General features: G+C 47.8%; 90 protein-coding genes, 4 tRNA genes and 2 pseudogenes (2 of these 96 only partly in view). 54 read left to right on the forward strand and 42 right to left on the reverse strand.

Annotated features, from left to right (window positions below):
• From PKOR_RS11905 to PKOR_RS11915, 3 genes are all read left to right on the forward strand, one after another.
• Nucleotides 1-1444, forward strand: partial view of a calcineurin-like phosphoesterase C-terminal domain-containing protein gene (locus PKOR_RS11905; RefSeq protein ID WP_046310976.1) — the 3' portion only. 140 nt of this gene lie to the left of the window's left edge; the window shows 1444 of its 1584 coding nt (coding positions 141-1584); the start codon falls outside the window, past its left edge; it ends in the stop codon at nt 1442-1444.
• Between the two features lie 1365 nt (nt 1445-2809).
• Nucleotides 2810-3235 (forward strand): STAS/SEC14 domain-containing protein, encoded by a 426-nt coding sequence (locus tag PKOR_RS11910; RefSeq protein WP_235336145.1) that lies wholly within the window; start codon nt 2810-2812, stop codon nt 3233-3235.
• A gap of 35 nt (nt 3236-3270) precedes the next feature.
• Nucleotides 3271-3687, forward strand: a complete 417-nt coding sequence (locus tag PKOR_RS11915) for a hypothetical protein (RefSeq protein WP_046310979.1) — start codon at nt 3271-3273, stop codon at nt 3685-3687.
• A gap of 25 nt (nt 3688-3712) precedes the next feature.
• On the opposite strand, the gene PKOR_RS25580 is transcribed toward PKOR_RS11915, so the two are convergent.
• A complete protein-coding gene (locus PKOR_RS25580) occupies nt 3713-3946 on the reverse strand; it encodes a GAF domain-containing protein (protein WP_235336152.1) in 234 nt (77 codons plus the stop codon).
• Between the two features lie 771 nt (nt 3947-4717).
• On the opposite strand from PKOR_RS25580, the gene PKOR_RS11925 reads away from it, so the two are divergent.
• Together PKOR_RS11925 and PKOR_RS11930 are read left to right on the forward strand one after the other, a co-directional pair.
• On the forward strand, nt 4718-5794 hold the full coding sequence (locus PKOR_RS11925) for a sensor histidine kinase (protein ID WP_046310980.1): 1077 nt from the start codon (nt 4718-4720) through the stop codon (nt 5792-5794).
• A 487-nt stretch (nt 5795-6281) separates the two neighbouring features.
• Complete coding sequence (locus tag PKOR_RS11930; protein ID WP_046310982.1) at nt 6282-6527, forward strand: hypothetical protein; 246 nt, start codon at nt 6282-6284, stop codon at nt 6525-6527.
• A 117-nt stretch (nt 6528-6644) separates the two neighbouring features.
• Here PKOR_RS11930 and PKOR_RS11935 read toward each other — a convergent pair whose 3' ends face one another.
• On the reverse strand, nt 6645-7604 hold the full coding sequence (locus PKOR_RS11935) for a bestrophin family protein (RefSeq protein ID WP_046310984.1): 960 nt from the start codon (nt 7602-7604) through the stop codon (nt 6645-6647).
• Nucleotides 7605-8341: 737 nt separating this feature from the next.
• Here PKOR_RS11935 and PKOR_RS25060 point away from each other — a divergent pair.
• The 3 genes from PKOR_RS25060 (at nt 8342) to PKOR_RS11950 (ending at nt 10969) form a co-directional block, all read left to right on the forward strand.
• On the forward strand, nt 8342-8512 hold the full coding sequence (locus tag PKOR_RS25060; RefSeq protein ID WP_158453766.1) for a hypothetical protein: 171 nt from the start codon (nt 8342-8344) through the stop codon (nt 8510-8512).
• Between the two features lie 215 nt (nt 8513-8727).
• The gene (nhaA, locus tag PKOR_RS11945; protein WP_046310986.1) at nt 8728-10062 is read left to right on the forward strand and encodes a Na+/H+ antiporter NhaA; all 1335 of its coding nucleotides are present in this window, start codon (nt 8728-8730) and stop codon (nt 10060-10062) included.
• Nucleotides 10063-10768: 706 nt separating this feature from the next.
• On the forward strand, nt 10769-10969 hold the full coding sequence (locus tag PKOR_RS11950; RefSeq protein ID WP_046310989.1) for a hypothetical protein: 201 nt from the start codon (nt 10769-10771) through the stop codon (nt 10967-10969).
• A gap of 3 nt (nt 10970-10972) precedes the next feature.
• On the opposite strand, the gene PKOR_RS11955 is transcribed toward PKOR_RS11950, so the two are convergent.
• Nucleotides 10973-11338, reverse strand: a complete 366-nt coding sequence (locus tag PKOR_RS11955; RefSeq protein ID WP_148561678.1) for a hypothetical protein — start codon at nt 11336-11338, stop codon at nt 10973-10975.
• Between the two features lie 17 nt (nt 11339-11355).
• Nucleotides 11356-11784 carry a hypothetical protein gene (locus PKOR_RS11960; RefSeq protein WP_046310992.1) on the reverse strand — a complete coding sequence of 143 codons (429 nt, stop codon included), beginning with the start codon at nt 11782-11784 and terminating at the stop codon, nt 11356-11358.
• A 327-nt stretch (nt 11785-12111) separates the two neighbouring features.
• On the opposite strand from PKOR_RS11960, the gene PKOR_RS11965 reads away from it, so the two are divergent.
• From PKOR_RS11965 to PKOR_RS11975, 3 genes are all read left to right on the forward strand, one after another.
• On the forward strand, nt 12112-12471 hold the full coding sequence (locus PKOR_RS11965; RefSeq protein ID WP_046310994.1) for a hypothetical protein: 360 nt from the start codon (nt 12112-12114) through the stop codon (nt 12469-12471).
• A gap of 23 nt (nt 12472-12494) precedes the next feature.
• A complete protein-coding gene (locus PKOR_RS11970; RefSeq protein ID WP_046310996.1) occupies nt 12495-12695 on the forward strand; it encodes a hypothetical protein in 201 nt (66 codons plus the stop codon).
• Nucleotides 12696-13293: 598 nt separating this feature from the next.
• Nucleotides 13294-14832 carry a B12-binding domain-containing radical SAM protein gene (locus tag PKOR_RS11975; RefSeq protein ID WP_046310998.1) on the forward strand — a complete coding sequence of 513 codons (1539 nt, stop codon included), beginning with the start codon at nt 13294-13296 and terminating at the stop codon, nt 14830-14832.
• Nucleotides 14833-15065: 233 nt separating this feature from the next.
• Here the strand turns inward: PKOR_RS11975 and PKOR_RS11980 are convergent, their stop codons facing one another.
• The 10 genes and pseudogenes from PKOR_RS11980 to PKOR_RS12040 all read right to left on the reverse strand — a co-directional run bounded on the left by PKOR_RS11980 (nt 15066) and on the right by PKOR_RS12040 (nt 25821).
• A complete protein-coding gene (locus PKOR_RS11980; RefSeq protein WP_046311000.1) occupies nt 15066-16421 on the reverse strand; it encodes a hypothetical protein in 1356 nt (451 codons plus the stop codon).
• 884 nt (nt 16422-17305) lie between these two features.
• Nucleotides 17306-18369 (reverse strand): annotated as a pseudogene (locus PKOR_RS23505) (IS3 family transposase); the annotation flags it as partial.
• Between the two features lie 619 nt (nt 18370-18988).
• Nucleotides 18989-19072, reverse strand: a tRNA-Leu gene (locus tag PKOR_RS12005).
• A gap of 65 nt (nt 19073-19137) precedes the next feature.
• Complete coding sequence (gene hscB / locus PKOR_RS12010) at nt 19138-19671, reverse strand: Fe-S protein assembly co-chaperone HscB (RefSeq protein WP_046311008.1); 534 nt, start codon at nt 19669-19671, stop codon at nt 19138-19140.
• Nucleotides 19672-19903: 232 nt separating this feature from the next.
• A complete protein-coding gene (locus PKOR_RS12015; protein ID WP_084694775.1) occupies nt 19904-20422 on the reverse strand; it encodes an ankyrin repeat domain-containing protein in 519 nt (172 codons plus the stop codon).
• A gap of 53 nt (nt 20423-20475) precedes the next feature.
• Nucleotides 20476-21552: a ferrochelatase gene (gene hemH, locus PKOR_RS12020; protein WP_046311009.1), complete on the reverse strand. Its 1077-nt coding sequence runs from the start codon at nt 21550-21552 to the stop codon at nt 20476-20478.
• Nucleotides 21545-22801, reverse strand: a complete 1257-nt coding sequence (hemA, locus tag PKOR_RS12025) for a glutamyl-tRNA reductase (protein WP_046311011.1) — start codon at nt 22799-22801, stop codon at nt 21545-21547. Before hemA ends, hemH begins: the two co-directional genes overlap by 8 nt.
• A gap of 91 nt (nt 22802-22892) precedes the next feature.
• Nucleotides 22893-24425, reverse strand: coding sequence for a catalase (locus PKOR_RS12030; RefSeq protein ID WP_046311013.1), 1533 nt, complete (start codon nt 24423-24425; stop codon nt 22893-22895).
• Between the two features lie 263 nt (nt 24426-24688).
• A complete protein-coding gene (locus tag PKOR_RS12035; protein ID WP_046311015.1) occupies nt 24689-24979 on the reverse strand; it encodes a putative quinol monooxygenase in 291 nt (96 codons plus the stop codon).
• A gap of 65 nt (nt 24980-25044) precedes the next feature.
• On the reverse strand, nt 25045-25821 hold the full coding sequence (locus PKOR_RS12040) for an SAM hydrolase/SAM-dependent halogenase family protein (protein ID WP_046311017.1): 777 nt from the start codon (nt 25819-25821) through the stop codon (nt 25045-25047).
• Nucleotides 25822-25918: 97 nt separating this feature from the next.
• Here PKOR_RS12040 and PKOR_RS12045 point away from each other — a divergent pair, with 97 nt between their 5' ends.
• The 4 genes from PKOR_RS12045 (at nt 25919) to PKOR_RS25590 (ending at nt 29586) form a co-directional block, all read left to right on the forward strand.
• Nucleotides 25919-26962 carry a PhoH family protein gene (locus PKOR_RS12045; RefSeq protein WP_046311019.1) on the forward strand — a complete coding sequence of 348 codons (1044 nt, stop codon included), beginning with the start codon at nt 25919-25921 and terminating at the stop codon, nt 26960-26962.
• Nucleotides 26963-27057: 95 nt separating this feature from the next.
• Nucleotides 27058-27486, forward strand: a complete 429-nt coding sequence (locus PKOR_RS12050; protein WP_046311021.1) for a GNAT family N-acetyltransferase — start codon at nt 27058-27060, stop codon at nt 27484-27486.
• A 131-nt stretch (nt 27487-27617) separates the two neighbouring features.
• Entirely contained in the window at nt 27618-28859 is a 1242-nt protein-coding gene (locus PKOR_RS25585; RefSeq protein ID WP_235336165.1) for a ComEC/Rec2 family competence protein, read from the forward strand.
• A gap of 142 nt (nt 28860-29001) precedes the next feature.
• Complete coding sequence (locus PKOR_RS25590) at nt 29002-29586, forward strand: hypothetical protein (protein ID WP_235336172.1); 585 nt, start codon at nt 29002-29004, stop codon at nt 29584-29586.
• A gap of 85 nt (nt 29587-29671) precedes the next feature.
• Here the strand turns inward: PKOR_RS25590 and PKOR_RS12060 are convergent.
• A tRNA-Leu gene (locus PKOR_RS12060) sits at nt 29672-29753 on the reverse strand.
• Between the two features lie 291 nt (nt 29754-30044).
• Between PKOR_RS12060 and PKOR_RS12065 the strand changes: the two genes are divergently transcribed.
• Entirely contained in the window at nt 30045-30803 is a 759-nt protein-coding gene (locus PKOR_RS12065; RefSeq protein WP_046311023.1) for an ABC transporter ATP-binding protein, read from the forward strand.
• Nucleotides 30804-30894: 91 nt separating this feature from the next.
• Complete coding sequence (locus PKOR_RS12070; RefSeq protein ID WP_046311025.1) at nt 30895-32256, forward strand: hypothetical protein; 1362 nt, start codon at nt 30895-30897, stop codon at nt 32254-32256.
• A gap of 126 nt (nt 32257-32382) precedes the next feature.
• Here the strand turns inward: PKOR_RS12070 and PKOR_RS12075 are convergent, their stop codons facing one another.
• The 10 genes from PKOR_RS12075 to kduI all read right to left on the reverse strand — a co-directional run bounded on the left by PKOR_RS12075 (nt 32383) and on the right by kduI (nt 42829).
• Nucleotides 32383-33681: a TRAP transporter large permease gene (locus PKOR_RS12075; protein WP_046311027.1), complete on the reverse strand. Its 1299-nt coding sequence runs from the start codon at nt 33679-33681 to the stop codon at nt 32383-32385.
• Between the two features lie 58 nt (nt 33682-33739).
• Complete coding sequence (locus tag PKOR_RS12080) at nt 33740-34234, reverse strand: TRAP transporter small permease (RefSeq protein WP_046311029.1); 495 nt, start codon at nt 34232-34234, stop codon at nt 33740-33742.
• A 15-nt stretch (nt 34235-34249) separates the two neighbouring features.
• Entirely contained in the window at nt 34250-35257 is a 1008-nt protein-coding gene (locus PKOR_RS12085) for a TRAP transporter substrate-binding protein (RefSeq protein ID WP_046314413.1), read from the reverse strand.
• A 138-nt stretch (nt 35258-35395) separates the two neighbouring features.
• Entirely contained in the window at nt 35396-36055 is a 660-nt protein-coding gene (locus PKOR_RS12090; protein WP_046311031.1) for a bifunctional 4-hydroxy-2-oxoglutarate aldolase/2-dehydro-3-deoxy-phosphogluconate aldolase, read from the reverse strand.
• Nucleotides 36045-37067 (reverse strand): sugar kinase, encoded by a 1023-nt coding sequence (locus tag PKOR_RS12095; protein ID WP_046311032.1) that lies wholly within the window; start codon nt 37065-37067, stop codon nt 36045-36047. Before PKOR_RS12095 ends, PKOR_RS12090 begins: the two co-directional genes overlap by 11 nt.
• 5 nt (nt 37068-37072) lie before the next feature.
• A complete protein-coding gene (gene uxaC / locus PKOR_RS12100; protein ID WP_046311033.1) occupies nt 37073-38473 on the reverse strand; it encodes a glucuronate isomerase in 1401 nt (466 codons plus the stop codon).
• 111 nt (nt 38474-38584) lie between these two features.
• Nucleotides 38585-40018, reverse strand: coding sequence for a tagaturonate reductase (locus PKOR_RS12105; protein WP_046311035.1), 1434 nt, complete (start codon nt 40016-40018; stop codon nt 38585-38587).
• Between the two features lie 98 nt (nt 40019-40116).
• Nucleotides 40117-41148, reverse strand: coding sequence for a LacI family DNA-binding transcriptional regulator (locus PKOR_RS12110; RefSeq protein WP_046311037.1), 1032 nt, complete (start codon nt 41146-41148; stop codon nt 40117-40119).
• 46 nt (nt 41149-41194) lie between these two features.
• Nucleotides 41195-41983 (reverse strand): gluconate 5-dehydrogenase, encoded by a 789-nt coding sequence (locus PKOR_RS25255; protein WP_046311038.1) that lies wholly within the window; start codon nt 41981-41983, stop codon nt 41195-41197.
• A 6-nt stretch (nt 41984-41989) separates the two neighbouring features.
• Complete coding sequence (kduI, locus tag PKOR_RS25260; RefSeq protein ID WP_200897363.1) at nt 41990-42829, reverse strand: 5-dehydro-4-deoxy-D-glucuronate isomerase; 840 nt, start codon at nt 42827-42829, stop codon at nt 41990-41992.
• A 492-nt stretch (nt 42830-43321) separates the two neighbouring features.
• Between kduI and PKOR_RS12125 the strand changes: the two genes are divergently transcribed.
• The 22 genes from PKOR_RS12125 (at nt 43322) to PKOR_RS12230 (ending at nt 77572) form a co-directional block, all read left to right on the forward strand.
• Nucleotides 43322-46555: a SusC/RagA family TonB-linked outer membrane protein gene (locus PKOR_RS12125; protein WP_046314415.1), complete on the forward strand. Its 3234-nt coding sequence runs from the start codon at nt 43322-43324 to the stop codon at nt 46553-46555.
• Nucleotides 46556-46573: 18 nt separating this feature from the next.
• Nucleotides 46574-48382, forward strand: a complete 1809-nt coding sequence (locus PKOR_RS12130; protein ID WP_046311040.1) for a RagB/SusD family nutrient uptake outer membrane protein — start codon at nt 46574-46576, stop codon at nt 48380-48382.
• 37 nt (nt 48383-48419) lie between these two features.
• The gene (locus tag PKOR_RS12135; protein ID WP_046311042.1) at nt 48420-50027 is read left to right on the forward strand and encodes a DUF5123 domain-containing protein; all 1608 of its coding nucleotides are present in this window, start codon (nt 48420-48422) and stop codon (nt 50025-50027) included.
• 155 nt (nt 50028-50182) lie between these two features.
• Nucleotides 50183-51424, forward strand: coding sequence for a DUF4861 domain-containing protein (locus tag PKOR_RS12140; RefSeq protein ID WP_235336180.1), 1242 nt, complete (start codon nt 50183-50185; stop codon nt 51422-51424).
• A gap of 66 nt (nt 51425-51490) precedes the next feature.
• Nucleotides 51491-52876 carry a pectate lyase family protein gene (locus tag PKOR_RS12145; protein WP_200897458.1) on the forward strand — a complete coding sequence of 462 codons (1386 nt, stop codon included), beginning with the start codon at nt 51491-51493 and terminating at the stop codon, nt 52874-52876.
• 10 nt (nt 52877-52886) lie between these two features.
• Nucleotides 52887-53840: a pectinesterase family protein gene (locus PKOR_RS12150; RefSeq protein ID WP_046311046.1), complete on the forward strand. Its 954-nt coding sequence runs from the start codon at nt 52887-52889 to the stop codon at nt 53838-53840.
• 299 nt (nt 53841-54139) lie between these two features.
• A complete protein-coding gene (locus PKOR_RS12155) occupies nt 54140-57085 on the forward strand; it encodes a SusC/RagA family TonB-linked outer membrane protein (protein ID WP_052739119.1) in 2946 nt (981 codons plus the stop codon).
• Nucleotides 57086-57111: 26 nt separating this feature from the next.
• Nucleotides 57112-58809: a RagB/SusD family nutrient uptake outer membrane protein gene (locus PKOR_RS12160; RefSeq protein ID WP_046311049.1), complete on the forward strand. Its 1698-nt coding sequence runs from the start codon at nt 57112-57114 to the stop codon at nt 58807-58809.
• Nucleotides 58810-58922: 113 nt separating this feature from the next.
• On the forward strand, nt 58923-60164 hold the full coding sequence (locus tag PKOR_RS12165) for a glycoside hydrolase family 88/105 protein (RefSeq protein WP_046311051.1): 1242 nt from the start codon (nt 58923-58925) through the stop codon (nt 60162-60164).
• A 109-nt stretch (nt 60165-60273) separates the two neighbouring features.
• Complete coding sequence (locus tag PKOR_RS12170; RefSeq protein ID WP_046311053.1) at nt 60274-61263, forward strand: pectinesterase family protein; 990 nt, start codon at nt 60274-60276, stop codon at nt 61261-61263.
• A gap of 49 nt (nt 61264-61312) precedes the next feature.
• Nucleotides 61313-63019 (forward strand): glycoside hydrolase family 43 protein, encoded by a 1707-nt coding sequence (locus PKOR_RS12175; RefSeq protein WP_071843142.1) that lies wholly within the window; start codon nt 61313-61315, stop codon nt 63017-63019.
• A gap of 12 nt (nt 63020-63031) precedes the next feature.
• Nucleotides 63032-64762 carry a glycoside hydrolase family 28 protein gene (locus PKOR_RS12180; RefSeq protein ID WP_046311055.1) on the forward strand — a complete coding sequence of 577 codons (1731 nt, stop codon included), beginning with the start codon at nt 63032-63034 and terminating at the stop codon, nt 64760-64762.
• Between the two features lie 90 nt (nt 64763-64852).
• Nucleotides 64853-65602, forward strand: coding sequence for a rhamnogalacturonan acetylesterase (locus PKOR_RS12185; RefSeq protein ID WP_046311056.1), 750 nt, complete (start codon nt 64853-64855; stop codon nt 65600-65602).
• A 27-nt stretch (nt 65603-65629) separates the two neighbouring features.
• A complete protein-coding gene (locus PKOR_RS12190) occupies nt 65630-66445 on the forward strand; it encodes a rhamnogalacturonan acetylesterase (protein ID WP_046311058.1) in 816 nt (271 codons plus the stop codon).
• Nucleotides 66446-66610: 165 nt separating this feature from the next.
• Nucleotides 66611-68995 (forward strand): glycoside hydrolase family 95 protein, encoded by a 2385-nt coding sequence (locus PKOR_RS12195; RefSeq protein ID WP_338047481.1) that lies wholly within the window; start codon nt 66611-66613, stop codon nt 68993-68995.
• A 110-nt stretch (nt 68996-69105) separates the two neighbouring features.
• On the forward strand, nt 69106-70506 hold the full coding sequence (locus tag PKOR_RS12200) for a pectate lyase family protein (RefSeq protein WP_046311062.1): 1401 nt from the start codon (nt 69106-69108) through the stop codon (nt 70504-70506).
• A 385-nt stretch (nt 70507-70891) separates the two neighbouring features.
• On the forward strand, nt 70892-72277 hold the full coding sequence (locus PKOR_RS12205; protein WP_052738834.1) for a pectate lyase family protein: 1386 nt from the start codon (nt 70892-70894) through the stop codon (nt 72275-72277).
• A 70-nt stretch (nt 72278-72347) separates the two neighbouring features.
• Nucleotides 72348-73574: a dienelactone hydrolase family protein gene (locus PKOR_RS12210; protein ID WP_046311064.1), complete on the forward strand. Its 1227-nt coding sequence runs from the start codon at nt 72348-72350 to the stop codon at nt 73572-73574.
• A gap of 391 nt (nt 73575-73965) precedes the next feature.
• Nucleotides 73966-74388 (forward strand): VOC family protein, encoded by a 423-nt coding sequence (locus PKOR_RS12215; RefSeq protein WP_046311067.1) that lies wholly within the window; start codon nt 73966-73968, stop codon nt 74386-74388.
• 11 nt (nt 74389-74399) lie between these two features.
• Nucleotides 74400-75854, forward strand: a complete 1455-nt coding sequence (locus PKOR_RS12220) for a glycoside hydrolase family 28 protein (protein WP_415837226.1) — start codon at nt 74400-74402, stop codon at nt 75852-75854.
• Between the two features lie 54 nt (nt 75855-75908).
• On the forward strand, nt 75909-76889 hold the full coding sequence (locus PKOR_RS12225; protein WP_046311069.1) for a pectinesterase family protein: 981 nt from the start codon (nt 75909-75911) through the stop codon (nt 76887-76889).
• 65 nt (nt 76890-76954) lie between these two features.
• On the forward strand, nt 76955-77572 hold the full coding sequence (locus tag PKOR_RS12230) for a LamG-like jellyroll fold domain-containing protein (protein ID WP_148561679.1): 618 nt from the start codon (nt 76955-76957) through the stop codon (nt 77570-77572).
• A 390-nt stretch (nt 77573-77962) separates the two neighbouring features.
• On the opposite strand, the gene PKOR_RS12235 is transcribed toward PKOR_RS12230, so the two are convergent.
• Nucleotides 77963-79609, reverse strand: coding sequence for a UxaA family hydrolase (locus PKOR_RS12235; protein ID WP_046311073.1), 1647 nt, complete (start codon nt 79607-79609; stop codon nt 77963-77965).
• A gap of 186 nt (nt 79610-79795) precedes the next feature.
• Between PKOR_RS12235 and PKOR_RS12240 the strand changes: the two genes are divergently transcribed.
• Complete coding sequence (locus PKOR_RS12240) at nt 79796-80611, forward strand: SDR family oxidoreductase (protein ID WP_046311075.1); 816 nt, start codon at nt 79796-79798, stop codon at nt 80609-80611.
• Nucleotides 80612-80855: 244 nt separating this feature from the next.
• Here the strand turns inward: PKOR_RS12240 and PKOR_RS12245 are convergent, their stop codons facing one another.
• The 3 genes from PKOR_RS12245 to PKOR_RS12255 all read right to left on the reverse strand — a co-directional run bounded on the left by PKOR_RS12245 (nt 80856) and on the right by PKOR_RS12255 (nt 81890).
• A complete protein-coding gene (locus tag PKOR_RS12245; protein WP_046311077.1) occupies nt 80856-81473 on the reverse strand; it encodes a DUF4403 family protein in 618 nt (205 codons plus the stop codon).
• A 130-nt stretch (nt 81474-81603) separates the two neighbouring features.
• A tRNA-Lys gene (locus tag PKOR_RS12250) sits at nt 81604-81676 on the reverse strand.
• A 141-nt stretch (nt 81677-81817) separates the two neighbouring features.
• Nucleotides 81818-81890 (reverse strand) — tRNA-Lys (locus PKOR_RS12255).
• A gap of 68 nt (nt 81891-81958) precedes the next feature.
• On the opposite strand from PKOR_RS12255, the gene PKOR_RS12260 reads away from it, so the two are divergent.
• A complete protein-coding gene (locus PKOR_RS12260; RefSeq protein WP_046311079.1) occupies nt 81959-82696 on the forward strand; it encodes an SH3 domain-containing protein in 738 nt (245 codons plus the stop codon).
• Nucleotides 82697-82779: 83 nt separating this feature from the next.
• On the opposite strand, the gene PKOR_RS12265 is transcribed toward PKOR_RS12260, so the two are convergent.
• Complete coding sequence (locus PKOR_RS12265) at nt 82780-83589, reverse strand: SDR family oxidoreductase (protein ID WP_046311081.1); 810 nt, start codon at nt 83587-83589, stop codon at nt 82780-82782.
• 141 nt (nt 83590-83730) lie between these two features.
• Here PKOR_RS12265 and rlmD point away from each other — a divergent pair, with 141 nt between their 5' ends.
• A complete protein-coding gene (gene rlmD / locus PKOR_RS12270) occupies nt 83731-85143 on the forward strand; it encodes a 23S rRNA (uracil(1939)-C(5))-methyltransferase RlmD (protein WP_046311083.1) in 1413 nt (470 codons plus the stop codon).
• 71 nt (nt 85144-85214) lie between these two features.
• Nucleotides 85215-85583 carry a hypothetical protein gene (locus PKOR_RS12275; RefSeq protein ID WP_046311085.1) on the forward strand — a complete coding sequence of 123 codons (369 nt, stop codon included), beginning with the start codon at nt 85215-85217 and terminating at the stop codon, nt 85581-85583.
• Between the two features lie 138 nt (nt 85584-85721).
• On the opposite strand, the gene thiL is transcribed toward PKOR_RS12275, so the two are convergent.
• Entirely contained in the window at nt 85722-86747 is a 1026-nt protein-coding gene (gene thiL, locus PKOR_RS12280; RefSeq protein ID WP_046311086.1) for a thiamine-phosphate kinase, read from the reverse strand.
• 256 nt (nt 86748-87003) lie between these two features.
• Here thiL and PKOR_RS12285 point away from each other — a divergent pair, with 256 nt between their 5' ends.
• Together PKOR_RS12285 and PKOR_RS12290 are read left to right on the forward strand one after the other, a co-directional pair.
• Nucleotides 87004-87582, forward strand: coding sequence for a nitroreductase family protein (locus tag PKOR_RS12285; RefSeq protein ID WP_046311088.1), 579 nt, complete (start codon nt 87004-87006; stop codon nt 87580-87582).
• A 27-nt stretch (nt 87583-87609) separates the two neighbouring features.
• Nucleotides 87610-88323, forward strand: a complete 714-nt coding sequence (locus PKOR_RS12290) for a pirin family protein (protein WP_046311090.1) — start codon at nt 87610-87612, stop codon at nt 88321-88323.
• Between the two features lie 56 nt (nt 88324-88379).
• Here PKOR_RS12290 and PKOR_RS12295 read toward each other — a convergent pair whose 3' ends face one another.
• Complete coding sequence (locus PKOR_RS12295; protein WP_158453767.1) at nt 88380-89069, reverse strand: TIGR02117 family protein; 690 nt, start codon at nt 89067-89069, stop codon at nt 88380-88382.
• 457 nt (nt 89070-89526) lie between these two features.
• On the opposite strand from PKOR_RS12295, the gene PKOR_RS12300 reads away from it, so the two are divergent.
• Nucleotides 89527-92082, forward strand: coding sequence for a M14 family metallopeptidase (locus tag PKOR_RS12300; protein WP_052738836.1), 2556 nt, complete (start codon nt 89527-89529; stop codon nt 92080-92082).
• Nucleotides 92083-92440: 358 nt separating this feature from the next.
• Here PKOR_RS12300 and PKOR_RS12305 read toward each other — a convergent pair whose 3' ends face one another.
• From PKOR_RS12305 to PKOR_RS12315, 3 genes are read right to left on the reverse strand one after another with little or no spacing between them, the layout of a single operon-like run.
• Nucleotides 92441-93127 (reverse strand): transposase, encoded by a 687-nt coding sequence (locus PKOR_RS12305; RefSeq protein WP_046311091.1) that lies wholly within the window; start codon nt 93125-93127, stop codon nt 92441-92443.
• Nucleotides 93124-93306 (reverse strand): hypothetical protein, encoded by a 183-nt coding sequence (locus PKOR_RS12310; RefSeq protein ID WP_046311093.1) that lies wholly within the window; start codon nt 93304-93306, stop codon nt 93124-93126. The genes PKOR_RS12305 and PKOR_RS12310 overlap by 4 nt, the downstream gene beginning before the upstream one ends.
• Nucleotides 93307-93360: 54 nt before the next feature.
• Entirely contained in the window at nt 93361-93567 is a 207-nt protein-coding gene (locus PKOR_RS12315) for a hypothetical protein (protein ID WP_046311095.1), read from the reverse strand.
• Nucleotides 93568-93954: 387 nt separating this feature from the next.
• On the opposite strand from PKOR_RS12315, the gene PKOR_RS12320 reads away from it, so the two are divergent.
• The 3 genes from PKOR_RS12320 to PKOR_RS12330 all read left to right on the forward strand — a co-directional run bounded on the left by PKOR_RS12320 (nt 93955) and on the right by PKOR_RS12330 (nt 96472).
• Nucleotides 93955-94488, forward strand: a complete 534-nt coding sequence (locus tag PKOR_RS12320; RefSeq protein WP_046311097.1) for a DinB family protein — start codon at nt 93955-93957, stop codon at nt 94486-94488.
• Nucleotides 94489-94579: 91 nt separating this feature from the next.
• Nucleotides 94580-96016, forward strand: a complete 1437-nt coding sequence (locus tag PKOR_RS12325) for an SLC13 family permease (protein ID WP_052739121.1) — start codon at nt 94580-94582, stop codon at nt 96014-96016.
• A gap of 273 nt (nt 96017-96289) precedes the next feature.
• Nucleotides 96290-96472, forward strand: coding sequence for a hypothetical protein (locus PKOR_RS12330; protein ID WP_148561681.1), 183 nt, complete (start codon nt 96290-96292; stop codon nt 96470-96472).
• A 365-nt stretch (nt 96473-96837) separates the two neighbouring features.
• On the opposite strand, the gene priA is transcribed toward PKOR_RS12330, so the two are convergent.
• The gene (priA, locus tag PKOR_RS12335; RefSeq protein ID WP_046311100.1) at nt 96838-99369 is read right to left on the reverse strand and encodes a replication restart helicase PriA; all 2532 of its coding nucleotides are present in this window, start codon (nt 99367-99369) and stop codon (nt 96838-96840) included.
• A gap of 162 nt (nt 99370-99531) precedes the next feature.
• On the opposite strand from priA, the gene PKOR_RS12340 reads away from it, so the two are divergent.
• On the forward strand, nt 99532-100392 hold the full coding sequence (locus tag PKOR_RS12340) for an endonuclease/exonuclease/phosphatase family protein (RefSeq protein WP_052738837.1): 861 nt from the start codon (nt 99532-99534) through the stop codon (nt 100390-100392).
• A gap of 182 nt (nt 100393-100574) precedes the next feature.
• Here the strand turns inward: PKOR_RS12340 and PKOR_RS12345 are convergent, their stop codons facing one another.
• From PKOR_RS12345 to PKOR_RS12355, 3 genes are all read right to left on the reverse strand, one after another.
• Nucleotides 100575-101411 carry a CPBP family intramembrane glutamic endopeptidase gene (locus PKOR_RS12345; protein WP_052739122.1) on the reverse strand — a complete coding sequence of 279 codons (837 nt, stop codon included), beginning with the start codon at nt 101409-101411 and terminating at the stop codon, nt 100575-100577.
• Nucleotides 101412-101654: 243 nt separating this feature from the next.
• The gene (locus PKOR_RS12350) at nt 101655-102218 is read right to left on the reverse strand and encodes a GNAT family N-acetyltransferase (protein ID WP_046311105.1); all 564 of its coding nucleotides are present in this window, start codon (nt 102216-102218) and stop codon (nt 101655-101657) included.
• A gap of 92 nt (nt 102219-102310) precedes the next feature.
• Entirely contained in the window at nt 102311-103609 is a 1299-nt protein-coding gene (locus tag PKOR_RS12355; RefSeq protein WP_046311107.1) for a M20/M25/M40 family metallo-hydrolase, read from the reverse strand.
• Between the two features lie 86 nt (nt 103610-103695).
• Between PKOR_RS12355 and PKOR_RS12360 the strand changes: the two genes are divergently transcribed.
• The gene (locus tag PKOR_RS12360) at nt 103696-104748 is read left to right on the forward strand and encodes an AI-2E family transporter (RefSeq protein WP_046311109.1); all 1053 of its coding nucleotides are present in this window, start codon (nt 103696-103698) and stop codon (nt 104746-104748) included.
• Nucleotides 104749-105021: 273 nt separating this feature from the next.
• Here the strand turns inward: PKOR_RS12360 and PKOR_RS12365 are convergent.
• The 3 genes and pseudogenes from PKOR_RS12365 to PKOR_RS12375 form a co-directional block, all read right to left on the reverse strand.
• Nucleotides 105022-106545 (reverse strand): annotated as a pseudogene (locus tag PKOR_RS12365) (IS1182 family transposase); the annotation flags it as partial.
• Between the two features lie 84 nt (nt 106546-106629).
• Entirely contained in the window at nt 106630-109227 is a 2598-nt protein-coding gene (locus PKOR_RS12370) for an ATP-dependent Clp protease ATP-binding subunit (protein WP_046311110.1), read from the reverse strand.
• Nucleotides 109228-109344: 117 nt separating this feature from the next.
• Nucleotides 109345-109950, reverse strand: a complete 606-nt coding sequence (locus PKOR_RS12375) for a WbqC family protein (RefSeq protein ID WP_046311113.1) — start codon at nt 109948-109950, stop codon at nt 109345-109347.
• A 154-nt stretch (nt 109951-110104) separates the two neighbouring features.
• Here PKOR_RS12375 and PKOR_RS12380 point away from each other — a divergent pair, with 154 nt between their 5' ends.
• The 3 genes from PKOR_RS12380 to PKOR_RS12390 form a co-directional block, all read left to right on the forward strand.
• A complete protein-coding gene (locus tag PKOR_RS12380; RefSeq protein ID WP_046311115.1) occupies nt 110105-111010 on the forward strand; it encodes a lysophospholipid acyltransferase family protein in 906 nt (301 codons plus the stop codon).
• Nucleotides 111011-111353: 343 nt separating this feature from the next.
• Complete coding sequence (locus tag PKOR_RS12385; RefSeq protein ID WP_235336196.1) at nt 111354-113732, forward strand: glycoside hydrolase family 95 protein; 2379 nt, start codon at nt 111354-111356, stop codon at nt 113730-113732.
• Between the two features lie 701 nt (nt 113733-114433).
• Nucleotides 114434-115343 carry the beginning of a SusC/RagA family TonB-linked outer membrane protein gene (locus PKOR_RS12390; protein WP_052738838.1) on the forward strand. 2531 nt of this gene lie beyond the right edge of the window, so only the first 910 of its 3441 coding nucleotides appear in the window; it begins with the start codon at nt 114434-114436; its stop codon lies off the right edge, out of view.

The following is a 115343-nucleotide window of genomic DNA, read 5'->3' on the forward strand; positions in this document are numbered from 1 at the left end:
AGCCGTCTCCAACGGACGGGAAGTTGTACTTACAGATGAAAAAGGTAGATACGAGTTGCCAGTTAGCCAGGACAATATTATTTCAGTGATAAAGCCGAGCGGTTACAGAGTTGCCTTGAATGATGAGAACCTGCCCCAGTTCTACTACATCCACAAACCGAAGGGTTCCCCTGATCTCAAGTTCAAAGGAGTGGGGGCCACTGGAAATATCCCTAAGTCAGTAGACTTCGCCTTAGTGGCAGCTGAGGAAAAGGAAGAATATACCACACTTTTATTCGGCGATCCTCAACCTTACACTAAGGAGGAGGTAGATTTCTTTGCCCGTGGTATTGTCTCAGAGGTGGAAGGGGTAAAAGATGTTTCGTTTGGCCTAAGTTTGGGAGACCTGGTAGGCAACGACCTAAGCCTCTTCAGCCCCTATATAGCAGCGGTTAAAAAGGTAGGTATCCCTTGGTACAACCTGATGGGCAACCACGACATTAACTTTGATGCCAAGGCAGACTCTCTGGCCGATGAAACATATGAGGCACATTTTGGTCCGGCCAACTATGCCTTTAACTACGGAAAGGTACACTTCATCGTGCTGGACGATGTGCTTTATCCAGATCCGAGGGATGCAAAAGGCTACTGGGGCGGTTTTAGGAAAGATCAACTTGAATTTATAGAAAATGATCTGAAGTTTGTTCCGAAAGACCACCTGGTGGTGCTCGCTTTTCATATCCCTATAAGTGAGCCTGGCAGTGGAGATGCTTTCAGGGATGAGGACAGGCAACGGCTTTTCGACCTGTTGAAGGACTTCCCGCATACGCTCTCCCTTTCAGCGCACACACACCTTCAGAGGCAGGACTTCTTTACCAAAGCAGACGGATGGCATCAGGAGAAGTCGCACCACCATTACAATGCTGGAACCACCTCCGGCGATTGGTACAAAGGCCAACTTGATGAAAATGGTATACCTGTCTCCACTATGCGTGACGGCACCCCCAAAGGCTATGCCTTTATTCATTTTAAAGGTAATAAGTATGTGATAGATTATAAAGCAGCTGGCCATGCTAAGGATTACCAGATCGAAGTGTTTGCCCCGAAGGTAGTGGAACACGGCAGAAAGACCTCAGCAGGTATCTATGCTAATTTCTTTATGGGCAGTGAGCAGGATTCGGTGATATACCGTGTAGACAACGGTGAATGGAAGGCAATGGAGCACCAGAAAGAGTATGATCCTGTGTTTGTGCACAGCCTTCAGGAGTGGGATTACGCCGAGGAGCTGTTGCCAGGAAGAAGACCATCAAATGCTACTCAATCTACGCACCTGTGGCGCGGCAGCATTCCTACCAAGCTGGAGCCAGGAGAGCATATTATAGAGGTGAGAGCCACCGATATGTTCGGCAGAACCTTCACCCAGCAGAGCAGCTACAGAATTGTCTCATCTAAAATAGCACAGTAAGGCATTATCAGTATGTTCTTCATGTAAAGCAACAAAACCTTATGGCTCACAGAGCCATAAGGTTTTGTTGCTTTAACCTATAAAAGTATATAAAGTTCGAGCCTACCAAGACCCTAAGAATGGGCTATAGAGAGGGAGTAGCAATAAGCATTTTATAGTGTGTCAATAGAGGATGGTATTTTCATGGTAACATATAATAATTACACTGCTGCAATAGGGTGCTTTTGAGAAAGAAGAAATATTAACAAGTAAGTTTTGCCACCAATACTGCTACCTACAAACAACAAAGCCCACTGATTATCAGTGGGCTTTGTTGTTTCTGTACCTTGGGCCGGACTTCAGTGGGTTCTTAACGGCCGCGAATGGCTGAAAATGTGCGTTTGCAGTGAGTATGGCGGCATGTTCATGAAGCTTTATCAGTGGCAACAGATTTTAATGAGAATTTTGCCACCTATTCTGCCACCTAGCTTTTCTAATAGAGTGCTAAGGAGCAGATACAGCGGTACTTTGTTGTCAAGACGATACCGCCTCATTGAACATAACATGTGTTATAAACAATCTGGATAGTTAAGTTCTGAATCGCACTTCAACACCTGATAGGGAGTAAGATCTTAAAGGGTGATGAACAACATCGTCTGATATTAGCAGGCACCTATTGAGTTCACTAATCTGCCTTCAGGAGCTCCTAAGCAATCGGCAGATTCGATTCCTGGTCGGCTAACGCGGAAGCTAGGCTGTAAGCAGCCATCTCAGGAAACTACGTGACAGCTGCTTCGATGAGGGATTCAAATTCTTTAAATCAAACCTGTTGGCTTTCAGAGCTGCTCAATATACTGCCTGCAAGCATTATAAACGCTCTAACATCAGCCTGCGGTCAATGCATGGAAGAAACTGGCCAGGTGTAGCGAATTCTTAACAATGTTTTCTTTACTGATCTGTCGTAGCAATTCAGTAAAAGGGAGAAAGTAAAGAATACATGCGTTCATATAACTTATAAAAACCTGTGGTATACATAAGTAGTGTTGGCTATACGATTTATTTGCAGCCTATGAAAACAAATACGTATCCTTATCAATGAATCTTCATGTAGTATAGTCTAAATGAAGAGTTGAAGAGCAAGTATGCAGTAAATTAACTTGTCCGTGAGCCATGGCTTTAAACAAGAAGCAAAAGTAGCCTTAACAATTAGCTACAACTCAGAGGCACGAGAAAGCACCAGGATTAGCGTTACGCAACCCCTTGAATGAAATTATGGTGGTATAGCTGCATTTGAGAAAGAAAAACAAAGTATAAAATACCAAGTTACCTTCATTTGAATTTCCTCCTAAACTTTGTACTTGTTGATACTATTTACTTCTGTGCATAATGCAAGAACTTAAAAGTGCTTTTGGGAAAAAGTTTATCACCATATCCATTGATACTGAAAACAGGTGGATACGCACAAATTGGGTAGGTTACCTAACACACGACAATATCAAAGCAGGTGCTTTGGCTTATATGAAGGCTGTAAGGGAATCAGGGTTTAGCTGTGTACTCAACGATACGAGGGAGGTTCTCGGAAGCTGGGACCATTCTCTTGATTGGGTTGTAAACGAATGGGCATCGCAGGCAGCCGCTGCTGGTATTAGGAACTTTGCCCTCATTACTTCACCTGAGTCCTTTGCTGAGTCAACAGCTTCTAACTTTCACGCAAACAACAAAGCGTTTGAGGTGAGGGTGTTTGCGGATAGAACCAGTGCCGAGGCTTGGCTGCGGCAGCATTCCCTGAGTAAAAAAAGCAATCAACAATAATTATTTGGAAGCGTAATGCATACTAAATTTTAAAGATGGAGCAGCAGGTAAGGTTGAAGAAAGTATTTGGCGATGTGTTTTTCACAGCCACAAGAATTAACAATGGCTCTATTTTATATGCTCAGTGGTTCGGTGTGCAGTCAGTGGAAACTGTTAAGGAGGGCGGCTACAAGATGCTTGATATGATAAAGGAGCAGCCGTGCGCCAAGCTGCTGAATTGTAACAGAAATGTGGTCGGTTCTTGGGATATGGCACTTGATTGGGCAGAAAGTACATGGACTCCCCTTATGAAAGAGGCGGGCTTACGCTATCTGGCGCAGGTTCTGCCGAGCAGTTTTTATGCCACCCTTACAATAGAAAGCCTGATACAACACATAGGCAACGACTTGGAAATAAGGATATTTGAAGATAATGAAGAGGCAGAAGCTTGGTTGCTATCAGTTGGCAAATAGCAACCAATACTTTAACTTAAATTGCCTATGATTTCTCTATGTCATCCATCACAATAGCAGCAAGGCTTTGAAGCTCCTTCTGGTCTGATGCAGTGAACAACTCTCTCGGCACCTTGTTAACAATGCACACAGCACCTATATTAATACCGTCTGAGGTGGTCAAGGGAGCGGCAGCGTAAAACTGCAAGTCAAAATCACCTATAACCAAAGGGCTGGCCAGCAGGCAGGCTTCCTTCCTGGCGTTTTCGAAAACAGTCACATCAGTCCTTAGCACAGCAAGAGAACACAGGCTCACATCCCTGCTCACCTCGTTTTAGACGCCCGTCCCCACATGGGCATTTTGTAATGACATAGTCTTTATCAACAAAATTTACCAAAGCTATCGGTATGTTGAACATACAGGATGCAATGGCAGCAATGTGTTTGAAAGTTCCGTTCTCTTCGTATGTGTCCAAAATGTGCAGGCTGCGCAGCTTTGCCAGTCGTTCACCTTCATTATCGGGAATAAAGGGGTATCCCAAAAGTATTGTCCATGATTACCAGAGTGTAAATACAATAAAGTGAACCTAAAATTGTACATATAGCACAAAGTGGAATAGCTAAACCGTGCTGGGTGTACATTGAGGCAAAGGTAGTATAAACACGGCATTCAGCAGCAGAATGGTTGCTACTGGTAAAATTAATTGATAGGCAAAACAAGTTCAGAAAGTAGCCTCTATCTGGACCCTTTCCTCGTCAGCAGCAGTCTTAAACAGTGCCGCTCTGATTGAAGGACTCATCGATGCCTTTGATGATGCCAAGGGCTACTCCCCACATGCGGGGCTTATCACTAATCTGACAAGTTTCGGGTTCAGGAATTAGGTGCCATGCAACCCCAACAGTAGGCGGCCTGTATACCCGAGTGGCTTTACAAGTCCTGCATACCTATTCATAGTTCTTAAAGTCAGAGACTTTGTTAACTACATACTCATACTCAGGTACAGCGTGATGCCACAGCTTGAGCATTCTGGTTTTCAAAAAGTAACAATAAATGATAAACGCTTCATCCAAAGACAAAGGTACATTCGAAAAGCTAATCGAGTTAAACGATGAACTCGAAAACTATTTCAACAACACGATTATACCGCAGTTGTTTGTGGATGCAGATATGATTCTGCGCAAGTTCACGCCTGCTGCCATGAAGCACTTCAAGCTTTCATCCGATGATGTGGGTAGGCACATTGACGAGGTGTCCAACAATATCCGCTTCCCGACCATCATCGAGAACATTACCGAAGTGATTGAGAGCGGCAGGGATTTGGAGAAGGAAATCCAGACAACTGATAAGGTGTGGTATCAGATGAATATCCTGCCCTATATCATCAGGAAAGAGAACAGGACAAACGGTGTTATCATCACCTTCATCGACATCAACGACCGCATCCAAATCCTGAAGGGGTACGAGAGGCTGAACAGAGACTACGAAAATATAATCCACTCCATCTCCCACGACATAAAAGGACCACTCTCAAACATAGAGGGCTTAATCAGGATTTTGAAATCCACTCCTGAAAGTGAAGAGGATAACAGGCGAATCATCGACATGCTGAGCGATTCAGTGGGTAACCTGCGCAGAACGGTGGAGGACCTCGCTGACATCAATCACGACACAGATTTTGCCAAGGAGTCTGAGCGTGTGAATTTTGAAAACGTGATAGAGGACGCCAAGCTTGCACTCAGGGATAAGATAGCAGAGTCCAACGCAAAAATCAGGGCCCAAATCGGGGAATCGGAAATCTGCTTTCCCCGAAAGAACATCAGAAGCATCATCTACAACCTTCTCTCGAACGCCATCAAGTACAGAAAGCCAGGTAGGGAGCCTGTGGTTACCATATCCACAGAGAAGTCAGGGGAACACATCATGCTTAGAATGAGTGACAATGGTTTGGGTATAGCGGAAGACAAACAGGATTACATTTTTGACCGCAACACCAGGCTGTTAACCCATGTGGAGGGTACAGGCGTTGGATTGTTCATTGTCAAGGGAATGGTGGAAGCTACGGGGGGCAGAATTGAAGTAAAAAGCAAGGAAGGTGAAGGAACAACCTTTACGTTATACTTCAAATAGCTGAGACAAACTGTACTTAGGTTAATACGTTAGTTTGTGTGGCTAACAGCAGCGTGCTTCTTTGCCTGCCTAAGTTCCTGCACCCGTTTTTTTCAGCTTCTCCCTGGTATGGGCGATTTCTGTAGCCATCTCAGGTTGTTTCCTTGAGAAATAGTCCAGCTATAGCAGGCACTGGCTGACCTCACCAGCACCCAATTTGCGAATATCTACTTGTCTGATATAGTCATATAAGTTATTCATATATGATTTTACGACATCAGCAGGTTTTATGAAAATAAATTAATACTGAATCTGCAATGGGTTACCACTTGAATTCTTGCGTAAAATACTTATATATTTTACTGCTACCTGCTGCGTACTAGACTCCCGGAAGCCACTGGCAGCAAGAAATGCCTTCCACGTTACAGATTCACCGAGACCTAATGATTCCAGATAAGTTCGTGTCGTAGCTTATATTCGTTCGCTTTGGGTTGATACCACTTCTGTCATGATGCGCAACGCAGAACATACGTCTGGCGACCTTGGCATAAAATCAAAAAACCACCTCATTATCAGGAAGCATCAGGCCACTGTCGCCAAACATTTACCCGCTTTTCCGCAACTCTTGGCCATCGAAATGTTTTTGGAAATAGCGCTGCCGGAGGCCAAAAGAGACGAGGACTATCTGCAAAGGTTTGATGCACTGTGCTCTTCATCAGCTGAGTACAGGGGCCTATGTCATTTTTCGCCTTAAACACAGCCTGTATGCAGACATGGAGGCTGTCTGGAACAGCTCCCCAAGGGGAACATTACCTTATGCCCCCAGCCAGGTTAAGACCCGGACCCCGCATCCTAACCCGACGAGGCGGAACTAGAAAACAATGCCTTCCTGTGTCGTCTGCCTGGCAGGAAAGTCCTTGTCGCCCCACTGCTCCTTGACGTTGGTTTCTATGGTGAGGCTCAGAGCTGTGAGCGGTACATCCTCCAGCCTGTTCTCGAAAGGGTCCTCGGTTCGCTCTCCTACCAGATCCAGCGCCAAAAACACAAAGGAGATGACTACGGAGACGGGAATAGTGGCCAGGCCCAGTTCACTGACAAAGGCAAAGGGCAGCAGCGTGGCGTGTATAAACACAAAGACCCGGGAGAAGAAGCTGTATTGGCGCGGGAAAGGCGTGTTCTTGATTCGCTCGCCCATGCCCTGAATGTTGTTGAACTCCACCAGAGTGTCCTCCAGTTTTACGAACCGGTAATCCGAGACCCAGCCTCTCTCAAAGGCCTGCCGCAGGTCTTCGCCCTGCAGCTCGAGCAGGAAGTTAGGAGGGTTATTTTTATGGTGGAAAGCACGGAACTCCTCTTCCGGTAGAAAACCCTGTATGTCGGAGTATCTGTTGGTTTCCTTGAACATTTCCTCCTGGGCCGTTTCATTGTAGGCGTGCCTTATCCGCAGGAAAACGCGCAGTGCATGCACAAAGGCAATGTGCCTGTACACCATGCGCCTCTGCAGCTCTTTTACGGCCGGGGCATCCGCCTCTTCGCCGGGAATCACCATCGTGATCACCTGTCGTGTCCAGGCGCGGCTGTAGTTAACCAGCAGCCCCCAGATCTTGCGGCCTTCCCACCACCTTTCATAGGCACTGTTGCTCTTGAAGCCAAGGAAGATGGCCAGCGCCGTGCTCAGGGCCGTAACGGTGTTGAAGGGCATGCTCAGGTAATCCGCCTGATAACGGTCGTGGGCAAGGTAAACAGCGACTGCCAGCAGCAGGTAGTAGAGCAGGCTTTTCCATGTGTAGTGGAGGATAGCCCTCCAGCTCAAATTTCTCCGGACGATCATCTAGCAACATAAAGATACTAAGCTGTTTACTTAGGGGGAGGAAAATAGTTCCGGCTTACCATCCATTACCCTGCCTTACTTGGCGATTGGCACCCGCTTTATCTCCACATGCCGGAATGTCACTGTAGTGCAAATGCCATGTTCTACTGGAGACTTCTTTAGCTAGCCACAGCCTGGTTGTACAGCAGGCGTTTATATTGGCATGGCGTCAGATAACCTAGTGCAGAATGCTTTCCTATCCTGTTATACCATCCTTAGATAATTTCGAAAACGGCCAGCTTTGCCTCTGCTATAGTGGCAAATTTGTGATGGTACACCATTGCTGTTTTCATCGCCAGAGAAGGAGCTCTCACCGGCAGTTCCCTTTCCTACTCATGCTCTGCAGCACCGGCACTCCCTCCAACTGCTCTCTGAAGGCACTGCAGGCATACTGCATGCCCCGGTCGTAGTGAAACAAAAGGGAGTGGAACAGGGGCCTGTTTCTCATGTCCATCCTCCAGGCGGCCACCGTGGTCCCTTCCGCCTCCAGGGTTTCACTCTGCGCCCAGTCCAGGATAGGCGGCAAGGTGCTTTACCTGAGCCCCACCGTGGAAGGGGAAGGCACTGGCTGATGAGATGGAGCTCGAGTTCGGATAAGAACAAGCCCTGCTGCTGGATCTGGTCTATAAAGCAGCGGAAACGCAACTCTGCCTGCCCGTGAAGAAGCCATGTAAGGGAAAGCTCACCGACTTTTCCGGATGTACAACAGATTGGTGGCCAGCCTGCGGGTATGTGCAGGGCATATGGAGGCCGGGGTGAAGGGTAGCAGGATAACAAAAGAGAAAATAAGGCTACATGGACAGCTTAGAAACAGCGTGATGCTCTTCGACTTCGACCTCCACAACCTGATGACTGACTATAGAAAATGATCGTAATAACCTTTATGCTTTGAGGTCTATATATTTTCTGGAAGGAAGCTCACGTACTGTTGGCCAAGGAGTGACAGGTGTGCATGCCTTCACGAAGCCTCCCAATGAGTAGCTCGATAGTCATACTCATAGAGGGCTCATGCCATGCTGCTTACGTATACATTGCAAGTTAACTTCCCGCCAACGGCCCTTTAGCAACTTATAAACCTCATGCCATGAGAAATGATCCGGAAACTGACACCAAAACCGTCCGGCTACCTAAAGAGCTTCTTGACAGGCTTACAAAACCTTTTGAGCACTTCCTGCACACTGGTGCAACTAGCTCTGCTGTACTACTATTGGCGACTATCGTAGCCTTGGTTATATCAAATTCTCCTTGGGCTCATGTTGCTGAGCAATTTTGGGAAATCCCGGCAGGCTTTCAAGTGGGCTCGATTAGCTTCGCCCGATCACTGCGGGAGTGGATTAACGATGGGTTAATGACGCTGTTTTTCTTCCTTGTGGCTCTGGAACTGAAGCGAGAGTTAATTCTCGGGGAAATAAGTGACCCGCGCAAAGCAGCGCTGTCTGTTGCAGCTGCTCTGGGAGGAATGTTGGTGCCTGCAATACTATACCTGGCCCTACAGTGGGGGCAATCCGGAGTGCATGGCTGGGGTACGGTTATGGCAACCGACACAGCGTTTGCCATCGGTTGTTTGGCTATTCTCGGTTCACGTATCCCCCAAAGCCTGCGGGTGTTCATGCTATCGCTGGCAATCGTAGACGATATTGGCGCCATTCTGGTGGTGGCCATCGGCTACAGTAGCCACATTTCCTGGAGTGCGCTGGCGCTGGGAGCCCTTGGAATTGCTCTTATACGTGCTATGGCCGCATTAGGCTTCCGTGGTTTTCCGCTCTACATTCTGGTAGGTTGTTTTATCTGGTTCGCTCTAGATACTTCTGGGGTCCACGCCACTATCACAGGCGTTATACTTGGCCTAATGACGCCTGCACGCAGGTGGGTCAGCGACGAGCGCCTGTATGCCATACTAGACCAAGTCATCGCACAGCCGGGCGACGAACAAGGGAGCGGTGCCACCAAAAACCGGCAAACCCTGCAAGTAGCCGAGACGGCGGCACGCGAAACGCTGTCTCCTGTTGAACGCTTGGAGTATGCGTTACACCCTTGGGTTGGTTTTGTTATAATGCCGGTCTTCGCTCTTGCCAACGCTGGCCTTAAGCTGTCATTCGATGATACCGACAGCTCTGTTGTAGTAGCCGTAGTAGCCGGCTTTACCCTTGGTAAACCAATGGGAATCCTGGCATTCAGCTGGCTGGCTGTCCGTTTGCATCTCGCTGTTCGCCCCCCCGACCTGAGTTGGAAATTGATAGCTGGGGGCGGGTTGCTTGCCGGAATAGGCTTTACCATGGCACTGTTCATTGCAAACCTGGCCTTCAGCGAAAGTTTAGTTGAGAGTGCTAAAGCCGGAATTCTGTTGGCCTCCGTATTTTCGGCAGTGGCGGGTCTTGCCCTCTTGAGGTGGTGGCCGGTGCATGAGAGACGGCCATGATTTTTTTGAAACTGACAAAATGAATACTGCCTGTGTGGGTTAAGTCTGGTATAGGCTAATGCCTGTAAGAAGATAAGAATACCTGACTTTAGATCTGTAAACCTTGAGACGACGCGGTATACCAGTTTTGTTATCAGGTTGTGGGTGACACCGCTACGCAAGGGCTGGCTCATGTGTAAAGGTACAGGCCGCTTTGGGGCACGTTTCTCGTTAGCGACTCCCTCCTGAGATTTCACCTCGGCAGGCGGGTTATTGGATTTGACAATCAACAGGTTGATTAGCCTGGTGCTTGCCATTAAGAGCAAGCCAGAGTTATTAAGGCATATTTGTTCAGAAGTTGTACCTTCAGGTTATTATAATGAACCAGCCAAACTAATTTTCACAATGCCTGCAGTTTTCAGTGCTTGACGGCCCAACCCTGTTTTAGTTGACTCTGCCATATTGTGCTTATTAGTCTGGGAATAGTGAAAGCTAAACAGTTCGTAATGCCTGTTCTTCTCCACGCACTGCAGCAGTTTGTGGTCTCTTACTACCTAGCTCCACAGTAACGAGCTTAAGTGCTGGTGCCTGAGCTTTAAAGAGTGAAAGGTCAGGCTTAAAGTTTAATAATTATTGAAATAGGTAAAACATTTCGTAGAATGGTTTAATCTTTGCCAACAGCTTCCATGAAGGCTCCGTATAATTATATCACTCAAACCTAGAAGACATGAAAGAAGACAAATTAAACGAGCTAGAGCGGATGGCCCTAGAGGCCGCTCACAAATATTGGAAGGAGTATATGTATCAGAACGGGAAACAAGACAACATGCTCACCTGGGTACGGAATGAGGATACCGGTGAAATGCTGTGCCTTACCAAAGGGGGATACACAAATCGGCTTTCTGAGTTTGTAAATGGGCTTGATTGATCATCAGGGCCTGGAGTCTTTTTTAATGTATATCTGATCGGTCTCCACTAGCACGTGCAATGGAGGCTGCCCTGGCTGTGTTGCCTCAATCTGGGTGCCGTAGACGGTTACAGGTACAAAAGATCTGATCTTGGCCTCCTGTGCCGCCAGTTCCTTTAGCAGGGCCTGTGCCTCGGCGGTATTTCTGCCAGCATTTTTCTTGTTTTCAGCAAAGCGTCTAAGCGAATCAAAATCCACCTGCTGCTCTTCAGCCTGGGCTGTCTCTACAGCCTGAGCCCTCTTGCGCACGAGATAGGTTTCTTTTACCTTCTCCCTAAGCTCTAGAATTCGGCTTAGGCAATAATAAAACTGGTCCTGTGTCATATTCATGAGTTACGTAAGATGGGTTAAGTGAGGTTGTACATGACGGGGTCATATAGCCGTACGAGCTCCTCGATGGTAATTAGCCGCACGCTCTGCACCAGCATGGTTCTTACCCCGCATACCACAACTGACTCCGTGGAAGCATCCAGCATCAGGTAATGTTCCTCCGCTGTACCCTGGGCCTCGAACATGACCGAGTAAAACCTGTGCGCCCCTTCCTGGCTGTGCAGCTGCATGGAGCCACCCAGAAGCATGCTGTCAGTCATTAGCTGCACAGCAGTATCGTTAACAAAGCTGATGCAGTAGGCATTGTTCTCTGGCGCCCGCCTGTTTATCAGCAGCAGGTTCTGGTTACCCTCAAAACATATCAGCTCAGTTGTGCTGGGCTTTCTTCCCAGGAACTGTGTAAGGCAGGTGGCATAATCGCTAAAGGTAGTGTTGTTTTCTTCCATGGTTGAAGGTATTCTTAGCGGCGGGACGAGTAAAAGCGGGGGCAGCCAATCAGCTGGTCGCTTCTGGCCATCGGGCCGGGTGAGTGTAGCCTTATAAAATGCGCACAGCCTGTAATAGTTTATAAAGTTATAAGTTTATTCCAGCAAGCACTTAAACGCTCTACCCACTCGCTTCTTACCGGAATCTTAGAAGCGACAAATGTGCTCTGAGATGAACTGGTAGCTGATATAAAAACATAAGCTCTTTATTATCAGTTATTTCCAGTTAAAGCATTTACCCAGCCGTATAACAAGGTAGGATAATAGAAGATACCTTTTCCTGCCACCATGAAAAACAAGACCCTATTTATTACGCTGCTCACCGGGATGCTGGCCTTGGCCTCTGCCCACACTTTTGCCCAATCTTCGCAAGCCAGCCAAGAGCGCAAAACAGAACAGCAGGAAGCGAAAGCAGACATACAACGCCTCAATGACGCCTCTGATCTGAGAAAAGAAACCAGGGCTGACGCACGGGCTGCCCAGGCGAATGCAAGAGAAGCCAAACGTATTGATAAGGAGGCTTCCTACGCGGCCAAGCATGCCAAACGCGCTGCCAGAATGGAGGCAAAGGCGCAGCGGAACCGCGCGGAGGCTGACAAGCAGGCCAAGAAAGCCGCCAAGGCATCAGCGAAATCAGACAAGAACTAACTTTTAACTTTACTTATTCTGCCATGGAAAATAAATATCCCGAGGGATCCATCGTATATGCCAAAGTAAACCCCAGCCTCAAGCTGGCGGTGAGGCGATATGTCAAACGCATCTATTACTGTACCAACCTGGAGCATCCTCAAGAGAAGGAACTTGTGTACTTTGAGCGGGAGCTTGTGGGAGGAGAGACATCAGGTGCTGCTACAAGACCCGATGCCATGTGACCCTAGCCCTGTGCACCTGCCGGCGATAAGCTGATGGGCTACCGAGCTGAGCGGGAGCTACGCCGCCCAGCATCGGGTCTGCCCGAATGGCAACACACCTCTCAACATATTAGCTGACAAGAACTTACTTACCATCTAAATATTACAGCCATGGCTATCCATAACTGAGTTATCGCTTTGAACGCATTGATAATCATGAAACACACACTATTGGCTTCTTCGCCCAGGAAGAGAACCCCGGCGGCAATCATTTTCAGCTTTTGGTAGTGGAGCTGACCCAAAGCGGCCACACTCATATTCTTGGTAGGATCATTCCCTGTACCTGCACCACCACGGATAAGGGGATAAGGAAAGGTTTCCGGCTGGAAAGGCTATAGTGAAGGAACCAACCTTATTTATTTAAAGAGGCGTGCTGTTGAGAAACGGCTGTCTAATCTAACACGGCGGCTCTCTTTTCTAAAGGGGCTGTAGCTAGCGATAAATATCCATTAGAACCATTTGCTTGTAAAATAAGTAACTAGAATCTAACTATATGTAAAATATTAATACTCATATAAGGGTACGCCTGCGCCTGGCCTGCCTCCTAGTATAAACTTACATGGCAAGATTAAGAATTGGGGTAGTTGATCTGGTAAGCAAAGGCCCAACTAGTACCCTTTGGGCTAGGGTTATGCATGCTAACTTGGCAAGCATTATGCCGCAGGTGGTAGCCACTTGGTGCGAGCAGCAGGGGCATGAGGTGAGACTAATCTGCTATACAGGTTTGGAAAACCTGCAAAAGGAGCTGCCTAGGGATGTGAATGTGGTTTTTATTTGCTCTTTCACCCAGGCAGCGCTGTTGGCCTATGCTCTTAGCAACTATTTCCGCAGCCAGGGGGCAGTTACGGTGCTGGGTGGGCCTCACGCCCGTTGCTACCCTGATGACGCTGTCAAGTACTTTGACTACGTGTTGGGCTTCACCCATAAAGAAACCATTGCAGAAGTGCTGCAAGAGTGCAGATCGCGGCGCCGTGAGGGCAGGCATCTTTCCGCCAGTAGGCAACCCCTACATCTGCCGGGGGTAAAAGAGCGTTGGAAGTTTATAGAGCCTACGTTAAAGAAGGCACCCTTTCTCCAGATGGTGCCCATGCTCGGGAGTGTAGGCTGCCCCTATACCTGTTCTTTTTGCATTGATGCCACGGTAGACTACCAGCCTCTGAGCTTTGACGTGATAAAAGAGGACCTGCGGTTTCTGCTAACAAAATACAAGAGGCCTACTGTTGGCTGGCATGACCCGAACTTCGGCGTGCGCTTCGATGCGAACATGGAAGCGATTGCCTCCGCAGCCCCTCCAGGCAGTTTCCGATTTTTTGCCGAAAGCAGCCTTTCCATATTGACAGAAGCACATCTGGAGGTACTGCAGCAAAACGGCTTTGAGGCCCTGCTGCCTGGGGTTGAGTCCTGGTATGAGCTGGGCAACAAGTCCCGGACCTCCCGCAGCATGGGGGAGGAGAAGGTATCCCGCATCTCTGAACACATCAACATGATGTTCCGGTATGTTCCCTACGTACAGACCAACTTTGTGCTGGGGCTGGACAGTGACGAGGGGGATGAGCCATTTGAACTGACGAAACGCTTTGTGGATTTGTCTCCGGCGGCTTTCCCTGGCTATTCTCTGTTAAGCGTCTTCGGCGAAGCGGCTCCTTTAAACCTGGAGTATCAGCGTGCCGGGAGGGTGCTGCCCTTTCCCTTTCACTTTCTCAACAATCACCTGGCCATGAACATCAAACCCAAAAACTACGGGTGGGTGGAGTTTTACGATAAGGTGATCGACCTGACCGCTTACACTTTTTCTAAAAAAGCCATCTATCGCCGCTTCAAAGCTACTCCAAACGCCAACGCCAAATGGATGAACTTCATGCGGGCAGTTTCTTCGGAAGGGTATGGACGCCTGCGCTTTTACCGCCAGGTGCGTGAAAAACTGCTCTCAGACGCTGCTTTCAGGCAGTACTTTGAGGGGGAGTCACGACGGTTGCCATCCTTTTATAAAGAAATCATTCAAAAAGACTTAGGGGTGTGGTGGCAGTGGCTTCCAGAAGGAGCCCTGGAGCATAACGAGAATGCCTACTTGCATAAAAGCTTCCCTACTGTTGTCTAGCCTGCTTAGCCGTTGATGCAGCACCTATTTAAGTAGCGAGTGTATAAACCTGCTGTTCAAAATCTCAAATAATATGAACAATATATATTTTTATGAAAAGGAACGGAACTTCACCTTTCCATTTTTTTTATTCTTCAATTTTCCGTCAGTCTTACTAAAAAAGAGAATTAATATTTATTTATGATTGGTTAACAAAAAACACTTCTTACGATGCGGCTCTAACTTCGTATCTTTTAATAGCTGTTTATCAAGCGGTATTTTAAATTTATTACTTCTGGATCAGCATCATTAACTGCCCCTATAGCCTTATAATATTCCTCAGCAGAATCTATCACCAGTCCATTTCGATGTTCCTTGAGGTTAGAGAAGAATTTTACCTCAAACCATACTTTATTCAGTAGTTCACGCTCTTGGGAGGTTAGGCTGAAGTTCTCACCCGGCAGCAGGTCGATTTTATTAGCATTCATCACGGTGATGGTATTACCCCGCAGTTCTCCCAACCGCTTTTTTGCTATTTCCTTGATCTTTTCGGCTGCCTTATTATTGGTAGGCAAATTGCGGACGGCACCAACCACTATAAAGGTCTTTCCATAGTTGACCTTTGCTACGATTTCCTGCCCGTATTTGAGTTCAAACAGGTCCGGGTTCCCCTCTTTTACTTTTGCCAGTGAATCGCTGACGATAAAAGTGGGGGAGAACTCATCGAAACCCTCGAGATCGTAGCCACCGGCAAGCAGTATACCATTTTCGGTTACTGGGTACTGCTCAATAATCGATTGGTACAGGTTGCTGCTCACAGCTAGCTTCGTAGCGAAGCCCCGTCCGTTTTCATAGAAAGCTCCCGGTAAGCGATAGGGAAGCATAAGCTCTTTCAAAGGATCTGCTTCAGGCTCCCAGTTACCAGTGGATAAGAAAGACTCACCCCAATTCTTGTCCCTGTAAACAGTTTCTGCTTGATCAAACGGGTTGGCGGCTGGCACATTTGTGTTTGTGTAAAAGCCGGCGCCAACCTGCTCCTGGTAGGGATAGTCCTCCTCCAAAACAGTTTCCCCCTTACTTGTGACAGTTACGTTCCGCGTGCCGGCGTTTGCGTTGTAGGTAGTGGTAGCGGTACTGCTATTGTCAGACGCAGTAAATTCAACAGAATTTAACTCGCCGTTGGTATAGCGATGAATAGCCGTGCCTTCCTTGCTATGTACTTTCTTCACTGACACAAGTCCGTTTGCATACTCGGTTTCAAACCATACCCCCCCTTCGGGAGTGTAGTATTTAGACCAAAGCGGTTTGTTATCCTCATTTCGTCTTACCTCCATATATAAGTGATAACTCGGACTGATTCGATACAGCTTGGCAGACTTTATATACCCATTTTCAAAATACTCGAATTCTTCTGTGATCCAGCTTCCAAAACTCAAATTAGTATTGGTTCGGGCTTCTTTAATCCAGCCGTTTGGATGCTGGCTGATAAGCTCAAAATCTGAGTCAGATTCAATAGCGTAATCAGTTTGTGGACCGTTGTCATCTTTATGGCAGGAAAATAATAATACGGAAACTGCCAAAAGCAGAGACAGGCAATATTTTTTTTGCATTGTAGTAGTGTTTTAATGCGACGAAAGTTAAAAATCTACTAAGTAAAACCGAATCCTTATTTATTGATTTCAGCTTGATTCAAGTCTGATTTAACTGGAGATTAGAACAATGGATGCAGGTGTTAAGCGCCTTGGCTGTAAGACTAGGTTTAACTTGATTGTATTAGTAAACTAGTAATTAATAGCAAGTTAACAAAATAAAATACAGACCTGGGTTTGTACCCATATTTTAAAGTTTGGTTTTTTAGCACTGTAAGCCAAATTTTAAAAGATAGATCTGTTGTGTTGAGTTTTAGAATTAGGAATAATGCCTAGTCTCGAAATAGGTTGACAGGCACTGTCCCAAGGAACGCTGGTATAATGAGATAAGTAAATTAGCTTAGTACCCAAGGTGGGCAAGGCATAGCCGTAGATTAGAGTATGAGCCTAAATCAAGGGCCCTTCTCGCATCCTGTTTACAACAATAGGGTGCAGCACAGATAGTAGCAAAGTCTGTGCTGTGGTTGTAGATGAAGAAAAAGCTTAATTGTACATGATTTAGAGGTATTATTTATGTTTTTTGGCCTCTTTTACTGCTGCCCATGCATCGCCTGCACGAGGGAGAGCACAGGCTGGGCCACGATCTGTGGTTTCATGAAGAGTGCAGTGAATAAGACAGTTACTACTGGTATAAACTTTATAAAAGTCGGCATTCACCAATCTAAGTGGAGTCTCGCGTTTGTTGCAAAGTCGCATCATATACTTGGCAGTGTCATCTCCCCAGTTTTAGAACTGCCTTAGAGTAGAAGATTCAACAAAATTAAAATCACCTCTACTACCACTACTATGGGTGTTCATTGTGGGTAACCCTGGAGGGGTTATCCACAGTGAACGCCCCCTGCGAGGACCTTGGCGTACGCCACCGGGCTCATCCCCTGCAGGCTCTCATGGGGACGCAGCTGGTTGTAGTCCTCCAGCCACTCTTGAGCAATTTGCCGCACCTGGTCTAATGAGTCAAACAGGTGCATGTCCAGCACATTTCTTCTGAAGGTGCCGTTGAAACGCTCCACAAAGGCGTTCTGCGTCGGCTTGCCCGGCTGAATATAAATGAACTCAATGCCTCAGCATCCGGCTCCACTCCTCCATCAGGGAGGCGATCAGCTCCGGGCCGTTGTCCATGCGGATGCGCTGGGGCTTCTCCCTGCGTTTGATCAGGTGGTTCAGTACCCATACCACCCGGTTGCTTTTCAAAGAGAAGTCGATCTCGATGTGCAGGGCCTCTCGGTTAAAGTCGTCCATCACGTGAAAGGAGCGGAACCTGCGGCCAAGGCGTCGCTCATGAAGTCAATCGACCAGGTGTGGTTCAGCTCCCCTGGCACCTGCAAAGGCTCCTTTACCCGCTCAGGCAGCCGTTTCTTGGCCTTCCGGCGGATGCTTAAACCGATCTTTTTGTAGACCCGGTGCACGCGCTTGTGGTTCCAGGGCCGGCCTTCCTTGCGCAGCCGGTGGTAGGCTTTCCAGAAGCCTTCCCTCGGGTGCTGCTCGGCCTTCTGCCGGAGCGCTTCCTCCACAGCAGCGTCATCTTTTTTACGTTGGTAGTAGTAGACGCACTTGCTCAGGTTGAGTACACGGCATGCCCTGCTGATGCCGACCTGGGGCTGGGAGGCCACCTCCTGAGCAATTTGGCGCTTCTGGCAGGGCTTCAGAGCTTTTTTTCGATGATCTCCTTGGCTACCTTCAGGTCCAGGGCCAGCTCGGCGTACATGGCCTTGAGGCGGCGGTTCTCCTCCTCCAGCTCCTTGAGCCGTTTAAGTTCGGTCGCGTCCATACCGTTATAGCGCTGGCGCCACTTGTAGAAGGCAGCCTGGCTCACGCCGTACTCCCGACTGATCTCGGCAGCGCTCTTGCCGGCCTCGAATTCCTTCAGGATCTTGGCGATCTGCTGCGGGGTAAATGTTTTCCTTTTCATAAGCAACTGTTCAAAGTAAAGGGCTTTTCTCTACTTTAAAACAGTTCTATTTTTGGGGGAGCTGACATAATGACCCTATATGCTGGAGGTTCTGTAAGACATAATCAAGTAGAAGTGAGAAGGATTGTTAGTGAAAAATGGGGACTGACACCTTTTACTAACAGCTCATATAAGTATTACACCTGGATCGAAGTGCCCGATGGAGATGTTCAGAGCAAGCTGGTCGCTCACGGTACCAACTGCAAAGGCAGGTATTATGTGGTGCCGATTGAAAAACTAGAACTTTAGTGTTGACAGTTGAATAGCCTCTGATATGCAATAGTAACATGTTGTATGTCAGAGGTATATTTGTTTTTATAGTGCTTAATATGAGTCAACAGGATGTCAACAGGGTATCAACCGATAATTAGCAATGGAGTGTGCTGGTAGTTAGATGGTTATGTGTTGATACGGCGCGTCAACAGAAAAAATCCCTTTCAACAAAAAAAGATGATTGCACCTCTGCAGCATGGTAGGCTTGAGGTGGAGGAAAAAACTAGGAGGTAAGTTTTGCCACCATTTCTGCCACCTATAAACGAAATAAGGCGCTGAATATCAGCGCCTTATTTCGTTTAAAATGTACCTTGGGCCGGAGTCGAACCGGCACGAGTGTTACCTCATTGGTGTTTGAGACCAACGCGTCTACCAATTCCGCCACCAAGGCTTTTCGTCTTATTCCAGCTTTAAGTTTATAGTATCCTAGGCCGGAGTCAAACTTGCATTCCTCTGTCAGGAATGCGATGCAAACTTAGATAAACTTTCTTGAATGCGCAACAGGTATTTTTTCTTCAGGTAGTAAGTTTTTACCTGCTGCAAAGCCTCATCTTTTGTAACTCCATGAAGCTCAGGGTATCGCTGCAAAACAGGCAGTATGTCGTTATCCAATTGGCTCATAACACCGCTGCTTTTTTCGCCAATCTCGTGTAGCTTGGCTGCATCAAAGTCAAATTCCAGCTCCATTAGCTCCTCGTTCAGCTCCATCATCTTCATCAGGAAGTCAGAGGGCAGTTCGTTTTTGCCGCCCTCCTCCAGCAGGCCATGCTCTCTCAGTATGTACTGCATGCGCAGATCCGGATCGGAGAGGGTGCGGTAAGCATTGGTGTTTAGTGTGCTCAGTTGCAGAATATCCTGCTGCTTTTCTTGTGGCTCGTTGGCAAAAAAGTCCGGGTGGTACTCACGGCTGAGTTTGTAGTAAGTGTTCTTCAGTGCCTTCTCGTCCAGCAGGAAACTCTCAGGTATGTTATAGAATTCGAAGTAATTCATCTAGTCAGTTATCGTTTAACGTTCACCAGCACTGCTACTAACCGCAGTGCAGTTAAGCTATGCAAAGGTACACGAAAATGGGAAGCTTTGTTTTGCTTCGCCCCAATTAAGGCACACACGCTACATGCCACACGTACATGAAGTGGTCTTCTGCTTAAGTATAAAGCCCGAACCGCAAGCTGTCTGGGAGCCGCAGTGCAGGCAATACACCATATACTAAACTATAAGAAAATTACTGTAGCAGTGCTATACCCTCCTGGTTTCCTTGCTGTGTAGCCAGGTCGAGGGCGGTAAGGCCGCGCTGATCCTTGATACTCTTGTCGGCGCCATGGTTTACCAGCACTTTAATCACATCGTTGCGGCCGAACATGCTGGCAAACATTAGGGCTGTGCCGCCATTGCCATTTTGCAGGTTTACGTCAGCGCCTTTACTGATCAATAGTTCTGCAATGGCAGGATAACCTTTGAAAGCTGCTCCCATCAAGGCTGTGTTGCCTGTCACATCCTGGTGGTTAATCTTAGCGCCTGCCTCCAGCAGTACAGCTACTGCATCCTGGTGGCCACCATACACAGCGATAATCAGTGGGCTAAAACCTCTGTGGTCAGTCGCGTTCACGTCAGACTTGTTCTGCAGGTGTTGCTTTATGGCAGCTACGTCGCCTGCTCTGGCTGCTGTAATCAGGTCTTCTGACTGGGCAAAAACCAAGGCAGGTATAAACAGGAGTAGGATGTTAAGGATGAAAGATATCATGATAAATAGTATGCTTTGTTATTAGTTTGAATGTTGCTTTATGAAGTATAAATCTAGGCCGTCAGGCTTAGGTAATTAGGTGTTTCGGTTTCGCTTGTAGCTTTGCCTGTTGCAGCCATTACGATATCTTGGAGGCACTCGATCCACAATGAGCTTTTGTTCAGGCTTTCCACCAGATGCCAGGTTTCTCCGCCGTTCTCCTCAAATAACTCTCTGTACTCACGGCCTACTTCTACAGTAGTCTCCAGGCAATCCGCAATAAAGGATGGCGCAAAGGCCAGTACCTTTTTCACACCACGTTTTGTCAACTGTTTTACCACATCTTCGGTGTATGGCTTAATCCAGGGTGCATTACCCAACCTCGACTGAAAAGCTACGGTGTAGTCTGCAGGGGCAATGCCCAGCTTCTCGGCAATCAGGCGGCTGGTTTCGTAGCACTGGGCACGGTAGCAATGCTGGTTGAGGGCGTTGTAGGCGTGGGTACAATTTGCAGCATGGCAATTGGAAACATAGTCCTTCTTGTGCAGTTGCCGCTCTGGCAGGCCGTGGTACGTAAACACGTAGTGGTCGTAATTTTCCTGGGCCATCTGGCGCCTGCCGTTCTCGGCAAAGGCCTCTACAAACTTCGGGTGGCTTAAGAAGTTTTGTACCGTGTGTAGCTCTGGCACAACCTGCCACTTGTTTATTACCTCTGTTACCTGCTGCGACGCCGATCCAGTGGTAGCCGATGCGTACTGCGGGTAAAGCGGTATCACCACAATTCTGGATATTCCCTGCATCCTGAACTCGTGCAGTGCATCTGGCACAGCAGGGTTCTGGTAGCGCATACCCAGCCTCACAAAATAGTTATTGCCAAGCGCATGCTGCAGTTGCTGCGCTACTTCGTAGCCGTATACTTTCAGCGGCGAACCTTGTGGTGTCCATAGCTCCTGGTATACTTTTGCCGACTTAGGCGCTCGGGTAGGGGCTATGATCAGGTTAACCAACATCCAGCGGTTCAGGAAGGGAATGTCCAGCACACGTGCATCCATCAGGAACTCGCGCAGGTATTTGCGTACATCGGCAACGGCCGGGCTGTCTGGCGTGCCCTGGTTTATAAGTAGTACTCCGGTTTTACTTAGGTTATACATGGGTAATCTCCTCTGCAGGGGTAATGTTAAATAATGTTTGTATGGAGGATAAGAGCTTCTGCCTGTCTGCTCCGGCAGTGGCTCTGAGAGCTCCCGCAGGGCGACGTATCAGCCTGTCCAATGCTGCCTTGGTAGCTGCATTCAGATCAGCAGGTTGAGCCGACTGCTGATGCTTTGCTAGCTCGGAAGTCAGTACATCAGCAAAAAAGCTTTTCAACTCACTGATTGCCTTTGCCACTGGTTGGTCCTGCAGCCACTCGGCATACTGTATGGTTTCTTCCGAAACTATTTCTTCTACTTCCGCTATGGCTGCTTGCCGGGTCGCCAGCACTGCTTGTGTGCGGTTATTGATCTGGTCTATGTTCACCAGTATAGTGTTTGCTAACTGTGAGGCAGCTGGGGCTATACTTTGCGGCACCGACAGGTCCAGCAATACACGCTTTGCTTTTGCCGCTCCAAGTTGTTCAGGCTGCAGTTGCTCTCCGCCGCCTACACAACTTACCACCACATCAAACTCACTTATCTCAGATAAATAATGTTGGTACGGGATGTGCTGCACATTCAGGTCAGCAGCAAGTTTAGCCGCTTTAGCATCGGTGCGGTTGGTAAGCGTTATATCTGTAAAGCCAAACGAAGTGGCGTAACGGGCAATGTCGGTGCCCATTTGGCCTGTGCCAATAATCAGCATGCGTTTGGCTGAAAATTCTTTTCTAGGATAAAAATCACTCAGGCGCTCCAGGGCGGCATAGCCTACTGAGGCTGCTCCTGACCGGAAATCTGTTTCGTTGTGCACGCGCTTATGTGTTCTGAATAGTGTCTGCAATGCCTGGTGCAGTAAAGGAGTCCCCAGCTTCAGGTCGTTTGTCAGTTTATAGCTTTCCTTAAACTGGGTGATGATCTGCCTGTCGCCAATAACCTGGGAGCGCAGTCCCAAGCCTACTTCCAGCAGGTAGTGTAAGGTGCTCTCACTGTGGCTGTACTGCGTAAATCGCGCTGCAAATGCTGCTGTGTCCTGTATGTTTTTGAAGCGCAGCAGTTTTTCCTGTATCATGCCGGGTGTGGCATGGTTTGTTTCATAATATATTTCGGTGCGGTTGCAGGTAGTTAGCACCATGATACCCTCTACCAGCTGCTCCGCTTTTAGTGCCTGCATAAACGCTGCCGCTTCGTCTTTGCTCAGCTGTAGTGCCTGCCGACATTCCAGAGAGGCTGTTTGGTGCGATATAGAAATTACCTGTAGAGAATTCATGTATGATAAAAGACTAGGTGTTTGTCGCTTGTGTGGCTTAGTAGTGGTGAGTAATAGCGGGCCAGGATGTTGTGCCCAGCCCGCCATACTTTTAGTTTTTAGCAGTCAAGCCTGTTACTTCAGCTTTGTTCAGTTTCAGGGCCTTGATTAGGCGGTTGCCATAGTCGGCATCAGCCTGGTAGAAGTAGCTAACCATTTTGTTCACTATTTCTTTGTTGCTAACCTGGCCAAGGTCGCCTGCCAGGTTGCTGATCAGGTGCTTCTTGTCAGCTTCAGACAAAGAGCGATACAAGTCACCAGCCTGTGCAAAGTTGTTCTGCTTGCTGATAACACGCTGCATGGTCTCCGCATCGATCTTGCTGGTGGAGTACTCGTACTGCTTGTTGTCAGTATAAGTGCCTTGCTTGGTCACGCTTGGCTCGTAGTTGATGTTGGAGTTCTTGCCGCGGTCGCTGTAAGCACCGTTTTGGTTGTTGCTGTTAACCTCTACTTTGGGGGCATTAACGGCGATGCGCTGGAAGTTTGAGCCCAGGCGGTAACGCTGTGTATCGAAGTAAGAGAACACACGGCCCTGCAGCAGCTTGTCTTCAGATGGCTCAATACCCGGTACCAGAGTGCCAGGCGAGAAAGCAGCCTGCTCTACCTCTTCGAAGAAGTTGCCTGGTACGCGGTTCAGCGTCATTTTACCGATCTTCATACTTGGCGCGATAGACTCAGGCCAGATCTTGGTTGGGTCCAGCGGGTTGAAGTCAAACTTATCAAGATCTTCCGGCTTGATCATCTGCACAGAAAGCTCCCACGCCGGGAAGTTGCCTTTGCCGATTTGCTCGTACAGGTCGGTAGTAGCGTGTGAGTGATCTTTCCCTTGTACTGCAGAAGCCTCTGCGGCTGCCAGGCTCCTCACGCCCTGCAATGATGTCCACTTATACTTTACATAAGTAACCTCGCCTTGTGCGTTTATCCATTTAAAGGCATGCACGCCGAAGCCATCCATCTGGCGATAGTTGGCAGGTGTGCCCAGGTTGGTGTACAGGTACGTAAGCATGTTCGTCGCCTCTGGCTGGTGCGACAAGAAGTCGAACACACGGTTCTGGTCCTGCTTGTTATAGATAGGCGATGGTTTGAAGGAGTGCACCATATCCGGGAACTTGATAGCATCGCGTATAAAGAACACAGGCAGGTTATTGCCTACAAGATCGTAATTGCCTTGGTCAGTGTAGAACTTAACGGCAAAACCGCGTGGGTCGCGTAGGGTCTCTGGTGAGCCCTGCTCGTGCACTACAGTAGAGAAACGAACAAAAAGCGGCGTTTTTTTACCTTTTGTGTTGAATAAGGAAGCCTGGGTATACTGTGTAAAGTCGCCGTAGCTTTCGAACTCACCGTAGGCACCGGCGCCACGTGCGTGCACTACGCGCTCAGGTATACGCTCTCTATCGAAAGAGGCTAGTTTCTCGATCAGGTGAACGTCTTCCAGCAATACTGGACCGTTCTCACCGGCAGTTTTTGAGCTCTGGTTGTTGCCAACCGGAGCACCTGTGTTGGTGGTTAATGGCTTCTGCTGTGCAAAGGCCATATGCCCTGATGCCAAAATAGTAACTCCAAGTAAAAGTACTTTTTTTAACATGTCTGTGATGTGGTTTAGTTATTGACATCACAAAAGTCCTTTACTTGGTGCTATAGATCAAATAAATTAATATAATGAGGTTATAGATATACCTTATATGTGGTAGCAGCTATTTATGTATGAAGAAGTTGACTGGAGTAGATAAGTTGGGTTAGGGACAAATTTTTAGTGATGTAGCCTTAATTCACAGCCTATATTTTCTGCTATTCCTGATTTGCAGCTTCTTGGTACAGGCTTAACAACACTTGCTACAGCAAATGCTCTTATACTTCCACCTGCCTGTACGACCAGGCCTCCGGTTTCTCGGCAAAAAGCGTTTTGGTGGCTGGCCATACTTGCCCGAATAGCTCGGAGCCGCGGTAATTGTTCAGGTGTTCTTCCGTGTCCCAGAGGCTGTAGGTGCTGTATACGTTTAGTTGGTGCAGGTCCTGCAGTAGCTCCACATGGTTACAGCCTTCAAAGGCACGAATCTTATCTTTAGAACTGCGGAAGATCTCCAGAAACTCCTCCGTTTTCTCCGGTTTAAATGTCATCCGGACGATGCGTATCAGCATAGTATATGTTTCTAGTTAGCCTCTTGGGCCTTTATAGCTTGATTATACCTTGCAAATCTAGGCAATCAATTACCTGGGTAAAAGCGAACATCTACCTGTGAGTCGAAGCCGAGGCCAAGAAGTTCTGATGCGTTGCCTTTGTTGATGCCGATGCAGAGCTGGCCCTGGCTGTTGTATGTGCAGCAGCAGTCGCCGTCGTCTACCTGGTTGTAGTTGGGGTAAATGCGGCCTACTGTTTCGCGGCCGAAGTGTATTGTAAAAGTACGTCCATGGGCAATGGTATCAATGCTATCTCGGGTAATATCGGTAATAAGGTTGCCGTAGCAGTCCACATGGATCACGTGGCCCGTAATGGCGTGGTCGCCTAAACGGAGCTGGCGGTTGAACAGCTGCGTTATGTTATGGGTGCTTTCGCCCAGCACATCTATGTCGCCTCCTTTAGCAAGGTATACAGCGGCAGGCGCCAAGAGATCTCTGGCCGGGGATGGCATGAAAGGGTCCTCTGTTTTCAGCTCCACCACCAGTTCAGGCTGTCCATCTGTCAGCAGCGAGAGCAAGCCATTGTCAGCCAGTAAAAAATAGTGGCCTTTATACTTTGTAGCATGATATTTGCCTTTCTTACAACCGTGAGTGTCTACGGCCAGTATGTGTACAGTGCCCTCAGGGAAATCCTGAAACACTGCTTTGAATACATACTCGGCGTGTGCGATGTTGTAAGGCTCAATGGCATGTGTAATGTCAACAACCTGCACCTGAGCGTCTAACGAGAGGACTTTTGCCTTTACGGCAGCCACATAGTGGTCCCTATATCCAAAGTCAGACAGAAACGTAATTACAGCCATAATGCGAACTATAATTTGAGTAGATTTGTATTAATATTACTGATTTTAATTAAATTAAAGAAAATATTCTTAACCTGCTATATAAGAGGGTAAACATTTGGTAGAGAAAGTAATAACCTTAGAGAATATCTCTCTCATTGATTTCCTGGGTACAGAGAATCAAAACATAAAACAGCTTGCGGCGGCATTCCCGAGCAGCAAGATTATATCGAGAGGTAACGAGATCAAGATCCAGGGCCAGACGCCTGAGATCACGAAAATCCACGAAATCCTGTCTTCGCTGATAGACCATTACCATAAGTTTGGGAAGATTACGCATAATAGCGTAAATAGATACCTTGGCTCCGACGGAATGACGGAAGAGGAGGTTATTGTTACTTCGCCAGATGTTATCGTGTATGGCAGCAAAGGCGGCATGATCAAGGCCAAAACGCCAAACCAGCAAAAGCTAGTGGATGCGGTGGAGAAAAACGACCTGGTGTTTGCACTAGGTCCGGCCGGTACGGGTAAAACCTATATATCGGTGGCACTTGCCGTTCGTGCGCTAAAAAACAAAGAGGTCAAGAAGATTATTATCTCCAGACCTGTGGTGGAGGCTGGCGAAAGCCTTGGCTTCCTGCCTGGCGACATGAAGGACAAGGTAGATCCATACCTGCGCCCGATCTATGACGCTCTGGAAGACATGATTCCGGTAGAAAAGCTGAAATACTACCAGGAGAACAAGATTATTGAAATTGCGCCGCTGGCATATATGCGTGGCCGCACGCTGAACAATGCCTTTGTACTACTGGATGAGGCTCAGAACACGACACCGGCTCAGATGAAGATGTTCCTGACACGTATGGGCCCTAACGCCAAGCTGATGGTGAACGGTGACTGGTCGCAGATTGACCTGCCGCGTAACCAGCGCTCTGGTTTGATGGAGGCGCTTAACATACTTCGTGGCGTGAAGGGTATCGCCTTTGTAGAAATGAGTGCTGAAGACGTAGTACGTCACCGCCTGGTGCGCGACATTGTGAACGCGTACAGCAAACTGGAGGAGGAGCGCCGTGCCGCCCGTGAGGAGGCAAAGGCAGCTGAAGCCGGGGAGCCTGTGGCTATAAATGGTCGCAGCAAAAAGCAAGCTGCTCTTAAGCGGTAAGGCTGGGCGTTGATAGAGAAGATTTAAATAACAAATAACGATTACATCTGTAGAGACGCAACTAGTTGCGTCTCTACGTTTTTATACTTGCCTACATGATTATAGTAAAACAAGCTGATAACGAGCGGGATCTGAAAGAAGCATTTGCTATCAGGGAGACAGTTTTTGTGCAGGAGCAGCAGGTGCCCCGCGATGCAGAGTATGACGAGCATGAGCCAACGGCAAAACATTATCTGGCTACTTTTGAAGGAACACCTTGCGGAGCAGCCCGCTGGCGTAAAACTGATGCTGGTGTAAAGCTGGAGCGCTTTGCCGTACTGCCACAGTTTCGCAACAAGAATGTAGGAGGCGAGGTGCTAAAGCTTGTGTTACAGGATGTGCAGGCAGCGCAGCCAGATCAGAAAATATACTTGCATGCTCAGTTACCGGCTGTAAACTTTTACAAGCGCCACGGTTTTGTGCCGGAAGGCGATATGTTCAGCGAGTGCGACATTCAGCACTACAAAATGGTGTATAAGGGCTGATGTTGCGGTGGGCGCCATATCCGTTTGTGCGCATCACGCTTAGCTTTATAGCAGGCATTCTGCTGTACCTGGTGTAAGGCAGGCAAATCGGGCATGGGCCCGGGTTGCTTGCCTTTTTCTTTGTCTCCTTTATGGCTGCCGCTTTACTAGCCAGAAAGTATAAAACTGCTTTTGCCACCGATGTTGCCGGTATACTCGGCCTGCTTACATGGCCGGTCTTGGGCTTTGTGGTAACGCACCAACGTATCGAACAACATTACCCCAATCATCTGCTGCACCTGCAGTCAGCGCCTACCCATTACACAGGTGTGGTGCAGGATTACGTGCTACAGAAGCCCGGTTACCAGAGTACAGTACTACAGGTAGAGCAGGTAAAGGTAAACGGCATCTGGCAAAAAGCTGCCGGCAAAGTACAGCTCTCCGTACCACACGACTCGGAGCAGGCCTATGAGTTAAACTATGGTGATGTGCTGCTGGTAAAAGGCGCTCCGCAAGAAGTAGCCCCTCCACTTAATTCCAGCCAGTTTAACTATAAAGCTTACCTGGCCAATAAAAACATTTATCACCGGCACTACCTGCAGCAGCACCAGTACCAGAAGATTGCTTCTGATCCGCCAATGTCGATTTTATACTATAGCATACAGCTACGTCGGCAGCTGGACGATGTATTGCGGGAGCGGGCAGGAGAGAAGCGGGAGTATGCCATTGCCTCGGCTCTTATGCTTGGGGTGAAGGATGAGCTGGATAACAGCATCAGGCAAGCGTATGCCGACACAGGCACCATACACGTGTTGGCGGTGTCCGGACTGCATGTGGGGCTCATTTACTCGGTGTTGATGTTTGTGCTGGCAAGATTCAGTACCACTGCCAGGCAGCGGTGGATAGGGGCTATGCTTGTGCTGGCAGTGCTCTGGCTTTATGCCTTTATTACGGGGCTGTCTCCATCAGTGCTGCGAGCAGTAGTCATGTTTAGCCTTGTTACTTTCGGGGTGGCGCTACAGCGTAGAACCAGCATTTATAACACTGTTGCTTTTGCGGCTTTGGCGCTGCTCTTCTTTAACCCTTATAACCTGTTGGAGGTGGGCTTTCAGCTATCGTTTCTGGCAGTGCTGGGGATTGTGTACCTGCAGCCAAAGTTCTACAATTTGCTGGAGTATCGACACCGCGCTCTCGACTTTGTGTGGGCGCTGTTTACGGTGTCGCTGGCAGCACAGCTGGTTACCTTTCCGCTGGGGCTATACTATTTCCACCAGTTCCCTGTGTATTTTTGGCTAGCAAACATATTTGTGGTGGTGGCCGCTACATTCGTGCTTTACTCCGGCGGCCGCGCTGTTGCTATATGCTGTGCCAGGAGTAGGTTGGCTGCTCTTTAAGATACATTTTGGGCTTATCTGGTTGATGAATGAGTTCAACCTGTGTGTGCAGCAATGGCCACAGTCAATCCTGAGCGGCATCGGTATTAGCGCGTGACAAACCTTTCTTCTCTACCTGCTGATCCTGGCTTTTATACTTTTCATGGTTCTGAAGAAGCTACGCTTTTTAAGTATAGCTGTAGGCTTAGCTACCGTGCTTTCGGTGCATCAGGTTTGGGAGGAGGTACAGCAAAAACAGCAAAGGCAACTGGTGGTATACAGTGTGCGGGGGAACACAGGTATCGGCTTAGTACAAGGGCAAAAAGCTATGTTATTAGCTGACTCTGCTTTACTAGCAAATCAACAGAACTATACTTTTAATGTACAGCCGTACCTTTGGCAACTGGGGGTGCAGGAACCTCAATTTACCTTACTTACCGAAACAACATCTCCAACTGTTACTTTACCCGACAGCAACGAGCTATTGGTGTGGCAGGGGCAGCGCCTGCTTATACTATCGTACCCCCCTAGGCTGCAGGCTTGCTCTGATTTTGCCATAGATTATCTGATGTTGCGGAGGAATGTGCGTGTGAGGCCGGAGCAGCTGCAGCAGTATACTTTCGGTAAGCTTATACTTGACGCCTCTAACACTCCTCGTTACCGCCAGCGCCTTCACCAACAGCTCGACACGCTGGGCATCGCTTATTATGATGTTGCAGACTCAGGGGCTTTTGTGCTGGAGTTGTAGCTGCTTTTTTGCTTTATGCAGCAGGGCTATAAAGCAAAAAAGCAGCTTGCGCTGCCCAACTAAACTTTCAAATAGGAATAAAGAGTGCGCACGGGGAGATTCGAACTCCCACACCCGAAGGCACCACCCCCTCAAGATGGCGTGTCTACCGATTTCACCACGTGCGCTGGTAAAGGTGGTTGCAAAAGTAAAAACGGCTCCTGACAAAAGCAAAGCCTATTTATCAAAAAAAGCCATGTTTATACTTTAAGGCTAAAATGTGACAAGTAAAGAACCTAAGTCCGGTTTCTCTGTGTTAGCACATAAGAAAGTACAGTGCCTCTTTTAAAGTATAAAATTTTAAAGACAAAGCAGCTGTATTTATAGGGGCTTCCGGAGATTATTTATACCTTTAGGTCTGTGCTACAGGTAGGTAGTCTTGAATTTGTTTATGGGCCTAATCGCTTTGATATAAATATATGAGTATACAGATAACGGGATTGTCGAAGAAGTTTGGGAAAAAGCAGGTACTTGATGAGCTTGATCTCACCATTGAGAGCGGACAAATTTACTGCCTGTTAGGCAAGAATGGGGTAGGTAAAAGTACTTTCCTCAACTGTATTCTGGACCTGGTACAGCCCGACAACGGCAGTATCTCTCTGTTTGGCAAAGATTACCATCAGCACCAATTAGAGGTGAAGCAAAATCTTGGAGCCCTTTGCGAAGACAACCCCCTTATTGAAGAGTTTACTGGTATGGAGTACCTCAGCTTTGTATCTAAGCTGTACAAGCTTCCAATAGCCGAGGCCGAGGAGCGAATTCAGAGCCTGGTAAACTATTTCTTTACAGATAAGGAGTCGCTGCATAAGAATGTGGCAGGCTACTCTACAGGTATGAAGAAGAAAGTGGGCATAGCTGCAGCCATGCTGCACAAGCCCCAGGTACTCATCCTGGACGAGCCCTTTACAGGATTGGACCCTATTGCAGCACAGCTACTTGTGCAACTCATCCGTAGCTACCGCAACGACAACCGCGTTATTCTGATCTCCTCTCACGACCTGAACTATGTGGAGAAAATTGCTACACATATAGGCGTGCTGAACGATGGACAGTTAATGTACAATGGATCGGTGCAGGAGTTTACCATGAACGGTTCCAACCTGATAGATCAAGCTCTGTTCCAGTTGCTGTTGCCACACCACAATACAGAAGCGAAGCTGGACTGGATGCTGACCTAAGTCAGTCAAACGTTAAGAGTTTGAAGTTACAAGTATGGCTGTGCCTACTGTACTTCCTGTAACTCTTAACTCCTAACCCTTAACTATAAAAATGGATCTGATATTATTCTCTTGCCGGGCCCGGATTAACAGCTTTTTCAGACAAAAGCGTTTGCAGCGTTTGCTGTTGCTGTCTGTGGGGCTTGTGTCTGCGGGGGTGTATGGCTGGTTATTTTCTTTTCTGCTGGAACAGGCAGGGGAGGGAAATACTAAGCTTGGTATAGATCAGGTGCTGGAGTATACAAACCTGTTCATGCTGGCCATCATTATCCTGAAGGGCTTTTTCCCGGCCTATATACCCAAGGCAAACCTAATTCCGCAGCTATATCCTGTTTCGGCCCTGGAGCGTTTCCGAGCCGAATTGGTAGTAGAGCTGGTGTCGCCCTTTTACTTTGTGCTGCTGAACTTTATGTTATTTTTGTACATGATGTCGCCGCTGTACACACTGTTGCACCTCCTACAAAGTATACTGGTTATACTTACGGCACATATTACATTGCGCTCCCTGCAGGTGTTTATAGAGCGCCGGATGCGCTGGCGCAATACTAACTTCTACTCAGCAGTAGTAATGGCAGGGGCTTTTATAGCGTTGCAGGTGCGGATGCCCATGTTTTACCCCGCTTCTGAATGGCTGATGCTGGTAGTGCATATAGCGGCCTTAGGAGCTTTCATAACCTCTAATTTCTTTCTGGAAAAGGCAGCTGCAGAACCACGGCGCAAAACTGTTAACTATAGCAGCAGTGCACGCCGCAGCCTGGGCTGGCGTTTGTTTAAAAACCATAAGCAGGCACGGCAAATGCTGCTTTTCGGATTTGCGTTCAAAGCATTTATTCTGGGAACAGACGCCCTGGCCTTTGCCAAAAAAGGAGAACACCTGCTTGATGAAGTAGCAACGCTATGGCTGTTTGTTGGGCCTCTGGTGGTGTTTTCTTACGTGTTTAATAACGTGTGGGGCTTCTACAGAAATCTATGGCTAACGGTAGAGCGTTCCAGCGGTACGGTGAAGGATTTTTTGTGGGTTACCTGGATGGCGCTGCGCTTGCCACTGCTGATTGATGCAGTGCTTACGTTTATATATGTAGCTGCATTTAACCATGAGGTAGTTTTCTTTACAATAATGATGTATACTTCCAGTGTACTCATACTTGCCCCACTTAGTATAGTGGCCTCCATCGTAAGCCCTAAAACGGTATCAGGCGGGTTGTTTAGCTTCAGTGCCAAGGCATCATATCTCTTTAATATTATTGCTGTTGGCCTGATGGGGCTTCTGTTCTTGCCGCTTATTCACCCGCTACTGTATCTGGTGTACCCAGTTGTTATAGGTGGGGCAATATTTGCGTTGGTAGCAGTGCTAAAGGAGTATCCTAAGTATAAGTACAAGCTTTTCGAAACGCACTTTAAAGCGGAAGCCTGATAGGTTAAAATCAAGACAAGTACATTGTTAGTGTAGCAGTTGCTAAACCCTTTACTATAGCATAAAAAAGCCTCTCCTTTAAGAGAGGCTTTTTTATGCTATAGTAAAGGGTTTACTTCTGAAGGGCTATAAGCCGAAAACTCGTGGTAGCCATAAGCTTATTTCCGGTACATAGGTAACCAACAGCAGGGCCAGGATCATCGCTATGAACAGCGGCGTCAGGGGCTTTATCACCTTACTGATGCTGATATTGGCTACACCGCAGCCCACAAACAGAACAGAGCCAACAGGTGGAGTGCAAAGGCCAATGCAAAGGTTTAGCACCATCATAATACCAAAATGCACAGGGTCTACGCCCAGCTTCGTTACAACAGGCAGGAAGATCGGTGTGAAGATGAGTACTGCTGGTGTCATGTCCATGAAGATGCCCACAAACAAAAGGATCAGGTTAATGATGATCAGAACTACAATCTTGTTGCTGCTGATAGAAAGCAGTGCCTCGCTCACACCTTGTGGAATATTCTCAAACGACATTACCCACGACATCCCCATCGAAGTACCGATGAGCAGCATTACGATGGCTGTCGTTATCACCGTCTGGATCAGTATTTCAGGGATGTCTGCTATCTTCACTTCGCGGTATACCAGCATCGAAAGAATTATTGTATAGAGCACCGCAATGGCTGATGCTTCTGTTGCTGTGAAGACGCCCGCAATGATACCGCCAATCACAATGAACAGCAGGAAAAGACTAGGAAGGGCGTCTAAGAACTTTTTGAAAACCTCTTTAAGAGGAGTTCTGTCACTTACAGGGTACTTGTTTTTAAATGCGATAAAACCGCCAACTACCATAAGCACTAAGCCAAGCAGGATACCAGGTACATAACCTGCCACAAAAAGGGCTGCAATAGATACGCCACCGCTTGCCAGCGAGTATACAATCAGGATGTTGCTGGGTGGGATGATCATACCGGTTGTGGCAGAGGTTATGTTCACAGCTGCGCTAAACGAGCGGGAATAACCTTCTTTCTCCATGCGCGGACTCATAATGCCACCAATGGCAGATGCGGCGGCCACGGCAGATCCTGAAATAGCCCCGAAAAGCATACAGGCCACAATATTAACATAAGCCAATCCTCCGGGTAATGTGCCTACCAGTCCTTTTGCAAAATCTATCAGCCGGGAGGCTATACCTCCCCGGTTCATGAGTTGCCCGGCCAGTATGAAAAAGGGGATGGCCAGCAAGGCAAAACTGTCCAGGCCGGTGGCCATCCGCTGCGCCAATGTTGTAAAGGCAGCCTCAGGTGCTATACTTACCAGCATAGTAAGTAGCGCTGCAATACCTATTGAGAAAGCTATCGGCACACCCAGAATGAGCAGAACCACAAAGCTTACGACCAGTACTAAGATCTCTAGAAACTCCATTTCTTGTAATATTTTAGATGCAAATCATTGGCTGTAGTGTAGTTGAGCAGCGTTGCCCTTAAACCATTTCGCGGCCTATCTCTTCCGGATCCTCTTCTTTCTCCGTCAGGTTTATAAGGCTGTAGAAAATGATGAGCAGGCCGCTCAGTGGCTGGGCGATGTATACATACCCAACAGGTATGCCAAGTGAGGCCGAGGTCTGGCCCATGGTAAGCGTAATATACACCAGGTTGATACCGCCCCATACCATCACAAAGAAGGCGAACAGGGCTACAAGCAGGTGAATGAAGATGTATAGGTTTCTGGCACCCTTACCTTCCAACTTGGACGGAAGGATGTCGATGGCCAGGTGTAGCTTCTGCCCGGTCACGTAGCTGGCACCTAAAAGCCCTACCCAAATCAGGAGGTATCGTGCTAACTCATCTGTAAAAGCACTTGGTGACTTTAGCATAAAGCGGGAAGCCACCTGCCAGAGCACATTAAGAACCATTGTTCCCATGAGTATAACCAGCAGCGAGTATAAAGCGCTATCTACTGTTTTTCTTAATTTCATAGCTGTCTGTTTTTCTTATTGCACACTGCTTATCGGCTTGTTTTCTTCTGCCTTTATCCGCTGGATAAGCTCATACACTTCAGGCTCACTCTTGTAGCTCTCGTACATAGGCTCTACCAGTTTAGAAAAGGCTTCTTTGTCAGGTATGATGATTTCTACGCCGGCCTCTTTTACTGCTGCCAAAGCTTCTTCCTCGGCCTCTTTCCATAGCTTGCGCTGCACTACGGCAGACTCGTCTACAGCCTCCTGTAGCCACTTTTGCTCCTGCGGCGATAGCTCCTCCCACACCTTTGTGCTGATCATCAGGATATCAGGTACCATAGTATGATCGTTGAGAGTATAGTATTTGGCGACTTCGTAGTGGCGGGAGAGGTAAAAGCTGGGAGAGTTGTTTTCGGCACCATCCACAACGCCTTGCTGTAAGGCTGTGTATAATTCTCCCCACGAAACTGGTGTGGCAGAACCCCCAAAGCTTTGCACCATGTCGATGGCTGTTTTACTGTCCTGTACTCGAATCTTCATACCACGCAGATCCTGAGGCTCGTTAACAGGTTTTTTGGTAGAGTAGATGCTGCGGCTACCTGCATCGTAAAAAGTGAGGCCACGCAACCAGTATTTCTCACCCTGGCGCAGCAGGTCGCTACCAACATCACCTTCTAATACCTGGAAGTAATGCTCCTTATCTTTGAAAATGTACGGAAGGCTCAGCACTTTAAAGTTGGGAGAAAAGCCCTCCATAACAGCTGCTGATACCTTTGTCATACCTAGGCTACCAATCTGCAAGAGCTCAAGGCACTCACGTTCTGTACCCAACTGGGAGCTTGGGTAAATCTCTATGGCAAGCTTGCCTCCTGATTTCTTTTTTACGCTCTCTGCCATATACACCATTGCTTCGTGCACCGGGTGTGAGATATCCAGCGTATGTGCAAGCTTGATCTCCTTTGTATCCTTTATCTTTTGGCAGGAGGAGGCAAGCAGCAAAAGCACTATGAAAAAGGCAGGCTTTAGGTAAAGCTGTAACATCCTGCTATAGCCAGAAATATTGTTCTTGATAAAAAGCATATAAGCGTTCTCCTGGTAGTAAGGGTATTTTATTTAAAGTAGCGTCAGGTGATGGCAGTGCTGCGTAGGAGGGTAGTGCTAATCTCAGCTTCTAAACTGCTATCGGCTGTTCTTTACAAGTTCTAAAGCTTGTAATGTCAGCTCGTGCAGTTTCTGATACTGCTTTTGCTCCAGTACCTCCTTGCCGATTAGCTTAGAACCCATACCCACAGCACATACACCAGATTTAAACCAAGTGCTGATGTTCTGCTGGTCCATCTCCACACCTCCGGTAGGGATAAAAAGCTGGCCAGGGAAGAGTTCTTTGATGGATGACATGAATGCCGGACCCAGTACGTTAGCCGGGAAGAGCTTGATCAAGGCTGCGCCTGCTCGTTGTGCCTGATGGATCTCGGTAGGCGTGAAGCAGCCGGGTACCCACAGCAAGCCTGCTTCATTGGCAAGTTTGCCTACCTCCTGGTCTACAATTGGGGCTACAATATAGTCGGCGCCAGCTTTGATGAAAGCAGAAGCTTCCTCTGTTGTTTTGATGGTGCCGATGCCCAGGTGCAGGTCCGGGCACTCCTCCTTCAACTCAGACTTTAGGTAGGTGAAGTTTTCTAAGGCTGCTGCGCCACGGTTTGTATACTCCAGTGTGCGTATGCCTGCCTGGTACAAAGTTTTAACTACCTGCAAGCTTACCTCTGCATCCTGGTGAAAGAATAGGGGCAATAGGCCTTGATCTTGTATTGCCTTTAAGGCAGTTTCTTTATTTGGCATAAGTTTCTAGCGTTTTGTTTACTTCGGCCACTGTGGCAGTGGTGGCGTCGCTTGGGATGAACAGTTTACTGAAGGCTGCTGCGGTAGCAAACTCTAAGGTTTGAGAAGGAGAATGCCCGTTGTAGAGGCCGTAAATCAGGCCGGCCATAAAGCAGTCGCCGCTGCCTACTTTATCCAGTATTTTCTCAGCCACATACTCCTGCGAAACAGTTAGCTCCTCGTTTGCATAAAGCGTAGTGTAATAGCGGATTCCTTCCTCGGCGTAGTCGAACCGGAAAGTGTTTGCCACTACCTGGCAGTTCGGGAAGCGCTTGGTAATTTCCTCTGATGTAAGCTGTGCATGCTGTACCAGGCTCTCCTTATCTCGTTCAGAAATAAGTTCTTCGTCTAGCTTAATGCCAAGCATCATGTGCGCAGCCCATATGTTGCCCATGATCAGGTCGCAGCGCTCTGCCAGGGCAGGCATCACCTCCACTGGGTCTTTGCCATACTTCCAAAGTTTTGCTCTGTAATTGAGGTCCAGGGAAACGAAGATGTTCTTCTGCTTGGCAACTTTCAGGGCTTCTTCGCAGACATCGGCTACTGCCTGGTTTATGGCAGGGCAGATAGCGCTGAAGTGCAGCCAGGATACTCCTTCAAAGGCCTCATCCCAGTTGATTGTGCCAGGCTGTAGGTTGGCATAGGCAGAACCGCTTCTGTCATAAATAACCCCTGCGTTCTTCAGGTCTTTGCCCTTAGGCAGGTAATAGAGGCCCAGCCTGCCTTCCTGGTACACGATGCTTTCTGTTCCGACATTTCTGCCCTTCAGGTAAGTCACCAACTGCTCCGCAAGGAAGTTGTCTGGCAGGGCCGTCATATAAGAAGAGGGCACCTCCCAGAGGGCCAGCGCCGTGGCAACGTTAGCCTCGGCACCACCCACATAAAAGGGAAGGCGGTTCTCATTCAGCCACTGCCCACCTTCGTCGGGACATATGCGGAGCAGTAGCTCACCAAAAGAAAGTACTTTGCCCATAGGTATTAGAATTTGAAGTAGTTCTTGGCGTTGTTGTAGCAGATGTCCTCTACCATTTGTCCTAGCCATTCTATTTCACTTTCAGGCAGCTCGCCATTTTCCACGTCGTCACCGATCAGGTTGCACAGTATTCTTCTGAAGTACTCGTGGCGAGGGTAGGACAGGAAGCTTCTGGAGTCGGTGAGCATACCAACAAAGCGGCTCAGCAAGCCCATGTTCGAAAGGGCATTCATTTGCTTCTCCATGCCATCTTTCTGATCCAGGAACCACCATGCTGAACCGAACTGAATTTTACCTGGCGTAGAGCCATCGTTAAAGTTACCGATCATGGTAGCGTAAAGCTCGTTCTGGCTTGGGTTCAGGTTGTAGAGGATAGTCTTAGCCAGTTGGTCAGAGTTGTCCAGTTTGTCCATGAACCTGGAAAGAGGGCGCGCCACATCAAAGTCACCGATGGAGTCGAAGCCGGTGTCCGGACCAAGTTCACGCATCATACGTGTGTTGTTATTGCGCAACGCGCCAAGGTGAAACTGCTGTGTCCAATCCCTGGAATGATCGAGCAGGGCCAGGTATACCAGCATAGCAGACTTATACTTTAGAACCTCCTCCTGCGTCAGGGCCTGCTTGTTGATAGCTTTGTTGAAGATGTCTTTGATCTCCTCATCTGTGTACTCCTCGGCATAGATTGTCTCTAAGCCGTGATCTGACAGGCGGCAGCCTAGCTCATGGAAGAAGTCATGGCGCTGCTTCAGGGCATCTTGCAGTTGCTGGAAGCAGCTGATAGAAATACAAGAGGCTTCCTCTAGTTTCTGTAAGTAAGATAGAAACGCCTCCGGTTGCTCAATAGCCAGTACCTTATCGGCACGGAAGGTAGGAAGCACCTGAAGGCCAAAATTGTCAGCCTTGATTTTTTGATGGTGCTCCAGGCTATCAACAGGATCATCTGTAGTACAGATAATCTCTACGTTCATCTTCTTAAGTATGCCTCTCACGCTAAACTCGTCTGTCTGCAGCATAGCCGTGCACGCGTCGTAAATCTCCCTGGCTGTTTCCGGCTTCAGGATTTTCTCTACACCAAAAGGCTTTTTCAGCTCCATATGGGTCCAGTGGTAAAGCGGGTTGCGCATAGTGTATGGCACTGTCTGTGCCCACTTCTCAAACTTCTCGAAGTCGTCTGCATCGCCGGTGCAATACCGCTCTGGTATACCGTTTGTTCGCATTGCACGCCACTTGTAGTGGTCACCTTCCAGCCAAATCTCAGTCAGGTTCTTGAATTTCCTGTCGTTGGCTATGTCCTGAGGCGATAGGTGGCAATGGTAGTCAATAATCGGCATGTGTTTGGCATGCTCGTGGTATAGTCTCTGTGCAGTTTTAGTTTTTAGCAGAAAGTTCTCGTCTAAAAATGACATTTGTGCTTTTCTTTTATGAGGCGTGTTACTTTGATTTTTCCTGCAGCCGTGCAGGAGGGCGCTACCTGTTACAGGTAGCGCTTGATTTATGTGTTGCAGGAAGGCAGCTGCTTAAGCCAGACCCAGCTTTTCCTTCTTCTCAGCTTGCTGCAGTTGCTCAAGCTTTTCTGTTACCAGCTCCTGTAGGCCATCTACCTTTGTAAGGTCTGTATCCCAGAAAGCGGTGTTTGAAAGAATGGCTTTTGCTACTTTGGCTGCATCTTCTTCCTTCCAGGCTTCTTCAAAGAAGCTTAGAATATCTGCTGAATCGTTCAAAGGTATTGTTTCACCTTGCCATTCACCCTTGTAGAATAAGATGAGGGCAGCAAGTGACTCCAGCAAGCGCTCCGGCAACTGGTTTTTTCTGTCGATGTATGTCAGCACAGAAGGCAGCACGCGCACTTTATACTTAGAAATAGAGTTCAGTGCGATCGATATCAGTTCGTGACGGATAAAAGGGTTTTGGAAACGCTCAATTACGTCGTTAGCAAACTTTGTCAGTTCTTCTTCTGGCAGGTCTAGCGTTGGGATGATCTCCTCGAAAATAGCCTCTCTGATGAAGGTGCCTGTTCTTTCATCTTCCACTGCCTCGCGCACTGTGCGCAGCCCCTGCAGGTAAGCAACTGGTACAAGTGCTGTATGGGCACCGTTCAGGATGCGTACTTTGCGGGAGCGGTAAGGTGTAAGGTTCGGAGCAAACTTAACCTGCAGCCCAGCTTCCTCAGCCGGGAAAGCACGCTCTACTGAGCGTGGTGCCTCTATTACCCATAGGTGGAATGGCTCTGCTTTTACAACCAGGTTGTCTTCGAAGCCAAGCTCTGCCTGTATTTCTTTGATGTTGTCTTTAGGGAAGCCTGGTACAATGCGGTCCACCAGGGTATTGCAGAAAATGTTATGCTCTCTGATCCAGGCAGTAAAGTCTGTTGAAAGGCCCCAATGTCTGGCGAACTTCAGAATTGTCTGCTGCAGCGCAGCACCGTTCTTCTCGATAAGCTCACACGGGATCATAGTCAGACCTTTGTCAGCAGCTCCTTCAAAGTGAGTATATCTGTGGTAAAGAAGCGCTGTCAGTTTACCCGGGAAGCTGCCAGGAAGCGTTTCCATGCTAGTATCAGCTTCTTCGAAGGCGATGCCTGCCTCGGTTGTGTTAGATATGATGAACTGAAGGTCCGGGTTTTCTGCCAGTTTCAGGTACTCGTTGTAATCGTTATAAGGGTTTATAGCGCCGGAGATACAAGTAACCAAACGCGTTTCCTCTGTTTCCTTACCACCCTGTATGCCATTCAATAGCACATGGTACAGGCCATCCTGCTTGTTAAGCAAGTCCACGATACCGCGCTCTATAGGCTGGATTATCTTAACGCTGCCGTTAAAGTCAGTTTTCTCGTTCAGGATATCAATTATCCAGTCCACAAATCCTCGCAGGAAGTTACCTTCACCAAACTGCAGTACTTTAACCGGGTATTGAGTGGTTATATTAGCGGTATCTCTGTTTAATGTCTTCATAATGTTCTTTTAATAATGATGGACCTGTGATTGAACTTGTAATGTAATCTATGTTATGGTTAGACATGTATTGCTACTTCCTGTAAGGGCAGTGCTTTTTATTTATCTTTTTTCAAAGAAGATTTCCTGATAATCAATTCAGGTTTCAGTACTGTCTTCTGGGGTATAAAATTGCTGTCGTCTGACTTCAGCTGCTGGAAGAACAACTCTGCCGTTCTTTTGCCCATGGTAATGCTTAACTGATCCACTGTAGTTAGCGGCGGGTCTGTAAACGATGTAAAAGGGTCATTACTGAATCCAGCCAGCGCTATCTGTTGCGGAATCTGTATGTTATGCTCTTTTAGTACCTGCATGGCACCCATGGCGCCGAAGTCACTGGCAGAGAAAACCGCATCAGGCAACTCTTTTAGCTGTAGCAGTTGCTCCATACTTGCCCGGCCGTCTGCCAATTGCAGGTTACTTGGCACTACCAGCTCTTCTTCGTAAGGCAGTCCGTTGTCTTTAAGTGCGTCTACATAACCACGCAGACGTTCCTTAAATACACTTACCTTCTTAGGGTTAGTGAAGTGAGCAATGCGGCGGCAGCCTTGTTCTATCAGGTGTTCAACAACCTTATAGGCACCCCAGTAGTCGTCTATCAATACCTGGCTTACCTCCAGTTCGTCCGTTGTGCGGTCAAACAGGACCAGGGGCATTCCTTTTTTCTGAGCATTTCTAAAGTGCTCGAAGTTTTCTGTGTTCTTGCCTATGGAAGCAATAATGCCATCGACCCGGGCTCTGAAAAGAGCATCGATCGTCTGTACTTCCTTCTCATAGTTATCATAAGACTGCGAGATAATTATCTTGTGGTCTAGTGTGTTGGCAACCTCTTCTATACCTCTGATGACAGAGGCGAAGAAAGCCCTGTCAGCAGTAGGTACAATGATGCCGATAATATTGCTTTTACCATTTCTAAGAGCTGCAGCAATATTGTTAGGTTGGTAATTCATCTGCTTGGCAGCTTTCAACACAGCTTTTTTTGTCGCCTCACTTATTCTTGGGCTGTTATTGAGCGCGCGTGAGACCGTAGAAGCAGTGATGTTAAGTTTCTCTGCTATGTCATGGATGGTTACCTTGTTCTTGATCTCCATATTTATTTGCTAATAGCTCTTTAGGCGCTGTGTATGGCAGGTTTACCTAATTCTCATTGCTAGGCTTGCCGATGGTAGCCAGTATACCGCCATCCACATAAATTATTTGTCCGTTAATGAAATTGCTGGCTTTGCTGGCCAGGAACACAGCTACTCCTTCCAGGTCTTCCGGGTCGCCCCATCTTCCTGCAGGTGTTCTGTTAACAATAAAGTCGTTGAAGGGATGGCCGTTGTAACGGATAGGTGCTGTTTGGTCAGTGGCAAAATATCCCGGGCCAATTCCGTTCACCTGTATATTATGCTTGGCCCATTCTGTTGCCAGATTTCTGGTAAGCATTTTGAGTCCTCCTTTGGCTGCAGCGTAGGCCGAAACCGTATCGCGCCCCAGTTCGCTCATCATGGAGCAGATGTTTATGATCTTCCCTCTTTTACGAGGGATCATGTTCTGGGCAACATACTTCGACATGATGAAAGGAGCTGTCAGGTCTACATCAACGACCTTCCTGAACTCCTCCACTTCCATCTCCAGGGCAGGCACACGTTTGATGATTCCGGCATTGTTCACAAGCACCTCAATAGGTCCAACCTCCTGCTCAATTTTAGCAATATGTTCTTTTGCCTGTGATTCGTTTGTTACATCAAAAAGGTAGCCGTGTACCTCAAGGCCGTCCTGTCGGTACTGCTCCAGGGCAGCCTCCATTTTTGCAGGCGTGTTGCCATTTATTACCAGTGTAGCACCAGCTTTGCCTAATGCTTTGGCCATGGCCATGCCAAGGCCATGTGTAGCGCCTGTGATTAAAGCAACTTGACCGCTTAAGTTGAATAGGTTTTGCATGCCTCTTTACTTTAATTCGGTTGGTTGTACTTTATCCATGTCGTCGTAATTCAGGTTTTCGCCTGCCATGCCCCAAATAAAGGAGTAGTTGTAAGTGCCGGCTCCACTGTGGATAGACCATGGCGGAGAGATGATTGCCTGACGGTTTTTTACAAACAGGTGACGTGTCTCCTGGGGCTCACCCATAAAGTGGCACACGGCCTGGTCTTCTGGTAAGTTGAAATAGAAGTATGCCTCCATTCTTCTATCATGTGTATGTGCCGGCATGGTGTTCCACACGCTGCCTTTCTGAAGCTCTGTAAGGCCCATTTGTAACTGGCAGGTTTCTACTACCGAGTTAACCAGCAGTTTGCGGATGATGCGGTGGTTGGAGCTCTCCAGCGATCCTAGCTCTACAGTCTCAGCTTCGTTTAGCGATACTTTTTTGGTAGGGTTAGAGCGATGTGCTGGTGCAGAGTTGAAGTAGAACAGCGCTTCGCCTGAGGCGGCAGGGTGGAAGATAACCTCCTTAGTACCCATTCCTACATACAGGGCCTCTTTGTTAGCAAGTGCTATTTCCTCACCGTCAACAGTCACTTTACTGTTTGGGCCAACATTAATGATTCCCAGCTCTCTCCTGTCCAGGTAGTTCTCAGATCGCAGCGTTGGGAACGTTTCCAGCTTCAAGGGCTGCTCCACCGGATGTGCGCCTCCAACAATCAGGCGGTCATACAAAGTGTAGACATTTGTTATAGAGTCTTTCTGGAAGAGGTCTTCTATAAGGTAAGCTTCACGGAGTTTAGCAGTGTCATACGATTTGCTGTCGCTTGGATGGATGGCGTGTCTGATAGAGTAAGTCATGCTCATGTTGTGGTATGTTGTGTAAACGTTTGCGCAAAATATAATTTATTTTCCATGTTACTACGGTTTTTTTTGATTTTGTATGTGAGTAATGAAAAATATATTTCTAGTGAGTAAGTGCTAACATTTTGTAAAAACGGCTTTAATTAGCTTTGAAGGCTGTTTTTGTTAATTTTTGAGAAAATACTCACTCATACTTTTGGTGATCAAAGAGGAAATTTATAAAATGCAAACGATTGCGCAACCTTTACTATCTGATTTTGGTAAGTGGTTAATCATTGGGAGTGGAAGAAGCTCCTCTAAATAGCTTATAATCTGGCGCAAGTGCATCGGTAGCAGAACGGTGTCGAAATAGAATGGCGGAGTTGCCTGCGGAGAGCTTAAGTAGCTTTAATGCTTGGGTTGCTAAGATGTTAATATAGGAAAATTTTTAAGCACATACTATATAATTTATAACCAAACTAAAGGATACCTATGCGAAATGCTTTACTTAAGAAGATGAGGCACCTGCTTATTCTGCCTATGCTCTTTACGGCGATTGCAGGAGCGCTTGCTCAAGGGTTTACTGTAAGCGGAAAAGTGGTGGACGAGAAAGGTAGTGAACTGCCTGGCGTTACAGTGCTTTTGAAAGGAACTTCGAGAGGTACTGCTACAGGGGTAGACGGTACTTATACTTTGCCTGTGACGGATGGTGAAGGCACGTTGATTTTTACTTTTATCGGCTATCAGGCAAAGGAGGTAGCAATCAAAGGCCAGACAACAGTAAATGTCTCGATGGCCCCAGACCAGAAGGCGTTGGAAGAGGTAGTTATTATTGGCTACCAGGAGGTGCCTAGAAGCGAATTAACCAGCTCTGTGTCTTCGGTAAGCTCTAAGCAGCTAAAAGATATCCCGGTAAGTACAGCAGCAGAGGCCCTGGCAGGTAGACTGGCAGGTGTGCAGGTTACTACCTCAGAAGGTCAGCCAGGCGCAGAAATCCAGATCCGGGTGCGTGGTGGAGGCTCTATCACACAAGATAACTCCCCACTGTATATAGTAGACGGTATCCAGATGGATAATGCGTTATCAGTACTTTCTCCGCAGGAGATCGAGTCAATCGACGTGCTGAAAGATGCTGCTTCCACAGCTATTTATGGTGCACGTGGTGCCAACGGTGTTGTGGTAATCACCACCAAAGGAGGTGTTGCTATGCCAACTCAGGTTACATACAACGGCTTTACAGGTGTTAGAAGCATCGTTAACAAGCTGGATGTGATGAAGCCTTACGACTATGTGAAGTATCAGTATGAGATATACAACTATAATACTGACGAAGACACAAGAAGATCCTTTACCAACCGCTACGGTTTGTATGACGACATCGATATCTACCAGAACATGCCTTTTATGGACTGGCAGGATGAGGTTTTTGGTCGTGATGCCTCTAGCCAAACGCACATATTAGGTGTAACAGGTGGTTCTGATAAAACTTCCTTCAACTTCAACCTGAACCACACCAATGAGGAGGGTATTATGCTTAACTCTGGCTTCCAGAGAACATTGGCATCCTTTAAGTTTGATCACAAAGCGACAGACAAGTTAAGAATAGGTCTTAGCACTCGCTATAGCCGCCAGAAGGTAGACGGTGTGGGTACTTCTCACACTGGTTCGCAAGGTAATAATAGACTGCGCAATGCGGTGCGTTTCAGACCTTTTGTGGCTCCAGGTATGGAAGGCACTATCGACGAATTCGATCCTGAATTTGCTAACCTGACAAACCTGATAAGCCCTGTGCTGCTGGCCAAGCAGGAGCTAAGAGAAGATTACAGAAACGATGTGTTGGTAAACGGCTGGTTCAGCTATGAGATACTCAAGAACCTTACTTACAAAACTGTATTTGGTATCACCAATAGCAACAGAGACCGTAACGACTTTGACGGACCTAATACCAGCCTTGCCAGACAGAATGCAGGAATGCCGGTAGTGGAAATGCGTGCAGGGGAGTCTCTGGCATTAACAAATTCGAACACATTAAGCTATAAGTTCGATATCAACGACGACCATAAGTTCAATGCCTTGCTTGGCCATGAGATCTGGCAGAGAAACGACAAGACGAGCACAGTAATAACAAAATACCTGCCTGTTGATATCACAGCAGACCAGGCGTGGGCTGGCGTTGATAAGGCAACTCCTCCATCAGGCTTGATCCAGGATGCCCCAAGCACATTTGAAGAGGAGCAGAGGCTGCTTTCTTACTTCGGACGTGTATCCTACAGCTTCAGAGACAAGTATCGCCTTGCCGTTAACATGCGTCGTGACGCTTCTTCTCTCTTTGCTCCAGGAAACAGAGTAGGTTATTTCCCGTCTGCTTCCTTTGCATGGCACATTGCTGAAGAAAACTTCATGGCTGGCACAAACAGCTGGCTGTCTGACCTGAAACTGCGCCTGAGTATAGGTGAGGTAGGTAACAACAGAATTGGTGTTGACCTTTGGAAGACAATGTTCACCAACTCTTCGGACTATGGTTACGCATTCTCAGAGTCTATCACCCCAGGATTCGTTTCCCGCAGCCTTTCTAACTCTAACCTGACTTGGGAAACAACAGTATCCAGAAACCTTGGTTTAGACTTCTCTATCCTGAACAACAGAATCAGCGGCTCCTTGGATCTTTATAAGAATAACACAAGAGACCTGCTGCTGATGGCGAAGATTCCTCAGACCAGCGGTTATTCAGAGCAGCTTCAGAACATTGGTAAAACAGAAAACAAGGGTATCGAGCTTCAGTTGAATGGTGTGGTTGTAGACAACAGCAACTTCACCTGGAATGCTAACTTCAACATTGCTTTCAACAGAAATAAGATAGTTAGCCTTGGTTCAGATTCAGATGGTAACCCACTGCGCTCTTACCTGGAGATGTCAGGTTGGGTAAATAACCTGCAGGACTTCCTGGTAGAGGTTGGTCAGCCAATAGGCCAGTACTATGGCTATGTAACAGATGGCTTCTATACAGTAGATGACTTTAATGCAGTTTACAATGAGGCCAATGGCACCTGGACTTATACTTTGAAAGAAGGTATACCAAACAGCAAAGACATTGCACTGGGTAACAGAGACCCACAGCCAGGCGACCTTAAGCTGAAGGACCTGACAGACGATGGAAACTCTATGATCACGCCTGATGACAGAAGAGTACTTGGCACTTCGCAGCCTAAGTTCATTGGTGGTTTCAATCAGCAGTTTACTTACAAAAACTTCGACCTGAGTGTATTTGTGAACTTCTCTTATGGCAACAAAGTGTACAATGCCAACAAGATTGAGTTTACAACACAGTACCTGTACCGCGACAACAACATGCTGACGCTGATGAACGACAGATGGAGAAGATTTGACGACAACGGTCAGCTAGTAACTAACCCAGAGCAACTGGCAGAAATGAATCAGGATGCCAAGTACTGGTCACCACCATTGGGGCAATATTTCCTGCACTCTTTCGCTATCGAAGACGGTTCTTACCTGCGCATCAGCAACCTTACCCTGGGTTACAGCCTGCCAAAGAGCCTGGTAGAAAGAACAAAGGTGTTCTCCAATTTCAGAGTGTATGCTACGGTTAACAACCTCATGACCCTTACTGGTTACTCTGGTTATGACCCAGAGGCAAACACAAGAAGAGGCAACCCGCTAACTCCAGGTGTTGACTATGCTGCTTATCCGCGCAGCCGCTTCATACTAGGTGGTGTTAACGTTACTTTCTAATTCTTTAAGAAGATGACAATGAATAAGAAATATATCAAGTCGCTGATCTTTCCATTGGCTCTGGGTGGCCTAGTAATGTTCTCTTCCTGCGAGAGCTATCTGGATGTAGAGAACCCTTCTACTATATCGCAGGATGCAGTATTTACAAGTGTTGGTTATGCAAACTCTGCTGTAACAGGTATATACAATAGCCTGATGGGGGACGATGCTTATGGAAGCCGTGTCTCTACGCTATACCCGAATGCAGCAGACGATATCAGAATAGGTGGTACTTACAACCCTCTGGACCGAAGAGGTATCAGTGGGTTTGGAGTGAGCCCTGACAATACAGAATTAAACAAGCCATTCCTGCAGCTTTATCAGGGAATAGAGCGTGCGAACATTGCTATCAAATACATCCCGCTTTCCGATCTGTATACCAACGGAACACCGGCAGAGCAGGCAAGTATGCGCAAACTGCATGGGGAGGCGCTAGCTCTTCGCGCACTTTTCTACCATGAACTGATTCGCAACTGGGGAGACGTGCCAGCACCATTTGAGCCATCAGCAGACCAGACAGATCTATACCTGCCTAAAACAAACCAGGATGAGATTTATGACAAACTGTTGGAAGACCTGGCGTTGGCCTCAGAATTGGTGCCGTGGAAAGGTGAGTCTGGTGACCCAAGCACGCGCATAACCAAAGCTGCGGTGAAGGGACTGCGTGCAAGACTTGCTCTGGCCCGTGGTGGATATGCTCTTCGTAGAGACTCCCGCAAGATGGAGCGCAGAGCAGATTACAGAGATTACTATGAAATTGCCCGCCAGGAAACTCTAGACATTATTCAGAGCGGCAGACACAGTCTGCACCCAGATTATGAGCAGGTATTTAAAGATCTGCACTCAGGTGTTAGTGGCGGCGCAACGAACGAAATGATTTTCGAGATAGGTGCCTTCGGTGGTAACTCTAAAACAGACAGTAAGCTAGGTTATAGCAACGGCCTTAGAATAGACAAGAGTTCTAAGTATGGCCAGGCTAATGGTCAGCTGGAGGTAATTCCAACTTACTTTTATGAGTTTGACTCTATTGGCGATGTGAGAAGAGACGTTACCATTGCTTTCTTCCAGATCAACAAAGATGACGCGAAAGAACTTACCCGCCTGACGCAGATGCGCGACGGTAAATTCAGAAAGTACTGGACTACCATAGATGGTACAGCTCAGAACATGGGTATCAACTGGCCGGTGCTGCGCTATGCGGATGTACTGCTAATGTTTGCCGAGGCTGAGAATGAGCTGAACGGACCAACTGAGCAAGCTATAGCGGCTTATGAGCAGGTAAGAAGAAGAGCTTTTACAGGCCACGAAGACCGCATGGGAGTTACACCTACTGACAAGGAAGGCTTCTTCCAGGCTATAGCTCAGGAGCGTTTGCTGGAGTTTGGAGGAGAAGGTATTCGCAAGTATGACCTGATCCGCTGGAACCTGCTTTCCTCTACAATTGCTGAGACCAAAACTAAGTTGAGAGCTTTGATGAATGGTGAGGGGCGCTATGCTAACGTGCCGCAGTATGTATACTATAACCCTACACCAGTTGTGGATACAACTGTACCGGAGGAAGTAGCAAGCTTCGACTTCCATGGAGGATCAATTTCAACGGTAATGTATACTCCGGCACCTGTTACAACACCTACAGGCTATACAAGAGTTAACTGGAAATCAGCTGTGAATGAGGATTACATATCCACCTTTGCCGTGGCCTTCGAAGAAAACAAGTCTGAGGTATTCCCGATTTACAGTGGCGTTCTAAACCAGAACTATAACCTGACCCAGGACTATGGCTACTAAGAAAGATAACTGGATTCACGAATAAAAATTGTAAGACATGAAAATAGATCTAAGCAAAATATTTAAAATGGTTCCGGTTATACTTCTGGGTGCGCTAGCATTTGCCTGCGAAGAAGACCCAGACAAACTGGATCCGATGCGCATGTTCACACCAGCCGGAGACATCAAGGCTGTAAGCGGGGAAACCCAGGTAAAACTTACCTGGAACCCTTCGCTGTACACCACGAGCAATAGCGGCGTAACCTATACTGTAGAGGTTGCGGCGGATACCTTGTTCCAGACCCCAATAGTTGCCTCTGTACAGACCGATACTGCTGGTGTTGTGTTTACAGATGATCAACTGGAGGTTAGGCAGAAATACTTTGCCCGTATCAAGGCTAACGCTTTAAGCGACAGACCAGAATCTAAATCCTGGGCAGTGAGCTCAAGCTTCTCTATTAGAGGTATGCAGATTTTTGAGGCACTTACCGCTAGTAGCATTACTGATAAGGCTGTGTTGCTGAAGTGGAGAGAAACAGCGGGCCTGACTCGCATAGAGCTAACAAAGCGTAACGCAGAAGGCGAGCCAGTAGGCGAACCAATAGTAACCACACTTGCTGAGGAAGACATAGCCGCAAGACAGAAGTTTGTGCAAGGTCTTGAGGCAAGCACTGCCTATAGAGCTGAGATCTTCCGCGGTGACCGTATTGTTGGCTATCTTACTTTTACAACCAACGAACCAACTGTAGGTAACATCATCAACCTGACTCGCTTCACCGACAGACCTTCTGTATTGGAGGACACCCTGCTACAGGTGGAGTCTGGAAGTATAATCGTACTGAAGAAAGGTGTTACCTATAACATCTCTGAATCAGTTGCCTTAGACAGATCGGTAACGATCATGAGTGAGAATACTGTAGAGCCAGGTAAGGCAGAGATCTTCTTTACAAGCAACTTTGACTTTGCAGAAGGAGCCGAAGTAGACTCTGTGGTATTCAAAGATGTTAAGTTGCGTGGCAGTGATATTGGTGGATCCTATGTATTCAACATCAGCAATGCATCAACAGTTGGTACAATTAAGTTTGAGTCTAGCAGTGTAGAGAACTTTAGAGGCGTTACCCGTATCAAAACTGGTGGTGTTACTGTAGGTAAGTTCGTTGTGACAAAGAGCATTGTAAACAGCGTTGCCAACTACGGTGTGCTGACAGTTGATAACTCCGGCGCCTTTGCAAACAACATCATTTTCAGCAGCAGCACCATCTATAACGTAGAGCGCCCGATAGTTAGCAAGAGTAGCTCTAACTCCATTGTTGTAGAGAACTCTACCTTCAGCGATGCACCAGAGGCTGGCCGCTACCTGATCGACTTTAACTCATACGATGTGACTGGAGGTATCACGTTCAGAAACAACATCCTTGGCCGTGGTAAGGCAATTGGTGAGGACAATGCTGTTAAAGGTATAAGAGCCGGTTCTTCTACGCTCATCCAGTCAAGCGGCAGTTATGCCACTTCCGACTACAACGCCACAGGCAACCAAATAGAAGGCCTGACAGTGTATGGTGGCAGCACTACTGATCTGTTCACTGATCCTGGTAATGGCAACTTCACTATCAAAGACCCTGATTTTGCTGGCAAAGGCAGCGCAGGTGACCCTCGCTGGAGATAAGTTTTTAAGGAAGGGAAAGGTACGGGGGTTTACATCCATACCTTTTTTACATCCATACTTTAGCGATTGCAGCTAATACCTCAGGTTTTACAATAATACTTTATTATAAAGTGAAAATGACAAAGCACTTAAGATACTGGGCGATATGTCAGCTGATGCTGACAGTGTTGTGCTGCCAAAGCCTGTACGCCCAAAGCTTAAAGCAGGAGCTTCCTCTGTCTCTGCATGTAGAGGTGAAAAACCCGCTTAAACAGCAACGGGAGAATGTGATGGTCTACATTCCAGAAGCAGACATCCTGAAGCTGAATTCTGCTTTCAACACTAATGCTTTTGTTGTGCTGGATGGTAAAACAGAGGTTCCGGGCCAGTATAACCGCAAAGACCAAAAAGGAATAGTGTTGGTACTGGATCAGCTAAAAGCCAACGAGGCACGCAAACTCACCATCAGGTTCAAAAAAGACGGCACTGTAGAACGCCAGTACCCGAAGCGTACGCAGGCGGAGCTTTCTCACAAGGTAGGAGGGGAGTTCCAGAACAGGAAGTACATAGGCGGAGAGTTTCAGAATGTGGACTCGCTGCGTGTGCCTGATGAACACACCGACCATTCCTACTTTATCCGCTACGAAGGTCCCGGATGGGAATCAGATAAAGTAGGCTACCGCTTTTACCTAGACTGGCGCAACGGAACAGATGTGTTCGGAAAGAAAACGAAAGACATGGTATTACAGCAGGTAGGGCAGGACGGTTTTGACTCCTACCATGAGGAGGCTGCTTGGGGAATGGATGTACTGAAGGTAGGCAAATCCCTTGGCGTAGGCACGCTGGCCCACTTCAGTGAGGGGCGGGCTAACCGTGTTGCCGAAACAGACAGCATGATAAGTGTGATAGCTGAGAACGGTAATGTTTATTCCTCTATACTTACCAACTACTACGGCTGGAAAGTCGCAGGCATGCAGATGGACCTACGCTCACTTATCAGCATACATGCCGGCACCCGCCTGACCCACCATGAGGTGCAGGTAGAGGGGGCCTCTCCACAGAACTTGAGTACAGGATTGAATAAAGACAGCAAAGCTATACTTTACACCAGCAAGGGAAGCGACAACCAGTGGGGGTTTCTGGCAAGTTACGGTGAGCAAAGCCTTAACAACGACAAGCTGGGAATTGCCGTGCTGTTTCGCCCACAGGATTTCTTAGAATTTACAGAAGATAAGAACAGCCATGTAGTAAAGCTGAAGTCAACAGCTGGTAAGCTGGAGTACTACTACCTTGCTGCGTGGGAACTGGAGCCTGAAGGTATCAAGAATGAAGAGCAGTTTGTGCAGTACCTCAGAAAAACAGCGCATGAGCTTGCTAACCCCGTACAGGTAAAGCTTACGGCAGGAAACAGGCTATAAGTATTAAGTTTTAAGTGTACTTGGCAGGCAGCTGCTAATCATTTATAAGCAACAGGAATGAAGAATATGAATATAATTAAGGTGAGTTTGTTAGGTTTATTTTTTCAGACGATGTGCTTGGCTGGCTGTGCTCAGCAGCCAGTTAGCACGTCGGCTGTAACAGGGCCTGAATATGAACAAAAGCCTTTGGCTTTTCCTGGTGCAGAAGGTTTTGGCAAGTATACCACCGGTGGCCGTGGAGGCCAGGTAGTAGTGGTGACCAACCTGAATGACGATGGCCCTGGCAGCTTGCGTGAAGCAATCCGTAAAAAGGGGCCTAGAATTGTAGTGTTTGCCGTGTCAGGCTACATCGATCTGGCTTCCCCGCTCGACATCAACAACGGAGATATAACCATAGCTGGGCAGTCGGCTCCAGGCGAGGGTATAACCATACGGTACTTCCCGGTAAATATAAAAGCTGATAATGTTATCGTGCGCTACATGCGCTTCCGCTTAGGTGATACAATGGGAGTGCAGGAGGATGCGGTAAGTGCTAACAAAGGCAAGAGCAATATTATTGTAGACCACTGCTCCATGAGCTGGGCTACCGACGAGAGCGCCTCTTTCTACAGAAACAGGAATTTTACACTGCAGTGGTCTATTATTTCTGAGAGCCTGAACCAGTCCGTGCACGAAAAAGGCGACCATGGCTATGGAGGCATATGGGGTGGAGCAGGAGCCTCGTTTCACCACAACCTCATAGCTAACCACATGAGCCGCATGCCACGTTTCAGTGGTTCTAAAACAACCCCTAACACAGCTGACGAGCTGGTTGATTTTCGTAACAACGTGATCTTTAACTGGGGAGGTAACAACGTGTATGGTGGCGAGAAAGGCAAGTATAACATGGTGAATAACTACTACAAGCCTGGACCTGCTACCCCTGATTCAAAGGAAGAAAGGCTGCTGGAGCCTTACGAGCCGTATGGTCAGTTTTATCTGGCAGGTAATGTGATGGAAGGAAACACTGAGGTAACGCAACAAAACAAACTAGGTGTTGCCTTAGATAATCCTGATTCTGCACTTGTGGCAAAGCCATTTACAGTGGAGGCCGTGCAGGCGCATTCTGCAAAAGAAGCTTTTGAGGCAGTACTTGCTAGCGCGGGTGCAAGCTATAAGCGTGATAAAGTAGATGCACGTGTTGTGGAGCAGGTAAGAACGGGCAAGGCAACGAGCGGCAAAAGCAATAATGGCATCATTGACTCGCAGGAGGATGTAGGCGGGTGGCCTGAAATACAAGCGGCTAATGCCCCGAAAGACAAAGATAAGGATGGCATTCCGGACGTGTGGGAACAGAAACACAAGCTGAATCCAAACAATGCTGCAGATGCTTCTGCCTATACTTTAGATAAGCAGTACACTAACATCGAAGTATACTTGAACAGTCTGGTAGAGCCAAGCCTGCTTAAATAAAGTGTCAGCCATGAGAAAACCAATCCTACTTCTTGTTCTTCTAAGCCTTGTATCGCTAACGGTACAGGCCCTGCAAAAACGAATAGTGGTGGCGCTGGACCAAAGTGGCGACTATACTTCCATACAGGCAGCTGTAGATGCAGTGCCTTCTTTTCCGGAGGAACGGGTCGAAATCTACATCAAGAAAGGCCTCTACCGAGAGAAAATCATTATTCCTAAATGGAAGACTAACATCTCTTTTATCGGCGAGAGTAAGGAGAACACCATCATCCAGTGGGATGATTATTCCGGCAAGGGAGACATCAACACCTTTACCTCCTATACTGTGCTGGTGCGGGGTGATGGTTTCAGAGCTGAAAACATCACTTTTGAAAATAATGCAGGTCGGGATGTGGGGCAGGCTGTGGCCTTGCATGTGGAGGCAGACCGATGCGTGTTTAAGAACTGCAGGATTATTGGGGACCAGGATACACTTTATGCAGGCGTAAATGGTAGCCGGCAATACTTTCTTGACTGCTACATAGAAGGCACCACTGATTTTATTTTTGGCCCAGCTACAGCTGTATTTGAAAACTGCGCAATCCATTGCAAAAAGAATTCTTATATCACAGCGGCATCTACGCCACAGGGACAGGAGCATGGCTTCGTTTTCCTGAACTGTAAAATCACTTCCTCTGACCAAGCTTCAAGAGTTTACCTGGGGCGCCCCTGGAGGCCTTATGCCAAGACTGTATTTATCAATACCAAGCTTGGTGATCACATCAGGCCAGAAGGCTGGCACAACTGGAACAAGCCAGAAGCCGAGAAAACAGCTTTTTATGCCGAATATAAGTCAAAAGGAGAGGGAGCTGCCCCTAAATCGCGTGTAGCATGGTCTAAGCAGCTGAAAGCCAAGGAAGCCCGCAAGTATACAGCTGAGTCTGTGCTTTCTGGTGGTGACGGGTGGAAGATTCTTGGTGAGTGACTAATTAGTTAACTTTTTATTTGCTATATTGTGCAATCGATTGTCCTGAAGAGCTGAATGATATCTAACAAAACAATAGAGGAGCGACAGATTATAGAATAGAATACCAGATAAAGAAAACAACCCACAGTGACTTGAGGATGGACTAGCATACTAGCCTGCATCTCTTAAGTAGAGTTCGAATAGCTTACATAGAACGGTAGAAATTTAAATCAACAATTTATACTTTAAAAAATAAATCTATGGACAGAGCATTACTTAAGAAATGGAGGTTCTTGCAAAGCCTTTTTTTCATTTTGATGGCTACTACGGGAGCGCTTGCCCAAAGCGTAACTGTAAGTGGTAGAGTGGTAGATGAAGGTGGTAGTGCCCTTCCGGGGGTAACCGTACTTCAGAAAGGTACAACTAACGGTGCTGCCACCAATGTAGATGGTAGCTATACGCTAAATGTGTCAGGCAGCTCTCCTACGCTTATCTTTTCTTACATCGGATATCAGACACAGGAAGTACCTGTAAATGGCCGTTCCTCTATCAACGTTTCTCTTGCGCCAGATTCCAAAGCACTTGAGGAAGTGGTAGTGATTGGTTACGGTACTGTAAAGAAATCAGACCTTACCGGCTCTGTGGCCTCCGTACGTGGCGAAGACCTTACCGCCATACCGGTTACCAATGGCCTGGAGGTGTTACAGGGTAAAGTGCCAGGTCTGGATTTGACCAGAGCCAGCGGCCAGGCTGGTGCTCCGCTTAACTTCAACATCAGGGGTACAAGATCAATTGGGGCGGGCAACTCACCGCTTATACTGGTAGATGGTATCCGTTACGACGGCCCGCTCGATGTAAACCCGAACGACATCGCCTCCATGGAAATCCTGAAAGATGCCACGGCAACAGCTATTTATGGCTCTTTGGGTGCCAACGGTGTTATCCTGATCACAACGAAGAGCGGCGGTTCGGGTAAGGCTAAAGTTACTTTTAACTCCTACTATGGTGTCTCCAGCAAAAACGGATATGCCGATATCATGTCAGGCCCTGAGTGGGTGGCACTGCGCAGAGAAGCCCGCAGAACAGTAGGCGAGTGGGCTGGTCCTGAAGATGATGAGAAGATCTTTAACCCAACGCAGTTAGAGAACTTCAGAAACGGCATCTATACAGACTGGGCTGATGAAATAATAGGTACCGGAAGTCAGCAAAACTACCAGGTTGGTGTTTCTGGAGGTACGGATAAACTAAGCTACTACCTATCTACGGAATATTTTGATGAGAAAGGCTTGCTGAAAAACGACAGGCTGAAAAGATACAGTGGCCGCATGAATGTTGGCTACAGCATTTTGGATAACCTGAAGGTAAGCACCAGCCTGATGTACACTTACAAGGACCGGGATATCAGAAGAGACCCTCTGAACCAGGCCAACAAAATGAGCCCGCTGGGCCGCCCTTACGATGATGAAGGCAACTTCCTGGCTTTCCCGGTAGGAGATGCCTCTACACTGAACCCATTAGTAGATGAGCAGGCAGGAGCATACGAGAATAACGACATCAACAAGCGCTTTTTCGGTAACCTTTCTGTTGACTACACTCCTATAGAAAACCTGACAGTTACTTCGCGTTTTGGTGTGGACCAGTACAACAACCGCAACGGCTTATTCTCTGCAACAAACACCATCGAAACCGGTGCAAACGGCCTGTCTATAGCGAGAGCTGAACTAGGCAACTTCTCCAGAATTACCTGGGAGAACTTTGCAAACTACTCCAAGTCCATCTCTGATAACCATGAGATTTCTGCCTTATTAGGCTCAAGCATCTGGTCTGAGAGAGAAGAGATATTCTCGGCTCAGGGTAGAGACCTGCTTTCTTCTACATTCCTGTTCTACAATTTAGGGGCAACGCAGTCTGCATACCAACTGGGTAGCGGTTTGCGTGAGCAAAGTATGGCATCCTTCTTCGGGCGCTTAAACTATAAATTGCTCAATAAGTACCTGTTCACATTTGTGATGCGTGCCGATGGTGCCTCTGTTTTGGCAGAAGGTAACAAGTGGGACTACTTTCCATCAGCTTCGGTAGCCTGGATACTGAAGGAAGAAAACTTCCTGCAAAATGTAGGTGCGATTTCAGATCTGAAACTTCGCCTAAGCTATGGTTTGTCTGGTAACAGCTCTGTTAACGCTTACCAAACTCTGGGTGGCTTAGGTCGTTCAACTTATGCCTTCGACCAGGGCAGTTCAGAGGTTCCGGCTTATGGCTTCTACCCGGGAGCACTGGCTAACCCAAGACTAGGGTGGGAGACAACAGCAACAGCCAACCTCGGCTTAGACTTTGGCTTGTTCAACAACAGGGTAACAGGTACACTGGATGTGTATCAGCAAAATACAGAAGACCTGCTGTTGCCAAGAAACCTGCCTACTTCTACTGGTTATGAGCGCATCATAGATAACGTAGGTGAAACGCGCAACCGTGGTGTGGAGCTACAGCTGAACACAGTTAATGTGGATCAGTCAAATGGCTTCAGATGGACCTCAGACTTCAGCTTTACCCGCAATAAAGAGGAAGTAGTAGCATTGGCAGATGGGGTAGAGCGTGACCTGAACTATGGTGACTTCGGTCTTTTTGTAGGAGAGCCGATCAGCGTGTTCTACGACTATGAGAAAATAGGCATTTGGCAGCTGGGCCAGGAAGATGAGGCTGCGCTGAACCAGCAGCAACCAGGTGACATTCGTGTTAAAGATCAGAACGGAGATGGCATTATTACACCTGAAGACAGAGTTGTAATTGGCAACTCCAACCCTGACTGGACACTGGGTGTAACGAACAGGTTTGGTTATAAAGGAGTAGAGCTTTCCTTCCTGGTTTTCGCCAGAATGGGACAAACCATCATCAGCGAAGCTGCAGGATCTTATAAAATAGATGCACTGGAGAATGGCCCAGTAGTAGATTACTGGACTCCTGAGAACCCTACCAATGCTTACCCTAGACCAAACGCTGGCACCAGTAGAGCCAGTACCCGCTACTACTCTACTTTGCAGTATGTGGATGGTTCCTTTATCAAAGTACGCGATATCACACTTGCTTATAGTTTCCCGCAAACTATAGCCGACAAGTTAAGGCTGTCTAACCTGCGGGTATATGCCACTGCGAAAAACTATTTTATCCTGAAGAGTGAGATAGCGCCTTATGACCCTGAACGAGGCGGTTCTCTGAGCTTCCCGATGACGAAGCAGATGGTTTTTGGACTTAACATGTCATTCTAGTACAGGAAAATCTAAAGAGCAAGATCATGAAAAAGATATTATATAAGTTTATACTTCCTGCCATGTTATTGGGTGCTGTTTCCTGTGAGTCCTTTCTGGATGAGGAGAACGTATCAGGCTTAACTGCGGCAGGATACTACAAAACAACCGAAGGGATAGAAAGCTTAGTAAACTCGCTTTATACCCCGATGCGCTTCTGGTATGGCAAGGAAAACGGCATAGCTTTAACAGAAACAGGAACTGATATATTTACACGCGGTAACGGTATGGAGAACCCTCCTGTTGCGCTATACAATTCAGATTTGTCTGGTGCCAATGCTCCCATTAACTTCTACTGGACTCGCTTTTATGCAGCACTAAATTCCTGCAATGCGGCGATAGCAAGAATTCCGGAAGCGAATTTGCCGGAAGCGCAGAAAACCATCAGAATGGGGGAGGCCCGTTTCTTGAGAGCTTTCTACCTGTGGCACATTGTGGAGACATGGGGAGGCGTACATTTTACAACGGAAGAGCAGATAGGTGTTTCGACGACAGCCAACCGTACGCCGGTAGAAGCTTTCTACCAGCAGATTTTTGAGGATCTGGAATTCGCAGCGAATAACCTGCCAACTTCCTCCAGCCAGTATGGCCGTGTAACAAAGCCTGCTGCTGAAGCCTTTATGGCCCGCATGCACCTGTACCGTGGGAATTATGCAGAGGCATCTGCTCTGGCAAGGAAGGTAATCAACGAGTATAACTTTAAACTGGTACCTCGCTACGCGGACCTGTGGAGCATTACGAATGTGAAGAATTCTGAGGTGGTGTGGAATGTGAACTTTACTGCCGACCTGATCCTGAACAGGGAGTTTGATGGACTGACTAACTCCAGCAGCGATGACATCTTGCTGCGCGACGGTGGTAACAACTCGCACCTATTCTTCCTGATGACATATGACCAGCTGCCAGGTATGAAGCGAGACATCCGCTATGGCCGTCCGTTTGCACGCTTTATGCCAACTGCGCACCTGCTCGATCTTTTCGATGAGACGAAAGACGCCCGCTGGGATGCCACTTTCGAAACAGTATGGTATGCGAATAACCCAGGTACTTATACTGTTACTGATACAAACGGCAACCCGCGTGAGGTAACTTTTGCCGCTGGAGACACAGCCATTTACGCAACCAAGTATGTGGTGCCAAACTCGGTGAAGAATTCCAAGCCTTATACTATTATTGATCGCAGCAGAACTTACAATGTAAACGCAAACGATGCACCGGCTGTGCGTGACCGATACATGTCGCTGAAGAAGTTCCTGGACCCAAGCCGCGCTACCATTTCGCAGCAGCAGGGCCAGCGTGATGCCTTTGTGATCCGATTGGCTGAGATGTACCTGATTGTGGCGGAGGCAGAGATGATGCTGAGCAACACAGGAGAGGCAGTAGAGTACATGAACGCTGTTCGCAGAAGAGCGGCTTTGCCTGGCAAGGAAGCCGAAATGGAGATAACAGCAGACCAACTTAGCATCGATTTTATACTTGATGAGAGAGCCCGTGAGTTTGCCGGTGAGCAGCAGCGCTGGTTCGACTTGAAGCGCACAGACAAGCTGATAGAGCGTGTGAAAGCATTCAACCCTGATGCAGCACCTAACATTCAGCCTTTCCATAGGGTAAGGCCAATTCCGCAGGCACAGTTAGATGCAGTGTCAAACCCTGGGGAGTTTACTCAGAACGAAGGTTATAACTAAGACTAAGGCCTGCAGAAGAGGAAATGCCTCTTTTGCAGGCTTAACTCTGGTTCTAAACAGTAGGCATAGTGGCATAAAAATATTATATTAAAAGTTTATCAACCTAGATACAAATGCAGATTACCAAATTCTTTCTTCCCGTGCTGGTGCTGGCAGCATCCGCCTGCGGCTCAGGGAGCAACGTAACCGAGACGACAGCCAATCAGGAAACAACTGCCACTGCCGCTGCAGAGAAGCCATACTCTGTATGGATGGCAGATTCTGATATAAAGCGAAATCCGGAAGGCTGGATGATCGACTTTAAGGAGAAACCGAAGTGGGATTACACCCAAGGCCTTTTTGCCAGTGCCATAGAAAGAGTATGGGAGAGCACCGGAGACCAGAAGTACCTGGACTACATTCAGGCTTTTGCTGATACCATGATCAGCGAAGACGGCTCGATCATGACCTACAAGAAAACAGACTATAACATCGACCGCGTTAACCCGGGCAAGTTCCTGATTGAGCTGTACAAGGAGACCGGCGATAACAAGTATAAACTGGCTGTAGAAGAGCTGCGCGACCAGATGCGCACGCATCCGAGAACATCAGCAGGAGGCTTCTGGCACAAGAAAATTTACCCGCACCAGATGTGGCTGGATGGCCTGTATATGGCTTCTCCGTTTCTGGCCCAGTATGCCGTTGAATTTAATGAGCCTGCGCTGTTCGATGAGGTAACCAAGCAGATCATTCTGGTGGACAAGTATACCTGGGATGCCGAAAAAGGACTCTGGCGCCATGGCTGGGATGAGAGCCGCGAGCAAAAGTGGGCTGACCCTAAAACAGGCCAGGCGCTGAACGTATGGGGCAGAGCCATGGGCTGGTATGCCATGGCTTTGGTAGATGTTTTGGACTTCCTGCCTCAAGACCATCCGAAAAGAGATGAGGTGCTGCAGATAACACAGAAAATGGCCAAGGCTATTGCGCAGTACCAGGATGAGGAGACGGGACTGTGGTGGCAGGTTGTGGACCAAGGCGGCAGAGAGGGCAATTATCGCGAAGGATCTGCTTCCAGCATGTTCACCTACTTCCTAGTAAAGGCAGCTAAGAAAGGCTATATCGATCAGAAGTATATGGATACGGCGCAGAAAGGCTATAACGGCATTCTGAACAACCTGATCAAGGAGAATGCAGACGGTACCATCAGCATAACGCAGGTATGTGCCGTGGCTGGTTTGGGAGGCGATCCTTACCGCAGCGGTAGCTATGAGTACTACATTAATGAAGAGCGCAGAAACGACGATCCGAAGGCAGTAGCTCCATTTATCATGGCCTCACTGGAATTTGAGGAGCTGAACAAAACAGCCTCTAAGTAAAAAAAGAACTTCACCCCCAACCTCCTGGGAGGGGTGAAGGGTGGGTTTATACATTCCACAGAAGCCCAAACCTTGACACGGAGGCTTTTTATCAAAGATATAAACTGCTATGACGTTTAAGAAACATACTTCTATACTTGCCCTGTTGCTATGCCTGCTTGTTGGCCAGGTACAGGCACAGCAGGCTTACGATTTTGTAGTGGCCAAAGATGGAAGCGGCGACTTTAAAACGGTGCAGGAGGCAATAGATGCCGTGCCGGACTTCAGAAAGAAGGAAACGACTATCTACATCAAAAACGGCTCTTACAAAGAAAAACTGGTACTGCCAGCTTCTAAGACGCTTGTTAAGTTTATCGGCGAGGATGTAAAGAAAACGATCCTTACCAACGATGACTATGCTTCAAAAAAGAACAGGTTTGGAGAAGAGATGGGAACGACAGGCTCCTCCAGCTTTTTCATCTTCGGAGATGACTTCTCAGCTGAGAACATCACCTTCGAGAATTCTGCCGGACCAGTAGGTCAGGCCGTGGCGGTGCGCATAGATGGCGACAAGGTGATGTTTACCAACTGCCGTTTTCTGGGCAACCAGGATACGCTTTACCCACATGGCGAGAAGAGCCGCCAGTACTACAAAGACTGCTACATAGAGGGTACTACTGATTTTATCTTCGGATGGTCTACGGCTGTGTTCGAGAACTGCGAAATCTACTGCAAAGAAGGGGGAAGCTACATCACAGCAGCCTCTACCTTAGCAGAAACGCCTTACGGTTTCGTGTTCCTGAACTGCCGCATCACAGGCAACACTCCTGAAAATTCATACTACCTGGGCAGGCCGTGGAGACCTTATGCTAAAACAGTTTTCATCAACACCTACATGGGCAACATGATCAAGCCTGAGGGCTGGCATAACTGGAATAAGCCGGATGCTGAGAAGACTTCTTACTATGCAGAATATAACTCTAAAGGCCCGGGTGCCAATCCTAAAGCAAGGGTAGCATGGTCGCATCAACTTTCTAAAGAGCAGGCCAGCAAGTATACTTTGGAGAACATCTTCAACGGCTGGATTCCTGGCAAGCCAAGCGAGACGGCTAGTAAGTAAGCCGCCAGATCAATAGAACCTTAAGTGAAACATACTAACAACCTTTATCATGAGTAGTTACCGGTTTCTAAGTGCCTCTGCCCTTGTTGCTTCTTTCATGTTTTGTTGCTCCTGCAGCAGTGTAGCACAGAACAGTACAACAAGTAAAGCCGCCTCCGCACCAAACGAGTTATCCAAAGTGTGGGTGGCCGACCAGGGCAACGGTACTTATAAAAACCCTATCCTGCACGCAGATTACTCCGACCCGGATGTTTGTCGTGTAGGAGACGATTATTACATGACCTCTTCCAGCTTTAACGCAGTGCCTGGTCTGCAGATCCTGCATTCCAAAGACCTGGTAAACTGGAAGCTGATCGGTTATGCGCTGGACAAGAACATTCCTGCTGATCATTTTTCTAAGCCACAGCACGGTAATGGTGTGTGGGCTCCTTCCATACGCCACCACAACGGAGAGTTCTACATTTACTGGGGCGACCCGGACTTTGGTATCTACATGGTGAAAACCAAAGACCCGGCAGGTAGGTGGGAGGCACCTGTGCTGGTGAAGGAGGGGAAAGGCTTGATTGATTCTTGTCCGCTTTGGGATGAGGATGGCAACGCCTACCTGGTGCATGCCTATGCCGGTAGCCGGGCAGGCATCAAGAGTATACTAGCGGTGAGCAGGATGAACCCTGAAGGCACCAAAGCTTTGGGGGAGAGTGTGATCGTGTTCGATGGTCATGAAAGTCACCCAACTGTGGAGGGACCAAAGTTCTACAAGTACGACGGCTACTATTATATTTTCGCTCCGGCAGGAGGCGTATCCACAGGTTGGCAGCTAGTGTTGCGTTCTAAGAACGTGTATGGCCCATACGAAGAAAAGATCGTGATGGACCAAGGCAAGACAAGTATAAACGGTCCGCACCAGGGCGCTTGGGTAAATACCCCGGATGGTAAAGAAGATTGGTTCATTCATTTCCAGGATGTAGAGGCTTATGGCCGTATTGTGCACCTGCAGCCAATGAAGTGGAAAAACGGCTGGCCAGTGATAGGTGAGGACAAGGACGGTGATGGCACAGGCCAACCTGTGATGACTTATAAGAAGCCAAGTGTAGGCAAGACTTACCCTGTGGCTACTCCGGCCGAGTCGGATGAGTTTGAGGCAAATAAGCTGGGCCTGCAGTGGCAGTGGCATGCTAACCCGAAAGCTACCTGGGCCTTTACTATGGCCAACAAAGGCAAGCTGCGCCTTTACACCGATCAGGTGCCGGAGAACTATAAAAACCTCTGGGATGTGCCAAACCTGCTGTTGCAGAAGTTTCCGGCAGCAACCTTTACCGCTACCACCAAGCTTAGCTTCATACCAAATGAAAAGCTCCAGAACGAGCGTACTGGCTTAGTAGTGATGGGCGAAGACTATGCCCACATCTCGCTAGTAAGCAAGAAGGATGGTTTGTACGTGGCTTATACTTCGGTGGATGACGCGCATAAAGGAACACCAGAAAAAGAGCAGTTGCTGAGTAAGCTAAACGGCAACGAAGTATACTTCCGCGTGTCAGTGGATAAGGGAGCCAAATGCCAGTTCAGCTACAGCGAAGATGGTAGGAACTTTAAACCGGCAGGCAATACCTTTACTGCTGTTCCGGGTCGCTGGATCGGAACCAAAGTAGGCATCTTTGCTACCCGCCAGGACAAGATTAATGATTCGGGCTATGCCGATTACGACTGGTTCCGCATCACCCCTAATGAGTCAGTAAACTTTCAGAGCAAGAAATAAGAGCAACACAATATGAATACAAAGAAGATATCTGTAAACCGGTTTCTGTTGATGATAGGCTTGGTAGGAGCGCTTCAGGTTTCCTGCCAGCGTGAGCCGGGCACACAGGCAAGTACAGCTACAGCCACAAGCGTAGATGCCACCAACATCTATGAAGGTGTAGAGTTCGATATGCCGAAAGTGGAAGAGCCGACTATCCCGAATTACAGCGTAAGCATAGCTGATTTCGGAGCAGTAGGCGACGGGCTTACCAAAAACACCGAGGCCTTTGAAAAAGCAATTGCAGATGCGGCTGCCAAAGGGGGCGGTAAAGTGATCATCCCACGCGGTATGTGGCTTACAGGCCCCATCGTGCTGAAGAGCAATATCAACCTGCACGCCGAAGAAGGTGCGATGGTTATTTTCAGTGAGGATTTCGATGACTATCCTCTTGTAAAAACCAGCTTCGAGGGCTTGAATACTTACCGTTGCCAGTCGCCGATTTCAGGTAAAGATTTGGAGAACGTTGCTATTACCGGTCCAGGTACTTTCGACGGCTCTGGCGATGCGTGGAGACCTGTGAAGAAAAGCAAAATGACAGAGGGGCAGTGGAAGAAACTGGTGAACTCTGGCGGTGTGCTCAGCGACGATGGCAAAGTATGGTACCCGTCTGAGAGCTCTAAGAGAGGCGATACCGCAGGAAACTTTAACGTGCCGGACTATGACAGAGTAGAGCAGTTCGAGAACGTGAAAGACTTTATGCGTCCGGTAATGGTGAGCCTGATCAACTGTAACAAAGTTTTGCTGGATGGTCCTACCTTCCAGAACTCTCCAGCCTGGAACCTGCACCCACTCATGAGCCAGAACGTGATCCTGCGCAACCTGAACGTGCGTAATCCTTGGTACTCTCAGAACGGTGACGGGCTAGACTTGGAGTCCTGCAAAAACGCGTTGATATACAACAACACCTTTGATGTGGGTGACGATGCGATCTGTATCAAGTCTGGCAAGGATGAAGACGGCCGCAGAAGAGGCATTCCTACCGAAAACGTGATCATCAAGAATAATACTGTATACCACGGCCACGGCGGCTTTGTGGTTGGTAGCGAGATGTCGGGCGGCGTGAAGAATGTGCACGTGTCTAACTGTACGTTTATGGGTACGGACATTGGCCTGCGCTTTAAGAGCACGCGTGGCAGAGGCGGTGTAGTGGAGAACATCTACATCTCCGACATCGACATGATCGACATCCCAACACAAGCTATCAGCTTTAATTTGTTCTACGGTGGTAACTCACCTATACTTGACGAGACGCAAAGTGCCGAAACAGAGAAGCGTGATGAGCGCCTGTTACCAGTAACAGAGGAAACCCCTTCTTTTAAAGACATCTACATGAAGAACATCCGTGTAGCGGGTGCGGAGCAGGCACTGGCGCTGCAAGGTTTGCCAGAGATGAACCTGAAGAACGTGAGCCTGGAGAATGCAGTGCTAAAAGCCAAAAAAGGCATCACAGCGGTTGATTCAGATGGCATCCAACTGAAGAACGTGAAAGTTTTGGCTGAAAAAGGCCCGGCTCTAACGATCTATAACAGCAAGAACATCGAAGTAAATGGGCTTACCTATGGCGATACGCAGGAGCCTGTTGTGAAGGTGCTGGGCCCGCTCACGCAGAACGTGAAGCTGGAGAGCAAAGACTTCAAAAATACCTCTACGCAGGTTTCTAAAGGGAAAGACCTTAGCAACACTGCTTTAACCATGGAATAGAACTTCATTGAAATATCCACTAAGCATGGCCTTCTCAAGGCCATGCTTTTTCATCATTCTCTTTTACCGCATACAAAGACACAAAGCTTTATGAAGACCCGCCTGATTTGTGGATTTATACTATTAATGCTGCCGCTAATGGCACTCGTGCAAAAAAGGAAAGAAATTACCCTTTTCCTGATAGCTGACTCTACCGTAGCCGACAAGCCTTATGCCAAGGGCAATCCAGAGAAAGGATGGGGGCAGGTGTTCCCGCTGTACCTAAAAGAGGGGATAAAAGTAGAGAACCATGCAGTAAACGGCCGCAGTACCAAAAGCTTTCGCGACGAAGGCCGCTGGGACAAAGTGCTGAAAAACATTAAAAAAGGTGACTATGTGATCATCGAGTTTGGTCATAACGACCAGAAAAGCGAAGATCCGAAACGCTACGCAGCACCTGAAACAGACTATCGCAAAAACATGGAACGCTACATTGTTGAGACACGCGCCAAAGGAGGCATACCTGTACTGGCTACCCCTATCGTGCGCCGCAAATTTGAGAACGGTCAGCTGGTAGATACCCACGGCAAGTATCCGGATGTAGTAAGAGCTGTAGCAGCAGAGCAGAACGTGCCCCTGCTGGACCTGGAGAAACGCACCCGTGAGTTGGTGTCTCGCTACGGCGAAGAGCGTTCAAAAGACCTATTCCTGCACCTGGAGCCGGGCGAGTATGAGTCGCTGCCGGAAGGCCGCCAAGACGATACCCACCTTTCTGCCTACGGTGCTTTTAGAGTAAGCGACCTGGTAGCAGAGGAGATGAGAACTGCCCTGCCTGAGGTAGCGAAGTTTCTAAAGGATTAAGTACAACTGACATCTAGGACCATTCCTATGAAAAAATATTTTGGACTTGTTGTCATGCTAGTAAGTATGGCTGTGGTTGCTTTTGTGTCGCCCAAGAAGAACCCCATTAAAATATACCTGATCGGAGACTCCACAGTAGCTGATTACACGGGCAGTTACGACGAGAAGGACTATATGAAAGAGCGCTTTCCGATAGCAGGATGGGGGCAGGTATTTCAGCCGTTCATGAGCAAAGACAGCCTTTCGCAGATCAGAAATTTGATTAAAACTGATAGCGTGATTGTATTGGATAAGGCAAGAGGTGGCCGTAGCACGCGCACATTCTTTGAAGAAGGGCGTTGGGCAGAAGTATACAAGGCGCTGCAAAAAGGAGATATCGTGATGATGCAGTTTGGCCACAACGATGCTGCCGAAAACAAGCCTGAGCGCTACACCAATGTACAGGCTTACAAAGAGTACCTGCGCCTTTACGTGAATCAAGCCCGAGAGAAGGGAGCCACTCCCATCATACTTACACCTGTAAACCGCAACTACCCCTGGAAGGACGGAAAGCTGAGCAACGTGCACGGCGAGTACCCGCAAGCCGCTAAGGATGTAGCCAAAGAGCTGAGCGTGCAGCTGATCGACCTGACACAGCTATCTATTGACGCCTTCACAGCGAAGGGGCAGGATTACGTCACCAACAACTATTTCATGAACCTGCCTGCCGGTAAGTATGAGGCTTATCCTGATGGAGAAAAAGACAATACACACTTCCAGCCGGAGGGTGCCAAAGCAGTTGCGCAACTGGTGTTTAACGGCATGAAGCAGCTGAAGCCATCGGAAGCTTCTGCAAAGAAATAATTTAGCGTAACATTCAGGCTCAGCATGAATAGTTTGTCATACTTGCTGAGTCTTACAACCTCAGCAAGTATGACCAGGACCAGGCTTTCCAATCTTCTGCTTTTTATACTTTGCCTTCTCAGCTTCAGTTCCGTCTCTCAATCATCCGGAAAAGCTGCCTTAAAATTGTGGTACGATAAGCCTGCCGCAAACTGGAACGAGGCGCTGCCTTTAGGAAATGGGCGGATTGGGGCAATGGTGTTTGGAACTGCGGAACGAGAGCAACTGCAGCTAAACGAGGAAACAGTCTGGGCTGGCGAGCCGGGTAATAACATAAACGAAGATCTCAATAGCGCTTTACCTGAAATACGCAGGCTGATCTTTGAGGGCAAGTATAAAGAGGCACAGGAGCTAGCCCTGGAGAAAGTGCCGCGCCAGGCCCCGGCTCACCTCAACTATGGTATGCCTTACCAGCCAGTTGGGGATTTATATATCTCTTTTCCCGGTCATGATGCCGCTACAGACTACTATCGTGACCTAGATATTGAACAGGCAATAGCTTCTGTGTCTTATAAAGTAAATGGAGTAACCTATAAGCGGGAGATATTCTCGTCTTTCCCCGATGAGGTAATTATTATCAAGTTAACAGCCAATAAGCCTAAAAGCATCAGCTGCACGCTAAGTATGGATAGCCCGCACCAGAAGTATGAGGTAGCAACAAAGCAGAACCAACTGGTGCTAAGCGGCACATCCGGAGATGTAGATAATAAGAAAGGCAGGGTAAAGTTTCAGGCCCAGGTACAGCCTGTGGTAAAAGGCGGAAAAGTTTCTACTGAGGGTGTCACACTGCAAATCACAGGGGCTGATGAAGCTACCATCTATGTTTCGATGGCTACCAACTTTAAGAACTACAAAGACCTGAGTGGAAAAGAAGCGGAGAAAGCGGCGCAATTTCTGGCAGCTGCCACCAAGCGCAAGTATAAAAAAGCGCGTGAGGAACACATCAATGGTTACAAAAATTACTTTGACAGAGTATCGCTGGATTTGGGTATAACAGATGCTGTGCAAAAGCCAACCGATGAGCGACTGGCAGCCTTTGCTTCAGGTAACGACCCACACCTGGCAGCGCTATACTTTCAATTCGGACGATATTTGCTCATCTCCAGCTCACAGCCAGGTACACAACCAGCCAACCTGCAAGGCATCTGGAATGATAAGATTGCCCCACCCTGGGACAGCAAGTATACTGTCAACATCAACACCGAAATGAATTACTGGCCGGCGGAGGTAACAAACCTGCCAGAGATGCACCAACCGCTCTTCGCCATGCTCAAAGACCTCTCAGAGACGGGCCGGGAGAGCGCCCGCAAGATGTACAATGCCCGTGGCTGGAACATGCACCACAACACTGACCTCTGGCGCATGACCGGACCAATTGACGGAGCTTTCTACGGTCTATGGCCGATGGGTGGAGCTTGGTTAACACAGCACATCTGGCAGCACTACCTCTTCACCGGCGATAAAAAGTTTCTGCAGGAAATGTACCCGATATTGAAAGGCGCAGCACAGTTTTATGCTGATGTGCTGCAGGAGGAGCCGGAAAATAAGTGGCTGGTAGTGGTGCCTTCTATGTCGCCAGAGAACAAGCACCAAAGCGGTGTTTCCATAGCCGCTGGCACCACCATGGATAATCAACTAGTGTTTGATGTGTTTTCTAACATCATTCATGCATCAGAGGCACTAAACACAGACAAAGCCTTTGCTGATTCGCTGAAGGTAATGCGCGATAGACTGCCGCCGATGCAGGTAGGACAGCACGGGCAGTTGCAGGAGTGGATGCACGACTGGGACAGAACCGATGATAAGCACCGCCACGTGTCCCACCTGTATGGCCTGTACCCGAGCAATCAGATATCACCTTTCAACCACCCTGAGTTATTTGATGCAGCCAGAACTTCTTTGGTGTACCGGGGCGATAAATCCACTGGCTGGTCTATGGGCTGGAAAGTAAACCTGTGGGCAAGGCTATTGGATGGTAACCGTGCCTATAAACTGATACAGGACCAGCTAACGCCAGCCGGAGACGCAGAGAAAGGAGAGGGAGGAGGTACTTACCCGAACCTGTTCGATGCACACCCACCTTTCCAGATAGATGGCAACTTTGGCTGTACTGCCGGTATAGCCGAAATGCTGATACAAAGCCACGATGGTGCGCTACACTTATTGCCTGCGCTGCCGGATGCTTGGCAAACAGGAGAAGTAAAGGGCTTGGTAGCCAGAGGTGGCTTTATAGTAGATATGAGCTGGGAAAACGGAAAAGTAAAGACGCTGACGGTACATTCTAAGTTAGGCGGTAACTGCCGCATCAGAACTTCAGAGCAACTGAAGTTGCTTGGCAAAGGAGAAATTAAAACTGCCACAGGAGCTAATTCAAATCCTTTCTATCAGCAAGCCAACATCAAGGATCCTATCATCAAAGCAGCAGCCGGTCAGCCTAAAACTAGATCAGGCAAGCAGCTGGTTTTTGATCTGGCGACAACCAGAGGGAAAAGTTATAGAATGATATTGTAATAGTAGGCAGACTCCCTGGAGCATATATTTTTTGTTATACTGCGCAATCGATAGCGCAGTGGCAGAGATGAAGAAGTTTCAGGCTTATGGAATAGGAGGAGAGATAAAAAATGAGAAACATTAAAAAAACTGCACTAGGCATCTTTCTGGCTACAGGTTTAGTAGCTTGTTCCGAAAGTTCAGGTTCAGAGCCTGATCCAGTACCTCAGCCGGAACCTACAAGTACTGTGCGTCCTGATACTAAACCGGAAGGGGAAGCTATTGCCTTTCCGGGAGCTGAAGGGTTTGGCAAAGCAACTACAGGTGGCAGAGGTGGCAAAGTATACATCATCACCAACTTGAACGATGGCGGGGCGGGTAGTCTTCGTGAAGCCATAAACGCCTTTGGGCCTAGAACAATTGTGTTTGCCGTATCAGGCACGATAGAACTACAATCGCCACTTACTATCCGAAATAGCGATGTCACCATAGCTGGGCAATCAGCACCGGGAGATGGTATTTGTGTTCGCAATTACCCTGTCAGGGTTGATGCCAATAATGTGATCGTGCGTTACATGCGCTTTAGGATGGGCGACACAAAGGGCGTGGAAGGTGATGCCTTAGAAGGCCGAAACAAAAAGAACATTATCATCGACCATTGCTCTATGAGCTGGGCTACCGACGAAGTCGCCTCTTTCTACGACAATGAGAACTTTACCATGCAGTGGTGCTTGGTGTCGGAGAGTTTAAATGAATCGGTACATACCAAAGGTGCACATGGCTATGGCGGTATGTGGGGCGGTATGGGGGCTTCCTTCCACCACAACCTGTTAGCACACCACAATAGCCGTAATCCACGCTTTAATGGTGCTCGCTATCATGGACAGCCAAGCAAGGAGATTGTAGACTTCAGAAACAATGTGGTATACAACTGGGGCGGTAACAGCACCTATGGCGGAGAAGAAGGCAACCATAATATGGTGAACAACTACTACAAAGCCGGCCCGGCCACATCATCCTCTAAGACCAGCCGCATTGTGAATCCGTCTAGCCCTTACGGTAAGTTCTATCTAACAGGAAACCATGTGGCAGGTAATGCGACTGTTACGGCTGATAACTGGAACGGTGGTGTGCAAGGAGCTCCTGTTGAAGCGGTAAAGGCGGAACAGGCTTTTACGGCTACGGCTATACCTCAGCAAAGCGCAGCGGAGGCCTATGAAGAAGTGCTGAGTAAAGTAGGAGCCAGTCTGCACCGCGATGTGGTAGACGAAAGAGTAATTGCTGACGTTCGCGCAGGAACAGGTGCTAGCGGCAAAAACGGGAACGGCCTTATAGACTCGCAGGAAGAAGTAGGTGGCTGGCCTGAATTGAAGTCAGAAACGGCACCGGTTGATGCAGACAAAGACGGTATCCCGGATGCTTGGGAAATACAGAACGGCCTCAGTCCAAACGAACCAAAGGATGGTAGCTACTATAAAAAAGGCACGCCCTATACTTACCTGGAAGTGTATCTCAATAGCTTAGTGGAGTAGGAGACTTCAGTTGCTTTGGTAAGGTATAAGCCTGTAGTTAAAGTTGTTCAGGTGAACCCACTCCTAACCCCTCCGAGGAGGGAAACCTGTTCAGCCGACGATTACACCCCTCTGACCAACGGTCGCAAGTTTCGACTCTCGTCTCACTTGTCCTCAAGGGGACAGTTGAAGAACAACGGCTATCAAATCTGAACCCAGTCCTTGGGTTGAGCGTCTCGAGAGGTTCCGGTGCCTGAAAGGCATTGCGACGCAGGAGCAAAGGAAGCGAAAGCAGCGTGATACCCAAGGACGAGGCCTCCCGGCCTGGAGGGCACCACAGCTAGAGGTGAACAATAGCTAAAACGAAAAGCAGAAACAGAAAAGAAACTATCCTAGAGTAGGAACAATGAAAAAACAAAGTATACTTTATCTGGCCCTTCTACTAAGCACCTTAACCAACTGCACACAAAAAGAAACTACGACTGTGTCAGCAACACCAGCCGCACAGCAAAAAGCAATAGCTTTCCCCGGAGCAGAAGGTGCTGGTATGTATACCACAGGTGGCCGTGGCGGTAAAGTATACATAGTTTCTAATCTGAATGACAGCGGCCCCGGTAGCTTGCGTGAAGCCATTGAGCAGCAGGGGCCACGCACCATAGTATTTGCTGTTTCGGGTAACATCGATCTGAAGTCACGGCTAAGTATAAACACAGGTGATGTAACCATGGCAGGACAATCAGCGCCCGGGGATGGTATTTGTATAAAAGGTTATCCCGTTACTGTGGCGGCAGATAACGTAATTATCCGTTACCTACGCTTCAGGATGGGCAATGAGCATGATCAGGAGGCAGATGCGCTGAGTGGTAGGCAGCACAAGAACATCATTATTGACCATTGCTCCATGAGTTGGTCAGTGGATGAGTGTGCTTCCTTTTACACCAACGAAGACTTTACCATGCAGTGGTGCATCATCTCCGAAAGCCTTAACTCCTCCCTTCATGCCAAGGGCAAACACGGATATGGCGGTATCTGGGGCGGCACCCGCGTCTCGTTTCACCATAACCTGTTGGCGCACCATAACAGCCGCAACCCACGTTTTTCAGGATCAAAGTATGAAACCGACGTACCGAGCAGGCAGCTGGACTTCCGGAACAACGTGATCTATAACTGGGGCATGAACAGTGCCTATGGCGGAGAAGAAGGCGAACATAACATGGTAAATAATTATTACAAGCCAGGGCCAGCAACACCAAAGACCGTTCAGAGCAGGATAGTAAATCCCTCTAAACCCTACGGCAAGTTTTATGTGGCCGGTAACTACGTAGCCGGAAATGAGAAAGTAAGTCAGGACAACTGGGCGGGCGGTGTGCAATGTGATGACCCGGAGGTGACGCGCAGCAATAGTGTTTTTGCCTATGCACCGGTAGCTACACAATCGGCAGAAGAGGCATATAAGTTGGTGCTGACATCGGCAGGGGCTTCGCTTACACGGGATGCCGTGGATGAGCGGGTGGTGGAAGAGGTGAGGTCAGGCACCGCTACCTTCAAAGGTTCTGTCAGTGGCAGACCCGGTATCATTGATTCGCAGGAAGACGTGGGCGGCTGGCCGGAGTTAAATTCAAAACCAGCCCCCGAAGATGCCGACAAAGACGGTATGCCAGACAGCTGGGAAATGCAGCACAACCTAAACCCAGGCAGCCCTACCGATGCTGTCGCACATACGCTTCACGGGCAGTACACCAACTTGGAAATGTACCTGAATAGTCTGGTGGAGCCACAGAAGGCCCAGTAAATATCTTTCTAATCGCCTCTAAGTAGACATTCAGCCAGGGCAGTTCATCATAAAATAGTTAACTTCAAGCATGCGCAATTTTCTTATCAGTGTTACTAGTGCCAAAGTTCTAAGTCTTAGCCTTGCATTTATTATATCCTGCACCGCCGCGTTTGCACAGCAGGTAAAATCTGATGTGGCTAACTTTTATTCCCTGCTGAACGGCTATTCTAGTAAAAGCAACGCCAGCTTATCATACTTGTCCAAAGAACCAAAGAACACGGAAAAGTGGAGAAAAAGCGCACGAGCAAAGCTTCACGAGTTACTGGCCTTTGATCCGGAACCGGCCCCGCTTAATACAAAAGTGCTCAGCACGACGAAGCGAGACGGCTATACCCAACACCTGGTAAGATACAATGTGAATAACCTGCAGAAAACAGAAGCTTTTTTGCTGGTGCCCGATAATATCACCAAGCCTGCCCCAGCCGTTATCGCGCTACACGACCATGGTGGCTTTTACTTTTACGGAAAAGAGAAGCATACCTTTACCGATAACCAGCCTCTTATACTTAAAGAGTATATCCAGAACCTGTACGAAGGCAGGCACTATGCCGACGAACTGGCCAGAAGGGGCTTTGTGGTGCTTTGTCCGGATGCGATATACTTCGGCTCCCAAAAGATAGACCCTGCACAGCTGGTAAATACAAAAGGATACTTTGATAAGGTAGAAGATGCCGATGAAAGTGAGCGCATCAAGCTCTTTAACAAACAAGTGGCCGGACCCAACGAGGTGGCGATGAATAAGACTATACTTACCTCCGGCACTACCTGGCTAGGCATCATTGCTCAAAACGACAGAGTGGCGGTAGACTTCCTACTTTCGCGCCCAGAGGTGGACCCGGAACGGATTGGCTGCATTGGGCTTTCGCTGGGCGGCTTACGCAGCACCTATCTTTTCGGCCTGGACCCAAGAATCAAAACAGGTGTAGTGGCCGCTTTTTCTACAACCTACCAGCATATGCTGCAGCAGCACGCGCACCACACTTGGATGATGTATGTGCCGCGCCAGTACGAGTTCCTGGACCTGCCAGATGTAGCCTCACTGAATGCACCACGCCCACTAATGGTCATGAACTGCAAGCAGGATAAACTTTTTAATTTAGCGGGGATGCAGGCAGCAGAGCAAAAGCTGTCCACTATTTATACTAAAATGAAAGCACCAGAAAAATTCTCAACCAAATACTATGACGAACCCCACTCCATGACGATCCCGATGCAGGAGGACGCTATTAGTTGGTTAGAGAAGTGGTTGAAGTAGAATGAGGACATAAGACGCTAGTATCAAGACACAAGACTTTTGCTAATACGACTTCTAAAGCAGCTTTTTTATAAGGGAGTCTTTGTTAAAGGAACTATATGGGCAGGATACCCTATAAGATACCACTTGCCGATCGAAGGAAAAACTTTCCCAGTTTTTCCAGGAGGTGCCTTTGGAGTTTTTCGGTCCCGCGCGTGCGGGATTGCAAAGCGACAGCGGGCAAAGAAAAGCTCTCAGCGCCGAGTAGGAAAACGAGTCCTCGCGGACTTGGAGCGCACTAACAGAAGCTATGAGACTGGCCGCCTGTGGAGCCGAGATTGCTAAGCTGCTACGGCAGCCTGCTATCAATATTAAATTAGGAAAGAAGCCGAAAGGCTAAATAAACCATACTATGAAACTAGAACACTTTGCATTGAACGTTGAAGACCCGATAGCCATGGCTAAATGGTATGTCGCACACCTGGGGCTGAGAGTAGTAAAGCAGCAAAAGGAAGCTCCTTACATGACCTTCCTTGCTGACGACAGTGGCCGGGTGATGATAGAGATCTACCGAAACCCAGCTGATGAGGTACCGCCTTACCGAACAATGAATCCACTGCTGGTGCACCTGGCATTTGTGTCGGAGAACCCAGCGCAGGATAAAGAGCGGCTAATGAAAGCTGGTGCAAGCCTGGAGTCAGATCAGCAACTGGAAGATGGCTCACATCTTGTCATGCTTCGCGACCCTTGGGGCCTATCAATGCAACTATGTAAACGAGGCACGCCAATGCTGGCAGCCAGAGAAGAGGTTAAACAGGAGCCAAGTGTGCATTAACTTTCAATCACATGAAGATACACTCATACATGAAGTTGCTTTGGCTACTCACTACCTTATTGGCTATGGCGGCCTGTAATAAGCAGCCAACAACTACCAGTGAAGCTAATCTGTCAGCTACTACAGATGCGTGGCAACAGGTAGATACTATACTTGCCCACATCGTGCCGCCCACTTTTCCGGATAAAGATTTCAACATAACAGCCTATGGCGCAGTAGGAGATGGTAAAACGCACAACTCCGAAGCAATCCGGAAGGCCATAGAGGCGTGTAACAGTGCAGGCGGTGGCCGAGTGGTAGTGCCGGCGGGTAACTTCCTGTCGGGCCCCATTTACCTGAAGAGCAACGTGAACCTGCACCTGGAGAAAGGTGCCAAAATTCTCTTTTCTACTAACCCCAATGATTACCTGCCCCTGGTGCATACCCGCTGGGAAGGCGTTGAACTGATGAATTATTCTCCGCTGATCTATGCCTTTGAAGAAAAGAACATAGCAGTAACAGGCGAGGGTACCTTGGATGGACAGGCCAGTGAAACAAACTGGTGGCCATGGAAAGGCAGAGAGAAGTATGGCTGGAAACCTGGCACACCTAACCAGAACGATGAAGACAAAAGAGCAGCCCTCTTCGAAATGGCTGAGAACAATGTGCCGGTAAGTGAGCGGAAGTTCGGGGAAGGCTTTTATCTGCGTCCGCAATTTGTGCAGCCCTACCGGTGCGAAAATGTGCTGATAGAAGGCGTCACCATTGTGAACTCCCCGATGTGGATCCTGAATCCGGTGCTGTGTAATAACGTGACCATACAAGGGGTAAGGGTAGAGAGCATGGGGCCAAACTCCGACGGCTGCGATCCAGAGTCATGTAAAAACGTGCTCATCAAAGACTGCTACTTTAACACCGGCGACGATTGCATTGCTATTAAGTCAGGCAGAAATGCGGATGGCAGAAGAATAAATGTACCAAGCGAGAATATCGTGATACAAGGCTGCACCATGGCAAACGGACATGGCGGCGTGGTAATCGGAAGCGAGATATCGGGAGGTGTAAGAAATGTATTTGCAGAGAACTGCACTATGAACAGCCCACTGCTGGATAGGGCGCTGAGAATTAAGACGAGCTCTATGCGTGGCGGCGTGGTAGAGAATGTATACCTGCGCAACATAGAGGTAGGACAGGTGGCAGAGCAAGTGGTCCGTGTGAACATGTTCTATGAAGACTCTGGCCCATTTATGCCTACTGTACGCAATGTGGAAGTTCGTAACATGACGGTACAAAACGGAGGCGATGTAGGCGTGTTGTTAGAAGGCTATGAGGAGTCTCCGGTACAGAACCTGCGCCTGATCAACGTGAAGATCAACAATGTAAAAGAGCCCTACAAGTTCTCTAATGTGGAGAACATCGGGTTTGAGAATGTCACTATCAATGGAAAGCAAATCGTACTCCCGGACAGTATTTCACTACAAAATTAAGTCTGTAACCTCTGCCCCTGTGGTTTTACTAATCACCCTGAAAAGAATTATGCTATGAAAAATTTATTCACCTTGTTTATTCTTCTGATCGCTAGCCTGCAGCTTGTGGCACAACAAAAGACCTACCCCAGCTCTTTTACGGTAGCACAAGACGGAAGTGGTGATTTCACCACCATACAGGAAGCCGTTAATGCCGTGCGTGATTTATCACAACAACAGGTTACGATCCACATCAAAAATGGCGTCTACAAAGAGAAGCTCGTCATCCCAACCTGGAAAACGAAAATCTCTCTGGTAGGGGAGAGCAAAGAAGGTACTATTATCACCAACAGCGACTACTCTGGCAAAGCGTATCCTGGTAAGGACTTTACCGGCAACGACAAGTATAGCACGTATACTTCCTACACAGTGCTAGTGCAGGGTAATGATTTTGTGGCAGAAAACCTGACTATAGAAAATGCTGCAGGACCGGTGGGGCAGGCGGTAGCGCTGCATGTAGAGGGCGACAGAGCCGTTATCCGGAACTGCCGCCTGATTGGTAACCAGGATACCTTATATGCCGCCACCGAAGGCAGTCGCCAGCTATACCAGGATTGCTACATAGAGGGTACTACCGACTTTATCTTTGGGGAGGCAACGGCGGTGTTCCAGAACTGCACAATCAAAAGCCTGAAGAACTCCTACATTACGGCTGCGGCTACCTCGCCAAGCCAGAAGTATGGCTTTGTGTTTATCAACTGTAAACTGATAGCAGATGCTGCCGCTGAGAAAGTATACTTGGGTCGCCCCTGGAGACCTTATTCCAAAACTGTTTTCATCAATACTGAAATGGGCAACCACATTCGTGCTGAGGGCTGGGACAACTGGCGCAACCCAGAGAACGAGAAGACGGTGCTGTACGCGGAGTATAACTCGAAGGGTGCCGGAGCCAACGCTAAAAGCCGTGTAGGCTGGTCGAGGCAGCTGTCGGCGAAGGAGGTGAAGCAGTATACGTTAGAAAATATTTTCACTGACTGGAAGCCACTACTTCAGTAAGTATAAACTATAAGCTCATGAACTTGGACTCTTGTTTACGTGCAGCGCGGCTGCTTATACTTAGTATGCTTCTATTGACTGGAGGAACGGCAGTTGCTCAAGCACAACAGAAAGTATGGAAGCTGAATTCTCTTAAATCAACAGGCGCACACAAGCCGGAGGTATGGGGCCAGCCTGAGGTGGTAAAAACAAAAGCAGGGAAAGCGATAAAGTTTGATGGGCAGGACGATGGCCTGCTGCTAGACACTAATCCTATCGCTGGTGCAGATGAGTTTACGATTGAGGTAGAGCTGAAACCGTATGCTGCCTACCCTGAGAATGTGGAGCAACGCTTTCTGCACATTCAAGACCCCAGCAACGATAAGCGCAGAATTCTGATCGAGCTCAGGCTTGATGACAAAGGGCAATGGTATCTTGATCTCTTCATGCGTACCGAAGATGCTTCACTTACTTTAATCGACTCCACTAAGACACACCCTGTTAACGAGTGGGCAACGATCAGACTGACTTATAAAAACGGACAGCTAAAAGGCTATGTGAACGGGGTCGAGGAGCTATCTGGAGAGATAGTGTACCTGCCGATCAGTTCCACTGCCAAAACCTCCCTAGGCACCCGCATGGATAAACGCTCCTGGTTTAATGGAGAGATAAGGACAGTAAGGTTTAGCCATCAGGTAAAGTAGGCATTTTGATTTTGTGTTAGGGATTAGTGAGTACAGGTCCTGAATCATGTTAGGTAGTCTTTTATTTGTTCATCATTAACCACCCCTGACTCCTCCTTGACTTTAAGGGAAGAGCAGCAAGGACGGGATCCATTCAAAACTAATCCCAGTCTTTCCGTTGAGCGCCTTGTGAGATCCGGTGCCGCGCAGGCGGCAGCACCCTGGCGCAGGAGGGAACACAGCGCGATGCGGAGAGACGAGGCCCCGCGGCCTTGAGCGCTCCAAAACCAGATTTGAAACTTATCAGGAGTAAATTATGTGGAGGATGAACAGCGACTACGCTCGCAAAGGCATTAAAAAGTCCTCCTAAAAATATTAGGAGGACTTTTATACTATATGCTTAAACAGCTACTAGAGTGAGATACCGCGTTTCCAAGGAATGAAATCATCCTGATCCAACAGCTGCGCTTTCGTTTTGATATTGCCGCTGGCTACCTCGATAATGAAGTCCAGCATTTCGGCACCCATTTCCTCAATGGTTTTCTCACCAGCGATTACTGGGCCTGTATCCACATCGATGATGTCTGGCATACGCTGCGCCAACTTGCTGTTAGAAGATACTTTGATAACCGGCGTTACAGGGTTTCCTGTAGGTGTTCCTAAACCAGTCGTGAAAAGTATAATATTGGCTCCTGAGCCAGCCATAGCCGTGGTGCTTTCCACGTCGTTGCCAGGAGTGCAGAGTAACGTTAAGCCAGGTTTGTTGGCATACTCCGTATAATCCAGCACATCTACTACTGGGGAGGTACCACCTTTTTTGGCTGCACCCGCAGATTTGATCGCATCTGTGATCAGGCCGTCCTTAATGTTACCCGGGCTAGGGTTCATGTCGAAGCCAGAGCCGACTGCCTCAGCTGCATAAGCATAGGCGCGCATCAGTTGCACAAAACGGTCGGCTGTCTTCTCATCTACGCAGCGGTTAATCAGCTCTTGCTCCACACCGCACAGCTCCGGGAACTCCGAAAGTATAGATTTGCCACCCAGCGCCACGATCAGGTCTGATGCCTGGCCAACAGCAGGGTTAGCAGAGATGCCGGAGAAACCGTCAGAGCCACCGCACTCCAAGCCAATTACCAGCTTGCTCAATGGGGCAGGCTTCCGTGTTACCTTATCAGCCTCTATAAGACCTAAGAAAGTTCTTCTGATAGCCTGCGATAGCAGTTCCTGCTCTGTTCCTTCCTGCTGCTGTTCCAGTATGATTAGCGGCTTAGAGAAGTTCGGGTTCAGAGCCTTCAGTTTTTCCTCCAGTATACTTACCTGGGCGTTTTGACAACCTAAGCTAAGCACAGTTGCACCAGCCACATTTGGGTTATGGATATAGCCAGCTAGTAGTGCGCAAAGGGCATCTGAGTCTTGCCGGATACCGCCGCAGCCACCTTCGTGTGTCAGGAACTTAATGCCGTCGATGTTTTCAAAAATGCGTCTGTGTCCGTTGCTGCTTGCCGCCTGTAATGGCAGTTGCGAGATTTGGTCCACTTTTCCAGACTGGTAAAGCTCTACCATCTGCTGCACATAAGACTTGTACACATCCTGGCGGCCAAAACCAAGCTCCTCCATGAAGGCCTGCTTGATGATGTTCACGTTGCGGTTCTCGCAGAACACCAAGGGAATTACCAGCCAGTAGTTGGCAGTACCAACCTGACCGTCTTCGCGGTGGTAGCCCATAAAGGTTTTATTTACCCATTTCGACACATCAGGGGCCCTCCAACCGGTTGTTTTTGTTTTACCTGTAAAGGTGGATGCCTGGTGCTTTACATTCTCTGTTGAGATTCTGGCTCCGGCAGGTATTGGCTCTACCGCTTTTCCTACCAATGTGCCATACATAATGATCTCTTGTCCGGGAGCCATGTCGAACTGCGCAAATTTATGCTTGGCTGGTATGTTCTCTGCCAAAGAAAGGACCAGGCTATCATAGGTGATTGCTTCCCCGACTGGTAAATCAGTGAGGGCAACCAATACGTTATCGTCAGGGTGTACTTTTAATACCTTGTGTGACATAGTCTTTTTGATTAGATTGTGCAATCGATTGCACTTACGCAAATAATATAAATTATTTACAGAAACAGAAATTTATATGATTAAAAAGTGCAGTGATAACTCACTTTTATTGTTTAAAGCACAAAAAGATGCTGTAAATTAATAAGTGAGCGAGAGGTTAGGGTTACTGAGCTATAAACACAGATCATGCTAGAACAGTTTTCATTAAAAGGAAAAGTAGTCATTATTACAGGAGCCACCGGTGTATTGGGAGAAGCCTTCTCCCTTGCGGTTGCCAAGGCGGGTGCCAAAGTAGTAGTCTTAGGGCGTAACGAAGAGCGTGCTGAAGCACGGGTTGCAGCCATTGAAGCAGCAGGAGGCGAAGCCATGGCTATACTGGGAGACGTAACGGATGAAGCCGCAATGGTCGCTGCCAGAGAGAAAGTGCTAAGCGCCTGGGGCAGTATTGATGGCCTTGTGAATGCGGCTGGTGGGAACATTCCTGGAGCAACCATCTCCCCGGAGCAGGATATTTTCGAGGCAAAGATAGAGGACACACGAAAAGCTGTAGACCTGAACTTGTTCGGCACTGTAATACCCACAAAGGTATTTGGTAAAGTAATGGCCGAAAAGGGGAGAGGATCTATTGTAAACATATCATCTATAACCGCACAGCGCCCGCTTACAAGGGTCTTAGGCTACACATTGGCTAAAACGGCTATAGACGCCTATACTAAGTGGATGGCAGTTGAGCTAGGGCAACGTTATGGAGACGGCATACGCGTGAACTCACTTGCGCCAGGTGTGTTCCTAACAGAGCAAAACAGGAGCCTGTTGCTAAACGAGGATGGTAGCTATACAGACAGGGCACAGAAGTTTGTAACAAACACCCCGTTCCACCGACTGGGTAATCCGGAAGAATTAACAGGGACGCTAATTTACCTGCTTAGCGATGCATCCAAGTTTGTTACTGGTGAGACCCTGCTGGTAGATGGAGGCTTCAGCGCCTACAGTGGAGTGTAGGGTGGAGTTGGTACGGTCTCTTTCCGATGAGCCTAGGAAGGCAGTGTGGTAGCCTCCCAGGCTCATCTTTGTGCTACTGTCGTGATGAAGCCTTAGTCACGCACATCTGCTGCGCTCAGATGGAGCAAAACACTACTTGTACTGTAGAAAAGGACAAAATGAACATCACATTGTATACAGATGCCTGTTGAGGGGGGTGTCTCGAGTAATGAAGTAGAAGGTATAAACTAGGCGAAGCGAGACGTTATCGGGATCCTAAAAGTTTAGAAAGGTCCAATATGTTGGCTTCTGCATTTCCTTTAAGTTCAACCGAAAAGGTCACCTTGTCGGGCCGCGGTGCAATGTCCAGGATAGTTACTTCATCTACAGCTCCCATAAGCTTTATTCCTTTCAGATCTAATCCTTGCTCAAGCATAGCATTAACTTTTATCAGCTCTTGGTTGATGATGTCTTTTACGGGAACTCTGGCCTTACTGAGAATCTGGTTATAGGCTACATTGTTCACTAAGACTTCTAGAGCAGTATTATAAAGTCCGCTGCTCGTTCTGGAAGTTAGCTGGAACTGCTGTACATACAGTAGCTGTGAGGAGTTGTCATACTTAAGCGTGGCCAGCACATAGAGATCTACCTGGTCACGCTTCATGACTGTCCGGAGTATTTTGATCTTGAGCCGGAGCACAATTCTATTGGGGCCAGAGCTGCTCCCACCAATTCCAACATCCAGTATTTGCGCGTAAGGAGAAGAGTCAACTTCTTTCTCTGGTTTGGGAATGTATTTTCCAATTAGCTGGCTTTTCAGTACACCTTCCAAGGCGGTGTATGAAACAGATACAGGAACGTGGATTCTTATAGAATTCTCCATTGGTTGTTTGCTGGTAGTTTAATAGGCAACAGAACATGCTCTTTGCCCAGTGAAGCTTACAGAAGTACGGAAACCATGGAAGTGGCGCCAAATAAAAAAGCCTCAAACGTAGGTTTGAGGCTTCTATCAGTGATCCCGCTGGGATTCGAACCCAGGACCCATACATTAAAAGTGTATTGCTCTACCAGCTGAGCTACGGAATCGGTTACTTTTTCCTTGATTGGGAGTGCAAAGGTAGAAGCTTTGTTTAAAATTTCAAACATTTTTCAGCTTCTTTTTTCACCTCCTTACAAGAGGCAGAAAGAAAAAGCCTCTCTGTTAGGAAAGGCTTCGGCTTTCATCAGTGATCCCGCTGGGATTCGAACCCAGGACCCATACATTAAAAGTGTATTGCTCTACCAGCTGAGCTACGGAATCTTTTAGTAACTTGCATTCTCAAGGCGTTTCCCTGAATTGCGATGCAAAAGTAGCAGCTTAGATTTTAAATGCAAAACATCTTCTCTAAAATATCTGCCTTTTTGATTATTTTTTTTGCTGTTTTGGCAGAACCAGCTTGTGCTCAGGTAGATAATCTAACACTGGCTAAAGCAGATTCTTTGTTTGAGAAACAACGGTATTCTGATGCTTTTGTTCTGTATGAGCAATTATTGGAGCAGGAACAGCATTATTCGCCCCAAATGCTGCTGAAGATGGCCTATATCAAAGAAGGCCTCCGCGACTACACCAGCGCCATGTATTACCTGCACCTGTTCTATACAAAAGAGCCAAGCCGCTCTACGCTTAAAAAAATGGAGGAATTGGCACAGGCGCACCGCCTGCAAGGGTATGAGTACAACGACCTGCAGTTTTTCAAAACACAGTTCAGTAAATACTACATGCGTATACTGGAGCTGCTATTGCTGGCAGCGGTGATTACGGTAACCATTATGCTGTTTAGCTGGCGCAGGGGGCACAGGTTTACTAAACCTTTCAAAATTGGTTTTATGCTGTACCTGCTGTTTATACTGTACTACATCAACTTCCTGAACCTTGGAGATGAGGGTATCATCAAGAGTAGCCAGGTAGCTATTATGTCGGCTCCCTCTGCAGGGGCAAATTGGGTTGCTACTGCCTCACAAGGGCATAAAGTACCCATCACGGGCGAGCAGGATATCTGGTTTGAGATAAAGTGGAAGGGGGAGAAGGCTTACATTCGTAAAAGTAACCTACTTGAGCTGCCGTAGATTTAACAGACTAAAAAGGCAAAGGGCAAAAGAGGAATTAATATTCCCTTTTGCCCTTTGCCTTTTTAGCTTTCGTAGAGATACTACTTCTTCAGCGGCGAGTCTTTTTCTTTCGCCATCACGTTATATACCAGCTTATCAGCCAGGCTAGGGAAGAGTTTGTTTACCCAAACTGCTAGCTTGCCCTGCGTGGTCATTACCAAGTCGCGTTTGCGCTGAATGGTGGCTTTCAGGATGCGTTCGGCTACTTCCTCGGCACTCATCATTTTTTCTTCCTCACGTGGTGTTTCACCTTGCTGCTGACCATTGGCGGCCAGGGCAGTGTTGCGGATGTTGGAGGCAGTAAAGCCTGGGCAGGCAAGCAGTACGTGCACCCCAGAGTGCAGCAGCTCCGTGCGCAGCGTTTCCAGGAAGCCATGCATCGCGAATTTAGAGGCAGAGTATCCCGTGCGGGCAGGTAAGCCACGGTAGCCAGCGATAGAAGAGATACCAACGATAGATCCTTTGGCTTGCTTGATGTATGGCAGCGCATACTTCGTGCTGTACACAGTGCCCCAGAAGTTAATGTCCATCACCTTACGAATCACGTCCAGGTCCAGATCCTCAAAAAGGGCACGCATCGAAATACCGGCATTGTTGATGAGTACATCCAGACGGCCATACTTTTGTACCGTCTCCTGCACCATGCGCTGGCACTGCTCTTCCACACTTACGTCTGCTTTCACAGCCAGATTGTCGATGCCTGCTGCACTCAGCTCCTGGCTTGTCTGGTCGAGGTTCTGCTGGTTGCGGCCTGATACGGCTACTTTGGCTCCCGCATGGCCAAAAGCAAAGGCCAGTGCCTTGCCAATACCCGACGTGCCGCCGGTAATCAGCACTACTTTATTCTTCATTTTTTATACTTTCTTCGACTAAAATCAGCTGCAAAGATAAATTTAATTGTTGATTGGCTAGGGAAGGAGGCGGGTTTATACTTTGGATTGATTCTCAAACACCTGCCTTATCTCCCCATATTTTTGTAATTTTGCGCCACTGTGAGAAATAAGAGCAAGAAGAAGAAATTTGAGATACTCGAGCAAGTACGCATCGAGGAGATGGTGGCGGAGGGCAAATGCCTGGCGCGCCATAATAACATGGTGATTTTTGTGGGTGGTGTGGCCCCCGGCGACGTGGTGGACCTGCGCATAACCCGCAAAAAGAAGAGCTTTATGGAGGCTGAGGCCGTTGCTTTTCATGAGTTGTCGGAGCTGCGTGTGCAACCGTTTTGCGAGCACTTCGGCACCTGCGGCGGCTGTAAGTGGCAGCACATTGGCTATGACACACAGCTGTTCTATAAGCAGAAACAGGTAAAAGATAACCTGGAGCGCATTGCTAAGGTGCCGCTTCCGGAATTTGATCCTATACTTGGCTCTGAGAAAACACGCTACTACCGCAATAAGCTGGAGTATACTTTCTCTAACACCAGCTGGCTTACCAAAGAGCAGATACAGTCGGGGCAGGAGTTCGACCGTAACGCTTTGGGCTTTCACATCCCAGGCCGCTTCGATAAGATCCTCGACATCAAGCATTGCTATCTGCAGCCAGATCCTTCAAACGCTATTCGTCTGGAGGTAAGGGCGTATGCTAAGCAGCACGACCTGCCGTTCTTTGACATCGTGAAGCAGGAAGGCTATATGCGCAACCTGATTATCCGTACAGCCAATACAGGCGAGGTAATGGTGATCGTGCAGGTGTATGAAGACAGGCCGGAGGTAATGGAGGCGCTGATGCAGCACCTTGCCACGACTTTCCCGGAGATCACATCGCTGCAGTATGTTGTAAACTCCAAAGGCAACGAAACCTTCCACGACCTGGAGGTAGTGTGCTACAAAGGGTTGCCGTACATCCACGAAGATATGGAAGGCATCAAGTTCAGAGTGGGGCCAAAGTCGTTCTACCAAACCAATGCTGATCAGGCTTACGAGCTCTACAAGAAGACGCGTGAGCTGGCTAACCTGACCGGCGATGAGCTGGTGTATGACCTTTATACCGGAGCCGGTACCATTGCAAACTTTGTAGCGAAGCAGGCACGTGAAGTGATCGGTATCGAGTATGTTCCGAGCGCGATTGAGGATGCTAAGATCAACTCACAGATCAATAACATCACCAACACCACCTTCTACGCCGGTGATATGAAAGACATCTTGTCGGATGAGCTGATCGAGCGCCACGGCAGGCCGGATGTGGTGATTACAGACCCGCCACGCGCCGGTATGCACGAAGATGTAGTGAAAAAGCTGCTGCAGGTGCACCCGAACCGTATTGTGTACGTGAGCTGTAACCCAGCCACGCAGGCCCGCGATGTGGATTGGCTGTCAGAGAAGTATGATGTAACGCGTGTGCAGCCGGTAGATATGTTCCCGCAGACACACCACGTAGAGAATATTGTATTGTTAACAGCTAGATAGACACAAGTATCAAGGCACAAGACCTTTTTAAACGAGTCCTGTGTCTTGATACTTGTATCCTTTTAAAAGATATGGAAAACGATCCGGAACTGAATGGTAAATACCTGGGCACTATCTCAAAGGATTTTGTGGTGGTGGCCGAAACGCTGAAGGAGGCATCGTACCAGGTGCGCAAGCGTAAGATTTCCGAGTACCCTATTTTTGTGTTCAGCCGCACACAGGTGCCGGTAGGCTCTGTATTCCTGGCCAAAGAGGAGGTAGCGCTGGACTGGCATATTAATGCCTCATACCTGGAGGACTTCGTGAACCGCCAACTGGTGGTGGAGGATAAGGTAGAGGAGTTTAAGGCTGCTTACAAAGACGCCGACGAGTTCTGCTGCCTGTTTGTAGTAGACGGGGAGTTTCAGAACTTCGTGTTCATCCCTTACCCGGAAGATTGATTTCGGGCGTAAGACACAAGATTAAAGACAAAAACCCAAGGAAGCTTAGATAGCCTCTCTTGGGTTTTTTATTAAGGTGCCAGGAAGAAGTCCTATGCCCTTGTGTCGTGATACTTGTGTCTAAAAACGCTCCGCGTCTTAAAAATGGCTCCAGCCCTGTGCTTTCAGCGGGAAGACCTGTCCGGTTTTAGTAGCCAGGTTAACGCCTTCACTTTCTTCAGTTATTTTGCCAATAATGGTGATGTCTGGGTGGTTTTTTAGCTCATCGTAGGCTGACAGGGGTACAGTAAAGAGCAATTCATAGTCTTCGCCACCGTTCATGATGCAGGTCAGTGGGTCCATGTTGAATTCCACGGCTGTCTCCAGCATCTGCGGGTCAGCAGGCAGGTTGTCTTTAAATACTGTGGCCCCTACCTTAGACTGGCTGCAGATGTGGAACAACTCTGAAGCAAGCCCGTCTGAAATATCAATCATAGAGGTTGGTTTGATGCCGCGCTCCTTCAGGTCATAAATCACATCCATACGAGCCTCAGGGCGCAATTGGCGACCCACGATGTACTGCTTGTCCTCCAACTCTGGCTGCATGTCCGGGTTAGCAATAAATGCCTGCTTCTCCCGCTCCAGTATCTGCAAGCCCATATAGGCCGCACCTAAGTCGCCTGTTACACATACCAGGTCGTTTAGCTTAGCACCATTACGGTACACAAGTTGGTCTGGGGCTGCCTCGCCAAGGGCTGTAACACTAATTACCAGGCCAGCGGCAGAGGAAGTAGTGTCGCCGCCTACCAAATCCACTTTGTAGCTTTCGCAGGCCAAACGGATGCCTTCATAAAGCTCTTCCACGGCCTCTACGGTAAAGCGTGCACCAACGGCAATGTTTACGGTAATCTGCGTAGGCTTAGCATTCATGGCAGCAATGTCTGACACATTTACAGCCACAGCCTTATAGCCCAGGTGCTTGAGAGGACAGAAGGTAAGGTCGAAGTGCACGCCTTCCAGCAGCATATCAGACGACACTACCACTTGCTTCTCTTTTGGCTCCAGCACAGCTGCATCGTCACCAATGCCTGTGATAGTGGACTCATTACGAAGCTCGATCTTCTCTTTGATCTTCCGGATCAGGCCAAACTCGCCTACGGCACTTAAAGGAGTATATTCGCTCATGTTCTTTCTGTTTAGGTAGGCAAAGATACGAAATAAGAAACAGAGGTGATGTACTGGCTTATAAGCTCCTCTAACAACCTCTGCGCCTTTAGCTTGTTATCTACTGATACAGTTATCTACTCCAATGCTTTTTTAAGTAAAAAGTTGAAACTAAACAAATAAAATGTTTGTACATTATATGTACGTACATTAAATTTGCAGAAAGCTTCTGAAAAGCTAAAACAAAATACTGATCAACCTTAAAATAAATAAGAGAATGTCTACATCTGTTGAAAATAGCATAGCCATCCACACTTTAATTGAGAATCGCTGGAGCCCGCGCGCTTTCAGCAATGAGAGCGTGAGTGACGAGCAAATGGAAGCGTTGTTTGAGGCGGCACGCTGGGCACCATCAGCTATGAACGAGCAGCCTTGGCGCTTTATATATGCCACCAAAGAGGATGAAGCAGCTTTTAAACAGCTTGCGGATTGCCTGGTGGAAGGTAACAGTTGGGCAAAGAAAGCCTCTGTGCTATTTGTTTCCATAGCTAAAAAGAGCTACGACTTTAACGGGGATCCGAATGCCTATGCCTGGCACGACGTTGGGCTGGCTACAGGTAACTTACTGCTGCAGGCTACTGAGTTAGGTTTGCACGTACACCTGATGGGCGGTTTTAATGCTGCTAAAGCGAAAGAGGTGCTAGGTATTCGGGAAGGCTTTGAGCCTGTTTCTATGGGTGCTGTTGGTTATGTGGGTGATCCTGAGTCGTTGCCAGAAAACCTAAAGGCAAGAGAGATGGCTCCGCGTCAGCGCAAGCCACTGAATGAACTGGTATTTAAAGGCGAGTGGAAATAAAATAAGCAATTTCTAAAGTACAGAACTATGAGCAAGAAAGTAATTCATAAAGCAAATACACGCGGCCATGCTAACCATGGCTGGCTGAACTCTCACCACACCTTCAGCTTTGCACGTTATTATAATCCTGAGCGCATGGGCTTCGGTCTGCTGCGCGTGCTGAACGATGACGTGGTGGCTCCTGGCATGGGCTTTGGGACACACCCTCACGATAATATGGAAATCGTTTCGATTCCAATCTCAGGCTCACTAGCACACCAGGATAGCACGGGTACACAAGAGGTAATCCGCACGAACGAGGTGCAGATTATGTCGGCAGGTAGTGGACTGACGCATTCAGAATACAATGGCTCCAAAACAGAACCTGTGAACTTTTTACAGATCTGGGTGTTCCCTAAAGAGCAGGATATTGATCCGCGCTATGGCCAGAAAGCCTTTAAGCCGGAAGACCGAGAGAATAAACTGCAAACGGTTATCTCTCCTGAAAAAGACGGAGAAGCCCTTTGGATAAACCAGGATGCATGGTTTACCCTGGGCACACTGAAAAATGGCTTCTCTGAGGAGTATACATTCTATAAGCCTGGTAACGGCCTCTACGCTTTTGTGATAGATGGAGAAGTGGAAGTAGATGGAGAGAAGCTGAGCAAGCGCGACGGCATGGGCATTAGCGAGGTAGATAAAGTTTCGATCAAGGCCTCAGGTGATGCAGAGCTGTTATTAATGGAAATTCCCATGAAATAGATATAGTGTTTAGTGATTTAAGTAGGAACCCTGGCAGATGCTGGGGTTTTTCTTTTTTAGCGCAGGTGCCGCATAATGGCATAGGGTATCGGTGCCCATACTGCAGTTCTCACGCCCATACTCTTCAGCCCTTGGTTTACCCAATTGTTGCAGTTCTTTAGAAGGTAGAATCTTCCATGAGCTTCGTAGAATGTGTCTTGGCCTGAGTAGCCGGAGCCGCTAATGTGCATATACCTCCCATTGTCTTGTTGCACAAAAGAATTATCAATATAAGTAATCAGCTGCTGGTACTGCTCTGGTGTAATTTGCAGAGGGCGTTGCCTTTTGGTAGGAATAAGTTTGGAGCGAATATACTCCACATGCATGGCTGTGCGGGTGGGCCAAAGAGAGGCAGTAATAGCTACACCTGGTGTTAAGTCTTTCCACTCGGGCGTTTCCATGTAAAAGCGCCGGTCGCCCCACCCGAAGGCAACATAGTAGTAAGTACTATCTACGCCACCAAAGTGGGGGAGTGGTAACTTTCTGCGCCAATCTATGTAGGCAGTGGATACAGGCACTACAATATCGGTATGGACGCCATTTGAGGTAATAAAAATTTCGATGTATTCTTCCTGGGGCTGTACCTGAGCGTAACCTTCGTTAACTGTTATGCTGCTCAGTAACAGCGCTGCTAGCAGAAAAAGAACTGTTGCGCCCACTGTAGCCGCGGCTAACCAAAGTAAAAGGTCTGTTATTTTTCTTTGCACGTAACGCATACTTCTAATTACGTGTATAGCAGCAGAAGTATATAGGGCTAAAAAACAAAACCCGATGCAAAGCATCGGGTCTGAGTGAAGTTTAGTTAGTTTAGTTTCGTCTTTAATTTCGCCCCAGCTATATGCCAATGCTGGTAAAATATTTTACAGTTGTTTTGGCTGAAGATACAGGAGCATTACTCCTGTGGGCTAACTGCTGGTGCAAACCTGCAGCTGCGATTTGTTTTCAACGATAGGTAGGGCGAAAGGAAACCCGAATCAGGTTTCTGGTGCAAAGGTAAAATATTTTACGAATGTTTGAACATCTTTTACCTAATTAATAGAAAATTAAGAAACCTTTGAAGGGTATGAAAAGCTCTACATAGTAAGCTCATTTGCCATATTCACTGTTTTTGCGCAGATTGTCTGTTATTAAAGACTCCACCAAAGTTCTTATTCAGAAAAGAAGATGATAATAAATACGCTAAAGCGTTTCGCAGCTTTGTGCCTTGTGCTTTTGAGCATGCAGGTAGCCTTGGCTCAGCAGAAATTGCAGACACCAGCCCAGTTCCTGGGTTATGAGTTAGGCGAGCAGTTTACCACACAAAACCGCATCTTGGATTATGTTCACTATTTAGCTGCACAAGCTCCCAACCGCATGAAAGTGGAAGAGTACGGGCGCACCTACGAGAACCGTCCATTGGTGCTAGCCTTTGTGGCCTCTGACGAAAATCTGTCGCGCCTGGAGCAAATTCGGGAGAATAACCTGCGACAGGCGAAGCTACAAAGTGGGCAGGTGCAGGGGGATCAGCCTGCCATTGTGTGGATGAGCTACAATGTGCACGGCAATGAATCGGTTAGTTCGGAATCGGTAATGCAGGTGATGTATGATTTGGTGAACCCAGACAATGCACAAAGCCGTCAGTGGCTGCAAAACACCGTCGTCATTCTGGACCCCATGGTAAACCCCGACGGCCGCGAGCGCTATGTACAGTGGTACAAACAGGCTTCCAACCGCGGAGGCAATGCCTCGCCTTATGCATGGGAGCATTGGGAGCCATGGCCAGGAGGCAGACCAAACCACTACTATTTTGACCTGAACCGCGACTGGGCATGGCAAACGCAGGTGGAGTCGAAGCAGAGGCTACAGGTTTACAATAACTGGTTGCCACAGGTACACGCCGACTTTCACGAAATGGGTGCTGAGTCGCCTTATTACTTCTCGCCGGCTGCCAGACCATTCCACGAGAGCATAACACCTTGGCAGCGTCAGTTCCAGAATATCATAGGCGATTATAATCGCGAATACTTCGATAAAAATAACTGGCTATACTTTACACGCGAAAGCTTCGACCTATTTTATCCAAGTTACGGCGACACATGGCCGACCTATAACGGTGCCATTGGTATGACTTATGAGCAAGGAGGATCAGGCCGTGCGGGCCTAGCTTACAAGAAATCAGATGGCGACACCCTGACATTGGCAGACCGTATTGCGCACCACGTAGCCGCAAGCGAGGCTACCATTAAAGCTACTTCTGAAAAAGCTGATCAATTAAAGCAGGAGTTTAGCAAGTACTATAGCAATAGCCTGCGTAATCCGGAAGGGGAGTATAAATCTTACGTAATAAAGCATACTGCCACCAGTGCTGGTAACCTGAAGATGCTAACAGATTACCTGGAGCAGCAAGGGATACAGTATGGATATGCTGGTAAGAGCGGATCTCTGCGGGGCTACAACTACAGCAATGGCAAAACAGAAAGCGTAAGGCTGTCTCCTCAGGATGTTGTTATCAGCATGTACCAGCCAAAGTCTGTGCTGGTGAAGGTGTTGTTCGAACCAAAATCTGCGCTGGAAGACTCCCTCACATATGATATTACCTCCTGGTCACTTCCTTATGCTTACGGTGTGCAGGCCTATGCGGTGCCAGGCAGAGTAGATGTGAGCAACTCAAAGCCAGCAGCCCCGGCTCCTGCACAGATCAGCATCGAAAAGCCTTATGCTTACCTGGCCCGCTGGACAAACCTGCTGGACCTGAAGTTTATGACACAGTTGATGCAGCAAAATGTAAAAGTGCGCATGGCAGAGCGGCCTTTCGAAATAAACGGCTCAAGGTATGAAGTAGGCACGCTTATCATTACCCGTACTGGCAATGAGCGTTTGGGCGATAAGTTTGATACCACTGTACGTGAGTTAGCGCAAAAACAGAACATAGCACTTGCTGCCACCAATACCGGTTTTGTGAGCAGCGGCGCTGACTTTGGCTCTGGTAATGTTCGTTTCCTTAACATGCCTAAAGTAGCCGTGATGACCGGGGAGGGTGTTTCGCCTTATGGATTCGGGGAAGTGTGGCACTTCTTTGAGCAGCAGATAAATTACCCGATCACGGTGCTGAACACTTCATACTTCAGCCAGGTGCCGCTACAGGAATTTGACGTACTGATTCTACCAACAGGCTCCTACAGCAAAGTGTTGGACGACAAAACACTTGAAAAAGTGCAGGAGTGGGTACGCGGTGGTGGCAGGCTGATTGCCATGGAGAGCGCAGCAGGTTTCCTGGCTGGTAAGAAAGGTTTTGAGTTGAAGAAAAAAAGTGAAGAGCGTGAGGAGAAGGAAGCTGATAAAAAGAGCAAGAACCCTTATGAAAACCTGCGCACTTACGCTGAGCGTGAGAGAGAGGCCCTGGAAGGAGAGGTGCAAGGTAGTATCTACCGTGTAGACCTGGACAAGACTCATCCGCTAGCTTTTGGCTATGGCGACAACTACTTTGCTCTTATCCGTTCTGCCAACACCTTTAGCTTTATGGAAGATGGGTGGAACGTAGGTGTACTGAAGAAAAACAACCACGCCGCTGGTTATGTGGGCCAGGGAGCCAAGCAGAAACTGCAGGATGCTCTTATACTCGGTGCACAAGAGATGGGCAGAGGACAAGTAGTTTACCTAGCAGACAACCCGCTCTTCCGTGGTTTCTGGCAGGGAGGTAAGCTACTCTTCGGAAACGCTGTTTTTGTTGTAGGGCAGTAGCACAACTTAAAGTATAAAAAATCCCCTGTTCTATAGTAGAGCAGGGGATTTTTTATTTGAAACGGCAGGATCTGCAGTGCGTTTGGAAAAACTAGGCTGTAGCCTGTTATATAATACTGGTAAACCCACCCCTAACCCCTCCGAGAACGGGCATCGCAACATCCCCTTACGCCCCCTTCAAAGGAGGAGGAGTAGCAAAGGCAGGGGTTAGCGAACCTGATTCCAGTCCTTGGGTTGAGCACCTTGTGCATGTTGCGATGCCCGTTAAGGGCATCCCGCAGCGGAGCGAGGAGCAGCTTCAGGCACACCGCGCGATGCCCTTATCGAGGGCCCCTACCCACTACTGTTCGAAACCTGCTCATGTGACCAAATTCTCCATTTTAGCAGGGTCTCCGCCGCAGAACAGCACGATTTGCCGGACTATTTCTGTGTCCAGCTCCTGGGCGAAACGCATCTTGGCGCGCCGGTCGCTGTCGAGCTTGCGGTAGACGATGAGCAGCAGGGCCACGATCAGAGTCATGCAGCGCATGACCTGGATGCCGTTCATCTCCCGGGTGACCAGGTGCCCGGGCTGCAGGTGCTGCTTTAGGAACTTGATGAGCCCCTCGATCTGCCAGCGCTCCTGGTAGATGGCCGCCACCTGGTAGGCCTCCAGCCAGGTGATGCTGGTGACAAACCAGATCTCTTCCCCCGAGGCCCGGACCTTGACCAGCCGCAGCGGCCTGCCCGCGTAGTGGGCGCCCCGCTCCCGGAAGCAGACCCAGGCATCGCTCAGGACGGTGACGGTGGCCCCTTGCGGCTGGGCGCCCACTGCCAGGGGCTCCTGTTCCCGGTAGTGGGAGCCCACCTTGCAGCGCGTGACAAAGACTCGGCCCTGCTCGTCGAGCTGTGCCAGGGCCCGCTTCGACTGCACGCCCCGGTCAAAGACCACGATACCCGGGCGGGAGATCTCCTCGGAGAGGATCGTCTCGGGCAGGGCGCAGTCCTCGCTCAGGGCCTCCCGGTTGGTGAACACGCGCACCTGGCAGGGCAGGCTGCCTTTCATGGCCAGCGTGCACTTGAGCTGGCAGTGCCGCTGCGCGTGCGCATGCTCCAGTCCACCAGCCGGGCTGAGACGGCGATCAGCGTCGAGTCGTAGCGCACCAGCGCCCGCTCCTGACCCAGGTGGCGGTTAAAGCGCTCAAAGAGCAGCTCGAAGATGGCCCGGAAGTACTCCACGCGCATGGTCACGATCCGGTCCCGGATGGAGTTATGGCGCGTGGTCTGCCCTGCTCCAGATCAGCCAGGGTGCGGAAGCGCAGCGAGGAGTAGAGTTCCTCCATGACGCTCGAGGCTCGCCCTGCCCCCATCCAGCAGCGAGAGCAGTAGCAGCTGGAACATCACCCGGCCGCTGAGCTTCTTGACCTGATGGTCCACCTGCGTCTGGGCCGCCAAAAACGCCAGGTCGCCTTCCGGGATAAACGCCAGTAAATCCTTTGCCTTCATCTCTGCCTCCTTCTATACATACCCGCTATAGAATACGTACCTAAAAAGGTTTCGAACAGTAGTGGCCCCTACCCCCAGGACGAGCCCTCGCGGGCTTGAGCGCACCAAAGCCAGATGTGAAACGAGCAGGTTATGAGGCCGTGGATGAACTTAGGCTAGAAAGTATAGCCAGCCTCAAATTACGGGAAGCAGTATAAATCAAAGTCTATACTTGCCTCTGTACTCCTAGCCAGCTGAAAACTACAGCATAAGAGGGTAAGGCTGAATTAGCAGCACAAAGTATAGCCGGAAAAGTAAAGCTTAAACAAGCACTACCTATCCCTACTATAACAATATAGTATAAATGCTTAACTTGCACAGCATCTACACTTAATAGATGCCAAACGTATGCAAACGCAACTGATAATTACGCCACCAGCACCAGAAGAATTCAGCGGCTACATGGGCAACTATGTGCAGCAGGCCAAAACAGAGAACCTGATTGAGGGACTAACTGCCAGCTATGTTTACATTACCGGACTAGTGCAGGGGCTGACGGAGGAGCAGCTGCATTTCCGTTATGCGGAAGGCAAGTGGAGTATCAAAGAACTGATGGTGCACTTGATTGATGCGGAGCGTATCTTCTCTTACAGGGCACTCCGATTTGCACGCCAGGATAAAACGGAACTACCGGGCTTTGATGAGAACCAGTATGCCAAAGTATCCAAGGCTGATTCCCGCGATATCAACTCAATTGTAGCTGAATATACTTCTCTGCGCACTTCTACTATTGAGCTATTCAAAAGCTTTGATGATGAGGCGCTGCAGCAGAGGGGTGTAGCCAGTGGGCAGGAAGTTAGCGTACGTGCGCTAGGTTATGTCATACTCGGTCACGAGGTACACCACCAGAAAATCATACGAGAGCGTTACCTGAAGGGCTAAACCCTATATAGCAACCTTGTTATGCTTGCTGTACTTGCCTATCTTTAGGATTGCGGCTTATCCTGCACTTAAAGATTACCAAGTAACAGCTATGCATTTTACCCGAAGAAATATAGGAATGATCGTAGCGCCTTTGCTGGCACTGCTTGTCTGGATACTAACGCCTGCTCTGGAGTATCAGGCACGTTTGGTGGCTACCATCATGTCTTTTTGCCTGGTGTTCTGGATGACGGAGGTTATCCCGCTCTCCATGACAGCCTTTTTGGGAGTGCTCATAGCTGTTATTTTTGGCGTAGCCGAGATCAATACAGCCTTTCAGAACCTGGGGCATCCCATCATCCTGCTGTTTATAGGCAGTTTCCTGTTGGCCCGCTCCATGACACGGCATGGCCTAGATAAACGCATTGCCCTTTTTATACTTTCACGGCCGTTTTTTCAGCAGAGTCTGTTTCGCCTATTTCTTGGCTTCTCCAGTATCTCCTTCCTGCTCTCTATGTGGGTGAGCAATTCGGTTACAGTAGCCATGCTGCTACCGCTCATAATAGGTGTAACGCAACTCTTGTCTGCCGAACAGGGCAGAGGACCTGCAATATATTTCCTCCTGGGCATAGCCTACAGTGCTTCCATCGGAGGGGTGAGCACCATCATTGGCTCACCTCCAAACCTGATTGGGGTAAATTACCTGGCGCAACAGGGCATCCGGCTTGATTTCCTGCAGTGGATGTACCTAGCCCTGCCGATGTCTTTAAGTATGTATGGCCTTATGCTGCTGTACATGCGCTACTTCCTGAACAAGTGTGGCTATAACAGGCAGTCAGTGCAAGCATATGTAGCCGAGCATCAGCGTCAGAAGGAAAAGCTGCGAATGGGAGAGTTGGTGACAATGGGCGTTTTTGTTATTGCTGTAGTACTCTGGCTGTCACCGGGCGTGCTTAACCTGCTGGGTATGGAGGAGGCTTATACGTTTATGAGCACCTATTTTGCCGAGAGTACGGTAGCTGTGCTGGCGGCGCTGCTTTTATTCCTAATCCCGCCGGGGCAGGAGAACCAGGGTAGGGGAACGCTAACGGCAGAGGACCTGGTAAAGATAGACTGGGATACTATCCTGCTTTTTGGTGGCGGTATGGCGCTGGGGCAGTTGGTAGTAAGTTCTGGCCTTGCCGACATGATCGGGCGAAACATCACTACTTTTGTAGACCCAAACCAACAGGCACTGTTGGTGCTGGTTCTGGTGTTCCTGGTGCTAATGCTAACAGAAATCAGCTCCAATACGGCTATTGCCATCACCTTTGTACCCATTATCATTGGTGTGCTGCAGGGGTTGAACTTACCGGTTCTTTATCCGGTTTTGGGAGTAGTGGTGGCCTGTAGTATGGCTTTTATGCTGCCAGTGGCCACGCCACCTAACGCTATTGTTTATGGTAGCAAACAAGTGCCAATAAGCCAGATGGTGCGAATAGGTTTCCTTCTCAATCTGGTGGCTACATTGCTCATTACTACCCTGGTGTTGCTTTACATGCAGCTGTAAAACACTTTCTAGTTTATCCACAGGAAATACTTACCTTCGCTGCGCTTTTTATTATTTTAAGCTTTGCTTATATTAGATAGTACTTTACTGGAGTATGCTTTGGCAGATCTGCAGGAATTAGCTAGGTGCTGGTTGGGGATATATTGCCACAGGCACTCTTATATGCTTTATTTCACAGTTTTACTGTAATTAGTATGAACTAACCTGTTTTTGTTTCTGGATAAGTACAAGCCTGCTTCATACTTCTATTTTATTCAATCATATTCCTGGCTCATGCAGAACCGCAGAACTTACCGCATTATAATGGCTATCGCATGCTTTGTGTTTGCAGCGCTTAACGCCTATAGAGTTTATTCAGGAGAATACTCAACCATGGATGTAATTCTGCTGGTCGTTTTCCTGATTTTCGGTACAATTTATTTGTTCATTATTTTCCGGAAAGATAGCCCGGAATAGGGACAGGTATAAAAAGAAAAAACCTGAAAGTCTACATTGTTCCTTCTGAACGATCAGACTTTCAGGTTCTCAACTTTTAGCCAAAGGTATCTATATTTACGCGAGTGGTTTGCAGAAGGTTATGATTGTACCGAAAAAAAATATTTTTTTTTGGTTTCAGAGTCGCGTAAACAAAATCGTACTTAGAAAGCAGCCACAAACAGGCGCTTTTATTGTCCTACCACAGTTGGAGGCGATAACACTTTCTGGAGCCTGCTTTGCCTTGATCGTTTGGCAGTACATGGTGCCTCACCCATAATGCTCCAGAGCCCTCACTGTTTTACATCTATAGCTCTTGGTGCTGTCCTGAGTTTTGTAGCCAGCACTTACATTGGATCCACGTCAGCTACTATTCTTACACCTTTGAAGTCAGCCAGCAACTTCAGGTTGAAGATGGCTTGTGCTATCTGGCCCTTAGCAGATTTCAGGTTGGTTGTCTCGCGTGGTAACTTTATATGGATCTCCTGCAGGAACAGGTTCCTAATCTTAAAAATGTAAGGTACTTCCGGTCCTAGTACCTGCTGTTTGCCCAGCCTATCGGTTAAGTCCTTGGCCAGCACAATGGCGGCATTCTCAGCCGTTTTGTCGTCAACATGCTTTACGGTAACGCGAATCATACGCGTGAACGGCGGATAACCAAAGCGCATGCGCTCCTCAATCTCGTGCTCGTACAGTGTCTGGTAATCATTGCTGCGTACCTTGTTGAAGATGGGCTGCAGCGGGTCGCGGGTCTGGATGATCACAGAGCCTGGCTTACCTTTGCGGCCAGCGCGCCCGCTTACCTGCACAAACAATTGGTAAGCCCGCTCATGTGCCCTAAAGTCGGGGAAGTTGATAATAGTATCGGCATTGAGTATACCCACCAGACTCACATTTTCAAAGTCGAGGCCTTTGGTTACCATTTGTGTTCCCACCAATACATTGGTGCGGCCGCTCTCAAAGTCAGAAATGATCTGCTGATAGCTGTTCTTCTTTTTAGTAGTGTCCAGGTCCATTCTCTGCACCTCAGCCTCAGGCAGAAGTAGTTTAAGCTCATCTTCTACCTTCTCGGTACCGAAACCCATACTTCGGAGGGTAGTGGCACCGCAGGCGGGGCAGTCGTGGGGCATGCGCTCATGGTAACCACAATAGTGGCAGCGCAGTTCGTTGTTAAACTTATGGTAGGAGAGGCTAACAGCGCAGAACTTGCACTTAGGTATCCAGGAGCACTCGTCGCAGGAGATAAAAGGAGCATAGCCACGACGGTTCTGGAACAGGATCACCTGCTCATGTCGCTTCAGTCGCTCTTCAATGTCATTTAGTAGCTTAGCCGAAAAGTGGCTGTGCATATTTTTACGCTGTTGCTCGCGGCGGGTGTCCACCAGCTCAATTTCTGGCAATTTAGCTTCGCCGAAACGCTTGGTCATATTTACCAAGCCCCAACGGCCTGTTTTGCAGTTGTAGTAGCTTTCTATAGATGGCGTGGCTGAGCCCAGTAAGGTTTTAGCACCCTGCAGGTGCGCCATCATGAGCGCTGTTTCACGGGCGTTGTAGCGTGGTGCCGGGTCGTACTGCTTATAGCTTGGCTCATGCTCCTCATCTACAATCACAAGCGACAGGTCGTGGAAAGGCAGGAAAATGGATGAACGAACACCGATCACCACCTGGAAGCGACCGGAAAGAACACCTTGCCATACTTCCGCGCGCTCGTTATCGGAGAATTTGGAGTGATAGATGCCTAACTTGTCGCCAAAAACTTTCATCAGACGCGTCACGATCTGAGCCGTGAGGGCAATCTCCGGCAGCAAGTATAAAACCTGCCCCCCGCTGTCTAACGCGTGTTTGATCAGGTCGATGTATACCTCGGTTTTACCACTGCCCGTAACGCCATGCAGCAGCACCGTCTCCTTCTCCTTAAACAAGCCCAAAATCTCATCCTTGGCCTGCAGCTGATGTTCTGACAGCGCCATAGGCAGCTGCTGCGACTCATGCTCCATCGGAAAGCGCGACACAATCTGGTCAAACTGCTCCAGTACGCCTTTTTTGATAAGGGTATTGATGGAGGAGGCTGACAGGTGTGGGTTGTTCGTTAAGGCGTTTTTTTCGATGCCGCGGTAGTTCAGATTAATGTCTTGGTGCACAGGTACAAACTGCAGGTAGTTCAGCAGCACATCGAGCTGTTTAGGCTGTGGCGTTAGCTGGTTAAAAAGCTCTTCCAGCATGCCCTCTTCCTGTACAAAATGCTCGGCAATACGCACCTTCTTCACTACTTTAGGAGAGAACTTATCACTTACCTGTTCAAAAATGATAATAGCCTCTTTCTGGATGAGCGATTTGATGAACTTGTGGTAGCTCTTGATCTGGAGCAGGTTGCCAACCTCAGTAAAAGTAAGTGCCTGATTGTTCTGCAGCGCAAAAATGATTTTCTCTTCCTGCGGCGCGAATATAATCTCGTCTTCTTCAGGGTTGTAGTGCGGGTGCAGCTGTATCCGGGACTCGCTGCTGAGCTTGAGCGCGGAAGGCAGCGCGGCGTTGATCACCTCGCCCAGGGTGCACATGTAATAATCAGCAATCCATTTAAAGAGCTTTAACTGTGGTGCCGTAATAATCGGTTTATCGTCCAGCACATCCAGAATATACTTGGCCTGGTAATCGGCCGGGGCATTTTCATGGATATCGGCTACAATACAGCTCAATACCTTTTTGGCTCCAAACTGCACAATTACCCGCACCCCTACCGATACTTCATCGTTCATCTCATATGGGATGCGATAAGTATACAGCTTGGGCAGGGGCAGGGGCAGAATCACGTCAGCAAACAGCGTAACGCGATCTGTAGCCGGCTCCGGCGGGTAATTAAAGTTCAGTAGCTCAGACAAGGGTGGTTATACTTTAGGTAATACAAAGGTCGTAAAAAAAAGACGAAAAGTGCGAAGTCATGAGTGGCGGAAGTGGGGAAGGACAAGCTATGCTTTTGTGGGAGTGGCTAAAAGCGCTATCTTAAGGGCTAGAACAAGGGAAGACACTAAAACTGAATCTATATGATAGCCAGAACTGTATACCTTGCCAGCTTATTGCTGCTGCTTTGTACTACATCCATCCTTGCCCAAACAAACACCATGCGCATAGCCACTTACAACATCCGCTATGACAATGTAAACGACACGGTAAATGCCTGGAGTAAACGCTTGCCCGTTATTGCAGACCTTGTGCAGTTTCATGACTTTGACATTTTTGGTACGCAAGAGGGACTACATCATCAGCTGCAGGGGCTAAACGAGGAACTGCCCGGCTATGCTTATATTGGTGTGGGCCGCGACGATGGCAAGCAGAAAGGAGAGTTTGCTGCTGTGTTTTACAAGAAAGACAAGTATAAACTGCTAAAGCAGGGCAACTTCTGGCTTTCTGAAACGCCCGATAAACCTGGTAAAGGCTGGGATGCTGACTTCCCGCGTGTGTGTACCTGGGGACTGTTTAAGGAGCAGGGTTCTGGATTGGAGTTTTACCTTTTTAACGTGCACTTCGACCACAGAGGAGAGCAGGCTCGCAAGGAAAGCGTGAAACTGATCCTGCAGAAGGTAAAAGATATAGCTGGAAAAGCACCTATTATACTTGCCGGCGATTTCAACTTTGATCAGAATGATGAGAAGTATAAAACTATGTCTGCCTCTGATTTAAAAGATGCTTACCACTTGGCAGGGAAGCGTTATGCCCACCGCGGTACCTTTAATGGTTTTGAGGCAACCCGAAAAACAGATGAGCGCATCGACCACATCTGGCTTAGCCCCATTTTCAGTGTTACGCGTTACGGAATACTAACGGACACATATGCTAATGGCCTCTTCCCCTCAGACCACTTCCCGGTAGTGGCGGAGGTAATGTTTGAGGTAAAGAAAAAGTAAAATAGAAGAGGCTCCCCTAAAAGGAGCTTCTTTTTATATCAAATATGATGGTTTCAAGTAAGCAATGCGTCAGTTTTTCATAAGCTGATTAATCCATTCCTTAATACAATAAAGCTTCTTATAAGGTACCAGGTTTTTAGGTATAAACAAAGTTGCTGTTAACTGCAAAGCTGAGCCTTGTTTTAGCCTGTTACTTTAGATTTAGTACTTAAGCTGTTGTTTTCTACGGCTATTGCTATATTCTGCTTTCTCATTAGAAAGGTGCTCCTGTTTATTTCCAGAGGTATTCCTTTCCACTTTTTATATAAAATGGTTGTGGTAATGATCAAAACAATGGTAAGGGTTCTAAACACATTTGAGTATGCTCCTCCGAGCGCATTATCTCCTGCACTATAAACTTCCCAAGCTAAGTTCATGAATAAGTGAAGTAGTATGGGCACCCACAAATTATAATCCCACTCTACGTACACCCACGCAAATAAAATTGCGCCTAGAAAAGTAACTAAGAATATGCCGATCAGTTCGTTGAAATTATTGCTTTGATACAAGTGAATTAGCCCAAAAAGGAGAGCTCCTAACAAAACAGAAGCTATAAAGCCTTGAGATGTATGTTTGTAAAGCTGCCCAAATAGGAAGCCACGAAAGTAGAGTTCCTCGAAAAACGCGGCAGCCAGAATAGAAACCAGTAAGGTGTTTAGCTTTATGTCTGGGTTAAAATCAAAAAAGAAAGCAAACCCTATGAACATTGGTAATGTACAGACTACAGCAAATACCAATGCTTGCAAAAAGCTCTTGTTTAGGCCCAAATTGTGAAAGAACTTATTCCTTTTGCTAATTAAAAGCGTTCCAGCAAATATTGGAATTCCTACGATGAGATAAGCAACGATATGGCTTATACCGAATTGCTCGATAACTTCATTTATCGAGCCTCTAATACTTTTAAAGTAGACATCATCGAAAATGAAGTGTATTCCAAATGCCACAACTGTAACCAAAGTAACTCTTAATGACCTATCCATAACCATTCTGTTTATTGAAGTATAGGAATTTCCTATATGATTATACAGATGCTGCATAATAAAGAAAGGTTGCCTGACAGGTTAAGTGGCAAAGGATGTAGGTTGCATCAGCTATGTAAAGTTGTGCTTTACAACTGTTAGAGTATAGTTAGCAGAGGTGATTTAATGGTAATGTAATACTTAATCAATTTAGAGGCTGTAATGTGCTTGTGTAGCGTCAGCAAGTTTAGCTGTTACACTTTATTACTTGCTGTTTTTCCAATCCCAAACCACAATACTCCATGCAGTTTGGTCAGGATCTAGATAGGAATGTACTTCTTCAAATCCAACTCTGTTATGGGCTTTGAGTGAACGCAGATTTGATTTTGCTATTTCTGTTATTGCAAAATCGTATTTTTCGGAGTAGTGTTGTTTGTACGTCAAATAACAGTCTCCAAATATTCCCTTCCCCCGGTAATCCTTATCCACACATACCTGTCCTACAACCATGTAATTGTAAGCTGACACAACTTTACCTCTAAACTTGATGTTGTCAAATACCTCGAACATGGGAAGTAATATTGGTATATCAAACCTTGATTCTTTCGTCATCGCCAAGACATAGCCCACTACCTTTTCTCCATCTTTGGCAATTACATGCTTTTCGATTTGATTGAATCTCTGTAATACTTCCAGGCTATGGTCTACTGTTACAAAACCCTGGCTTTCTATTTCTCCTTCAGGTAAGCCTATTTTCAAATTTGCCTTTTGCAAAGATAAGATTCCTTCTAATTCTGTATCGTTCTCAGATGTCTTATAAGTTATCATGTTTCTTATTTAAATAACAGGTAACCATAGTGTATAAGTAAGGCCTCCGGTTATCTGTAGAAACTAACAGATAACCGGAGGCTTAAAATATTTTACTTCACCTGAGACTTATCCACTCGTGTCGGTGTATCCTCGCCGTTTACTACGCCCTCCGATGCCAAGGCTATGGCTCTGATCATATTGGTCAGGTGCTCCATGTTTAGCTGCTCCAGCTCATCATTTACCGTGTGATAGGTCTTGTCCTGGTCGATCTGCACCGAGGAGATGGTGTGTGCAGGAACCCCTAAGCGGGCCAGGGTAGCGTTGTCGGAACGGTAAAAGAGGTTTTGCTCTGGGTAAGGGTCAGGGTGGATGCTATAGGTGGTTCCTTCCAGCCTTTGCTGCATTAACTGGCCCAGGTTAGAACGCTCAAAGCCGGTGAGGTAGGCGCTGTTGGGTCCGAATTTAGAAGGTTTGCCTACCATCTCAATATTGAACATGGCCACAATCTGGTCAGGGTTAAGCTGCTCAGAAAAATGCTTGGAGCCAAAGCCACCCATTTCCTCTGCCGTAAAAGCAACGAAGAGAAGCGTGCGCTCTGGTTGCGCTTGCTTCTTGTAGTATTCAGCCAGCAGCATCATTGCGGTTGTGCCGGCAGCATCGTCGTCGGCACCGTTGGCAATGCTGTCACCATCTACAGGTGTTTGTATACCAATATGGTCATAGTGGCCCGAGAACACTACATACTCATTCTTGCGCTTTCCCTCGATCATGCCTGCAACATTTGTTAGCTGCAGTTGCTCAATTTTATTCTCGATCTCAATGCTATACTTTTTCGGGCTTAGCTGGTCGGTCAGGATAAAGACTTTACTGTTGCCATCCCCCAGCTCTTTTTTTACACTGCCTTGCCCCATGTAGTGCTGGTAGCGCTCAAATATTTCCTGGTGTTTCGGGTGCACCAGTACCAGCACGTCCTCCTGCTCGTTTTTAAGTGCCCTCAGTACATTTCTGAAGTCATCATCTTCCCCAATCTTCATCACCTTTTGTTTGCCCTTGTGCTTCCACTCCAGTTCTTTTTTATCTGTGATGGCAAAGATGTGCTCAGGCTGGATTTTTGATTTATTCAGCTTAGCTTCTTTTTCTACCGGAGCAACACGGTACATTCCAAAACTTTGCAACAGGTCATCTTCACCTGGAATTGGCTGCAACCCTATCCGCTGAAATTCGCTTTGTATAAACTTAGCCGCTTTATCTATGCCAGGCGTAAACGAGGCACGGCCCTCCATGTCGTCGGCGCTGAGGGTGGATACGATTTGGGTAACTTTGTCTTGCGTAATGGTGCCCAGCTCTTGTGCCGAAGTTGTTGTGGCAAATCCGCAGGCAAGAGCCAGCGCGGTGAGTTTCAGTTTCATGAAGTATGACTATGGATTTGAGAAATAATTGAGAATATTGGTGGCACAGGCAGGTGATGCCTCTGCAAAACAAATATACCATTTCTATGAACAATAGCACGGGGATAAACTGGCTGAGACTGCTGCAATATGTAGTACTCGTTTCAGCAATTCTATACTTCGGGAGCACACTGTTTATACCGTTGAGCTTTGCCCTGCTCATTAGCTTTGTGCTCTACCCTGTTTGTTTGTGGCTGGAGCAAAAAGGTCTACCACGTTGGGCGGCTATTTTACTGTGCCTTTTGCTTTTGATTGTGTTAGTAGGCGGGCTTGTTTTTTTATTGGTGCGCCAGGTGCTGCGCTTTGGACAGGAGTGGCCTCAGCTACAGGCGAAAATTGGTGCGGCTTGGGGTGATATCAGCTCTTATATAGAGCATCGATTCGGTGTAGATACGACCCAGCAGGTAGAGTGGCTTGAGACAATGGCTACTGATGTGGCTTCCTCAGCTTTTAAAATGGTGCAGGGGGTGGTATATACTTCGGCTGTTTCGCTGGTGCTCTTTGTGCTGATTCCCATTTATGTGGCCCTTATACTTTATACCCGTGAGACACTGGCCAAGGCCTTGTTCTCTTTCTTTCCGCAGCAGGAGCATAGCAAAATCAAGCAGATTCTGCACGAAACCATTATCACCTACTATAACTTCATCAAAGGTATGGCCATCGTATACCTGGTGGTGGGCGTCTTAAATAGCCTGGGGCTTTTTATTATTGGAGTGCCGCATGCGATTTTCTTTGGCGTAGTGGCTTCTGTACTAACTTTTATACCATATGTGGGCATAACCATTGGAGCCATACTCCCAATGACGGTTGCCTGGATAACCTACGACTCACTTTGGTACCCAGCTGGAGTGGTGGCAGTATTTGCGGTAGTACAATACCTGGAGGCTAACCTGATTTTCCCCTGGGCAGTCAGTGCGCGCCTGCAGGTTAACATGCTCTTCACTCTATTGGCTATAGTAGCAGGTGGCATACTTTGGGGTGCTTCAGGTATGATTCTGTTTATTCCCTTCCTGGCCATATTTAAACTAATTGCTGATAAGAATGAAAGTATGCGGCCTTTTTCGTTGCTTTTGGGTAGTGGAAAAAAGGTGGAGAAGTAAAGCAAAGTATGTAACCTCTCGTAAAATTGAAAGTAGGAGCCAGGTTTAAGAGATGTGCATCAAGCAAAAAGAGGGTGTCCTAAAAGGGCGCCCTCTTTGCGTTTATCCGGTTGCTATTGTTTTTCAGGCGGCCATGTAGAGAACGGCTCGTCTCGGGCTGAAAAAGGCGGAAAAGTGGTCCAGCAAGCAAGCATGAGCCGCGGTCGGCTGTTTCAGCGCGCCAGAGAGGCCGGAGGCGGCCCTTTCCAGCGCCTCTTCGAAGGCTTTTACTCCCTTTCGGGCTACTTTGCGCAGGTTATGGGCCACAGCGGCCAGGCCAAAGTCCACCTCGGCTTTGGCCAGCGTGCGCAACCTAAAGCGGGTGAAGCGGTTGTTGCTCTTGACCTGCCCAAACACGGCCTCGGGCTCAATGGCCCTTTGCCTGCGGTGGCGCACCCCCTCCTCGCTCAACAGTAGCTCCCGGGCCTTTGCCTTCAGGCGCTGGAGCCGGTGGTTGACCTCGATGACTCTGTTGCCCTTGCCCCTGAAGCACTGCCCTCTTAAGGGGCAACTCTCGCACCGGCGGGCCTGGTAGCGGCTCACCTGCGAGACATAACCCAAGTCAGATGTACGCTCGTACTGGCCCACCTGCTCCAGCCGCTGGCCCATGGGGCAGACGAAGAAGTCCTCCTGCTGGTTATAGTACAGGTTAAGCGGATGGAAGATGTCATTTCGGAACTTGCGCTTCTGCTCTTGATGGAAGTAGTTGTACTTGACATAGGCCTGGATCTGCTTATCCTCGAGCCAGGCGTAGTTCTGCTCCGAGCCGTAGCCGGCGTCGGCCACCACTTCTTTTGACTGCTGCTGGTAATGCTCCTGGAACTGCTGTAGGTGGGCAATCAGGGTGGCCGTGTCGCCCGGCCGCTGGTGCAAAGAGAAGTTGGTGATCAGCTGGTTCTCCGAGCTGATCTGCACGTTGTAGGCCGGCTTCAGCTGCCCGTTCTTCATGTGGTCTTCTTTCATCCGCATGAAGGTGGCGTCCTCGTCTGTTTTGCTATAGCTGTTCCTGTCACCGAGCTTCTCTAACTGCTCCTCGTATTTTTGTAGTCGCGGCAGGTGCTCTTTTTCCAGTTTGGCCACCTGCTTGCGGGCTTTCTTGTCCAGCTCAGCCACGTGCTCGTTGAGCTTTTGAATCTCCTCTTTGAGCCGGTGGGCGTCCACCTTCTCGGGCAGCCGCTCCTGGGGCGCTTTCCTGTCTTCTTTGATGGCCTGGCCGATGTCACAGAGCACGCTGCGGATCTTCCGCTCCAGCTTTTCTTTGTTCTTCTCCACTGAGCCCCGCCACACGAAAGTATAGCGATTGGCGGCTGCCTCTATCTTGGTGCCGTCCACGTACTGGGTCTCGAGGCTCACATACTCCAACCGGTGCATCAGGCGCACCACCTGGGCGAAGAGCTCCTGGACCTGGTTTTTGAGGCGACGGCTTCTAAAGTCATTGATGGTGCGGAAGTCGGGGGTGCTGCCGCCCGAGAGCCACATGAAGTGGATGTTCTCTTCCAGGGCCCGGGCAATGCGGCGGCAGGAATAGATGTTGTTCAGGTAAGCGTAGAAGAGCACTTTCAAGAGCATCCGTGGGTGGTAGCTGCTCGTGCCCCCGCCTTTATAGGTGGCTATGATGCGGTCGATGTTGAGCTCATCGACCACCCGGTCCACGAGCCGCACCGGGTGGCCTTCCGGGATGCGGTCTCCGATGCTTTGGGGGAACAGGACCACCTGGTGGCCCGGCTGCTCCTTGAAAACAACGTTGCGCCTTTTCATGCCTACTAAAATAGCAAAAGGCGAATAAATGAAAAAGGGACTGCCCTTTTTGGACAGCCCCTTTCCTTATCTAAAGTCTATGCCTTATTCTTTTGTCTTATCAGAGTCTGAAGACTTGGTAGGCTCTGTTTCTTCCTCACCATCGTTAGCAGTCTTGGCTTTTTTGCCGCTAGACTTCTTCGACGTGAAGGTTAGTTTCTCTTCGCCTTCCTTGTAGTCCACCTGGATTACGTCTCCCTGGTTTATCTCCGCTTTCAGAATCTCCTCAGCAATCGGATCTTCGATATACTTCTGGATCGCTCTGTTCAATGGACGCGCACCATACTTCGGATCATATCCTTTCTCGGCCACAAAGTCTTTTGCTTCTTTTGTAAGCTCGATAGTATAGCCCAGTGTTTCCACACGCTTGAACAGCTTGCCAAGTGACAGCTCGATGATCTTGTGCATATCCTCACGGTTAAGTGAGTTAAACACGATCACGTCATCCAAACGGTTCAGGAACTCTGGAGAGAACGTCTTCTTCAGGGCGCTTGCAATAGTACCTTTCATGATGTCGTCCACGTTCTCTTGCTTTGCCTTCGACATGAAACCGATACCGGCACCAAAGTCTTGCAAATCACGGGCACCGATGTTCGATGTCATGATGATGATCGTGTTGCGGAAGTCAACCTTACGGCCTAGTCCGTCAGTCAGGATACCATCATCCAGCACTTGTAGCAACAGGTTATATACATCCGGGTGCGCTTTCTCGATCTCATCCAGCAATACTACAGAGTACGGCTTACGACGGATCTTCTCGGTCAGCTGGCCACCTTCTTCGTAACCAACGTATCCTGGAGGCGCTCCCACCAAGCGAGATACACTGAATTTCTCCATGTACTCACTCATGTCAATACGTACCAGCGAATCCTCTTTATCGAACAGGTATGTGGCCAGCACTTTTGCAAGCTCTGTTTTACCTACACCTGTCGGACCAAGGAACACGAAGGAACCGATTGGCTTCTTAGGATCTTTCAAGCCAACACGCGTACGCTGGATGGCTTTCACCAACTGCTGTATCGCTTTATCCTGGCCGATCACTTTGCCTTTCAGCTCTTCGCCCATGTTCAGAAGTTTTACACCTTCGTTCTGAGCGATACGCTTTACTGGAATACCTGTCATCATGGCAATAACTTCTGCCACATTTTCCTCTTTTACGGTATAGCGCTTCTTCTTGGTCTCTTCTTCCCAGTTGCGCTTCGCAGTGTCAAGCTGGTCGATGAGCTTTTTCTCCTTGTCGCGTAGCTGTGCAGCCTCCTCATACTTCTGGCTCTTCACCACACGGTTCTTCTCTACCTTGATGTTCTCGATCTGCTCTTCCAGCTTCAGGATATCATCTGGCACCACAATATTATTGATGTGCACGCGCGCGCCTGCCTCGTCCAAAATATCGATCGCCTTGTCTGGCAAGAAACGGTCGCTCATGTAACGGTCAGAAAGCTTCACGCAGGCCTCAATTGCCTTATCGGTGTAGTTTACGTGGTGGTGATCCTGGTACTTGTCCTTAATGTTGTTAAGGATTTCGATGGTCTCCTCCGGTGTGGTAGGGTCCACCATAACAATCTGGAAACGACGGGCCAAGGCACCATCTTTCTCGATGTACTGGCGGTACTCATCCAAAGTAGTAGCACCGATGCATTGGATCTCACCACGAGCAAGCGCAGGCTTGAACATGTTAGAGGCATCCAGAGAGCCAGACGCTCCACCGGCACCAACGATCGTGTGAAGCTCGTCGATGAACAGGATTACGTCTGGAGACTTCTCCAGCTCGTTCATCACCGCCTTCATACGCTCTTCGAACTGGCCACGGTATTTTGTACCAGCTACCAGCGAGGCAAGGTCCAAAGTAACTACACGCTTGTTAAACAGCACGCGGCTTACCTTTTTCTGCACAATGCGCAGGGCCAGACCTTCGGCAATGGCGGTTTTACCAACACCCGGCTCACCTATAAGGATAGGGTTGTTTTTCTTACGGCGGCTCAGTACCTGTGCCACACGCTCAATTTCCTTTTCACGACCTACAATTGGGTCCAGCTTATCATCCTCGGCCAACTTGGTTAAGTCGCGGCCAAAGTTATCGAGCACCGGAGTGCGCGATTTCTCTCCTGGCTTCTTGCTTGTAGAGCTGCCAGAGCGGGAAGATGAGCTACCAAACAGTTTGTCTGAATCATCAGAATCGTCAGTGTCTGACGACGCCAGCGGATTATTGCTATGATAATCCAAAGAGTCTCTTATTGCTTCGTAGTTCACGTTGAATTTCGCTAAGATTTGTGAAGAAATATTGTCTTCATCCCGAAGGATGGACAACAAAAGATGCTCTGTGCCTATAATATCGCTCTTGAAGATCTTTGCCTCCAGATACGTTATTTTGAGCACCTTTTCGGTCTGCTTCGTCAGAGGGATACTGCCCGTTATGTTGCTGCTTTGCGATGCTGTATTTCGTGTAGCCTGTTCTAAAGCGTACTTTAATTCATCTATCGAAACGCCAAGCTTCTTCAGCAAAGAAATGGCCGTACCTTCTCCTTCCCGAATCATACCCAGCACCAAGTGTTCGGTGCCGATGTAGTCATGGCCGAGCCGGATTGCTTCCTCCCGGCTGAGCGAGATGACCTCTTTTACTCGGTTTGAGAATTTTGCTTCCATGTATACTATACTCCGTGTATTCTATTTAAGTCCGAAATGTTATAACTGATTGATCCTACAGTTGATACCTCTTATCAACAAGCATTTTAGTACAAATGTTCAGCTTGTAGTGCGCCATTACTGAAGGTAAGAAATTGACGCTGGACCTTGTGTAAACAACAAGTCAATTATACTAAGCTCTTGTACAAATTGTTTGCCAAATACTTGTGTATATGGTTTTACGTGCAAATTGTCAGTAGAGATTTTAGGATGTATCCTATTTCTGAGATCGAGCACGTTTTCAGGTGCCTGAGCCTGGTAAGCGTCCGTATAAATTAGCGGCCTGTTTAGTTTTAGTAATTTAAGATAAAGCTTTAGAAGTTCAATATTTAACTCAAACAAAAATTTCGGCTGCCGCTCGTACACCTCCTGCAGGTAATCACTGTAAAATTCAAAATATGGCGCTCGTCCATATGCTGCCTGTATGGTACGCCAGTGCACTAACTGCCACTTCTGCCTATAGTCAATCTCAATTTCCTGTATCGGAATTTTCGTTTTGCTGTTGCCCCGTAGCACGGGTACACTCAGTGGCTGCACACCCTGCGCCGTAAGCACGTGGCAGCGGTTGCGGTAGCTTTGCTTTATATAGTTTTCGTGCGCCTCTACTTGTATACTTTCAGAGCGGAGGGCATGCCAGAAATATTGTATCGGCGGGTTATATTGTGTCTCGGTAAGAAGAATCAAGAGTAGTTAGAATGTTAAAAAGTTTGCGAGTTAGAAAATGCTTTATACTTAATATGTGAGCTGCAGCAACTGCCTTATTGCTGCTAATTAAGCATGTTACATGTAATTTCATAATGCCGGAGGTTGGTTGTACATTTGCAGCTGCTTCTTGTAAATGGAAAACAATAAAAACATACCGCCTGTATATTATCCGATCTGGTTCCTGCTCAAGGGACTTTCTCTGCTGCCTCTTCCTGTGCTGTATGTGCTATCCGACTTCCTGTACTTTGTTGTGTACTACCTGGTTGGGTATCGAAAGAAAGTAGTGATAAATAACCTTCGGAATGCCTTTCCTGAAAAGAGTGTAAAAGAGATAGATCAGATCTCAAAGGATTTCTATAAGCAGTTTATGGATGTGGTGGTAGAGATTTTAAAACTCCGCTCTATGAAGGCTTCTGAAATGGAGCGCCGCATTGTTTTTACCAACCAGGAGCTTCTGGATAATTTTGTGCAGCAAGGCAAAACTGTGATTACCATGGGTTCACACTCCGCTAATTGGGAGTGGGTACTCTCTGCAGGTGCAGTACAGTTTAATTTTCCTGCTTATGGTATTTATAAACCTCTAAACAATCCATTCTTCGAAGCTTTTATGCTGAAGACCCGCAGCAAGCTGGGGGCAAAGCTGATCAAGATGAAAGACACCCTGCGTGATTTTGCTTCTAACCGTAAGATGCCACGTGTGGTAGCTATGCTTTCTGATCAGACTCCTCTTAAAAGTGAGATAACTTTCTGGACAACTTTTCTTAATCAGGATACGCCTTTCTACACTGGTGCGGAAAAGCTGTCGGAGAGATTCAAGTACCCGGTCCTGTTCCTGGATGTAAAACGGACTAGCCGTGGACACTACGCTCTCACATTTGAACAGATTACCGACGGAACTTCAGCGCTCGAGGTAACTTCAGAGACAGATTTTCCAATTACCGTAGCCTTCGCCCAAAAGCTGGAGGCAGCCATTCGCCGTGCTCCCGCTGACTACCTCTGGACCCACAAGCGCTGGAAGCATAAGCGGCCAAATTTATAGGAGCATAATCACCAGCTTTCAGCTCAAACGCTGCCTAAGTGTTGAAAGCATTCAAACAATAATTGTACTCTTTATCAACAGATACAGGTAAGAGCAGCGATCGCCTCTTTTGTTTCAGCGCTTTTAAACACACTAATTATATCTTTCTATGGTAAAAAACCATAATCATTAGATAATGTAAGAATGTGAGATTTTTGTTGAAAGCTGTTTATTAGATAAGTGTAAAACTTTCTCCATCTTATCGAAAGAGAACATGACAGTAAAGTCACTTATTCAGATAATATTTCTCCTCCTGACTTGGATTTTGACTTCATCTTTTCAGGATCCCGCCAATGCTGGAAAAATGAAGCTTTGGTACAACCAGCCCGCCTCTAACTGGAATGAGGCATTACCAATCGGTAATGGCAGGATTGGAGCTATGGTCTTTGGAACTCCTGCACAGGAAAGGCTCCAACTGAATGAGGAGACTGTATGGGCAGGAGGCCCCAATAATAATGTTAAGGCCGATGCCCAAGCAATTATACCAAAGCTTAGGCAATTGCTTTTTGAAGGGAAGTATAAGGATGCCCAGGAGTTGGCAGATAAAGAGATGACACCCTATGGCAACAGTGGTATGCCTTACCAACTGGTGGGGAATCTGCTGCTTAACTTTCCCACACATTCAAATTACGAAAACTATTACCGCGAACTTGATATAGAGCGTGCTGTTGCAACCGTTACCTATATGGTGGATGGTGTAACGTATAAGCGAGAAACTTTTGCCTCCTTTCCAGATCAGGTGCTGGTTGTACGGCTGACAGCTGATGTACCAGGTAAGCTTAGTTTTAATGCTCGCTTGACTAGCCCTATGAACCACGTGTTACACAAAGAAGAGGACCAGTTAGTACTTTCAGGAACCACAAGCGACCATGAAGACCAAAAAGGAAAAGTAAAGTTTCAGGCTCACTTAAAAGCTTTATCAGATGGAGGTAAAGTGTCTGTTAAAAAGGGGGAAGTGGAGGTTAAGAATGCCAACAGCGCCACACTCTACATTTCTATGGCTTCTAACTTTGTTAATTATAAAGACATAAGCGGTGATGCAAACAAAAAAGCATCGGCCTACTTAAGTAATGCAGTTGCAAAGAGTTATAATTCTGCTCTAGAGGCACATGTAGCAGTATATAGCGCTTACTATAACCGGGTAGCTTTAGACTTGGGTATAACAAAAGCAATAAATAAACCTACAGATATCCGCATTGCAGAATTCAGCACGACGGATGACCCTCATTTAGCTGCGTTGTATTTTCAGTACGGCCGTTACCTGCTCATCTCTTCTTCCCAGCCAGGCACACAGCCAGCAAACCTGCAAGGGATATGGAACGACAGCATGTCTCCGCCGTGGGACAGTAAGTACACCATTAACATCAACACTGAAATGAACTACTGGCCAGCAGAAGTCACCAATCTGTCTGAGTTGCACTACCCTCTTTTCGACATGTTGAAAGACTTATCCGTAACGGGCCAGGAAAGTGCCTCTAAAATCTACGGGGCTAAGGGCTGGATGCTTCATCATAACACGGATATATGGCGGATTACTGGGCAGGTGGACCCTGCCTATTATGGTCTTTGGCCAATGGGAGGTGTTTGGTTGAGCCAGCATTTATGGGATCATTACCTATTTACAGGGGATAAAGAGTTTCTTCAAGAGTACTACCCGGTGCTGAAAGGAGCTACTGAGTATATAATAGATGTGCTACAGGAGGAGCCGGAACATAATTGGCTAGTTGTGGCTCCCTCAATTTCTCCAGAAAATGGCTATGATCCAGAAAAGAAAATAGCCATAACAGCAGGGGCGACCATGGATAACCAACTAGTGTTTGACCTTCTTTCTAAAACGATGAATGCTGCTCAAATCTTGGACACAGATAAGGAATTTCAGGAGCAGCTTGCTAATAAGATTGAAAGAATCCCACCCATGCAGGTGGGGAAGCATGGGCAACTACAAGAGTGGCTGCATGATTGGGATGATCCTAACGATAGGCACCGACACGTGTCCCACCTTTACGGACTGTACCCAAGCAACCAAATTTCTCCCTATCGTACACCTAAGCTGTTTGATGCTGCTCGTACTTCACTTATCCACAGGGGTGATCCGTCTACTGGTTGGTCTATGGGGTGGAAAGTAAACCTTTGGGCACGTCTATTAGATGGTAACCATGCCTACAAGTTATTGACAAACCAACTGCGTTTGGTGACCGAGCGTGACGGCCCGGGTGGAACATACCCTAATATGCTGGACGCTCACCCTCCTTTCCAGATAGATGGCAACTTTGGATGTACTGCCGGCATAGCAGAAATGTTAGTGCAGAGCCATGATGGTGTGCTACATATTTTACCAGCGTTACCAGAAAATTGGACCAATGGGAGTGTGAAAGGGCTAAAGGCCAGGGGAGGGTATGAGGTAGATTTGTCCTGGAAAAGTGGGAAGCTTGATCGGTTAGTAGTTAAGTCTAGTTTGGGCGGTAACTGCCGCATCAGAGTACATGATCCTATAAGAAGTGATGGAACTTATAGCCTAGTTAAAGCTAAGGGCGACAATCCAAATCCATTTTACCACGTGCCGGAAGTGGTGGCGCCTATTGTTAGTCCTGAGGCAGAGCTAAATGAAGTTCTGCTAAATACATCTTATCTGTATGACATCTCCACAGAGGCAGGCAAAACTTACTCCTTCAGCCTAGAATAGTTTGGGGTTTGTTGAATGAACTTTCAAATTGAAAGGCATTTAATCAACCGTTGAAAATAAAGCCAAAGGCATGACCACCTAGTCCTAAATGGGGCAGGTGGTCATGCCTTTGGCTTTGCTTAATTATGCTTATAAATAAGATACTAACATTTAAATAAATTTGATCTGTAAGTACTATGTGACTGGCAGCAGCTAACCAAATCAAAGTACACAGCTTTGTGTGGGAAGATCAAACTAATCTGTTGCTTTTCGCTTGGGGAGGATTTGCCTAGGCATTGTCCAGGGATTATTATGCGCATACTTTTCCCATAAATATGTTCTTTTGCCGGTTCACGTACTGGAACTTGTTAAAGTTATATTACCCCATTCACTTTTATCAGCAGGTACTTAGCTAAAATATTTACATAAATCCGCCACTAATTTTCTATAAAAATGATGGCGGATTCATTAGATGAGTTTTATACTCTGCAATAAAGCTTCTCAGAATCAAGGTACTAACAATAAACAAGCTATTACCCCCTGTTTCCTCCTTTAATATTCACGATTTAGTTGCAATATTTTTAATATAGGATAAAATACCTTAACAGTTAGATAAAACTTATAAAGGAAAAGAGTTTATTATATTTTTTATTTGATTAATTAATAAGTGAGGCATTACTCATGATGTGGATTGTTTGAAATCACGTTTAAAAAACAATGATATGGAAAGAACGCTGTACCACAAGGGAAAGGCTTTAGAAACCTTTTTAAGTGTGAAAAAGAGCAAGGGCAGGTTATCGCTGTTGTTTCTAGCACTATGCACGATGCAGTACCCATTGCAGGCACAAAATTATGCAAAGGAGAGTTCAGCGCTCTCCGCTACTACAGCTTCTGAGCCTAACAGAAGAGCTTTGAATGAAATTCCGCTTTTAGCAATGCACACCACTATAACAGTAGCTAAACAGGCTTCTGCGGTAGAAGGTTATAGTGAGAATCGTTTTCAGGCCGTTACAGTCACAGGCAGGGTAACGGATGAAGCAGGTGAGGGTTTACCTGGTGTAACGATATTGTTAAAGGGCACGAACACGGGGACTGCGACAGCTGCAGATGGTCGCTTCTCTATTTCAACGCCTGACGGTAGCGGTACGCTGGTTATATCCTTTATCGGATACCAGACGCAGGAAGTGCCGGTTAATAACCGAACCAATATTGATGTATCTTTAGTGCCTGACACAAAATCTTTGAGTGAGGTTGTAGTAGTAGGGTATGGTAGACAAGAGAAAAGAGACGTTACAGGCTCTATCTCAACTATCAAGTCGGAGGAGATCACACAGCTGCCTACTGCTTCTTTTGATGCTGCTATACAAGGGCGTGCCCCAGGTGTACAAGTCGCTACTGCAAGTGGTGTGCCTGGTGCTCCTACTCGCGTGCTTATCAGGGGCACAAACTCCATTTCTTCTGGCTCAGATCCTCTATACATTGTAGATGGTATGCCAATCTCAAACGACCTGAATGGTTATGGTTCAAATAACGGTGCAACACCCCAAAACCCTATGGCTTCTATCAACCCTAATGATATTGAGTCAATAGAGGTTTTAAAGGATGCTGCAGCCACTGCCATATATGGTTCTC

Origin of the sequence: Pontibacter korlensis (assembly GCF_000973725.1) — a bacterium.
Classification (GTDB): Bacteria; Bacteroidota; Bacteroidia; order Cytophagales; family Hymenobacteraceae; genus Pontibacter; species Pontibacter korlensis.

Excerpts from the sequence above, each read along its gene's own strand:
- PKOR_RS11910 (WP_235336145.1), top strand. The coding sequence starts at position 2,810 with ATGCAAGAACTTAAAAGTGCTTTTGGGAAAAAGTTTATCACCATATCC.
- PKOR_RS11915 (WP_046310979.1), top strand. The coding sequence starts at position 3,271 with ATGGAGCAGCAGGTAAGGTTGAAGAAAGTATTTGGCGATGTGTTTTTC.
- PKOR_RS11925 (WP_046310980.1), top strand. The coding sequence starts at position 4,718 with ATGATAAACGCTTCATCCAAAGACAAAGGTACATTCGAAAAGCTAATC.
- PKOR_RS11930 (WP_046310982.1), top strand. The coding sequence starts at position 6,282 with ATGATGCGCAACGCAGAACATACGTCTGGCGACCTTGGCATAAAATCA.
- PKOR_RS11935 (WP_046310984.1), bottom strand. The coding sequence starts at position 7,604 with ATGATCGTCCGGAGAAATTTGAGCTGGAGGGCTATCCTCCACTACACA.
- PKOR_RS25060 (WP_158453766.1), top strand. The coding sequence starts at position 8,342 with ATGTACAACAGATTGGTGGCCAGCCTGCGGGTATGTGCAGGGCATATG.
- nhaA (WP_046310986.1), top strand. The coding sequence starts at position 8,728 with ATGAGAAATGATCCGGAAACTGACACCAAAACCGTCCGGCTACCTAAA.
- PKOR_RS11950 (WP_046310989.1), top strand. The coding sequence starts at position 10,769 with ATGAAAGAAGACAAATTAAACGAGCTAGAGCGGATGGCCCTAGAGGCC.
- PKOR_RS11955 (WP_148561678.1), bottom strand. The coding sequence starts at position 11,338 with ATGAATATGACACAGGACCAGTTTTATTATTGCCTAAGCCGAATTCTA.
- PKOR_RS11960 (WP_046310992.1), bottom strand. The coding sequence starts at position 11,784 with ATGGAAGAAAACAACACTACCTTTAGCGATTATGCCACCTGCCTTACA.
- PKOR_RS11965 (WP_046310994.1), top strand. The coding sequence starts at position 12,112 with ATGAAAAACAAGACCCTATTTATTACGCTGCTCACCGGGATGCTGGCC.
- PKOR_RS11970 (WP_046310996.1), top strand. The coding sequence starts at position 12,495 with ATGGAAAATAAATATCCCGAGGGATCCATCGTATATGCCAAAGTAAAC.
- PKOR_RS11975 (WP_046310998.1), top strand. The coding sequence starts at position 13,294 with ATGGCAAGATTAAGAATTGGGGTAGTTGATCTGGTAAGCAAAGGCCCA.
- PKOR_RS11980 (WP_046311000.1), bottom strand. The coding sequence starts at position 16,421 with ATGCAAAAAAAATATTGCCTGTCTCTGCTTTTGGCAGTTTCCGTATTA.
- hscB (WP_046311008.1), bottom strand. The coding sequence starts at position 19,671 with ATGAATTACTTCGAATTCTATAACATACCTGAGAGTTTCCTGCTGGAC.
- PKOR_RS12015 (WP_084694775.1), bottom strand. The coding sequence starts at position 20,422 with ATGATATCTTTCATCCTTAACATCCTACTCCTGTTTATACCTGCCTTG.
- hemH (WP_046311009.1), bottom strand. The coding sequence starts at position 21,552 with ATGTATAACCTAAGTAAAACCGGAGTACTACTTATAAACCAGGGCACG.
- hemA (WP_046311011.1), bottom strand. The coding sequence starts at position 22,801 with ATGAATTCTCTACAGGTAATTTCTATATCGCACCAAACAGCCTCTCTG.
- PKOR_RS12030 (WP_046311013.1), bottom strand. The coding sequence starts at position 24,425 with ATGTTAAAAAAAGTACTTTTACTTGGAGTTACTATTTTGGCATCAGGG.
- PKOR_RS12035 (WP_046311015.1), bottom strand. The coding sequence starts at position 24,979 with ATGCTGATACGCATCGTCCGGATGACATTTAAACCGGAGAAAACGGAG.
- PKOR_RS12040 (WP_046311017.1), bottom strand. The coding sequence starts at position 25,821 with ATGGCTGTAATTACGTTTCTGTCTGACTTTGGATATAGGGACCACTAT.
- PKOR_RS12050 (WP_046311021.1), top strand. The coding sequence starts at position 27,058 with ATGATTATAGTAAAACAAGCTGATAACGAGCGGGATCTGAAAGAAGCA.
- PKOR_RS25585 (WP_235336165.1), top strand. The coding sequence starts at position 27,618 with ATGGCTGCCGCTTTACTAGCCAGAAAGTATAAAACTGCTTTTGCCACC.
- PKOR_RS25590 (WP_235336172.1), top strand. The coding sequence starts at position 29,002 with ATGGTTCTGAAGAAGCTACGCTTTTTAAGTATAGCTGTAGGCTTAGCT.
- PKOR_RS12065 (WP_046311023.1), top strand. The coding sequence starts at position 30,045 with ATGAGTATACAGATAACGGGATTGTCGAAGAAGTTTGGGAAAAAGCAG.
- PKOR_RS12070 (WP_046311025.1), top strand. The coding sequence starts at position 30,895 with ATGGATCTGATATTATTCTCTTGCCGGGCCCGGATTAACAGCTTTTTC.
- PKOR_RS12075 (WP_046311027.1), bottom strand. The coding sequence starts at position 33,681 with ATGGAGTTTCTAGAGATCTTAGTACTGGTCGTAAGCTTTGTGGTTCTG.
- PKOR_RS12080 (WP_046311029.1), bottom strand. The coding sequence starts at position 34,234 with ATGAAATTAAGAAAAACAGTAGATAGCGCTTTATACTCGCTGCTGGTT.
- PKOR_RS12085 (WP_046314413.1), bottom strand. The coding sequence starts at position 35,257 with ATGTTACAGCTTTACCTAAAGCCTGCCTTTTTCATAGTGCTTTTGCTG.
- PKOR_RS12090 (WP_046311031.1), bottom strand. The coding sequence starts at position 36,055 with ATGCCAAATAAAGAAACTGCCTTAAAGGCAATACAAGATCAAGGCCTA.
- PKOR_RS12095 (WP_046311032.1), bottom strand. The coding sequence starts at position 37,067 with ATGGGCAAAGTACTTTCTTTTGGTGAGCTACTGCTCCGCATATGTCCC.
- uxaC (WP_046311033.1), bottom strand. The coding sequence starts at position 38,473 with ATGTCATTTTTAGACGAGAACTTTCTGCTAAAAACTAAAACTGCACAG.
- PKOR_RS12105 (WP_046311035.1), bottom strand. The coding sequence starts at position 40,018 with ATGAAGACATTAAACAGAGATACCGCTAATATAACCACTCAATACCCG.
- PKOR_RS12110 (WP_046311037.1), bottom strand. The coding sequence starts at position 41,148 with ATGGAGATCAAGAACAAGGTAACCATCCATGACATAGCAGAGAAACTT.
- PKOR_RS25255 (WP_046311038.1), bottom strand. The coding sequence starts at position 41,983 with ATGCAAAACCTATTCAACTTAAGCGGTCAAGTTGCTTTAATCACAGGC.
- kduI (WP_200897363.1), bottom strand. The coding sequence starts at position 42,829 with ATGAGCATGACTTACTCTATCAGACACGCCATCCATCCAAGCGACAGC.
- PKOR_RS12125 (WP_046314415.1), top strand. The coding sequence starts at position 43,322 with ATGAGGCACCTGCTTATTCTGCCTATGCTCTTTACGGCGATTGCAGGA.
- PKOR_RS12130 (WP_046311040.1), top strand. The coding sequence starts at position 46,574 with ATGAATAAGAAATATATCAAGTCGCTGATCTTTCCATTGGCTCTGGGT.
- PKOR_RS12135 (WP_046311042.1), top strand. The coding sequence starts at position 48,420 with ATGAAAATAGATCTAAGCAAAATATTTAAAATGGTTCCGGTTATACTT.
- PKOR_RS12140 (WP_235336180.1), top strand. The coding sequence starts at position 50,183 with ATGCTGACAGTGTTGTGCTGCCAAAGCCTGTACGCCCAAAGCTTAAAG.
- PKOR_RS12145 (WP_200897458.1), top strand. The coding sequence starts at position 51,491 with ATGAATATAATTAAGGTGAGTTTGTTAGGTTTATTTTTTCAGACGATG.
- PKOR_RS12150 (WP_046311046.1), top strand. The coding sequence starts at position 52,887 with ATGAGAAAACCAATCCTACTTCTTGTTCTTCTAAGCCTTGTATCGCTA.
- PKOR_RS12155 (WP_052739119.1), top strand. The coding sequence starts at position 54,140 with ATGGCTACTACGGGAGCGCTTGCCCAAAGCGTAACTGTAAGTGGTAGA.
- PKOR_RS12160 (WP_046311049.1), top strand. The coding sequence starts at position 57,112 with ATGAAAAAGATATTATATAAGTTTATACTTCCTGCCATGTTATTGGGT.
- PKOR_RS12165 (WP_046311051.1), top strand. The coding sequence starts at position 58,923 with ATGCAGATTACCAAATTCTTTCTTCCCGTGCTGGTGCTGGCAGCATCC.
- PKOR_RS12170 (WP_046311053.1), top strand. The coding sequence starts at position 60,274 with ATGACGTTTAAGAAACATACTTCTATACTTGCCCTGTTGCTATGCCTG.
- PKOR_RS12175 (WP_071843142.1), top strand. The coding sequence starts at position 61,313 with ATGAGTAGTTACCGGTTTCTAAGTGCCTCTGCCCTTGTTGCTTCTTTC.
- PKOR_RS12180 (WP_046311055.1), top strand. The coding sequence starts at position 63,032 with ATGAATACAAAGAAGATATCTGTAAACCGGTTTCTGTTGATGATAGGC.
- PKOR_RS12185 (WP_046311056.1), top strand. The coding sequence starts at position 64,853 with ATGAAGACCCGCCTGATTTGTGGATTTATACTATTAATGCTGCCGCTA.
- PKOR_RS12190 (WP_046311058.1), top strand. The coding sequence starts at position 65,630 with ATGAAAAAATATTTTGGACTTGTTGTCATGCTAGTAAGTATGGCTGTG.
- PKOR_RS12200 (WP_046311062.1), top strand. The coding sequence starts at position 69,106 with ATGAGAAACATTAAAAAAACTGCACTAGGCATCTTTCTGGCTACAGGT.
- PKOR_RS12205 (WP_052738834.1), top strand. The coding sequence starts at position 70,892 with ATGAAAAAACAAAGTATACTTTATCTGGCCCTTCTACTAAGCACCTTA.
- PKOR_RS12210 (WP_046311064.1), top strand. The coding sequence starts at position 72,348 with ATGCGCAATTTTCTTATCAGTGTTACTAGTGCCAAAGTTCTAAGTCTT.
- PKOR_RS12215 (WP_046311067.1), top strand. The coding sequence starts at position 73,966 with ATGAAACTAGAACACTTTGCATTGAACGTTGAAGACCCGATAGCCATG.
- PKOR_RS12220 (WP_415837226.1), top strand. The coding sequence starts at position 74,400 with ATGAAGATACACTCATACATGAAGTTGCTTTGGCTACTCACTACCTTA.
- PKOR_RS12225 (WP_046311069.1), top strand. The coding sequence starts at position 75,909 with ATGAAAAATTTATTCACCTTGTTTATTCTTCTGATCGCTAGCCTGCAG.
- PKOR_RS12230 (WP_148561679.1), top strand. The coding sequence starts at position 76,955 with ATGCTTCTATTGACTGGAGGAACGGCAGTTGCTCAAGCACAACAGAAA.
- PKOR_RS12235 (WP_046311073.1), bottom strand. The coding sequence starts at position 79,609 with ATGTCACACAAGGTATTAAAAGTACACCCTGACGATAACGTATTGGTT.
- PKOR_RS12240 (WP_046311075.1), top strand. The coding sequence starts at position 79,796 with ATGCTAGAACAGTTTTCATTAAAAGGAAAAGTAGTCATTATTACAGGA.
- PKOR_RS12245 (WP_046311077.1), bottom strand. The coding sequence starts at position 81,473 with ATGGAGAATTCTATAAGAATCCACGTTCCTGTATCTGTTTCATACACC.
- PKOR_RS12260 (WP_046311079.1), top strand. The coding sequence starts at position 81,959 with ATGCAAAACATCTTCTCTAAAATATCTGCCTTTTTGATTATTTTTTTT.
- PKOR_RS12265 (WP_046311081.1), bottom strand. The coding sequence starts at position 83,589 with ATGAAGAATAAAGTAGTGCTGATTACCGGCGGCACGTCGGGTATTGGC.
- PKOR_RS12275 (WP_046311085.1), top strand. The coding sequence starts at position 85,215 with ATGGAAAACGATCCGGAACTGAATGGTAAATACCTGGGCACTATCTCA.
- thiL (WP_046311086.1), bottom strand. The coding sequence starts at position 86,747 with ATGAGCGAATATACTCCTTTAAGTGCCGTAGGCGAGTTTGGCCTGATC.
- PKOR_RS12285 (WP_046311088.1), top strand. The coding sequence starts at position 87,004 with ATGTCTACATCTGTTGAAAATAGCATAGCCATCCACACTTTAATTGAG.
- PKOR_RS12290 (WP_046311090.1), top strand. The coding sequence starts at position 87,610 with ATGAGCAAGAAAGTAATTCATAAAGCAAATACACGCGGCCATGCTAAC.
- PKOR_RS12300 (WP_052738836.1), top strand. The coding sequence starts at position 89,527 with ATGATAATAAATACGCTAAAGCGTTTCGCAGCTTTGTGCCTTGTGCTT.
- PKOR_RS12305 (WP_046311091.1), bottom strand. The coding sequence starts at position 93,127 with ATGAAAGGCAGCCTGCCCTGCCAGGTGCGCGTGTTCACCAACCGGGAG.
- PKOR_RS12310 (WP_046311093.1), bottom strand. The coding sequence starts at position 93,306 with ATGCGCGTGGAGTACTTCCGGGCCATCTTCGAGCTGCTCTTTGAGCGC.
- PKOR_RS12315 (WP_046311095.1), bottom strand. The coding sequence starts at position 93,567 with ATGAAGGCAAAGGATTTACTGGCGTTTATCCCGGAAGGCGACCTGGCG.
- PKOR_RS12320 (WP_046311097.1), top strand. The coding sequence starts at position 93,955 with ATGCAAACGCAACTGATAATTACGCCACCAGCACCAGAAGAATTCAGC.
- PKOR_RS12325 (WP_052739121.1), top strand. The coding sequence starts at position 94,580 with ATGCATTTTACCCGAAGAAATATAGGAATGATCGTAGCGCCTTTGCTG.
- PKOR_RS12330 (WP_148561681.1), top strand. The coding sequence starts at position 96,290 with ATGCAGAACCGCAGAACTTACCGCATTATAATGGCTATCGCATGCTTT.
- PKOR_RS12340 (WP_052738837.1), top strand. The coding sequence starts at position 99,532 with ATGATAGCCAGAACTGTATACCTTGCCAGCTTATTGCTGCTGCTTTGT.
- PKOR_RS12345 (WP_052739122.1), bottom strand. The coding sequence starts at position 101,411 with ATGGATAGGTCATTAAGAGTTACTTTGGTTACAGTTGTGGCATTTGGA.
- PKOR_RS12350 (WP_046311105.1), bottom strand. The coding sequence starts at position 102,218 with ATGATAACTTATAAGACATCTGAGAACGATACAGAATTAGAAGGAATC.
- PKOR_RS12355 (WP_046311107.1), bottom strand. The coding sequence starts at position 103,609 with ATGAAACTGAAACTCACCGCGCTGGCTCTTGCCTGCGGATTTGCCACA.
- PKOR_RS12360 (WP_046311109.1), top strand. The coding sequence starts at position 103,696 with ATGAACAATAGCACGGGGATAAACTGGCTGAGACTGCTGCAATATGTA.
- PKOR_RS12370 (WP_046311110.1), bottom strand. The coding sequence starts at position 109,227 with ATGGAAGCAAAATTCTCAAACCGAGTAAAAGAGGTCATCTCGCTCAGC.
- PKOR_RS12380 (WP_046311115.1), top strand. The coding sequence starts at position 110,105 with ATGGAAAACAATAAAAACATACCGCCTGTATATTATCCGATCTGGTTC.
- PKOR_RS12385 (WP_235336196.1), top strand. The coding sequence starts at position 111,354 with ATGAAGCTTTGGTACAACCAGCCCGCCTCTAACTGGAATGAGGCATTA.